Origin of the sequence: Pseudomonas sp. PDM02, assembly GCF_014852285.1 — a bacterium.
Classification (GTDB): domain Bacteria; phylum Pseudomonadota; class Gammaproteobacteria; order Pseudomonadales; family Pseudomonadaceae; genus Aquipseudomonas; species Aquipseudomonas migulae.
This window is the reverse complement of record NZ_JACVBL010000013.1, coordinates 56,960-168,873: the sequence shown is the minus strand read 5'-3', so window position 1 is coordinate 168,873 and position 111,914 is coordinate 56,960. Positions and strand designations below refer to the sequence as shown.

Sequence of the window (111,914 nt, the reverse complement as noted above, 5' to 3'; positions counted from 1 at the left end):
AGAGGTACATCTCGTTTTTCTTCAGGCTTCGATAGATGGAGCAAATACGTTTCAAGGCTGTTCTCCGGCGGTGGCCAGGCTGTCGAGCAGCGCCTGGCCCATCAATTCGCGGCGCCAGCCACGCAGCGAATCAGGCAATTGGTAAGGACCATTGGGGAAGCCGCTCTTGAGCAGCGCTTCCAGGGTTTTCTTGCGCAGCATCAGTTCCGGCGCGACGTTCAGTCGCTCGGCTTCGGCCTGGCCGAGTGCACGCAACTGTTTGATCAGTGCGGCAGCATCCACCGGCAACGGTTCCGGCACGGCAGGCGGCCATTGATCTGGCGACACACTGCCAGAGCGCTTGATCAGATCAAGCAGAAATTCGCCGTCCTGACGCACGGTACGCGGGTGCATGTCTTCGATTTTCGCCAACGCCCCGAGGTTGTCCGGTTGCGTGCGCGCCAGCGGCCACAGGGAATGTTCACGGATGATGCGATTGCGCGGCAGATCACGGGCGCGGGCCTCGCGCTCACGCCAGGCACAGAGTTCACGCAAAACGGCGAGCTGAGCGCGAGACAACTTCCAGGCCAGTTTCGCTTCGCGGTAAACCTCGTACGGGTCGACTTCACGACGCAGGTTGGCCACCAGCTCGGCGCCGTCTTCCAGGACCCAGGCGTATTTGTCGTCAGACAGCTTCGGACGAAGCTGTACGAAAACTTCTGCCAGGTGCAAGGCGTCTTCGGCGGCGTAGCTGATCTGGGTGTCGGACAGCGGGCGTTGCAGCCAATCGGAACGGGTCTCGCCCTTGGGCAGGTCGATGCCGAGCACTTCCTGCACCAACCGCGAATACCCCATGGAGAAACCGAGGTTCAGGTAGGCGGCGGCCAATTGCGTGTCGAACAGCGGCGCCGGCAGGCTGCCGGTCAGGCGCAGCAACACTTCGAGGTCTTCGCTGCACGCGTGGACGACTTTGACCACGGCCGGGTTTTCCAGCAACGCGGCCAGGGGTTGCCAGTTGTCGATGGTCAACGGGTCAATCAGGTAAGCGCGTACGCCATCGCCGATCTGCAGCAAACCCGCGATCGGATAAAAGGTGTCGACCCGCATGAATTCGGTGTCGAGGGCAACGTAGGGCAGCTGCTGCCACTCGGCGCAAAACCGGCCGAGGCTATCGTTGTCGCGAATCCAGTGAATATCGATGGCCACACGGCTCTCCCTTGAAGAATGGCGCGCAGTATATATCGCCCCCGGCGATTTCCGCGCCTCCACTGAACAAGAGCTTTAGCGAAAACACCTGCTTGTTAGCAAGAATAGTCTGACGGAGGGAGGTTATCTGGCCTTACGCAGCACGTAGACGCGCATCCGCGTGCAACCGGGCAGGAAATCCTGATGGCTGAGTAAACGGAACCCGGCCTGTTTGAACTCGGCTTCCACCTCGGCCTTACTGGCCAGATGCCGGGCATGAGTGCCTTGTGCATCGGGTTGCCGGCGTTTGAAATGAGCTTCGACCCGCACCGCGACAATCACGGTGTCGCGGCTGACCCGGTGGAACTCACCGAGCATGGCTGACCGATGCTCGGCGCAGGCGATGTGCTGAAACAGTTGCATGCAAAAAATGCAGTCCACCGCATTCGCCGACAAGCCGATGGCGAACGCCGAACTCTGAAAGGTCTTGACCCGTTTCAGCAGCTCTTGCGGATGATGGATCGGGGCGTGATCGAGCATGTCCTGCGACGGATCGGACGCCAGGATCACCCGGTTAGCATGTTCGGCCAGCACCGGCCAGAAACGTCCGGCCCCGCAAGCAACGTCAAGAATCAACCCCGGCTCGCCGGCCACCTTGAGCGCGTTGCGCACCAACTGCTCGTCCCGCCAGAACGCCAGGCGCCCGGCCAGGCCACGCGGACGCGGCTGCATGCAGACGCGGGCGTGTTCCTGGTCATAGCGCCGGGCGAACTCAAGCTCGAAGGCAGATGGGGGTTGAGGGGACATGTGTGATTGCTCTTGTAGGAAAATCTACCGGCCGCAGGTTAGCGGCCGATACGTGAAAAAAAGGTCGTTACCCTCACTCTTTGGCCAAGACGCCGTCGATCACCGCACCACGGCAGCCGGCAAACAGGTCCAGATCCTGGTTGTAGACCTTACTGTTGACCTCCAGCAGACCGAGCATCGAATGGAACAGGTTGTCCTGGCTCAGCGGCTTCTCACGGCTCAATTGCAGGCAGTGTGTGTCCACCGAGAACGACTTTTGATAGCTGTCAGAGAACCAGGCCAGCATCGCAACATGCTTCTGTTGCTCCGGTGCCAGCATGTAAGGCGTACCGTGGAGGAACAGGTTGTATTCGCCCAGGGATTCGCCGTGGTCCGACAGGTAGAGCATCGCGGTATCAACTTTGTCCTGGTTGCTGCGCAACAGATCAATCAGGGTCGACAGCACGTGGTCGGTGTAAACGAGGGTGTTGTCGTAACCATTGACGATACTTTCGCGACTGCAATTATTCAGGGCATTACTTTCACACACCGGCGTAAAGCGTTCGTACTCTTTCGGGTAGCGCTTGAAATACTCCGGGCCATGACTGCCCATCTGGTGCAACACCAATACCGTGTCTTTATCCAGGGTGTCGATGAAGTGCTGCAAACCTTGCAGGAGAATTTCATCGCGGCATTCACTATTGGCGCAGAGCACCGGGTCTTTCAGGTTACTGACATCGTCGAGGGTGACGCGGTCGCACGTGCCTTTGCAGCCTGACTGGTTATCGCGCCATATCACCTCCAGGCCTGCACGCTTGAGCACATCCAGCAGGCCTTCTTCATTCTTGGCCTTGCTCGCGTTGTAGTCCTTGCGGCCCATGTTGGAAAACATGCAGGGCACCGACACGGCCGTTTCAGTACCGCAGGAATGCACATCGGTGAACGCGATCAGGCCGGCTTCTTTATCCAGTTTTGGCGTGGTGTCACGGTTATAACCCAGCACACCGAAGTTCTCGGCCCGGGCACTTTCACCGACCACCAGCACGGTCAGGGATTTGCGGCTGTGCGCTTGCCAGGTCGGATTTCTCTCGGCGTCCTCACCGATTTTAACGAAAGGCTGATGGGCCGAAGCGACTTGCTCACGCAGGTAGCTGAACGAGGCGCCGATGTAGTTACTCGGGACCACCATCAAACGCAATTCATGGTGATTGCGAAACAGTGAGGACAGGCCCTGATAGTTGACCAGTGCGACGCCACCGATCACCGCCACCGACGCAACACCTACCAGTACTTTACTGAGCAACTCACGGTGCCAGCGGCGGTAATTAATTGGCGTTTCCCACAACAACCACGAGGGTAAAACCCCGAGCAGAACAATATAAACAAGTAACTTTATCGAGAGTAAGTCACGCACTTCCGTGGCATTGGTTTGCGCAAAGTTACGCAACATGCCGGTATCAATAAGTGCACCGTATTGCCCCATGAAATACGCCACCCCGGCGCTGATCATGAAGAGCAGGGTCAAGACCGGTTTCAGCAGCGGGCGGAACGCCAGCAAGGTCAATACAATGTTGAAAGCAGCCAGAATCATCAAGCCAAAAGCCACGCGCATGACGATGCCTTGACCGTCGAACGCGGTGATTTCAAACAAATGTTGCCAGAGCACCAAATTAAAGCCTGTCAATAAAAAGGCACTGGCAATCAACGTCACCCACTCGGGGCGAACGGCTTTGAGTTTCCACATGATAATCGGCTGTTCCTGAAAAGAAGTGCCGTCGGCCAATGTGAAAATTTCATTGACCGCGACAGCACTAATTTTAAGTAGCCAACCATCAATTTTTTGTGAAAAAGAAGCCAACGATTAGTTGGCTTAAGGCGTTTAACTAAATCTTCAGTTGTATTTGAGAATGGTTCAGGCCTGGTTCAGGTACCAACGCCAATCCTGCTCACCGACCTCGCCCATGAATTGACGATACTCGGCACGCTTCACCGCGAGGTAAACACCCAGAAATTCTCTGCCAAAGGCCTCTCGCGCCCAGCCCGAACCTTCCAGTGCGCGCAAGGTGGTCAGCCAGTCGGTGGGCAGCAGTTCCGTGGCCTGGGCGTAACCATTGCCTTCCACGGGCGCACCTGGGTCCAGTTGTTCGCGAATGCCGCGATGGATACCCGCCAGAATCGCCGCAGCCGCCAGGTACGGGTTGGCGTCGGCGCCGCAAATGCGATGTTCGATGTGCCGCGAGAATGCCGGCCCGCCTGGCACGCGTAGACTCACGGTGCGATTGTCCACGCCCCAGGTGGCCGCCAGCGGCGCGTAGCTGTTGGTCTGGAAGCGACGGTAGGAGTTGGCGTTCGGACAGAACAGCAACAACGAATCGAGCAAGGTACTGAGCATCCCGCCAACCGCCTGTTTAAGCAGCGGCGTACCGTCTGCGGCTTCGCTGGCGAACAGGTTGTTGCCGTCCTTGTCCGCGAGGCTGACGTGCATATGCATGCCCGTGCCGGCCAGGTCATCGAACGGTTTGGCCATGAAGCACGCGGTCATCCCGTGCTTGTGCGCCACGCCCTTGACCAGGCGCTTGTAGCGCACGGCTTCGTCCATCGCCTGCAAGGCGTCGGTGCGATGCTCAAGGGTGATTTCCACCTGCCCCGGCGCGTATTCGGAAATCGCCGTGCGCGCCGGGATACCCTGGAGTTTGCAGGCGTTGTAGAGATCCGCCAGAAACGGCTCGATCTGCTCCAGTTCACGCAAACCATAGACTTGAGTTGCGCGCGGGCGCCCGCCATCGACATCCCGCGCCGGTTGCGGCCGACCATTGCTGTCGCGCTGCTGATCCAGCAGATAAAACTCCAGCTCCGCGGCCATCACCGGGTAATAACCGTCCGCCTGCAAGCCTTCGATCACCTTCGCCAACAGGTGCCGCGGGTCGGCGATGGTCGCCGGCATGCCCTCCTTCGGGTGCATGCTGACCTGCACCGCCGCCGTCGGAATCAATCGCCATGGCATGCGCGTCAGGCTGCCGCTGATCGGGTAGGCCCGGCAATCGATATCCCCCACGTCCCAGACCAGACCGGAGTTTTCCACGTCATCGCCGTTGATGGTCAGGCCCAGGATAGTGCTTGGCAGGGGGCGACCGCTTTCGTAGACCGCCAGCAGTTCATCGCGATGCAACAACTTGCCCCGAGGCACACCGTTGTTGTCGAGGATGAACAACTCGAACATCTCGATATCCGGATTCTGTTCCAGAAAAGTCAGGGCTTCTTGTTTCGTGGCGAAGGAGGTCGTGGCACAACTCATAGGAATTCTCTTGTTTCCGCGTCAGGCAAACGCGCAGGCGCTGCCGGTTTGATCCCGGCGCACAGCGCAGGACCTGTAGGAACAATCAACGGGAAAGGCAGGAATCCGGTGGGCGCGCGTGACGGCAATGCCACAACGCCCAGAAGGCGAGTTCGGAAGGAAGTGCGACTGGACAATCGTCCATAAAGAAGACCGCAGTAGACAGATGAGCAGCAGCGTCACATGGCTGGTTAAGTCGTTAAATCGGGATTTGAAGAACTTTGGTTGTGGGTTGGCTAAACAATCAACCAGCCACCCTATACCCTATGTGGCTGCCGCCACACAGATCCCTGTAGGAGCGAGCCTGCTCGCGAAGGCGGCGTGACAGTCGATATATATGGTGACTGACACAGCGTCTTCGCGAGCAAGTCGGATCGCCGCACCGCCGCTCCCACAGGGGATCTGTGCAAGGCAGAGGTATTTGATTTTTAAATACTGCGACGGACTTTCTGATTTGCGGCTTCCAGGCCTCTCGCGCCTAATCGGGCCCTGTCATTCAAGGTCCAATCGATGGAAAACGTCCGCGCCACTTCTCGCCCTGCCTTCTGGTTGATGATCAGCATCATGCTCGTCGCCCTGAACCTGCGCCCGTCCATGGCCGCGGTCGGCCCTTTGCTCTCGGCGATTCGCGGCGACATCCCGCTGAGTTTCAGCCTGGCGTCGCTGCTGACCATGCTGCCGGTGATGGCCATGGGATTGGCGATGTTCTTCGGCCTCAGCGTCAGCCAATGGCTTGGCGAACAGCGCACGGTGGTGGTGTCGTTGCTGATCATCGGCCTGGCGACAGTGTCGCGCCTGTTCCTCGACTCCGCGGCCGAACTGATCCTCAGCGCCGTTCTGGCAGGTGTCGGTATCGCGCTGATTCAGGCGTTGATGCCGACGCTGATCAAGTCGCGTTTCAGCGACAACGTTTCCGTGTGCATGGGCCTCTACGTCACATCGATCATGGGTGGCGCCGCCCTCGCCGCGTCCTTCGCGCCGCTGGTGATGATGCGCACCGACAGTTGGCGGGGAGGCCTGGCGATCTGGTCGATCCTGGCGTTGGCGGCGCTACTCTTCTGGCTCGGCCAACGCGCGGCGATGCCGGCACTGCCCGCTCATGAGCAACGAAACAGGTCGTTCTTCGCCAATTCCCGCGCCTGGTTACTCGCCATCTTCTTTGGTCTGGGCACAGCGTCCTACACCTGTGTGCTGGCCTGGCTGGCGCCGTACTACGTGGAAAAAGGCTGGAGCGAACAAAACGCCGGTTTGTTGTTAGGTTTCCTCACGGCCATGGAAGTACTGTCCGGCCTGCTGACGCCTGCGATCGCCAACCGCAGCCGTGACCGTCGCCTGGTGCTGATGGTGTTGCTGGCGCTGATCATGGCCGGTTTCTGCGGGCTGATAGTGAGCCCGCAACACCTGAGTCTGTTGTGGCCGTGCCTGCTGGGGCTGGGCATCGGCGGACTGTTCCCGATGAGCCTGATCGTGTCGCTGGATCATCTGGACAACCCGCAACGTGCGGGCGGGCTGACGGCTTTCGTCCAAGGCATCGGCTACCTGATCGCCGGCCTCTCGCCGCTGATTGCCGGGATCATCCGCGATCAACTCGGCAGTTTCGAATGGGCCTGGTGGTCGCTCACCGGCGTCATGGCGCTGATGATGTTGATGGTCCTGCGCTTCAACCCGCGGCACTACGCCCGCCACATTCACTGACCCGGAAGCGCCCTCATGAAACACACCGGTTTCGCCGCCGCCCACTTCGGCATGCTGCTCTGGGCACTGTTGATCGCTGCTTCGTTTTCCGCAGCGGCGCAGGTCAGTCAGGCCATTGATCCGGTCCTGCTGACCGGCTTGCGCCTGCTGTTTTGCGCCCTGGTGTTTTTGCCGCTGTTGCTGATCAAGGGCGACACCGCCATGACCCGACGCGGGCTATTCGGCCATGCCGTCCTCGGCCTGCTGCTGGCGGTTTATTTTGGCTCGTTGTTCGAAGCGTTGCGCTACACCAGCGCGGTCAACACCGGCACGATGTTCACGCTGGTGCCATTGCTGACCCTGCTTTTCGAAGCCGTATTGATGCCGGACAGCAGCCTGAAACAACGGGTATTGCCGATGTTGATCGCGGCCGCCGGGGCCGTGATGCTGGTGCTGAAAGGCGCGGGGCCGGGGGAGTTGCCGTCGCTCTATGCGGTGTCGGTGTATGGGCTCGGTTGCCTGGCGATGGCGCTCTATTCGCCTCTGAGTCAGCGGCTGAAAACCAGCAGCCTCAAGGGTCGTGGCCCGGTGGGCATGACTTTCTGGAACATGCTGTTCGGTGCGTTGTTCCTGCTGGTGTTCTGTGGGGTCAGTGGAGGCTGGCGATCGGCATCGTTGCTGACCCTGAACGATTTTTACTGGCTGATTTACCTGGCGTTGTTCGCCACCCTGGCGACCTTCTGGTTGCTGCACCGGGCCATCGGTGTCATCGCCCCCTCATCGGTCATTTCGTACATTTACCTGAGCACGTTGTTCATCACGCTGTTCCATTGGTTCTGGTGGCGTCAATCGCCGATGCCGCTGGAAATCGTCGGTGCGGTACTCGTAGGCATCGGCATGTTGGCGTTATTGATGTCCAGTCGTCGCACTGTGCATTTGGCACTGCCTCACAACTAAAAGGGAAACTTCCCACAAAGCATTCTCCTGGGACCATCGTTCCGCTAGGATCATTCGCACGAGTTTGCGCTCAGTCAGCGCAAGGATCACAGCGAGATGGAATGGATGCTGAACAGTAACTTGCTTAGAAAACTCGACATGCAGGACCTCATGGTGTTTATCGCCGTGTATGAACAAAGCAGCGTCACCGGAGTGTCCGAAACACTCTGCGTCAGTCAGTCCACCGTCAGTTACTGCCTGAAAAAGCTACGCAGCGGATTCGAAGACGAATTGTTCATCAACACCCGCGCGGGGATGCGCCCTACTTACAAAGCCAGCACCATGTACACCCACGTGCTGAAAATCCTCGACAGTATCAACCTCTGTCACGCCGGGGCACAGGCGTTCGACCCTACCCTGCAACCGGTCACCTTCAACATCTGCGCACCGGAATACTTCGAGCAGTTAATCCTTCCGCGTTTATTGAAAAGCTTTGATTTCGCCGACTTACCGGTGATGGTCAACATGCACAAGTTCGAAACCGACATCCCCGCCGAAGAACTGCGCGACGGCAGTCTCGACCTGGTGATTTGCTTCGGCCCGAATTTTCATCGCAGTCATACCGACTTCAAATCCCGCATGCTGCTGGAGGACGATCTGGTCTGCGTCTTCGATAAACGCGCCACGCCGCTGGAGCCGCGTTTAAGTCTGCAAGCCTTCACCGAACGCCGGCACGTGTTTCCTACACCCTGGACATCGACCACCAACATGGTCGACGGCTGGCTGGCGCAGCAAGCGCAAAAACGGCAAATCGTCGCACGCTCCAACAGCTACAGCGCAGCGCTGAAAATGATCACAGGCACCGACTTCATCGTTACCCTGCCCCGACGCATCCAGCACTTACTGGCCAGCGAGGCGATTTTCAATCACTGCGAAGCGCCCAACGGCTTGCCGGGTTTCACCCTCGACATGCAATGGAGTCAAGGCGCCGATCAGGACAGCGCCAATACCTGGCTGCGTGAACAAGTGGTCAAGGCCTGCACTGAACAGGCCACTGCCTGAGACTCAGTTGTTGATGGCGACTTTGCTGTAGGACTCCCGATCGATGTCGAGGATTTCTACAGCCAACTGCACTTCAACCCCCGCCGGCCATTCACACAAGTCCTGCACCACCGCCAGCAGGCTTTCGGATAACTGCTTTTTGATCTGCGGCGAGCGGCCACTCAACAACGCCAGTTTCACGTGCACAAATGCCCGCTCAGCCAATGCAGTACCGACCTTGAAGGTTTCGACCTTCACGGCTCGGCTTTTGATGTCGTATTCGGCAGCAAACTGACCGGAAGCCACCAGCGTATTGTTGAGCCGGATCAACGCCACGTCGGCGTTCAAATCAGGCAGGTTGGCGGTGTATTCCATGTGCAGGTGGGGCATGACGTGGCTCCTGAAAGTAGGCGGAAAGGTCGTACATATAACACAGAGTGGTCCTGCTCACCGGGACGGCGGCGACGCTAAGCGCTCACTCATGAACGCCTCCAGTCGCGAGCGCAACCAGCGCTCGGCGGGGTCGGTGTCGACGTGGCTGAGCCAGACCATCGACAGGTCAAGCGTCGGTGTCTTGAACGGAAAAGGCTCCATGAACAACTGTCCGGATGCCGCCATCGCCTCGGCGGTGTAATCCGGCAGGCTGGCGATCAGGTCGGTTCCGGCGAGCAAGGCTGGCAAGGAACTGTATTGCGGCACGGATAGCACTACGTGGCGTGTACGCCCGATCTCCGCCAGCCACTCGTCAGCGTAACCACTGATGTTGGCGGTGTGAGACACCAGCACGTGCGGGCGCGAGCAATATTCATCGAGGGTCAGCGGCGTGTCGGACGCATCGGCGCGCAGGATCCTGGGCTGGATGTGCCGCAACAATTTACGCTTGGCATTGGCCGGCAGACCCCGGGTCTGGCTGATACCCACGGTGATGTCGCCGGATGCCAGCAAATCGGGAATTCGCCAGTAATCGACATGCTGCACCACAAACACCACCTTTGGCGCTTCCTGACGCAAGGCACGCAGCAACGGCGGCAACAGGCCGAACTCGACATCGTCCGACAGCCCGATACGAAAGGTCATGGTGCTGACGGTAGGGTCGAAATCATGGGTCAGGCTTAACGCCACCGACAACGAGTCCAGCGCCGGCGACAAATACTGAATCAGCTCCTCGGCCCGGGCGGTCGGCTCCATTCGATGGCCAACCCGAATGAACAGCGGGTCGTTGAACATCGTGCGCAGGCGGTTGAGCGCCGAACTGATGGTTGGCTGCCCGAGAAACAACTTCTCCGCCACACGGGTAACGTTGCGTTCGAGCATCAAGGTTTCGAACACCACCATCAGGTTGATATCCGCCTTGCGTAGTTCGTTGCGATTCATCCACTGCCCCCAATCCCCAAATCTGCTGACAGTTTAGGTAGCTGTCGCAACGGGCGTCTATGCGACTCAAGCACTTTGCATTTGATCGGGCTGCAAGGCTGCTTGAAACGAAGCTGCCCTGATTGAGCAGCTTCACCGCTCGAGGCCTAGATTTCCTTCACCGGAGTCTGATCCTGAGTGCCCTTGATCAGGCTGATGGCATGCACGCAATCCGCCTTGTTGACGTAAGCCTCCCCGCTGGCAATCGTTTCATTGTTCCCCGCCCGTAAACGCCACCGCCATTGACCTTTGCCGGTGTGCGGGGTGCCACGGGTTTGCCTGTAAATCTCAAAGTACATTGATCGCTCCTTGCGATGACTGATAACGGCAGGTCAGTGACCTGCGAAACCAGAGTAGATGAGGATTTTGGGCGGCGAGGTTTTGCAATGTCAGGGGATATTTCGGGGAAGAAGCCTTGGTTCACGGGGCAACCAATGGATAGGGCGCAGGTTAAATAGACTGACTCGGGGGAGTCACTTTTCTCAAGAAGGGGTTTATCTTTCTTACGCCGATTGGCTGCTGGATCCTACACAAACACATCAAATGGAGTTGTACATGCAACGGGGCATCACTTTTTCTCTAATCCTTCTGACCACAGCGCTAAGTGCTTGTACGTCGAAGAGTCCAGCCACTGACCAATCCCTCGTCGGCTCATGGCAAGGAATGCGCGAAGAAAGCGGGAAATGTCAGTTCCTGTCGTGGAATACCCATTTCGAACCCAATGGTCGCTTCTCGATTACGTTCTTCAAAGATGCGCAACAAACCAGGCCCATTCAAACCGAGCGCGGGTCATGGTCTGCGGCCAATGGCAAGAATGAGCTTAAAACAGACGGCGTTCGTACTCCGGAAATCTATAACTACAAAATGCTGGACGGAAACACTGTTCACTACGTGAACACCGTCAAAGATCCTACTGCCGACTGCCAAGAGGACTACGAGTTCACGGAGCATCGGGTTCGGGGCTAGACCTTGAGCCTTTCAATTCCCCGAAAACGAAAAAGCCCCGTAGCTGAATAAGCTACGGGGCTGAATAAGCTACGGGGCTGAATGAGATGGCCAGTCGGACCAAGAAGCCCTGCAGGTTTACGCCTGCAGGGCTTTTTTGTTTAACGTAAAGGCAGACTCCGGCATCGTCTGACAGCCCCTTCCTGATTTGTCCAAACCCCTGGCGACATCAGGCTTGGCCCCTAAGCTCTGCGACGTGCGGGGCGAAAAGGCCCTGACCACCGACAATCATGCGAACTCAAAAGGAGCCTCTGCAATGGCTAGAGATAAAGCAAAAGACGACAAGCACTTCAACTGTACCCAAGCCCATGAAGCCGACTACGTCGCAGGCCTTTACCCTCATGCGAAGGAAGAGGTCAAAACATTACTGGCATCCGCCTGCAAGGACAAAACCTTGCACAACTCCACACACAGGGATGTCTACGAGCTGATCAAGAGGAAACTGGGTTACTCGCAGCCGTAAGATTGGCGGGCTAATACGAAGCTGCTCTGATTGAGCAGCTTCACGGCTGTTTTTAAGCTCCACCCCAATTGCACAGAATAGAGCTCAGCACCGCATGAACTCGTCAGGCATGTGCCTCACGATCAAGAACATCAGCCACCCACTGATTGATGCTCTTGTTAGCGAGCTGTGCTTTAACAGCGACTGTTGCGTGAAGTGCTGGTGCGAGACGCAGGCTGAGGTTGCCCGAATAGGGTTTTTGCGGGGAGCGGCCGAGCTTGGCGCACGTCTCCAGATAATCTGTGACGGCCTCTTCAAATGCTGCGCGAAGCTCGCTGACTGACTCGCCATGAAACCCAACGACATCCTTGATACCGGCGATATGGCCAACAAACAGGCCGTCTTCATCGCTGTATTCGATCCGGGCGGCGTAGCCCTGATAATTCATAACGTTCACGGGATAACTCCTGCTTGTTCAAGGAAAGCCCGAACATCACGCACCTGGTAGGGCTTGGCTTCTTTGTCTGGGTGGGGCCGATGAAAAGTTGCGACCACACCGTTGAGTTCAAAACGTACCCGCGATCCGTTGCCTTCAATGGTTCTGGCGCCTGCTGCGCCCAGCAAGGACTCGACACGGGCCCACTCCAGAGTGTTGGGCGTCGGCCTTGAGAAGACCGCTCTGAGCGTACTGAGCTGTTTATTATTCATGGTATTAACTCATGATACCAAACAAGGTTTGGCAGCGACTAGCAATGTCGCCGATGCGTGAGCTGACTCCCAATAAATGTGCAAAAACGCCGCTTTTCCAGAGACTGGAAAGCGGCGTTTTCACATCCGGGATTCAGCTGTTTTTGTACGGCCACAAGAATATCGGCGGGACTCTCGGCGCAGTTGTAGGCAAAATCCGAGAGATGCGTACGAACGTACATCTGCTGTCAAGGTGTTGACGAGGTGGCCACAGCTGAATACCGACACCTAGTACTTACTTCTAGGCGCCCCCTAAAAAAACGCACTAAAAAATCTACAGAAACGAAAAAGCCCCGTAGCTTATTCAGCTACGGGGCTTTTTCTATGTAATGGCGGAGAGATAGGGATTCGAACCCTAGGTACCGGTGAAGGTACAACGGATTTCGAATCCGTCCCATTCGGCCACTCTGGCATCTCTCCAACGGCGCGCATCATAACAACACTTTTGCCGGAAGCGAACCCCCAAAGCGAAATTTTTTCCGTGCTATCAGATGCTTGCGTCGATTAAAGCGGTACGCCCAGACGATTGGCGACTTCTTCGTAGGCTTCGATGACGTCACCGAGGCCCTGACGGAAGCGGTCCTTGTCCATTTTCTTGCCGGTGGCCTTGTCCCACAGACGGCAGCCGTCCGGGCTGAACTCGTCGCCCAGGACGATGGAGCCGTCGGAGAACACGCCGAATTCGAGTTTGAAGTCGACCAGCAGCAGGCCGGCGTCGTCGAACAGTTTGCTCAGGACTTCGTTGACCTTGAGCGACAGTTCTTTCATGCGAACCAGTTGCTCGGCGGTGCCCCAACCGAACGCCACGACGTGGGATTCGTTGATGAACGGGTCGCCCTTGGCGTCGTCCTTCAGGAACAGTTCGAAGGTGTAAGGGTTGAGCTTCATGCCCTCTTCGACGCCCAGGCGCTTGACCAGGCTGCCGGCGGCGTAGTTACGCACGACGCACTCGACCGGGATCATGTCGAGTTTTTTCACCAGGCATTCGTTGTCGCCCAGCAGTTTGTCGAATTGAGTCGGCACGCCGGCTGCTTCGAGTTTCTGCATGATGAAGGCGTTGAACTTGTTGTTCACCATGCCTTTGCGGTCGAGCTGCTCGATGCGCTTGCCGTCGAACGCCGAGGTGTCGTTGCGAAACAGCAGGATCAAGCGGTCAGCGTCGTCGGTCTTGAAAACCGATTTGGCTTTGCCGCGGTAGAGTTCTTCACGTTTTTCCATGATGGGCTCCGCTTGCTAAGTAGGTGGGCTAGGCGATGTGTCGCCAGTCGAGCCCTGAATCTTGATCGGCCAGTTGCAGCCAGTCCGGGTCGCACCCGAGGGTGTCGACAAAACATTGCCGGGCCAGCTGCGGCAGGTTGTTCTTGCTGCTCAGATGGGCCAGGACCAGGTGTTGCAGGCCTTGCCAGCCCAACTCGGACACCAGGAATGCCGCCTGGTGGTTGTTCAAATGTCCCAGTTCACCACCCACCCGCTGCTTGAGAAAGTACGGGTAGTGACCGCGAGCCAGCATGTCACGGCAATGGTTGGCCTCGATCATCAACGCATCGAGGTCACGATAGCCGTCCAGCACCTTGTTGCAGTACGAGCCCAGGTCGGTCAACAGGCCGAAGCGCCGCTCACCGTCACTGAACACATATTGCGTCGGCTCCTGTGCATCGTGGGCCACGGCAATGACGTCGATGCTCAGTGCGCCGATCTGCAGTTGCTCGCCGCCAGCCAGAAGGCCAGCCGGTTCAATCGGTTTGCGCATCCCGCGCAGGGTGCCGCGACTGAGGTAGACAGGCAGATTGTAGCGCCGAGACAGCAAACCCACGCCATGCACGTGGTCGGCATGTTCGTGGGTTACGAGTATCGCGCTCAACTGCGCCGGGTTCACACCCAGGCGCAGCAAGCGTTTTTCGGTTTCCCGCAAGGAAAAACCACAATCCACCAGCACATACGTATCAGCGCTGGCTATCAGCGTGCCGTTCCCTTGGCTACCGCTGCCGAGAACGGCAAAACGCATGTGATCAGCCCAGGTTGTCCTGAATCACGCTCAACACTTTGCGCGCCACGTCAGCCGGCGCCACGGTGTTGATGTTTTTCTCGACGGTGACCTGAACGGTATCGCCTACCTTGCTCAGGCGAACCTGATAACGCTCGGCACGGGCTTCAACTTCTTCCTTGTCCGGCTTGCTGCCGAACAAACCGCTGAGGAAACCAGGCTTCTCGTCTTTCTTCTCGGCTTTTTCGGCCAGGTTGATGTAGTACAGGCCCAGGCTGCGGTTGATGTCTTCAACGCGCCATTCGCCCTGCTCCAGCGCACGACCGACGCTCGACCAGGCACGATCCAGGTCGGTGCCGACGTTCAGAACCGGGTTGCCGCTGCCGTCTTCGCTCAGGCTGACACGGCTTGGCGCATCAAAATCACGCGAGGCCAGCATGGAGACCGAACCGCCCTTCTCCGACGTGCGGCTCATGCTTGCCAGCATGTCGTCGACCAGCGCCGCGTCCAGGCCAGTGTTGACCGAACGGTTGGTGAAGGCCACATCGGCGGTGCTGCCGGCAGGACGCTCGGCGCTGACCACATAGACTTCACTGGTGTTGCGCTGCACGCCTGGCTCGATACGGACCCGCACGCGGGTTTCGCTGTCGGCGCCGACACCGGCTGCGCTCAGGCGCTTGGCCATCGCAGCGGACAGTTCGTCGGAATGCTGCCAGGTGGTGGTGAATTCGCCGGTTTGCGGGCGCTGTTCATCCAGACGGAAACCGTTGTCCTGGAAGAACTGCACAGCCACTGGCCAGACTTCGGCTGGCGGGTTTTGGGCCAGGATCGATCTCGAATCACCGCTCTTCTGCAGCGAGTAGGCACTGGCATCGGCAGCAGCGGACAGCGGCTGCGGACGCGGCACGATGTATTCGCCCTTGACGGTGTCATCGGCCACGTTACGCGGGATCGGCAGCAGCGGATCCAGACGCTTGGCGGTGCTGACGTCCGTTGGCAATTGCATAGGTGCAGTCTGTTGCGCTTCCAGGTAATCGCTACCACGGTCACGGAAATAACCTTCCGGGCCCCAGACCCATCCGCAGCCACTGGTGCTGGAGATAATCAAGGCAAGTGCGGAAAGTCCGGCCAATCGCTTCATGCGTAGTGCTTCCTCAATTAAACCAGTACGCCGGACTGGCGCATGGCCTGCCGCAGCGGTTCGTGACAGGCAGCGCTGAGCCAGGTGAGCGGCAGACGGATACCGTCCGGCATCAAGCCCATTTCATGCAGTGCCCATTTCACGGGGATAGGGTTGGATTCGATAAACAGGGTTTTATTGAGCGGCATCAGCTTTTCGTGAATCGCGCGGGCCGTGACGGCATCGCCTTTCAGAGCAGCGTTGCACAGGTCGGCCATGTCGCGCGGGGCAACGTTGGCGGTCACGGAAATGTTGCCTTTACCGCCGAGCAGGATCAGCTCGACCGCTGTCGCGTCGTCGCCGGAAAGCACCACGAAGTCTTCGCTGACGCCGTCGATGATCGCTTTGGCACGGGCCAGGTCGCCGGTGGCTTCCTTGATACCGATGATGTTTTTCACGGTCGACAGGCGGATCACGGTTTCGGTCAGCATGTCACACGCCGTACGGCCCGGTACGTTGTACAGGATTTGCGGAATGTCGACGGCTTCGGCGATAGCCTTGAAGTGCTGGTACAAACCTTCCTGGGTCGGCTTGTTGTAGTACGGCGTCACCAGCAGGCAAGCATCGGCGCCGGCGGTCTTTGCATTGGTGGTCAGCTCGATGGCTTCGCGGGTCGAGTTGGCGCCGGTACCGGCGATCACCGGAATGCGCCCTGCAACCTGCTTGACCACGTAACGAATCACTTCGATGTGTTCGTTCACGTCTAGCGTGGCCGATTCACCTGTCGTGCCGACCGCCACGATGGCGTGGGTGCCGTTTTGCAGGTGAAAGTCCACCAGTTTGCTCAGGCTGTCCCAGTCGAGACGACCCTGTGCATCCATGGGTGTGACCAGTGCCACCATACTGCCCGCAATCATGCAACCGCTCCTGCCGGAAAAAGAGAGCCGTAATGGTACTGGCGCCAAGATGCTTGTACAAGCGAAGTACTGCGCTGCCGCCATTCCCCTTGGCGCTGCTTTTCGCTACCCTTCAGACTTTGATCGGTACTGACAAGCTCGTACGCCGGGTTTCAGCCTCCATTTTCGGCATCACAAGCCCCGATCCAGCGTTGCCACCCTTCGCTCTTGCCTTAATGGAGCACGTTGCAACCTTCCGGCTCGGGTTTTCTGAATTCGCATCCGCAGGCTCGCCCCCGGTAATAAAAGCCCGTAGAAGTATCGACCGCTCATCGCTTTAGGAATGCTGCATGTCCACCCCCACAGTTCGCGAACAATTCCTTGTCATCAGTGCCCTCGGCGCCAACCCCATGGAGCTGACTAACGTCCTGTGCCGCGCCAGCCATGAAAATCGCTGCGCCGTGGTCACCTCTCGCCTGACCCGTCATGGCGAGTGCAGTGCGTTGATCCTCGAGATCTCCGGTAGCTGGGACGCCCTGGCGCGCCTGGAAGGCAGCCTGCCGAGCCTCGCCAAGAAGCACGCCTTCACGGTCAACGTGGTGCGCAGCGCGGCACTGGAGAACCGTCCCCAGGCCCTGCCGTACGTTGCCTATGTCAGCTCGGCTTACCGCTCGGACATCATCAACGAACTGTGCCAGTTCTTCATGGACCACAACGTCGAGCTGGAAAACCTGACCTGCGACACCTATCAGGCACCGCAAACCGGCGGGACCATGCTCAACGCCACGTTCACCGTGACCTTGCCGGCTGGCGTACAGATCAGCTGGTTGCGCGACCAGTTCCTGGATTTCGCCGACGCGCTGAACCTGGATGCCCTGATCGAACCGTGGCGCCCACAAAACCCAATGTAAGGAAGCTCTCATGGCCGTTGCCATCGACCAACCGGTTGCCGACTTCGAAGCACCCGCCACCAGCGGACAGACCGTCAGCCTCGCGAGCCTTAAAGGCAAGCAAGTGGTGATCTACTTCTATCCGAAGGACAGCACACCGGGCTGCACGACCCAGGGCCAGGGCTTTCGCGATCAGCTCGATGCCTTTAAAGCGGCGAACACCGAAGTCTTCGGCGTGTCCCGCGACAGCCTGAAATCTCACGAGAACTTCAAGGCCAAGCAAGCGTTCACCTTCGAGCTGATCAGCGACAAGGAAGAGGCGCTGTGCCAGCTGTTTGATGTGATCAAGCTGAAGAAGCTTTATGGCAAGGAATACATGGGTGTTGATCGCAGCACGTTTTTGATCGACAAGAACGGTGTACTGCGTCAGGAATGGCGCGGCGTGAAGGTGCCGGGGCATGTGGATGCTGTTTTGGCTGCTGCGCAGGCATTGAACAAAGCCTGATTTTGATGGCGCCTTTTCTGACGCCTTCGCGGGCAAGCCTCGCTCCTACAGGTTTTGAGTCGCACCCAAGCCCCCTGTAGGAGCGAGGCTTGCCCGCGAAGGGGCCATTAAGCTTGAACGTTAAAGCAGAGGTGCCACCACCGGCTCCTTCCGAGGCCAGGCATCCAGCACCGCCTTGAACAGCGTCGCCAGCGGAATCGCAAAAAACACCCCCCAGAACCCCCATAACCCGCCAAACAACAACACCGCGCAGATGATCGCCACCGGATGCAGGTTGACCGCTTCCGAGAACAGCAGCGGCACCAGCACATTGCCATCCAACGTCTGAATAATTCCGTAGACCGCCATCAAATAGATGAACTGATCGCTCCAGCCCCACTGGAACAACGCAATCAGCAGCACCGGCACGGTCACCACCACGGCCCCGACATAGGGCACCACCACCGACACGCCTACCAGCAATGCCAACAGTGCCGCGTAGTTGAGCCCCAACACGACAAACGCGATGTAGGTCACGCCACCACAGATAAAAATCTCAATGACCTTGCCGCGAATGTAGTTGGCGATTTGCCGGTTCATTTCGTGGGCAACACGGGTGATCAGCGCGCGCTCACGAGGCAGATAACCGCGAACCCACTGGCCGATCATTTCCCGGTCCTTGAGAAAGAAGAACACCAGGATTGGCACCAGCACCAGGTAAATCATGATGTTGACCAACAGCGGCAGGCTGGACAGCGAGAACGTCAGCGCCCACTGGCCGAACTTGCCGATCTCGCCGCGCGCCGCCTCAATGGCCTGCAACACCTGCTCGTCGGACACCAGATGCGGATAGCGCTCGGGCAGCAGCAACAACAGTGATTGCCACTTGGCGAGCATGCCGGGCAACTCGTTGAACAAGGTGATCAACTGGTGCCAGAGCAACGGCACCACGACAATAATGAACACCAGCAAAACGCCCATGAACAAGGCAAAGACCGCTCCGACGGCCACCCCGCCCGGCACCCGCAGGCGCTCAAGTGTCACCACCAATCCTTGCATCAGATACGCCAGCACCATCCCGGCGAGCACCGGCGCAAGCATGCCGCCCAAGGTGAGCACGGCGGTAAACGCCAGAAACAGCAGGACTGCCAACACCACCGCTTCTTCATCGGAGAAATAGCGCTGAATCCAGTCGCGTAACACTTTGAACATCAATAATCCTTAGAAACGAACGCAGCAATTTTCAGGCTTTTTTCAGCCAATAGCGGTAAACACCCGCTTCATCTTCTTCGCGAAGCAGCGTATGACCGGCCAAACGGGCAAAGGTGCGGAAGTCGCGCTGCGAACCCGCATCGGTGGCGATCACCTTGAGTACCGCGCCGCTGGCCATCTTGTTGAGTTCCATCTTGGCCTTGAGCAGCGGCAACGGACAATTCAGGCCGCTGGCGTCCAGTTCGGCATCATGGGCTACAGCGTCGGTCATTGCGTTACTCCGGGTCAGGTGGTCGAGCGGCTTAGAATATCTGGTCCGAAGCGTACTGTCCGGCTACAGTAAGGTCTTTGTCGACTAAGGCTTTGTGCATGACTTTTTTGCGCCCTACCCTGCTGACGCTCGCTTGCCTGCTCGCCTCACCGGGCTTCGCCGACGACCTGCCGTCACTCGGTGACGCCAGTTCTGCAATCGTCTCGCCACAACAGGAATTTCAGCTGGGCCGCGCCTGGCTGGCGCTGCTGCGCAGTCAGGTTGACCAGCTCAATGACCCGCAGCTCAAGGACTATGTCGAGTCCAGCGTCTACCGGTTGGTTGAGACCAGCCAGGTCAATGATCGGCGCCTTGAATTCATCCTGATCAACAGCCCGCAGCTCAACGCCTTTGCGGCACCGGGCGGGATTGTCGGGGTCAACGGTGGCTTGTTCCTTAATGCCCAGACCGAAGGCGAATATGCCTCGGTACTCGCTCACGAACTGGCTCACTTGTCGCAGCGCCACTTTGCCCGTGGCGTCGAAGCGCAACAACGCATGCAGGTGCCGATGATGGCCGCACTGCTGGCCGGGATCGTGATTGCCGCTGCCGGTGCCGGCGATGCCGGGATCGCGGCCATTGCGGGCACGCAGGCGGCAGCGATTCAGGAACAACGACGCTTCTCGCGCCAGAACGAGCAAGAGGCCGACCGCATCGGCATCCTCAACCTGGAAAAAGCCGGTTACGACCCACGCTCGATGCCAACCATGTTCGAGCGGTTGGCGCGCCAATACCGCTTCGACGCCAAGCCACCGGAGTTCTTGCTGACTCACCCGGTGACTGAATCGCGTATCGCCGACACCCGCAACCGCGCCGAGCAGGCAAAACCCGGCGGCATTGAAGACAGCATGCGTTATCAACTGATTCGTGCGCGAGTCCAGCTGATTTACGAAGAGACCCCAGGCCTGGGCGCCAAGCGCTTCCGCGCACAACTGGATGAAAACCCGAAAAACGATGTTGCGCGTTATGGCCTGGCGATCGCCCAGATAAAGGGCGGCCAACTGAACGAAGCACGGGAAAATCTCAAGTTGCTGCTGGCCAAGTCGCCGAACGAGATCATCTACAACCTGGCGCAGATCGATCTGGACATCACCAACAATCGCCTGCCGGACGCCCAAACCCGGGTGGACCGGATGCTGACTCAGTATCCGGGCAACTATCCACTGAACCAGGTGCGTGTCGATTTGCTGCTCAAGCAAAACCGGGCGCCCGAAGCGGAAAAAGCGCTGGAGAACCTGCTCAAAAGCCGTCCCGATGATCCGGATGTCTGGTACATGGTGGCGGAAACCCGTGGCCTTTCAGGCAACATCATCGGCTTGCATCAGGCGCGCGCCGAGTACTTTGCGCTGGTTGGCGACTACCGCCAGGCCATTCAGCAACTGGACTTCGCCAAGCGCAAGGCCGGGACCAACTTCCCGTTGTCATCGCGTATCGACGCCCGCCAACGGGAGCTGATGGAGCAGGAGCGCATGATCAAGGACATGATGGGCTGAGGCTTTTCATCAGGCATAAAAAAACCGCCTCTTTCGAGGCGGTTTTTTATTCAGCCGACAACCGGTTTATTCAGCCAGTTTGAAGGTGATGAAGCTGGCGCGATTCTGACGCAGAACCCGCATCGACACCGAGCGGTTCTTCGGCAGCGCCTTGGCGATATCGGTGAACTCCTTGGCGGAACCAATCGCCTGATTGTTCAGGTGAGTGATGACGTCGCCTGGCTGCAAGCCGATCAGGGATGCAGGACCGTCCTGAACTTCCTTGATCACCACGCCACCTTTGAGGTCGTAGGTTTTCTTCTGTTCGTCGGTCAGCTCGACCACGGAAACACCCAAGCGATTGCTGCTGCGCTCGGTGGCCGATTTCGGCAGGGCATCCAGCTCTTTGCCTTCTTCAGGGATGGCACCGACCGTCAGCTCGACATTCTGGCGCTTACCTTCACGAATCACTTCGAGGTTTGCCTTGGCACCAGCCTTCAGCGCGCCGACCAGATGCGGCAGATCGGCAGACATGACGATCGGTTGACCGTTCATGCTCAGGATCACGTCACCCACTTGCAGGCCACCCTTGGCCGCCGGACCGTCATCCTGGATCTGCGCCACCAGTGCACCGGCCGGTTTATCAAGACCGAACGACTCGGCCAGATCCTTGCTCACTTCCTGAATCACGACACCCAACCATCCACGGCTGACCTTGCCGCCGCTTTTCAGCTGGTTGGAAACGTCCATGGCCACATCGATCGGGATTGCGAACGACACGCCCATGAAACCACCGGAACGGGTGTAGATCTGAGAGTTGATCCCCACCACTTCGCCCGCCAGGTTGAACAGCGGACCACCAGAGTTACCCGGGTTGATCGGCACGTCGGTCTGGATGAACGGCACATAGTTTTCGTTCGGCAGGCTGCGACCGATGGCACTGACGATGCCTTGGGTCACAGTGTGGTCGAAACCGAATGGCGAGCCGATGGCTACGACCCACTGGCCAGCCTTCAGGTCCTGGGATTTACCCAGTTTCAGGACCGGCAGGTCCTTGCCTTCGATTTTCAGCAGCGCCACGTCGGAGCGTGGATCGGTGCCGACCAGTTTGGCTTTCAGCTCACTACGGTCAGCGAGACGGACGAGAATTTCGTCGGCATCGGCGATCACGTGGTTGTTGGTCAGGATGTAGCCGTCAGACGAGATGATGAAACCCGACCCCAACGACTGGGCTTCGCGCTGACGATCACCGCGCGGCGTACGCGGTTGTGGCGGCATGCCGCGCTCGAAGAACTCGCGCAACATCGGCGGCAAGCCTTCAAGGTCTGGCATCTGCTGGCTCGACACTTTGCGGTCCGGCAGTTTCTGCGTGGTACTGATGTTTACCACCGCGGGCGAGGCCTGCTCGACCAGCTGCGTGAAGTCAGGCAACTCGGCCGCTTGTACAGCGACCGCCTGACCGAGCACCAGCACGGTGGCAAATATGGAGAGGTAAGACTTCAAGCGTGGTATCGACATACGGCTCCCGTTACGACGAGCATGGTTAAGCGATATGGAGCAAGGAACACCGGGAACGATACGCCGGTATTTTTGTTCCGGGAACAACAAACAAGGCCAGAGCCGAGGGGCTCTGACCTATAAAAAATTTCGGGGATATTTGCAAATTGAAATGCTCACCAAACATTTCGGTTTCAGCTCACTACTGGGTTGCAGTGGCATCGGAGCGCATGGACAGCGCAATCCGTTCAGCGGTACCTACCGGGATTTCACCGACGACGGTGACCATCATCTCGCCTTGAGGGGTGGTCAAGCGCCGGGATACAGCGACGGTTGGGCCCAACTGAGTGCGGGTATCGGTGACGGGGGCACCATTGAGCGGCTCAAGGAACACCGAAAAACGTGCGAGACCATCGTCATACATCAGGCTGCTGACCTGGGTTTTGGTCGCGGGATCCTTGCGTGAAGTGCTGCTGGTCAGCTCAAAGCCGGCAGGCAACCAGTCCGAATGCCAGGTCTGGGCAGCCTTGACGGCTGAAGCCTTGTCGCTGTCGAGGGTGATGGCTTTGCAATCCGGGCCCGCCTGCAAATCGTCGTCGGAGGGCAAATCAGAGGTATCCAGCTGCGTGAACTGGAACCGCTCCAGCAACTGCCCTTTCTCATTCAGAAGCAATGATTTGAGCGGCAGGCCGGTTTCTTTATCCAGATGCAATTCAAAACCGTAGCGATGTTGATCGCGAGGCGTCAGGGTAACGATGACTGCCGCACGTCCGGCCACACGCGACTTGCCGATGACGGCAAGGTCGTACCAATTCTTGAGCTTCTGTGGATCGAGTGTACGAGCAGCGGAGTTGGGGGAATCCCCAAGCCCTGCAATCAAAAGGCCGCTGACGCATTGAGTATGCCCATCAACGCGCACAACTTCCTGAGCCTGGCCGTCGAGCTGGAGTAAACGCTCATGGACCTTGCCATCCTGGACGCGGTGCCAGATGTTGTGGGTAGAAAAACTACCGTTTCGCTCGTAGACAAAAGTACCGTGAAAGCTTTGCTGCTGCTCGGCCTGACCAAGACGGGTCAACCAGTCTTGTGCCTCATCGGCATGGGCTGGAACAATGAACCAGCCACTAAGCAGAAGCGAAAGTAGAGGTATGGCGCGCATGATCCTCCTTAACGGTTTTCCAGGCTCGCTGCACGAGCGTAAGGCAGAGCGCTCTCAGTACCTTTCAGTGCAGCCTGTTGAGCATGTTGGCGCAAGTAGCCCGGCAAACGCTGATCGTGCCAGCCCGGCTGAGCTTGCAATACGCCGTTGGCCATAGGACCAGTGGCTTCCGAGCTCTCATTATAGCCTGCCAAAACAGCTGGACCCTTGACCTGAGGCACGGCCAGACCCGGTTGAGTGGAGTGCTGAGCCAGCTCGACACCCGCGATCTCGTCCTGGTTGTACAGACGAACACCTGCCAACACGGCGACGGTGACCGAAGCGGCTACAGCGAGGCGACCCAGGCTGCGCCATGGACCACGGGAGGCTTTCGCCGGCACGGCTTCATCAGCCAGCGCAGCAGAAACGGCCGCTGCAATGTCCAGACGTGGAAGCAGCAGATCCTTGTGCATCACTGCCCGAGCGATTTGATAACGAGCCCATGTTTCACGGGTTTCAACATCGTCAAAGGCATTCAATACCCGACGCAATTCCAGTTCGTCCGCTTCGTTATCCATCACTGCGGACAGCGATTCCTGCAGGGCTTCACGACTCATGGCGTTCCTCTCTTGGCTGTCGCCGCTGTCTCAGTTTTCCTGCAACAACGGCTGCAGGGCTTTATCGATGGCCTCCCGAGCGCGGAAAATCCGGGAGCGCACGGTACCCACCGGACACTGCATGACTGCCGCAATGTCCTCGTAACTCAGACCATCAAACTCACGTAAAGTTAAAGCCGTACGCAAATCTTCCGGCAGTTGCTGAATGGTTCGATGGACGGTGCCTTCGATCTCATCCCGCAGCAATGCGCGCTCAGGCGACTCGAGATCCTTGAGGCCATGATCGCCATCGTAGAACTCTGCATCTTCGGAACTGACATCGCTATCCGGCGGCCGACGGCCGCGTGAAACCAGATAGTTTTTCGCCGTGTTGATGGCGATGCGGTAAAGCCACGTGTAAAACGCGCTGTCCCCGCGAAAATTTCCAAGCGCACGGTACGCCTTGATAAAGGCTTCTTGTGCCACATCCTGGGCTTCATGGGTGTCGTGCACGAAACGCACGATCAACCCGAGAATTTTGTGCTGATATTTCAGCACTAGCAGATCGAAAGCTCGCTTGTCGCCGCGCTGAACGCGTTCGACCAGCTGCTGATCCTCTTCCTGGGTTAGCATGAACTCTCCTCGATAAGCTCGGAGGAAGCTTGCATAACTAAACGACCAGACTTGCAAACATAGACTCGGGCTTTTCGCAAAAGTTCTCCCCCTCCAAGCAAGTTTCCTGCGGGCTCTGATTTGGCACGCACGAAAAGCGCAGCTCGGCATAACCCGGCTGCGCGAATAATCTTGTCATCGGATTCGCCGGCAAGGATCAAACCGCAATCCTGCATTGAAGCCGACACTGTCCCTTGATTCAGGCAACGGTCTATTGATCTTGGGCCTTTGGCAAAAGTTCCAAATATTTATAGCTGCGCAAGACCGACATTGTGCAACCGTGAATGGAAAAAGACTGTTAAATCGACGATACAGTCTTCTTGTCGCCGAACCGGCCGAAAAATCATCCGACGAAGCGTCAAGTCTTTTCCGTCACAGTAGTTTCACAATGCCATGTGACCTCGGCTATTGTGCCGCTCCCCCCCTCTATATACTAGTGCGCTGTGTGGCCGCCTTGACTCGCCGTTGCGGGAGTCATGCGCCAACCCCGACCCGGGTCGCTTTGAGCGGAATCCTGAAATGAGCCAACAGTTTCAACACGATGTTCTGGTGATTGGCAGCGGTGCTGCCGGTTTGAGCCTTGCGCTGACCTTGCCCGATCATTTGCGCATTGCCGTACTGAGCAAAGGCGACCTCGCCAATGGCTCGACCTTCTGGGCCCAGGGCGGTGTCGCTGCCGTGCTGGATGACACCGATACCGTTGAATCCCACGTCGATGACACCCTGAATGCCGGCGGTGGCCTGTGCCACGAAGACGCCGTGCGCTTCACCGTCGAGCACAGCAAAGAGGCCATTCAATGGCTGATCGATCAAGGCGTGCCGTTCACCCGCGATGAACAATCCGGCACCGAAGATGGCGGTTTCGAGTTTCACCTGACCCGCGAAGGCGGTCACAGCCATCGGCGCATCATTCACGCCGCCGATGCCACCGGCGCAGCGATTTTCAGAACCCTGCTCGACAAAGCCAGACAACGGCCCAACATCGAGTTGCTGGAACAGCGGGTCGCCGTCGATCTGATCACCGAGAAGCGCCTGGGCCTTGAAGGCGACCGCTGCCTCGGCGCCTACGTGCTCAACCGCGGCACCGGGGAAGTCGACACCTACGGCGCACGCTTCGTGATCCTCGCGTCCGGCGGTGCCGCCAAGGTCTACCTCTATACCAGCAACCCCGACGGCGCCTGCGGTGATGGCATCGCCATGGCCTGGCGTTCGGGCTGCCGGGTGGCGAACCTGGAGTTCAACCAGTTTCACCCGACGTGCCTGTATCACCCGCAAGCCAAGAGTTTCCTGATCACCGAAGCCCTGCGCGGTGAAGGTGCGCACCTGAAGCTGCCCAATGGCGAACGCTTCATGCAGCGATTCGACCCGCGCGCCGAACTGGCGCCACGGGACATCGTTGCCCGGGCCATCGACCATGAGATGAAGCGCCTGGGTGTCGATTGCGTTTATCTGGACATCAGTCACAAGCCGGAAGCGTTCATCAAGACGCACTTCCCGACGGTGTACGAGCGTTGCCTGGAGTTTTCCATCGACATCACCAAGCAACCGATTCCGGTGGTTCCCGCGGCGCACTACACCTGCGGCGGCGTGATGGTCGATCAGCAGGGCCGCACCGACGTACCGGGGCTGTATGCAATTGGCGAAACCAGTTTCACCGGCCTGCACGGCGCCAACCGCATGGCCAGCAACTCGCTGCTGGAATGTTTCGTTTACGCACGCTCGGCAGCGGAAGACATTCTCGAGCAGCTGCCGCAGGTTTCGATTCCGGTCGCCCTGCCCGTCTGGGATGCCAGCCAGGTCACCGACTCGGATGAAGACGTGATCATTGCGCACAACTGGGATGAACTGCGGCGATTCATGTGGGACTACGTCGGCATTGTGCGCACCAACAAGCGCCTGCAACGTGCCCAGCACCGCGTGCGGCTGTTGCTGGACGAAATCGACGAGTTCTACAGTAACTACAAGGTCAGCCGGGATTTGATCGAGCTGCGTAACCTGGCCCAAGTGGCGGAACTGATGATTCAGTCAGCCATGGAACGCAAGGAAAGTCGCGGCCTGCATTACACCCTCGACTACCCGAACCTGCTGCCGGAGGCGCTGGACACTATTCTGGTGCCGCCCACCTACGCCGACTGAACGTGAGCCGAACCCGCAGGCGTCGGTGCACATCCGCCGCCTGCGAATCCCTGGGCACACAGATCGCCCGGACCCGCCGCTCGCCCTGCAGGCGAAAACGCAGGACGACGACCAGCGGCAGCGCGAGGCTGTCCGGCCGTAGCTGAACCGCCTGCCAACCGGCCGCCTGATTCCACAACTGCCAGCCATCCGCATCGCGACGCAAGCCGCGAAACGCCTGTGGGTGTGTCAGTAAAATCTGGCGTGGCAATGCCCAAACGCCATGAGCCAGGCAGCAAGCAGCGCCGAGCAGACTGGCCCAGACCGGCATGGCAAGCAGAAACAACGCACCCAGCGCGAACAGCTGGGTCAACAGATACGCCGCCAGCAACTGCCCAGAGGCATGCCAGCGGCATTCGAACGCATTACTTGGGCTGGACACGATCCAGGATCATGCGAACCATGCGCTGCAGCTCCGGATCTTCCGACTCGGCACGTTCCATGAACCAGCCGAACATGTCCTGATCTTCGCATTCGAGCAGCTTGCGGTAGCAATCGCGGTCGACATCATTGAGGTGCGGGTAGACCTCTTTCACGAACGGCACCAGCAACACGTCAAGTTCAAGCATGCCGCGGCGGCTGTGCCAGTAGAGGCGATTCAGTTCAACATCTTCGACCATGGAGCGCTCCTCAAATAGGCGGCAAGTATACAGCCCCGGACACCATCGAACAGTCGGCTTTGGTCGGGCACTGTCGACCTTTTGTGAACTACCCATTTCATGGGCGCCCCCTTATGATGTCCCCCAGACTCTTTTACCCTGCGATCTCCCATGGCCGATTCTGCTTTTTTCTGCACCCTGTCTCACGAAGGCGTTCTCGCGGTCCGCGGCGCGGATGCCAGCAAATTTCTGCAAGGCCAACTGACCTGCAACCTCAATTACCTGAGCGACACCCAGGCCAGCCTCGGCGCGCGCTGCACCCAGAAAGGCCGGATGCAATCGAGCTTCCGCATTCTGCTGCAAGGTGATGGCGTGCTCATGGCCATGGCCACCGAGCTGCTGGAGCCGCAACTGGCGGACTTGAAGAAGTACGCGGTGTTCTCCAAATCGAAATTGACCGATGAAAGCGCTGCCTGGGTCCGCTTCGGTGTTGACCATGGCGATGCCGCCCTGATCGCCCTGGGCCTCGAACTGCCGGCGGACACCGACAGCGTGGCGCGCAATGACGGATTGATAGCCATCCGCGTTTCACCGGACCGCGCCGAACTCTGGGTTGCCGCCGATCAGGCCGACGTCATCAAGGGCCGGTTATCTGCTTTGCTGACCGAGGGCGATCTCAATCAATGGCTGCTGGGTCAGGTCCGCGCAGGGATCGGCCAGGTGATGCCGGGCACACGCGAATTGTTCATTCCGCAGATGCTCAATCTGCAGGCCGTCGGCGGCGTGAGCTTCAAGAAAGGTTGCTACACCGGCCAGGAAATCGTTGCGCGGATGCAGTACCTGGGCAAACTCAAGCGCCGCTTGTATCGTCTGAAGCTGGACGCCAGTGCATTGCCTGAACCCGGTACACCCTTGTTTTCCCCGACACACGGCAGTTCCATCGGCGAAGTGGTGATTGCCGCACACGCCGGACAAAACATTGAACTCCTGGCCGTCTTGCAAGCCGAAGCGGCGGAAGGTGGCGACGTCCATCTCGGCGCGATCGAAGGGCCGGCCCTGCATCTGCTTGATTTGCCTTATGAACTGGATCGCGATCGCGAGATCCAGCGTTAACAGCAGTACTTGTTGCAACACCCTAGAGAAAAGAAATGAGCGATTTGGCGGATAAGGTCCAACAGGATTTGGTTGAGGCCATCGATAACGATGACCTGGTTCTGCCAACGTTGCCGGAAGTGGCCCTGCAGATTCGCAAGGCCGCTGAAGACCCGGAAATAAGTGTCAGCACCCTGAGTAAAGTGATTGGCCGTGATACGGCGCTGTCGGCGCGACTGATCAAAGTGGTCAATAGCCCGCTGCTGCGCGCGACCCAGGAAGTCACTGACTTGCACACGGCAATCACGCGCCTGGGCGTCAATTACAGCAGCAACCTGGCCATCGGTCTGGTCATGGAGCAGATTTTCCATGCGCGCTCTGACGTGGTGGAGAAAAAGATGCGCGATGTCTGGCGCAAAAGCCTGGAAATCGCCGGGGTCAGCTACGCGCTGTGCCGCAGTTACACGCAGCTCAAGCCCGATCAGGCGGCGCTGGGCGGACTGGTGCATCAGATTGGTGTACTGCCGATCCTGACCTACGCCGAAGACCACTACGAGCTGCTGTCGGACCCGGTCAGCCTGAACCATGTGATCGACCACATTCACCCGCTGCTCGGCGACAAACTGCTCAGGGTCTGGGAGTTTCCGGAAATGCTGGTACAGGTGCCGGGGCTGTATCTGGACTTCAAGCGCGAGTCCGAGCGCGTCGACTACGTGGATCTGGTGCAAGTGGCCAGTTTGTATTGCCACAAGGACACCGACCACCCCATCGCCCGTATCGACCCGCTCGGCGTGCCGGCCTTCAAGAAGCTGGGAATCGACCCGGAGAATGAGTCGATGTGCAGGGATCTGGAAGAATCGCGGTCGATGTTCTATTAAAAACTTCGCGGGCAAGCCTCGCTCCTACAGGTCATCATCGATCTTGTAGGAGCGAGGCTTGCCCGCGAAGATGCCACCATTATTCTCCCGCGATAAAACTCACCCGCACCTTCAACCCCGCCTGCTCGCCATCGTGCAGGCTGATCTGTGCCAGATGCGCGCGGCAGATCTCGCCGACAATCGCCAACCCCAACCCCGACCCGGCCACCTGCTGGTTGCGCCGATAGAAGCGCTCGAACACCCGATCACGCTCTTCCAGCGGAATCCCCGGCCCATCGTCCTCGACCTCCAGCACCGCCGGCGCCGAAACCCGCAGGATCACATTGCCACCGGGCGGCGTATGGGCCAGCGCGTTGTCCACCAGATTGCTCAACAGCTCGTTCAGCAGCGTCGGCTCACCGCGCAGCCACACCGGTTCGTCGGCTTCCAGCGCCAGCGCCACGCCGCGGGCATGGGCCAGCGGCGCCATCGCCATGCCCAGTTCCCGGGCCAGCTGACTCAGATCGAGTAATTGCGCACCGCCCTCGGCGATCGCCCGGGCACCGTTTTCGACACGCGCCAGCGACAGCAATTGGTTGGCCAGATGGGTCAAACGATCCGTGCCTTGCGCTGCCGTTTCCAGCGTGTTGCGCCAGGTTTCGGGCTCGCCCGAACGCAGGCCGAGTTCAAGTCGCGCCTTGAGCGCCGCCAGCGGCGTGCGCAGTTCATGCGCAGCATCGGCAATGAACTGCGCCTGACGCTCGAACTGCCCGCGCAGGCGCTCGGTAAAGTGATTGAGCGCACGCACCAACGGCCACAATTCTCGCTGCACCTCCACCAGCGGCAGCGGCCGCAAGTCATCGGACTGGCGCTCTTCCACCGCCGTGCGCAAGCGTTCCAATGGACGCAACGCGGCACTCACCGCAAACCACACCATCAGCAACGCGCCGACCGCCAGCATGCCCAGCCGCAACAACGTGTCTGCCGCCAGGCTACGGGCCATGCTGACGCGTGCCTCGTCGGTTTCCGCCACGCGAATTTCCGCCATGCCGTTCATGTTCGGCTCGCTCACGGGTTTGAGCAGGCTGACCACCCGCACGTTCTGCCCCCGATACGTCGCGTTGTAGAAACGGGCAAGCGCCGGATAGTCATCGGTGCGCGGCGTTCCCGGTGGTGGAGCGGGAAGGTTTTCGTAGCCGGAAATCAGGTTCTGGTGAATGTCGTTGACCAGGTAAAAAATTCGCCCGGCACTGTCGTAGGCAAACGTATCCAGCGCCACGTAAGGCACATCGGCACTGAGGGTTCCGTCACGCTGGGACACCCCGGCGGCGATGGTTCGCGCCGAAGCCAGCAAGGTCCGGTCATACGCGGTGTCGGCGGCTTCGCGACCATTCCAGTACGCGCTCAATCCACTGGCCAGCATCAACACCACCAGCAACAGCGCGAGGTTCCACAGCAACCGCCAGCGCAAGCTGCTGGGCTTATGCATCGCGGCTTTCCAGCAAATAGCCGAGGCCGCGGAACGTCACGATCGCGACCGGTTGGCCGTCGAGTTTCTTGCGCAAGCGGTGGACGTAGATTTCGATGGCGTCAGGGCTGGCCTCTTCGTCGAGACCAAACACTTGGGCAGCCAGTTGCTCCTTGCTCATCACCCGACCGGGACGCGCAATCAGCGCTTCGAGCACTGCTTGTTCGCGGGAGGTCAGGGTCAGCAATTCGTCGCCGAGGGTGAAGCGTCGGGTGTCCAGATCGTAAGCCAGCACGCCGCAGGTCTGCTGACGTTCGCCGCCGAGCACACTGCGACGCAGCAAGGCTTTGACCCGGGCTTCGAGCTCGGTCAGTTCGAACGGTTTGGCCAGGTAATCGTCAGCGCCGAGGTTCAAGCCATGCACGCGATCCTTGACGTCGCTGCGGGCGGTCAGCATCAGCACCGGCAGGTTCTTGCCCCGGGCCCGCAAGCGCGCCAGCACCTCGAAGCCATCCATGCGCGGCAGGCCGACATCGAGGATCGCCATGGCGTATTCCTCGCTGCTCAGCGCCAGGTCGGCGGCCACGCCGTCGTGCAGCACATCCACGGTCAGCCCGGTGCTCTTGAGCGCCTGGGCGACACTGTCGGCGAGTTGCAGATGGTCTTCGACGAGCAGAACACGCATGGATCTTTACCTCATTCAGGGATGTTCGACGCCATTCTTTGGCGCGGAGTTTACAGCCGCATCCGCCGCTGTGAAGCCCGAAAACCGTGAAAGTCCACTGAAAGGTTAGTGAAAGGTTCGACCGTTAGAGTCGGCCCACGGATGGTTTCGTCTGTAAGACATCTCCCACGCTTTGAAATGTAGCTCCCGAAAAACGCCTCGATGCGTTTTCGCCAATAAGAACAATAACGAGGTACTTCGCCATGCTGTCCACACAGCTCCAGGTTTGCCCGCCTCATCTCTTTTTTCAATTCCCGTCGTTTACGTTTGTCAGCGCCATCACCGGCTGCGCGACGCGAAACTGCCGCACCTGAAACATCCCCAAAAACAACAACTCCCGTGGAGACAATAATGAATCGATCACTGCGCCGTTTCGCCCTCGCCGCCAGCTGCATGCTGTTTGCCGGCCAACTGATGGCCGAGCCCAAGCGCCCGGAATGCATCGCCCCGGCCTCGCCCGGCGGCGGTTTCGACCTGACCTGCAAACTGGCGCAAAGCGCGCTGATGAACGAGAAACTGCTGAGCAAACCGATGCGCGTGACCTACATGCCCGGCGGCGTCGGCGCAGTGGCGTACAACGCGGTGGTCGCTCAGCGTCCGGCCGATGCCGGCACGCTCGTGGCGTGGTCCAGCGGCTCGTTGCTGAACCTGGCCCAGGGCAAGTTCGGTCGCTTCGATGAAACCAACGTGCGCTGGCTGGCAGCGGTCGGCACCAGCTACGGCGCCATCGCGGTGAAAAGCGATTCGCCTTACAAGACCCTCGACGATCTCGTTCAGGCGCTGAAGAAAGATCCAAGCAAAGTGGTGATCGGTTCCGGCGGCACCGTCGGCAGCCAGGACTGGATGCAAACCGCGTTGATCGCCAAGGCCGCCGGGATCAACCCGCGCGATCTGCGTTACGTCGCCCTCGAAGGTGGCGGCGAAATCGCCACCGCCCTGCTCGGCGGCCACATCCAGGTCGGCAGCACCGACATCTCCGACTCCATGCCGCACATCCAGAGCGGCGACATGCGCCTGCTGGCGGTGTTCTCCGATAAGCGCCTGGACGAGCCGGAAATGAAAGACATTCCGACCGCCAAAGAGCAAGGCTACGACATCGTCTGGCCAGTGGTTCGCGGTTTCTACCTCGGGCCAAAAGTCAGCGATGAAGACTACGCCTGGTGGAAAGACTCCTTCGACAAACTGCTGGCTTCCGATGATTTCGCCAAGCTGCGCGATCAGCGTGAACTCTTTCCGTTCGCCATGACCGGCCCGGAACTGGACACCTACGTGAAGAAGCAGGTCGCGGACTACAAAGTGCTGGCCAAAGAGTTCGGCCTGATTCAGTGATCGCCTCTGTCTAGCGGCTGCGGCCCCGCACTGCGGGGTCGCGGCACAGGAGTTCCCCATGCTCGTACAACGCATTTTCGCATCGGTGCTGCTGCTGGCCTGCGCCAGCCTGGTGCTGATGGCCTGGCCCTACCAGGCGCCTTTTTCCTACGAACCGATCGGCCCTCGCGCCTTCCCCTTGCTGATGCTGGGGCTGATGGGAATGGGCTTGATCTACATGGTGTTTCGCCCGTCCCCGATCAAACACTCCGAAGAAGACCCGCCGCTGGATCGTGAAACCCTCCACAAGATCGGCCGCTGCGTGGTGCTGCTGCTGGTGTTCGCCGGCCTGTTCGAACCGTTGGGTTTCATCCTCAGCAGCATTTTGATCGGCATTCCGATGGCGCGCCTGTACGGCGGACGCTGGTTGCCAAGCGCAGTGATCATCAGCCTGATGAGCATCGGTCTGTACCTGCTGTTCGACAAAGTGATGGACGTGCCGCTGCCTCTGGGTCTGCTCGACGTTCTGGAGAACTGAAATGGATACGCTTGGTTATTTGAGTCACGGCTTCGGCGTCGCACTGACCCCTTACAACCTGGTCACCGCACTCAGCGGCACGCTGATCGGCACCGTCGTCGGCCTGCTGCCCGGCCTCGGTCCGATCAACGGCGTGGCGTTGCTGATCCCGATTGCATTCGCCCTCGGGCTGCCACCGGAATCGGCACTGATCCTGCTGGCTGCGGTTTACCTGGGTTGTGAGTACGGCGGCCGGATCAGTTCGATCCTGCTGAACATTCCGGGCGAAGCGTCCACCGTCATGACCACCCTCGACGGCTACCCGATGGCCCGCCAAGGCATGGCCGGTGTCGCGCTGTCGCTGTCGGCGTGGAGTTCGTTCATCGGCGCCTTTATTGCCACGTGCGGGATGGTGGTGTTCGCACCGATCCTGGCGAAATGGGCGATTGCCTTCGGTCCGGCGGAATATTTCGTCCTGATGGTGTTCGCGATTGTCTGCCTCGGCGGCATGGCCGGTGATCGACCGCTGAAGACTTTTATTGCGGCGCTGATCGGCCTGTTCCTGTCGACCGTCGGCATCGACGCCAACAGCGGTGTCTACCGTTTCACCGGCGACAACATCCACCTCACCGACGGCATTCAGTTCGTGGTGTTGGTGCTGGGCCTGTTCTCCATCAGCGAGATTCTGTTGCTGCTGGAAAAAACCCATCGCGGCCAGGAAGCGTTCAAAGCCACCGGCCGCATGATGTTCAACTTCAAGGAAGCTGCGTCGGTGTTCTGGGTGAACATGCGGTGCGGTGTGCTGGGTTTCATCATGGGCGTTTTGCCTGGCGCCGGTGCAACACTTGCCAGCGCCGTGGCCTACATGACCGAGAAACGTATCGCTGGCCCAAGCGGCAAATTCGGACAGGGCGACAAGCGCGGTCTGGCCGCTCCGGAAACCGCCATCGGTGCTGAAGCCTGCGGCGCGCTGGTGCCGATGCTGACCCTGGGCGTTCCCGGTTCGGGCACGACGGCGGTGATGATCGGTGCGTTGTCGCTGTACAACATCACGCCGGGCCCACTGTTGTTCCAACAGCAACCGGACATCGTCTGGGGCCTGATCGCGTCGTTGTTCATTGCCAACATCATGCTGGTGATCCTCAACATTCCAATGATCCGCATCTTCACCCGCATCCTCGCCGTACCGAACTGGGCGCTGGTGCCGATGATCGCAATCATCACCGCCATCGGCGTGTTCGCGGTGCATGCCACCACCTTCGACCTGTTCCTGATGATCGGCATCGGCATCTTCGGCTACATTCTGCGCAAGCTGGATTTCCCGTTGTCGCCGGTTTTGCTGGGCTTCATTCTCGGAGGTTTGATGGAACAGAATCTGCGCCGCGCACTGTCGATTTCCAACGGTTCGCTGGAGATTCTCTGGTCGAGCGGGATCACGCTGGGTGTCTGGGCGTTGATCGTGGTGATGTTGCTGGTGCCGATCCTGCGGATCTGGCGCAAACGTTCGGTAGCTCGTCGCGCGGTCGCCGATGTCTGATCGAACACCCTTCAAGGCCTGGTGGGGTACGCCGCTGGTCGGCGCGCTGGGCGGTTACCTGGCCAGCCAGATCGGCTGGCCACTGCCATGGATGGTCGGCTCGTTGCTGGCGATCATCCTCGTGCGTTGCCTGACGCCCTGGCAATTGGCCGAAATCCCTGGCGGCCGCAAGGTCGGCCAGTGGGTCGTCGGCATCGGCATCGGCCTGCACTTCACCCCGGTGGTGATGGAGCAGGTGTTGAGCCACTTTGGCCTGATCTTCTTCGGTGCGTTGATCACCAGCCTGTCCGCCGTGGTCGGGGTCTGGTTGATGCGCCGTACCGGTGAGGATCGCGCCACCGCATTCTTTTCCAGCATGCCCGGCGGCTCCGGGGAGATGGTCAACCTCGGCGCACGCAATGGCGCGGTGCTCAGTCGCGTAGCGGCCGGGCAAAGCCTGCGGGTGCTGGTGGTGGTGCTTTGCGTACCGGCGGCGTTCAAGTATTTGCTGGGCGACGGCGTGCAGGTCTTTCATCCGACGGCCGTCAACTGGTGGTGGCTGGCCCTTCTATTTCCGGCGGGCGCCTTGGCGGCGTGGATTTGGGAACGTTTGCGTCAACCCAACCCGTGGCTGTTCGGGCCGTTGCTGGTGAGTGCGGCGGTGAGCATTGGTTGGGATCTGCACATTGGTTTGCCCAACGGCGCTAGCCAGATTGGCCAATGGCTGATCGGCAGTGGCTTGGGCTGCCACTTCAATCGGCAGTTTTTCCGGCGTGCGCCCTCGTTTATGGGGCGGACGTTGATTGGTACGGTGTTGACCATGTTGATCGCCACGGCGGCAGCCTTGGGATTGAGTGCGCTGACACATCTGGATTTGCGTTCGCTGACCCTGGGCATGATGCCCGGCGGGATTGCGGAGATGAGCCTGACGGCGGAGACCCTGCAATTGTCGGTGCCGCTGGTGACGGCGATGCAGGTGATGCGGTTGTTGTTTGTGTTGTTTCTGGCGGAGCCGTTGTTCAAGTATTGGAATCGGAATCCGGATTCAGACTGAAAAACCGAGTCGCCCCTTTCGCGGGCAAGCCTCGCTCCTACAGGATTTGTGTCGTATGTGAATTATATGCTCGACACAAATCCTGTAGGAGCGAGGCTTGCCCGCGAAGCTTTTTAGACTGGCGGCAACCGCCACTCAATCGGCGTCTCGCCATTCTGCTCAAGAAACTTGTTGGTCCGGCTGAAGTGCCCGCACCCGAGAAAACCGCGATAAGCGGACAGCGGTGACGGGTGCACCGACGTCAGCACCAGATGCTTGGTCGCGTCGATCAGCTTCTGTTTACTCTGGGCATGGGCGCCCCACAGCATGAACACCAGATGCGGTTGCTGTTGGCTGACCACTTCAATGATCCGGTCGGTAAAAAACTGCCAGCCCTTGTCCTTGTGCGCATTGGCATTGGCGCGCTCGACGGTCATGGTGGTATTGAGCATCAACACGCCCTGATCGGCCCAGCTCTGCAGATAACCGTGATTGGGAATGTCGATGTTCAGGTCGCGCTTCAACTCTTTATAGATGTTCACCAGCGACGGCGGCGCCGGCACGCCCGGTTGCACCGAGAAGCACAAGCCATGGGCCTGGCCTGGCCCGTGATACGGATCCTGTCCGAGAATGACGACCTTGACCTTGTCCAGCGGCGTCGAGTTGAGCGCGTTGAAAATCATCGGGCCCGGCGGATAAATCTCCTTGCCGGCCGCACGCTCCTGTTGCAGGAAATCGCGCAACTCTGCCATGTAGGGCTGGTCGAATTCGGCACGCAGTGCCTCCTTCCAGCTCGGTTCGAGTTTGATACGGTCGTCAGCAGTCATGGTTACATCCGGCAAAAACAATGGGGCGAACCCTAGGAAAGCCCATCACGCTTGTCAATTGATCTGACGCAGATCCGGCACTTTCCTGCATTGCGATCATACTGAACGCTCAAATTCCCGATCGAGGTCACGATGAATCTGCACTTCGAAGAACTCACCGGCACCGACGGCGCCCGCATCGGCGTTGCCAGCCTGGATGCCGAAAAGTCCCTGAACGCCCTGTCCTTGCCGATGATCAACGCCCTGCGCGATCAACTGGACGCTTGGGCCAAGGATCCGCAAATCGTCTGCGTGCTATTGCGCGGTCATGGCGCCAAGGCCTTTTGCGCCGGTGGCGAAGTGCGCAGCCTGGTGGAAGTGTGTCGCGCGCACCCCGGCGTAGTGCCCCCGCTGGCCGCAACTTTCTTCGCAGCGGAATACCGGCTGGACTTCAGCCTGCACACCTACCCGAAACCGCTTATCTGCTGGGGTCACGGTTATGTCCTCGGCGGCGGCATGGGCCTGCTGCAGGGTGCGAACATCCGTATTGTCACGCCGAGCAGCCGTTTGGCGATGCCGGAAATCAGCATTGGTTTGTATCCTGATGTCGGTGCCAGTTGGTTTCTGTCGCGCCTGCCCGGCAAGCTCGGTTTGTTCCTCGGCCTGACCGGCGCACACATGAACGGGCGCGATGCGATCGATCTGGGTTTGGCCGACCGCTTCCTGCTCGATGAACAGCAAGAAGAGCTGATCGAAGGCCTGCTGCAATTGAACTGGCAGGAACAGACGCCGATGCAGCTCAACAGCCTGCTCAAGGCCCTGCAGCAGGAAGCGCTGGCGAAAATGCCCGAAGCCCAGTGGCTGCCGCGCCGCCAGCAGATCGACGAATTGCTGGACGTCAGTGATGTGCGCTGCGCGTGGAAAGCCATTAGCCAACAGCGTGATAGCACGGACCTGGTACTTAGCCGCGCGGCGCGGACCCTGAGTGAAGGTTCGCCGCTGACCGCTCATCTGGTCTGGCAACAGATCGCCCGCGCCCGGCATATGTCGCTGGCTCAGGTTTTTCAGATGGAATACACCTTGAGCCTCAACTGCTGCCGGCATCCGGAGTTCAGCGAAGGCGTGCGTGCGCGGTTGATCGACAAGGACCAGAAACCGCATTGGCATTGGCCTGATATCAATCACGTGCCGGATGCGGTGGTGGAGGCGCATTTTCGCAAGGTCTGGGAAGGTCGGCATCCGCTGGCGGATTTGTAAGGTCACAAAACGAAATGTGGGAGCGGGCTTGCTCGCTCCCACAGGTATTGCATTCAACTCATGTTATCGGTGGCTGCCTCGGCCAGAGTGATCGCCGCGACCGTAGTGGTCACCTCGTCCACCGTGATTGCGTCCGCCACCACGGTAATCATTGTTCCAATTGCCACGGTTACGGCCATCCCAACCGCCCCGGCCATTGCCGTCCCAACCGCGCCCCTGGTGCGCCCGGTAATCGCTTCGTGGCGAAGGCTGGTAATAACGCGGTGCCGGTTGATACACCCGCGGCTGGTGGTAGTACCGCGGCGTTGGCTGGTAATAGCGGGCCGGCGGTGAGTAATACCGGCGCGGCGAGGTGTAGTAACCGCCGCTGGAATAGTAACCCCCGCCATCTGAGTAGTACGGCGCAGGGGACGTGTAAACCTCGGAACTGTAGTAGCTGCCTCCTCCATCGGCATAAGGCACGCACGCGCCAAGTGACAATCCCAATACAGCCATCAGAAGAATTGGGCGGAGCTGTTTTCGACAGAGCATGGCGGCCTCCTGGACCGCGAGTGAGCCACACCAGCGACGCTGGCGAGCGACAGTCAATTATTCGATGACTGTCGAAAGATCAGACATCGTTTTCGACATCCGGTGCGCCCTTGAAACAAGTTGAAACATCTAGCCGATGAAAGGTTTTTCATCTATTCACCCGCTGATTAATGGTGCCGCCCATGGTATCCACCGCCGTAATAACGTGGGTGATGCCCGCCCCAATAGTAGTAGCGATAGCCACCGTAAAAGCGCGGACCATAGTAATAACGCGGGCCGTAATAGTAGGAATACGGCGCATAGCCGGGGTAGTAATAAGGCGTGGAATACACGTCGTAGGTGCCGGCGTAGTAGTAGCAGCCGGACAACCCGACACCGAGCACAACGCCCAGTAACAGTCGACGAAACATGGCGGCCTCCTGAAAGACCACAGCCGATACAGCCGGCTGACACCTGTTTTGACTGGCAATGCGACGGCGAGTGCCAGACGACGCCTGACCTTCGGATCAGCGGCCAGCCACGCTGCATCTCAGTGCACGGGCGCACCATCACAAAGCAGCGAACGGCCCTTGCGCCCTCCCGAAAAATGGCAATCCCCCGGCCCAGAGCGCTTCGAGCGACTTGGCACGGCTCTCGCTTTAGCAAACCCGTGCAGGAGTCATCACAGGTTCGCGGCACCACAATTTGCAATGGCTGACTAGGGTTCCGGCTCGCTAAGGCGAGTGACTGGTCCGAGAGTTGGCGACCTCCAGTTGAGGTTACACGGCGGGACAAAAGCCCGGGAGACAAGCCACCGTTCGCGGTGCCGCGTTGACTCCTGCCCGCCCTTGATCAACTGGAGAACCACCATGTCCCGACTTCGTTTACCCGCCCTCCTCGCCGCTGCCTTCGCAGCCATCGTGAGCGTCTCGTCCCAGGCCGCGCCAAAAGACCACTTCAGCGTCTGCTGGACCATTTACGCCGGCTGGATGCCCTGGGAATACGCCGGCAGCCAAGGCATCGTCGACAAATGGGCGAAGAAGTACGGCATCAAGATTGATGTGGTGCAGCTCAACGACTACGTCGAATCCATCAACCAATACACCGCCGGCCAGTTCGACGGCTGCACCATGACCAACATGGACGCGCTGACCATTCCGGCCGCCGGCGGCGTCGACAGCACCGCGCTGATCGTCAGCGATTTTTCCAACGGCAATGACGGCATCGTGCTCAAGGGCGACGGCAAGAAAGTCGCCGACCTCAAGGGCATGGACGTCAATCTGGTCGAGCTCTCGGTGTCCCATTACCTGCTGGCGCGGGCCCTGGATTCGGTGGACCTCACCGAGAAAGACCTGAAAGTGGTCAACACCTCCGACGCCGACATCTCCGCCGCTTTCAACACGGAGCAGGTCAACGCCGTCACCACCTGGAACCCGATGCTCTCGGACATCAAGGCCAAGCCGGGCGTGACCGAAGTGTTCAATTCCAGCCAGATCCCCGGCGAGATCATGGACATGATGGTGGTCAACAGCGCCACCCTCAAAGACAACCCCGCTCTGGGCAAGGCACTGACCGGCGCCTGGTTCGAAGTGGTCGAGTTGATGAACGCGAAAAACGCCGCCAGCAAGGCTGCGCTCGAACACATGGCCAAGGCCTCGGGCACTGACCTCGCGGGTTTCCAGGCGCAACTCGACACCACCAAATTGTTCGCCACACCGCAAGAAGCCCTGGCGTTCTCTACCAGCAAGCAACTGCCGGAAACCATGCGCAAGGTCGCGGAGTTTTCCTTCCAGCACGGCTTGCTCGGTGAAGGCGCCAAGGACACCAGCGCGGTCGGCATGGCCTTCGCCAACGGCGTGACCAGCGGCGACAAGGGCAACCTCAAGCTTCGCTTCGATCCGAGTTACGTGCAGATGGCTGCCGACGCCAAGCTGTAACAAGAGGACCTGGCCATGCGCCTGATCAATCGCCACCCGGATCGCCCGAGTCGCCTGTTGTTGGTGATCCTGCCGTTCGCCCTGGTGCTGTTCGCCTACTTCATGGGCTCGGCCGAACGGCTGCTGGACAACCCTAACGACAAGCTGTTGCCGAGCGCCGTGCAAATGACCGACGCGGTGAAGCGCCTGGCGTTCACCGCCGACAGCCGTACCGGTGAATACGTGCTGTGGCAAGACACCGCGTCCAGCCTGCGGCGCCTGGCCATCGGTCTGGGCATCAGCGCGTTGGCCGGGCTGTGCCTGGGCATCGCCGCCGGCACGTTGCCACTGTTCGGCGCGCCGTTGTCGCCGTTGCTGACGGTGCTGTCGATGGTGCCGCCGCTGGCGATCCTGCCGATTCTGTTCATCGTCTTTGGACTGGGGGAGTTATCGAAAGTGATGCTGATCGTCATCGGCATCACCCCGTGCCTGGCGCGGGATCTGGAACAGCGCGCCCGGGAAATACCGGTCGAGTTGCTGATCAAGGCCCAGACCCTCGGTGCCTCGACCTGGACGCTGATGCTGCGCGTGGTGCTCCCGCAATTGCTGCCGCGCCTGCTGATCTCGTTGCGGCTGATGCTGGGTTCGGCGTGGTTGTTCCTGATCGCCGCCGAAGCCATCGCCTCCACCGACGGCCTCGGCTACCGGATATTCCTCGTGCGCCGTTACCTGGCGATGGACGTGATCCTGCCGTACGTGGTGTGGATCACCCTGCTCGCCTGGCTGATGGATTGGGGCCTCAAGCGCCTGACTCAACGTGCGTTCCCTTGGTATGAAGGAGCCCGCGCATGAGCTTCATCACGGTAAAAAACGTCTGGCAGCAATACGCCGATCAGGTGGTTCTCGAAGGCTTGAACCTGAACGTCAACGAGGGTGAGTTCTGCACCCTGGTCGGCGCGTCGGGCTGCGGCAAATCGACCTTCCTGCGCCTGTTGCTCGGCCAGGAACGCGCCAGTCGCGGCGAAATTCTGCTGGACGGTCAACTGCTGGCCGGCGAACCGGATTCGAGCCGTGGCGTGGTGTTCCAGCGCTACTCGGTGTTCCCGCACCTGACGGTGCTGGACAACGTCGCCCTCGGCCTCGAACTGCCGCGTTCGCCGCTGCTTGGGCGCCTGTTCGGCAGCGCTAAAAAAGACGCCCGCGAACAGGCCTCGGTGCTGCTGCAAAAGGTCGGCCTCGGCCACTCGCTGGACAAGTACCCGGCGCAGCTGTCCGGCGGCATGCAGCAACGGTTGGCCATCGCCCAGGCGCTGATCATGAAACCCCGCGTGTTGCTGCTCGACGAACCGTTCGGCGCGCTCGATCCGGGCATCCGCAAAGACATGCACGCCTTGCTGCTGGAGCTGTGGCGCGAGACGCAACTGACGGTGTTCATGGTCACCCACGACCTGTCCGAAGGTTTCAGCCTCGGCACGCGATTGCTTGTATTCGACAAGGTTCGCGTCGACCCGCACGCCCCCGGCGCCTATGGCGCGCGCATCACTTACGACATCCCTTTGAACAGCGACCGCCGCGCCACGCGCGCCGCCGTCGATGCCTTGCCGGAAACACTGGCAGGCGCGCTTCGCACCGCTTAAGAGGATTTTGCACATGACTGATTCGACCCAACTGTTCCCACCCTTCGCCGAGGAAATGCTCCCCGGCGGCGGCCATCGCTCCTTCGTATTGAAACGCGGCCAATTGCTGCGCCTGACCGACCTGCGCGGTGGCGCCAACGTCAGCCTGACGCTGCTCAACGCCAACGAAAAAACCGAACGCCTGAACCTGCCCGACAGCCTCAAATGCCAACACACCGCCAAGCTCACCACGGGCCATTGTTTGTACTCGGACATGGGCCGCGTGCTGGCGGCAATCACCGCCGACACCTGCGGCTGGAGCGACAGCCTCGGCGGCGTGCTGTGCGCTGAAGAAGTCGCGGAAAAATACGGCGCAGGCCGCTATCAGGAACTGCGCAACGGCTTCTTCCGCAACGGCACCGACAACCTGTTGGTGGAACTCGGCAAATGGGGTTTGGGCCTGTCGGACTTGCTGATGACCCTCAACCTGTTCAGCCGCGTGAACGTCGATGAAGCCGGGCGTTTCCACTTCGTTGAAGGCAACTCCAGGGCCGGCGACTACATCGAGTTGTACGCGCCGATGGACACGCTGGTGGTGCTCACCGCCCTGCAACATCCGATGGACCCGTCGCCGGAATACGCACCAAAACCGTTGAAGCTGAGCTGGATGAACGCCGACGCCAGTGTCGCCGAACACTGCCGCACCTCGCGCCCGGAAAACGAGCGCGGCTTCATCAACACCGACCGCCTGTTCGCCTGAGGATCGCTGCCATGTCACTCGCAATCGCTACCGCTCAAAAGCATCCAGAAACAGCGGTCTACCGCGCCACCATTCCCGCCGGCGAACCGTGGCTGATGGAGGTCAAGGCCGGCCAGACCCTGCGCATCCTCGACCTGGAAGGCAATCAGGCGGTTGATACGTTGTTCTACAGCGTCGCCAACCCGAAAGAACGCTACGACGTGCAACGCACCTTGCGCCGGCAGAACAGCGTCTACCTGAGCACCGGCAGCGTGCTCTATTCCAACCTCGGCAAACCGATGCTGACCCTCGTCGCCGACACCTGCGGACGCCACGACACCCTCGGCGGTGCCTGCGCGCAAGAGAGCAACACCGTGCGTTACGCCCTGGAAAAACGCTACATGCACAGCTGCCGCGACAACTACCTGCGCGCCTGCGTCCACGACGGACGACTGGGCAAGGGCGACATCGGGCCGAACATCAACTTCTTCATGAACGTGCCGGTCACGGCGGATGGCGGGCTGACCTTTGAGGACGGTATTTCGGCGCCGGGCAAGTACGTGGATTTGCGAGCGGAGATGGACGTGATCGTGCTGATTTCCAATTGTCCGCAACTGAATAATCCGTGCAATGCCTACAACCCTACGCCTGCGGAGCTGCTGGTATGGAACTGAAATTGAACCGTCTGCGTCGCTGGTTGTTTGCCTTGTGCCAGGCCCGTTCCGGGCAGTGCCTGAAACCTCAGGAACACCACTAAACCCTGTGGGAGCGAGCCTGCTCGCGATGACGGTTCAACATTCAACACCTGTGTTGTCTGACACACCGCTATCGCGAGCAGGCTCGCTCCCACAGGTTCAGCGGTGTTCTGAAGACTTGTGATTTTCCGCCGGGGACGACCCCGGCGCCCAACGAAAAACTGCGGGACGGCCCGCATCCCCTCCAGGGGTTATGCCATGTTCGAAAAAGTCCTGATTGCCAACCGTGGCGCCATTGCCTGCCGCGTCCTGCGCACCTTGCGTGAACTGCACGTCAAAGGCGTCGCCGTTTATTCCGAAGCCGATGCCGCGAGCCTGCACATCCTGCATGCCGATGAAGCCCACAGCCTCGGTGAAGGCGCCGCCGCCGGCACCTATCTGGCGGTCGATAAAATCCTCGCCATCGCCAAAGCCACTGGCGCCACGGCGATCCATCCTGGCTACGGTTTCCTCTCGGAAAACGCCGCGTTCGCCGAAGCCTGCGCATCTGCCGATATCGCGTTCATCGGCCCGACGCCAGAACAGCTGCGCGTGTTCGGCCTCAAACACACCGCGCGCGCCCTGGCCAAGCAACACGGCGTGCCGATGCTCGAAGGCACCGAGCTGCTCGACAGCCTCGACGCGGCATTGATCGCCGGCGATCAGGTCGGCTACCCGGTGATGCTCAAAAGCACTGCCGGTGGTGGTGGCATCGGCATGCGCGTGTGTCGCAGTGCTGGCGAGTTGAGCGAATCCTTCGAAGCCGTAAAACGCCTCGGCCAAAACAATTTCAGCGATGCCGGCGTGTTCATCGAGAAGTACATCCAACGCGCCCGACACCTGGAAGTTCAAGTGTTCGGCGACGGTCGCGGTGAAGTGATCGCCCTCGGCGTGCGCGACTGTTCGGTACAACGCCGCAACCAGAAAGTCCTTGAAGAGACCCCGGCGCCGAACCTGCCCGACGGCATGGCCGATGAGCTGTGCGCGGCGGCGATCAAACTGGCAAAAGCGGTGAACTACCGCAGCGCCGGCACCGTGGAATTTGTGTTCGACAGCGCAGACCAGCGCTTCTACTTTCTGGAAGTGAACACCCGTTTGCAGGTGGAACACGGCGTCACCGAACAGGTGTGGGGCGTGGATCTGGTGCGCTGGATGGTGGAACTGGCGGCGGGTGATTTGCCGCCGTTGAGCGTGTTGAGCCAAGGTTTGAAAGCCGAGGGGCATGCGATTCAGGCGCGGCTTTATGCGGAAGATCCGGGTCGTGATTTTCAGCCGAGCCCAGGTTTACTGACCGCTGTAAATTTCCCTGTCGCCGACGGCAAACAGCTGCGGATCGACACCTGGGTCGAGGCCGGTTGCGAGATACCGCCGTACTTCGACCCGATGATCGCCAAGGTCATTTGCTGGGCGCCGACCCGCGAAGAAGCGCGTGCGGATTTGCATCAAGCACTGAGCGACAGCCAGCTCTACGGTGTGGAAACCAACCGCGATTACCTGCGGCAGATTTTGCTCGATGCGCCGTTCACCAGCGGCCAACCGTGGACCCGTTGCCTCGAAGGCCTGGTGTATCAGGCCAACACTTTTGAAGTGCTCAGCGCCGGTACGCAGACCAGCGTTCAAGACTATCCGGGGCGACTCGGTTATTGGGCCGTGGGCGTGCCGCCGTCAGGGCCGATGGACAGTCGCGCATTGCGATTGGGCAACCTTTTGCTGGGTAACGAAGAAGGCGCCGCCGCGCTGGAAATCACCATGAGCGGGCCGTTGCTGCGTTTCAATTGCGACGCGGTGGTGGCGGTCACCGGAGCAGTGATTCCGCTGACGTTGAACGGCGAAACCGTGGCGATGAACACGGCGCTGCTGGTTCCGGCAGGCACTACGTTGAGTCTCGGCACGATTGCCGGCGCAGGCGCCCGCAGCTATCTGTGTGTGCGCGGCGGGCTGCAGGTGCCCGACTATCTGGGCAGCAAAAGCACCTTCACCCTCGGACAGTTTGGCGGCCATGGTGGTCGCGCATTACGGGCCGGCGATGTGTTGCATGTGCCGGCGTTGACCGATCACAGCGTCGGCGAGCAACTGCCTGCAATCGCTGAGCTGCCTGCCGTGCGGCAGATCCGGGTGATCTACGGCCCGCATGGCGCACCGGAATATTTCACCGCAAACTACATCGGCACGTTTTTCAAGACTCAGTGGGAAGTGCATTTCAACTCCAGCCGCACCGGCGTGCGCCTGATTGGGCCGAAGCCGGAATGGGTGCGTGCTGACGGCGGTGAGGCGGGGTTGCACCCGTCGAATATCCACGACAATCCGTATGCGATTGGCGCCGTGGATTTCACTGGGGACATGCCGGTGATTCTAGGGCCGGACGGCCCGAGCCTCGGCGGGTTTGTGTGCCCGGTGACGGTGATCGAGGCGGATCTTTGGCAACTCGGCCAGCTCAAGGCCGGGGACAAAGTGCAGTTCCAGCCAGTCGATATCAAAACCGCCCGCACCCTCGCCTTGAAATGGAATCCCCCTTGTAGGAGCCGGCTTGCTGGCGATGGGGCCCTAACAGACACCGCGTCAACTTCATCGCCAGCAAGCCGGCTCCTACAGGGGGTTGTATCGCCTGTGGTTTTGGATTTGGGTCAGGACGATACGCGGTTGGTTGCGCGACTGTCGGGGGATACGCACCTGTTACTTGAGATCGGCGCACCAGAACTGGACCTGGTCCTGCGCTTCCGCGCCCACGCCCTCATGCAAGCCCTGGAAAGCAAACACCTGCACGGCGTGATCGACCTCACACCCGGCATCCGTTCGCTGCAAGTGCACTACCAACCCGAGCAACTGCCCCTGGCCGATCTGCTCGGTATCGTCGCCGGTGAATGGGACGCGGTGTGCGCCGCCAAAGACCTGCAAGTGCCCTCGCGCATCGTCCATCTGCCGCTGTCCTGGGACGATCCGGCCTGCCAATTGGCGATCGAGAAATACATGACCACCGTGCGCAAGGACGCACCGTGGTGCCCGAGCAATCTGGAGTTCATCCGCCGCATCAACGACCTGCCGAACCTCGACGAAGTACAGCGCACAGTGTTCGACGCCAGCTATCTGGTGATGGGGCTGGGCGACGTCTACCTCGGCGCGCCGGTCGCCACCCCGCTCGACCCGCGCCATCGTCTGGTGACCACCAAATACAACCCGGCCCGCACCTGGACTGCGGAAAACTCGGTGGGTATCGGCGGCGCGTACATGTGCGTGTACGGCATGGAAGGCCCCGGCGGTTATCAGTTCGTCGGTCGCACGTTGCAGATGTGGAACCGCTACCGCGAAGTCGCCGCGTTCGATGGCAAACCGTGGTTGCTGCGCTTCTTCGACCAGATCCGTTTCTACCCGGTGAGCGCCGATGAACTGCTGCGCATCCGTCGGGATTTCCCCCTCGGGCGCTTCGATTTGAACATCGAACACAGCCAGTTGAACCTCGCGGATTACCAGGCGTTCCTGACCAAAGAGTCCTCGAGCATTGCAGCTTTTCGGGATCAACAGAAAGGCGCGTTCAACGCCGAGCGCGAGCGCTGGATCGCCAGCGGCCAGGCGCATTTCGACAGTGAGGAAGCGGCCCCGGAAACGACCGAAGACGCACCGTTGGCCAGTGGCGAAATGAGCGTCGACAGCCACATCGCCGGCAACCTCTGGCAGGTCCAGGTGGAGACCGGCAGCCGCGTCGCCGCCGGCGATGTGCTGGTGATTCTGGAGTCGATGAAGATGGAAATCCCGCTGCTCGCACCGATGGCCGGCGTGGTACGCGAAATCCGCGTGCAACCGGGTTCGGCCGTGCGCGCCGGACAGCGCGTCGTGGTGCTGGAACTCGACTGAACCCATTTTGCAAAGGACTCACTTCATGACCATCAATCTGCAACTCGACGCCCTGCGCAGCGCCTACCGCGACGCCAGCATCACACCGCGACAGCTGCTGCTGAACCTGCGCGATAAAGCCGCCGCCCTGAACCCGGACTATCACCTGTTCATTCATTTGCTCAGCATTGAAGAACTGGAGCCGTACCTCGCCGCGCTCGACGGCCGCGATATCGACAGCCTGCCGCTGTACGGCGTGCCGTTCGCGATCAAGGACAACATCGATCTGGCGGGCATTCCGACCACGGCAGCGTGCCCGGCATTTGCCTATGTGCCGCAGCAGTCGGCGACCATCGTCGAGCAATTGCTGGCGCTGGGCGCGATTCCGCTGGGCAAGACCAACCTCGACCAGTTCGCCACCGGCCTCAACGGTAGCCGCTCGCCGTATGGCGCATGCCCGAACAGCGTGTTGCCGGAGTATCCGTCGGGCGGTTCCAGCGCCGGTTCTTCGCTGGCGGTAGCGCTGGGCGTGGCGAGTTTTTCGTTGGGCACGGACACGGCGGGCTCGGGGCGAGTGCCGGCAGGGTTGAACAATCTGGTGGGGATGAAAGCCACCAAAGGGTTGATCTCCACGGCGGGCGTGGTGCCGGCGTGTCGTACGCTCGATTGCGTCACGACCTTTACCGCGACGGCTCGGGAAGCCAGTCAGTTGCTGGCGCTCACCGCGCATCTCGATCCACGGGACGAATACAGTCGCCGTAATCCGCTGTGGAATGACGGCTCGGCATTCGGCACACCGCGCCCCTTCCGCTTCGGCGTACCGCGTGCGCAAGACCTGGAATTCTTCGGTTGCCCTGAAGGTCCGCTGTTGTTCGGCGATGCCATCGACCGGCTCAAGGCGTTGGGCGGTGAAGCCGTGGAACTGGATTTGTCGCCTTTCCTTGAAGCGGCGCGCCTGCTGTATGAAGGCCCGTGGGTGGCGGAGCGCTACAGCGTCGCCGGCGAGTTGATGGAGCGAAATCCTCAAGCGGTATTGCCGGTGATTCGTGCGGTGTTGGCCAAGGCGCCGGCGGTGAACGGTGTGCAAACCTTCCGCGCCCAATATCGGCTGCAAGCCTTGAAAGCACTGTGCGACAAGGCGCTGGAAGGACTCGATTGCGTGGTCACGCCGACCATCGCCCACCCCGTCACACTGGCGGAGCTTGAGGCTGAGCCGGTGCTGCGCAATTCGGAACTGGGTTACTACACCAACTTCATGAACCTGCTCGATTACGCCGCCGTCGCGGTGCCGAGCGGGTTCATGGGCAATGGTTTGCCGTGGGGCGTGACGGTGTTTGGCCGGGCATTTACCGATCAGTATTTGTTGAGTGTGGCGGATGCGTTTCAGCGTCATTCTCCTGCGCCCGCAACGGTCGCGCGTAACGATCGTGCACGGTTGGTGGTGTGCGGCGCGCATCTCGATGGGCTGGCACTGAACTGGCAGTTGAAGCGGCGCGGTGCGACGTTGGTCGAGACAACGTTCAGTTCGCCGGACTATCAACTGTATGCATTGGCCGGTGGCCCGCCGTTTCGTCCGGGGATGGTGCGGGTGAAGGATGGCGGCGTAGCGATTGCGGTGGAGGTCTGGGAGTTGCCGAGCTGTGAGTTGGGGTCGTTTTTGACCGGGATTCCGGCGCCGCTGGGGTTGGGCAAGGTGCAACTGGCGGATGGGCGTTGGGAGAGTGGGTTTATCTGTGAGGCGTATGGGCTGGAGGGGGCGGTGAATATCAGTCATTTGGGGGGATGGCGTGCGTACCTGACAGATTCGAGGTGATCTTTCGATTCGCGGGCAAGTCGGAACGCCGCCCGCTCGCTCCTACGGGGGGATTGCGTAAACCTGTAGGAGCGAGGCTTGCCCGCGAAGGCGTCAGTCCGGACGCCACCGCACCTGATCCTCGCCGATTCACCCCACAAATCCCGCAGTTATTTCCCCGCAGTGCCACTAGAATGCTCCCCAACGGGTCACTGCCAACGGAATCGCCATGCTGCTTCACTCGCCGCTGTATTCGCAACGTTCGCTGGTCCTCACGCTGATCGCGCTGCTGGGCGCAGGTTTTCTCGCCACGTCATTTCTCAGCTACTACGCCTCGCGCGCCTCGATCCGCGACAACATCGTCAACACCGAGCTGCCGCTGACTTCGGACACGGTCTACTCGGAAATCCAGAAAGATCTTGTCAGACCGATCCTGATTTCCTCGATGATGTCCCGCGACACCTTCATGCGTGATTGGGTGGTCAACGGCGAACACGACCCCGACCAGATGACCCGCTACCTCAACGAGGTCATGACCCACTACGGCGCCTACACCGCATTTTTCGTCTCCAACGGCACGCTCACCTACTACCACGCCAAAGGCGTGCTCAAGCAGGTCAAGGTCACTGAGCCGCGCGATGCCTGGTATTTTCGCGTGCGTGACATGGCTGCCCCTTACGAGATCAACGTCGACCCGGACCTGGCCAACAAGGACAACCTGACGTTCTTCATCAACTACAAGGTCTACGACTACAACAACCGTTTCATCGGCGCGGCAGGCGTTGGTCTGACCGTCGATGCGGTGATCAAGCTGATCGACAAGTATCAACAGCGCTATCAACGCAGCGTGTATTTCGTCGACAGCTTCGGCCGATTGGTGCTTACCGGTGCCGAGGGTGGCCCACAGGGCGCGCATATCGGCCAGAAACTCAACGACCTGGAAAGCATGAAAGGCCTGGTCAACCAGCTGCCCAAGCCCCACAGCGGCAGCTACGAATATTCCGTCCAGGGCCAGGGCCATTTCCTCAACGTGCGCTTCATTCCGGAACTGAACTGGTACCTGTTCGTCGACAAACGCGAAGACGGCGCCCTCAGCGAAATCCGCCAGTCGCTGTACCTCAACCTGCTGATCTGCCTGCTCGTGACCCTGACTGTGCTGGTCCTGCTCAATCGGGTGATCAAGCGTTATCAGGGCAAGATCCAGGCGCAGGCGACCCTCGACAGCCTAACCGAACTGCCGAACCGTCGCGGCTTCGATCTGCTGGCCGCACAAGCTATGCACGAAGCCCAACGCGAACCGAAACCGCTGACCGCCTTGCTGCTGGATCTGGACCACTTCAAGGCCTTGAACGACACCTACGGTCACCTCGCCGGCGATCAGGTGCTGATCGGCTTCGCAAGGGATCTGGAGAGTTGTCTGCGTCATTCCGACATCGTTTGCCGTTGGGGCGGCGAAGAATTCATCGTGCTGCTCAAGGACACGGACGGTGAGACCGGTCTGATGATTGCCGAGAAAATTCGTCAGCATGTCGAAGAACAGCTTTATGCCTACAACGGTCACACCTTGCAGCTGACGGTCAGCATTGGCTTGACCACGCTGCAACCGGATGACACCTTGCACACCCTGCTCTCCCGCGCCGATCATGCGATGTATCGGGCCAAGCAATCCGGCCGTAACCGTACCTGCGCGGAAATGCCTCACACCAGTTATGCATAGTCCTACATGAACAAGCCTGAATTCTGCCCGGCCTGCGGCGCCTCCAACGACTGCACCCTGGCCGACCCGCGAACCGCCGATCGGGCCTGCTGGTGCTACGGCGTCAGCATCGACCCGGCGGTGCTCGAAGCACTGCCGCCCGAACTGCGCGACAAATCCTGCCTGTGCCCGCGCTGCGCCCAGGTCGAGGCGCAGTTGTAAGCATCCTTGTGGCCGATCACGTAAGATGCGCGGCCCGTTTCCTGCCGATCTCACTTCATGCGCGTTGACCGTTTCCTCAGCAACCTGCCCCGCTTCAACCGTAAGCAGGTTCGCCTGTTGCTGGTGGAAAAGCGCGTGCGGGTCGACGGAAAAATCGTCAGCGACCCTCACACCGAGGTGCTGGAGTTCAGCCGTGTCGAAGTCGATCAAGAAGTGCTGCAACTCGGCAAACCCGCCCGCTACTTCATGCTGCACAAGCCCCCCGGTTGCGTCAGCGCCACCCGCGACCCGGAACACCCGACGGTGCTCGATCTGTTCGACGAACCGGACAAGGAAGACCTGCACATCGCCGGCCGCCTGGACTTCAACACCACCGGCCTGATGCTGATCACCAACGACGGCAGCTGGTCGCGACGCCTGACCCAGCCGCAGACCAAATTGCCCAAGGTCTACTACGTCGAGACCGAGCAGGACATCGGCCCGGAATATGCTTTGAAATTCAGCGAAGGCCTGTACTTCGCCTTCGAAGACCTCACCACGCTGCCGGCCGAGCTGGCGCTGCTCGGGCCGAAGTCAGCGCGGCTGAGCATCGTCGAAGGTCGTTATCACCAGGTGAAGCGGATGTTCGGCCACTTCGACAACAAAGTGCTGCGCCTGCACCGCGAACGCATGGGGCCGCTGGTGCTCGACAGCACGTTGAAACCGGGCGAATACCGCCCTTTGAGCGATGAAGAGATCGGATTGATCTAAGCAGCCTACCGCTCAGCAGAAGTTGTCGAACAATTTACGAATGGCACTTGCGCGATGCCAACTCCCCTGCTTGAATCAGGTCGTCAGCCGAAATGTGACTGACGAGTCACAACATACGTCTAAGAAACTTTTTGTCGGTTAGAGAACCTCAAGGTTCCGCCTCAGGCCGACAGACTGCCCGCCAATAACAACACCCGTCGACCGGACTGCAATGGATCGACATGGGCCTTCAAATTCCAGGCATATGCCTACCTGTCACAAAGCTCGTGCAATCTCATTTGCGCGCATACCCGCTTGCCAGGAGTCTTATGACATGAGGCCAGAAATCGCTGTGCTGGATATACAAGGTCAGTATCGGGTTTACACGGAGTTCTATCGCGCAGACGCCGCAGAGAAGACCATTATCTTGGTCAACGGCTCGATGGCCACGACTGCGTCGTTTGCACAAACCGTGAAAAACCTCCACCCGCAGTTCAATGTGGTCTGCTACGACCAGCCCTACGCGGGCAAGTCAAAAGCCCACAACCTGCATGAGAAATTGCTGACCAAGGAAGTCGAAGGGCAGATCCTCCTGGAGCTGATCGACCACTTCGCCGCCGAACACGTGCTGTCGTTTTCCTGGGGTGGCGCCGCGACCCTGGTCGCCCTCGCCCAACAACCGCGACGGATCGAAAAAGCCGTGATCAGCTCGTTCTCCCCGGAGATCAACGCGCACATGCTCGACTACCTCGAGCGCGGCGTCGACTACCTCGGCAGCCGTGACGGCGACCGGGTCGGCAACCTGGTGAACAGCACCATCGGCAAACACCTGCCGACCCTGTTCAAGCGCTTCAACTACCGTCACGTCAGCAGCCTGGCCGATCATGAATACGGGCAGATGCACTTCCACATCAGCGACCTGCTGCACAGCGACCGCCAGTGCTTCTTCAAGGCTGCGGAGAAAATCAACGTGCCGGTGCTGTTCATGAACGGCGAATGGGACGAATACACCGCCGCCGATGGCGCGGCATTGTTCGCCAACCACGTGCAACACGCCACGTTCAAGACGCTGGATGCGACGGGCCACTTTCTCGACATGGAACACAAAGCCGCCTGCCGAGACAGTCGCAATGCGTTGCTGGGTTTCCTGAAACCTGAGCAACAGGCAAGCCGACCGCGTTACCACTACGTCCAGGACCACCATGCATTGTCCATTTGAAACAGCGTCATCGCGAGCAAGCCCCGCAGCCTAATGCAGTCCTGTAGGAGCGAGGCTTGCCCGCGAACGACCGTCACCCGGTCTGATGTCTTGTTTCACCTGTGCCAAAGCCCTCACGCGCAAAGAAAAACTTCATTTTCATGCGCACATCTGGTACAAAGTCAGCCGCTCTGAGCGGGTGTCGTATAATGGCATTACTCCAGCTTCCCAAGCTGATAACGAGGGTTCGATTCCCTTCACCCGCTCCAATCGAATTTTGTCTCACGTTGATTTTTTTGACGGGGGATGCAGAAACACAAAAAACCGGTCCAAGTGACCGGTTTTTTTGTGCCCTGAATCTGCAGTCCCGCGAACCTGCCGCAAGGCCAGGCGACCCAATGCCCCCACCCTGCCCGCACGCCATGCAGTGCTATACTTTTCATGGCTTGAACGAAGTGAGAAGCGTTGCCCACGGGTACCGATACCGACTGCAAATTCCGGCAAACGGCTGCAAGACAAAGGAGGTCTACGGCAAGCACGGGATGGGAGGTGTGGCATGAATCGACACTATTACATCAGTGACAATCTCGACGACCTTGAAGCCGTTGAAAATGAACTGGAAGCCAACGGCATCAACTCCGAACAAATCCATGTGCTCAGCGAACATGTGGCTGATGTTGAACAACATCACCTGCACGAGATCAACTCGCTGATGGAGCAGGATGTCGTTCACTCTGGCGAAATCGGTGCGGTGATCGGTTTGCCACTCGCCGCGTTGGTCCTTGGCGGCGCCTACTGGCTAGGCTGGACCGAATCCGTCGCAGGCTGGATGCCTTTTATCTTTCTCGCCGTTGTTATATTCGGCTTCTGCATCTGGGAAGGCGGTTTTTTTGGTATTCAGGTGCCAAACGCTCACTTCCGCAGTTTTAAACAGGTGGTAGAAGAGGGAAAACACATTTTCTTTGTGGACGTCGAGCCGAACCAGGAGCCGGTATTGGACGGGGTTATCGAACACCATCCACTGCTGAAGATCGCCGGTACGGGCACGGCAGCCCCTCACTGGACAGTCGCCTGGCTGCACAGGTGGCATCAGTTCAAACGAACGATATAACGGCATTGGTTGCCGATCAGTCCCCGGAGGCTCAAGGTCGTCCGGGCGTTTCCTATTGACCGAAGAAAATCACCCGGCTGAGAAACACATAGTCTGCCTCGGTGGCCATCAGTCCGACAAGCACCAGCAAACACAACGGTGGCACCAGGATGGCGTAGACCATGGCCAATCGTTCCCAGGCCATGTGCATGAAGATGGAGACGATCAAACCGGCCTTCAGCAACATGAAAGTGATGATCAGGGCCCAGCGAAGGTAGCCGTGGAAGTGAAAGTAATCGACCAGGTACGACAGGGTACTGAGGACGAATAACAGCCCCCAGATTTTCAGGTACAGGCTGATCGGATGTTGCTGACCTTGAGCATGCGCCATCATCAGTGCTCCTCTGCGGATCCTGCTCTCCCCTTCATGAACAGCGTCCCGGACTTACCATAAGTAGAAAAACGCAAAAATAAACACCCACACCAAATCCACGAAGTGCCAGTACAGCCCGGCTATCTCGACGTTTTGATAGTTTCCGGAGCGCTCATAATCTCCCCGCAATACTTTCCTCGCCACGATGCTGAGGTAGAGGGCGCCGATGGACACATGCAGGCCGTGAAAACCGGTAATCATGAAAAAGCTGGCGCCAAATTGCGCCGCTCCCATGGGGTTCCCCCAGGGACGTACCCCTTCTGCGATGAGCTTGCTCCATTCAAATGCCTGCATGCCGACGAAGGTCACGCCCAAGGCAGCGGTCGCCAACATCAGGGCGGTGGTTTTCGCGCGATCACGGCGATAGGCATAGTTCACGGCCATGGCCATGGTGCCGCTGCTGCTGATCAGCACAAACGTCATGATGGCGATCAGAATCAGCGGGATTTCTCGACCGCCGATGGTCAAGGCGAACACTTCACTGGGGTTTGGCCAGGCCGTGGTGATGGTCATGCGAACCGACATGTAGCCGGTCAAGAAACAGGTGAATATAAACGTGTCGCTGAGCAGGAATATCCACATCATCGCCTTGCCCCAAGGCACCTGCTTGAAAGCCTCCTTGTCCGAGGCCCAGTCATTGGCGATGCCTTGCCATCCTGGTGCAGACGGCGAGCCGAGGGGATTGGATGAGCTTTCGCCTGGAGCTTGTGGATGCGATGCCATGGCTGATCACCTCAAGCCGCAGAGTCTGGCGATGGCTTCATAAGTCTGTGGCGTGCTGGTCAGCAAAGCGAATAACACAATCCACAGACCCAACAAGTAATGCCAGTAGATGGCACAGAGTTCGACGCTGGCGCTGAGTTGCGGCAACGGCACGCGACTCAGGAATCTGGCGACGGTCCTGCCCCAGGCAAACAACCCGCCCAGCAGGTGGAGCCCGTGCACACCGGTCAACAGGTAGAAGAAGCTATTGGCCGGGTTGCTGGCGACAAAGTAGCCCCAGGCGACAAACTGCTGCCAGACCCAGAACTGCCCCGCCAGAAACGCAATTGCAAATACGCCTCCCACTACAAAGCCAATGACCGTTGCGTTCAGCCGAGCCTGGCGAGCGGCCATGCGCGCCCACTGCAACGCGATGCAACTCAACACCAGAAATGCCGAATTCACCCAGAGTTGCCATGGATTGGCTAACGGCGCCAAGGGCTCTGTCAGCGGTAGCCAGTCGGACATTTGTGAACGGGCGATAAAGGCCAGCAGAAAGAGAAAGAACAACGAACTCACCACGGCCAGAAACAGGCGCAGGCCTATTTTTGCGGTCTGGTTTCGATTGGCACCTTCAGCGGACTGAATCCCTTCGGGATCACGACTCCAGCTACCGTTGGGGTCCGCGCCATCGGCGTTTTTCAACAGCAGTCTGTTCATGTTTTAACGTCCGCTGCCTGGGTTCCGGCACTGAGCTGCCGCATCTGTTCCAGCTCCTCGGCGGAGACTGTTTGCGGCACGAAATCCTGTTCGATCCCCGGTACGCTGTAGTCATAGGCCCAACGATGCACGACCGGCAGCTTCGCGCCCCAGTTACCGTGTATCGGCGGAGTGTTCGGCGTTTGCCACTCCAGGCTGGCCGCGCCCCACGGGTTGCCGCCGGCGGGCTTGCCCTTGAATGTGCTCCAGGCCAGGTTGAACACAAACAGCAACTGGGAAACGCCGACGGTCAAGGCCACCACCGTAATGAAAGCATTCAACTCTTGCGCCGACTGCGGGATGAACGCGTAGTTGTCATAAGCGTAATAACGGCGCGGCATGCCCTGGAAACCCAGGTAATGCATGGGGAAGAAGATGGCGTAGGTGCCCAGGAAAGTAATCCAGAAATGCAACTTGCCCAGCGTGTCATTCAACAGGCGCCCGGTGACTTTCGGGAACCAGTGATAAATGCCGCCAAACACCACCAGCACCGGCGCGACGCCCATGACCATATGGAAATGGGCGACGACGAAATAGGTGTCCGAGAGCGGAATGTCCACGATCACATTGCCGAGAAACAACCCGGTCAGGCCACCGACCAGGAAGGTGACGATAAAGGCCAGGGCAAACAGCATCGGCACGGTCAGATGAATGTCGCCGTGCCACAGGGTCAGCACCCAGTTGTAGACTTTCAGGGCGGTCGGCACTGCGATGATCAAGGTGGTGACGGCGAAGAAAAAGCCAAAGTACGGGTTCATTCCGCTGACATACATATGGTGCGCCCAGACCACAAAGCTGAGCACGCCAATCGCGATAATGGCCCACACCATCATTCGGTAACCGAAGATATTTTTCCGCGCATGGGTGCTGATCAGGTCCGAGACCAGGCCAAACGCCGGGAGTGCAACGATGTAGACCTCCGGGTGGCCAAAGAACCAGAACAGGTGCTGGAACAAGATGGGGCTCCCCCCTTGATGATCGAGCTGCTGCCCCAGCGAGACCATCGCCGGCATAAAGAAACTGGTGCCCAACAGTTTGTCGAACAGCATCATGACCGCACTGACAAACAACGCCGGGAACGCCAGCAAGGCCATGATCGAGGCCATGAAGATTCCCCACACCGAGAGCGGCATGCGAAACAACGTCATGCCGTGGGTGCGCGCCTGCAACACCGTGGTGACGTAGTTCAACCCGCCCATGGTGGCGGCAACAATAAAAATCGCCAGAGAGACGAGCATCAGGACGATGCCCCACTCGACCCCCGGTGTCCCCTGAGTAATGGACTGTGGCGGATAGAGCGTCCAGCCCGAACCGGTGGGGCCGCCCGGGACAAAGAAACTGGAGAGCAACACCACGACTGCCAGCAAGTAAAACCAGTAGCTGAGCATGTTGACGTAGGGGAAAACCATATCGCGGGCGCCCACCATCAGCGGGATCAGGTAGTTGCCGAAGCCCCCCAGAAACAAGGCCGTCAGCAAATAAATAACCATGATCATGCCGTGCATGGTCATCGCCTGGTAATAAGCACTGGCGTCCATGAACGCCAAACTGCCGGGGAAGCCAATCTGCATGCGCATCAAGCCGGACAGCACCACGGCGATAAGACCCACGAACAGCGCCGTCAAGGAATATTGAACGGCAATGACCTTGTGGTCCTGACTCCAGATGTATTTGGTCAGGAAACTTTTCGGCTCGTGCAGTGCCTCTGTTTCGGCTTGCTCCGCATAGGCCATCACGTCATCCTCCGGCCGAAGTTTCAGTGTGTTTCTGGCGGCTTTACGGCGACTTCCCTGGCTCAGCCTTGCTCGATTCAGCGTCAGCATTCGCTTTGGATTTGATAAAAGCGATCAGGGCGTTCAGCTCCTTGTCGCTCGGCGTGAAGGGCGGCATAACGGCTGCGTAGCCCTTGACGATTTTGGCAGCGGGATTGAGAACCGACTCTTTCAAATAGTCCTCATCGACCTTGATGCTCGTACCGTCGGCAAGGGTTTCTGCCTTGCCATACAGGCCCTGCCAACCGGGGCCGATACCCTTGCTGCCATCGACACTGTGACAGGCCAGACAACCGAGCGACTGCGCCAGCCGCTGTCCCTGTGCCACCAGATCGTCACCTGAGCCCGACACGTCGCCGGTAGACGGTTCTTCGGCTGGCTGCCCGGCACCCAGCGATTTGATCAGGGCAATGAGAGCACCCAGTTCATCATCCTTGAGAGTATAGGCCACCATCACCGGCGGGTAGCCTTGCACCAGGCGGGCCTTCGGATCGAGGATCGACTCTTTGAGGTAAGCCTCATCGACCTGCACGCTGCTGCCATCGGCAAGTTGTTCGGTGCGACCGTACAAGCCCTTCCATCCCGGGCCGAGACTGGCACTGCCATCCTGGCTATGGCAGGCATGGCAGCCGTATTGCTCGACCAGTTGGCGACCTTTTTCCAGCACGCTGTCCCGACCGGGCCTGGCGGCCGTGGTCAATGTCTGCGCAAAGGTCGGTTGGCTGCCCAGCCACTGAGCGAAGGCGGCCTGGTCTACCACGATCATATTGCCGCGCATGTTGTAATGACCGACGCCGCAATACTCGGCACACAGCACTTCATACTTGCCCATGACAGTTGGCGTAAACCAGAAGTACGACACCATTCCCGGCACCATGTCCATCTTGCTGCGAATCTGCGGTATATAAAAATTGTGCAGAACATCTTTGGAGCGCAACAAGACTTTCACCGGCTGATCGACCGGAAGACGAACTTCATTACTTCTGACTATTACATCGTCCTGTCCCACAGGGTCCTTGGGATCAAGACCGAGTGGATTGACCGAATCAACAAACTTGATATCCGATTTTCCCAACTTCCCGTCCTGACCCGGAAAACGAAAAGCCCATTGCCATTGCTGGGCGACCACCTCTAGTTCATACGCATTTTTGGGCACCCGGATAAAATCGTTATAAACAACAAGACCTGGCGCCAACATCCCGGCAATCCCGATCGACGTCACGACAATCAGCCAGAATTCCAACCTTTTATTTTCTGGCTGGTAGGCGGCCCTGACGCCCTCCTTGTGACGGAAACGCATGACGGCCACCGCCATGAACACGGTGATGGCGATGAAAAATATCCCGCTGATGACCAGCGTGATGAACAGCGTGGTGTCTATTGAACCCCAGTTGGAAGCTGGCGGTGCCGCATGCCAGGGCGCTAATAAATGGAAGAGCACGGATGCAATAACGATCAGGACAAGAATAATTGCCATTGCCATTTTGCCTTCTTCCTATTCCTGTCACTCATTGGCATGCATAAGCATCCCCACAGAACAGCAGCGTCTAATCACGACTCATCCGACGCCAAAACAGGCTGACCCAATACCACCTTTCGTCGTGGCAAAGTTCGCTGGAAGTATAGTTCATGGGCGCTACAGACGCTGTTGCTACAAGGCCTGCGCATCTGGATATTCCAACCTGGGCATCAAGCTGATTACTTAAAACCTATTCGCTATATCTAACTGTCTCTATTAAGTAACACCCCTTCAGACTAATAAGGCGCGCAGAGACATCGAGTAAGCGAAACGCGGTGGCCAGCTATAATTAGTATCTGTGTTACGCAGGCAGGGATCGGCTGAAAATGCCACTGAAGACGGTCCTTGCCGGGTATAGCGGTCAGACCCATGACGGCTAAGAGCTACAACGTCCAGCCGTCCACAACGGAGATTTCGTCATGAGTGCCTTGACGATCGAAGGCTGGTGCAAATTCAACGGCGCACAAAAATCGACCCCCATAGGTGAAATCCATTTTTACGTCGATGGCCCCCTCCACCGGGGCTTGGAGGACGCTGAAGAACGCTTGCAGAAGACCCATGAAAAGGAAGCCATGGTTGACGTCGACATGGACACCCTGGAGTTGATCTTGCCAGGGGAGTACGGGCCTTTGTCCGACTGCCAGATGCGCGTCTATATCCACAACGAGCGCGGTCAGTTTCATCTGGTGGGACATCGAGCGAGTGATGGCTGCCTGATCTACAGCAACGCGGTTTTGGTTGATCAGTTGATTGATTAGCGGCTAAGGGATTTTCGGTTCTCAAATGCGCGGAAGGGGCGGACGGAAAGAGTGGCGTCTGCCCTGTTTCAAAAACCGGCTTTGATAGCCGGTTTTTTATGCTTGAAGATTGAGCTACGCAAGCGCTTCGGTTGGGCTGGCAAAACCCCGCAATATAGAAAATGCCTCAAAGGCCATCTCCACCCCCTATCCTCACGCCCTCCTAGACTCGTTTCTTACCACCTGTCCATCGATGCCCGAGAAGGCTCAGTGGTTATAGTGTTGATCATAAAAATTCAGTAGGTATAGTAACCACCTAAGCACACCACACGGAGGTGATGTGAATAGCCGATTTTTGATAAGCCAAATCGTTGCGGATGGCTGGTATCTGGTTCGAATCAGGGGTAGCCATCATCACTTCAAGCACCCGACCAAACCGGGGCTGGTGACAGTTCCTCATCCGAAAAAGGACCTGCTCAAAAAAACGGCAATCAGTATTTTGCAACAGGCGCTGCTCTGACGATCTCAATGCGCGGCGTCCCTGGAGGACAATGAACATGCTTTACCCAATTGCGATTTCAATGGGCGATGACGAACACGTTTGGGGCGTGGAGGTACCGGATATTCCGGGGTGTTTCTCTGCGGGTGAGGATCTTGATGATGCGATGGCCATGGCTCGCGAAGCCATTGAGGGCCATTTCGAAATTCTTGCCGAGGACGGTTCACCGATTCCACCCGCGAACAAAGTCACTCTGCACGCGGCCAATCCTCAGTACGCTGGTTGTACATGGGCGGTGGTGGATATCGATGTTACCAAGTACTTGGGCAAAGCCCAGAAGCTGAACATTACCCTGCCGGGCTACCTTCTCAACCGCATCGACGAATACGTACTGCATCATCCGGAAGAGAAAAGCCGCTCAGGTTTTCTGGCTTCGGCAGCTCTCAAGGTATTGCAGCAGAGCTGAAGATCTTGTTTCAAACATGCTCAACCGGCCCCAAGTGGCCGGTTTTTTTGTGGGCGGGATTTAGTGAAACGTTGATTGCGATTGCCCCTCACTGATGGCCAGAAAGTGGCCAATAGCTGAATAGGCAAGGTCCTACACGACACTGGGAATTGTCCGTAGACTTGTCCATTGCTGTGCCTTTGTCATGAGACCTATAGTCCGAACGCGCCCAAATGGCGTATCGGGTTTGGCGACTCGATAGCAAGGTACAGAAACCTCCGAGCCCGCTCGGAGCTTTTCTGAAAGCACGCGGCTATCTGTTTTTTGGTGGCTGTGCGTGGGAGACCTTCGGGTCTGCCGGTTTGTGCCTTGTCCGGTTCGCCAACCCGCGTACAGCTGCCACCCTTTGTTTGGCGACAACGAGTGGTAGGAGACATAACTTCACTTCAAGGTAACCACTCATGAATGACTACATGGCTTTAACCAGCAACGCCGACGACCTCCCCACGTTCTACGTCAACACCACCCAACCACTGCATTCCCTACTCAGCTCCGCCCGCTACAGAATCGGCGCGGTAACGCAGGTCCTGGAAAACCTCGCGATGCGCGGTGAAATCATCACCGACTCGGTGATTCTCAGCGACTTCGCACTCCTCTGCTCAATACCGCTACGCGATGGCTGCGACGTGATGGATGTCATTGCACGACGTATGGATGCTGAAAAGTAGTGCCGTGATTTGAGGGCGTCTTTCGGGGCGCTCTCCGCATTTAACCGCCCCACGTATAGTTTCCGTATAGATCCCCGCCACCCAGTAAAGAAGCCGTAGCGCCCCCTCAAACCCACCCCAAAACCACCTACCCTGCCCTCTCACCTTTCACGCAGAGATCAGCATGGACAATTCAGAGTTGGGGCTCATGATCATTTCAATGATCGGGTTATTCGGCTTTGCGTCGTTTCTTTTCGATTACTTGAGCACCAAGCGAAGGGACAGATAACGTTCAGCGTTATCCATCCCTTTTCCGCACTTAGCGGGTGGCGACGATGAACAAGCGCGGGAATGGCAGCAGCACCGAACCATCGCTCAGCGTCGGGTACGCCTGCTCGATAGCGGCGTGATATTGCTTGAGGTATTGCGCCTTTTCCGCGTCATCCAGCGGTTCGAGAAACGGCCGCAAGCCGCTGCCCTTGAACCACTCGACCACGCCCGACGTACCGCCCGCCAGCGGATGATGGTAGGTGGTGCGCCACACATCGACGCGCGCACAGTGCGGTCGCAGCATCGAGTAATAGTCGCTGGCACTGGCCATTTCCGTGCGTTGCCCGGCGGCGTCGGCCAATTTGCTGGCCCACGGGCCATTGGCAGCGACGTCACGCATCAGGCGATGGGACGGTTCGTTGAGGTTGTCCGGCATCTGAATCGCCAGGCTGCCACCGGGAGAAAGCTTGCTCACCAGAGCCGGCAGCAAATTCGCGTGATCGGGCAGCCACTGCAACACCGCGTTGGCGAAGATCACGTCGAACGGACCGCTCTCGTTCCAGGTGCCAATATCCACGGTGTCGAACTGCACCTGCGGCAAGCGCTTGCGGGCGGCTTCGATCATGTCGGTCGAACTGTCGACGCCGCGCACCGTGGCGCTGGTGAAGCGTTCCAGCAACAGCTCGGTCGAGTTGCCGGGGCCGCAACCGATGTCGATGGCCGAGCGTGCTTCAACGGGCGGGATCGCCGCGAGCAGATCCCGGGCCGGGCGCGTGCGTTCATCTTCAAAAGCGACGTATTGCTTGGCGGACCAACTCATTGCGTTCTCCTGTCGAATCGTTGTCCGGGCCTGGGCCGACAACCGGTTCGCTACGATACCTCGCCCCACGCATCCCTCCCTACCCGACTTTTGGATGTTCGAAGGATATGCAGGTCGTTTCTTATCGCCAAATGATCAGAATTCATAACCAGATCGACCGTTCGTCGAGCTATCAGCAAAGCAGTTTTGACAGCCTGAATTTCACTTCTATAGTCCAATCGCGGCCCGTCGGAAGGAACCCGAACCCGTTGGTTTGTACTCAAGGAGCAAGGCCAGCTCATGCCCGTGACAGGTGGGTTCCGTCCGTAGTGTTTGCGCAACGACCGCAAGGCAAGCAAGCGTTGTTGAGCCTGGAAAGATGCCAGGCATTCACTATGAACAAGGAGTTTCACTATGTCTCGAGTCACGGATGTACTGGTTTCCATTGACACCGAAACCATTCTGAAAAACTACCCGAACATCAGCAAAAACCCTGCTGCACCGACACTGATCGACGTCAATCACGTGTACATGGTGACCAACCAGAACAACGTGGTGAGCGGCCAGGCCGGTGGCGAACTCAACTTGAAAGCCCAGGTGGGCGACCTGATTCGCTGGCGTGAAACCAGCCTGTCGCAGAGCTTCGAGACCGCAGTGATTTTCTACAAGTTCGTCGGCAATATCGGCCTCGACTTGATCTCCACACCCACGCCACGCAAGGCTGTCGCCTGCGTTGCCGTGCCCAACACCAGCAATCCATCGGTGCCCAGCTGCCAGAAAGTCGATAACCATTACTGGTCTTCGGAAACCCTGTCCAGCGGCAGCGTGACGTATCACTTCCACTTCCTGATCGTGGATCGCGAGTGCAAGATCGTCGGCTGCTGTTCGTGGGACCCGTTCATTACCATCCGCAACTGACGAGCGTCAGGCCCCTTGGCAACGAGGGGCTTTTGCTGACTGCGTTGCCGCCTCGACAGGAACGGAATGCCTTGCATAAACCGAAGCGGCTACCGTCAAGTGTCACCATCATGAAAGGAATCCATGATGACTTCCGAACCGATAAAATCTCCTTCCTCAAGCGTCGCGACTGCCAATAATGTGTTGCTGATCGTCGATGCCGAATCACTGCTTCTACGCTACCCGGACCCGAGTCTTGAGGCGGAAAATCCGACACCCATTTCCGATGGATTCGTCTTCAGCATCAACGGATCGCCAGAACCACAAAGTACAACAAATGACAGCCTAATCACGTTGACCGCTGGCAGCGATGCGACTTTCCATATCCGCGGAAGAACCGTCAGCTTGCTCGCTGAGCACAGCGTGGTGTTTTACGAGATGTCTGTGGGTGACGCCGGCGTATTGTCGGTGCCGGAACTGGTGGTGCGGGGCGACCTGACAGTGCCGGCACCCGACACTGAAAACCCGACTGAACCGGGTACTCACCAAGCCGATGATCATTATTGGGCATGCACCCGACTCGCCGCCGGAGTTGAGGCGTGTGAGCTGCATTTCATGCTGGTTGATAAAAACTGCGAGGCGTTGGGGTATTTCAGTTGGGCGGTTGAAGTAAGGGTGCCCTGATCTGTAGGAGCCGGCTTGCTGGCGATGGCATCACCGCGGTTAATCAGCCACACCGCGTTGTCCGGATCGCCAGCAAGCCGGCTCCTACAGAAAGCGCGTCAGCAATCTGCTTGCAGCGCCCTGGCCATTTGCAGGTGGTTCTGCAGTTTGGGCAGGGTTTCTTCAGCGAAGGCTTTGATTTCCGGTACGTCGGTGGTCTGCGCCTCCTGCTCCAGTTGTTCGATGGCTTCCTGCGTGGTTTTCACCTGGCTGGCGGCGTATGCCTGATCAAAGGACGCACCCTCCTGCACTTGCGGCATCAAGGCTTTGGCCTTGTCGACCACCTCTTCCCGTGGCGCTACCGGCAGGTCCAGTTGCCTGGCGATTTTCGCCAGGTGCTGGTTCGCAGTGGTGCGGTCGTTGATGACGATGATGGTGAAGTCCTTGATCTCTTTGGATTCGGATTTCTGGTGCGCCAGGCGACTGGCTTCGATGTCGGCCATGCCTTTGGCCGAGGCATCGTTGATGAATTCGGTGGGGGACTGGGCAAAGGCACTGCTGGCACACAGGCCCAGTAACGTGGCAAATCCGGTGCTGCATAATCGGGTGGCCATCTGGCTCATGGTCGCGCCCTCCTCTCTATAAATTCAAACGGGAGCTTTCGCTCCCGCCTCTCAATCAAAACCACTTTCACCACTACTTGGATTTCTGGCCACCTTTGCGGCCCATGTCGGGTTTCAAAGGTTCTTTATCGACAGTCGTGGTGGTCGTTTTCCCACCTTTGCGACCGGCTTCAGACGCCTTCGTTCGATCGTTGGCGAAACTTCCCGAGTTCGAGTTTCTTGAGTTAGGCATGATTCTCTACCTCTTGGTGATGATCGCAGCGAGCAGGAGCCCGCATAGGATCTGAATTTCCATCACCGCAAAGGTTTAAAAAAAAACGGGATCGACGCGACGAACGGTGCCGTGGTTTTCAGGCCCCGAGTCGCAGGTGATGCTGGCGTTTGGCTGTGTACATCGCCTCGTCGGCATGGCGGAACAATTGCTTTTCTTCCGTGCCATGCTCGGGAAAATGCGCGACGCCGATGCTCAATTGAATGTTCAGGCTGTGCCCATCCAGCCGCAGCGGTTGCGCCAGGATATGACGGATTTTGCCCGCCACGCTGTCGGCATCTTCCGAGGCCTGAATGGTGTGCAGCAGCACCACGAACTCATCGCCGCCGATGCGCGCCACGGTGTCGGTTTCCCGCACGCAGCCTTTCAGGCGATTGGCGACCGCTTGCAGCAGCATGTCGCCGACTGCATGGCCGTGGGTGTCGTTGACTTCCTTGAAGCGGTCGAGGTCGACGTACAACAGCGCCATGCGACCGCTTTCCGACTTGGCCAGTGCCAGTGAGGCTTTCAGCCGGTCCCGGAGCAACTCGCGATTGGGCAGTTGGGTCAGTTGATCGTATTGGGCCATGCGCTGCAGCCGGGCGTGCAACTGCTTGCGCTCGATGGCGGTGGCGACCTGGGCGCACACGAACTGCAACAGTTCCTTGTCTTGCTCGGTGTAGCGCTCGCCGCCCGCCACGCTTTTGACGATCAGCGCGCCGATGGTGCCTTTCTGAGAGTTCAACGGCACGCCCAGCCAGCACGGCGAATGCTGGCCCGTGACCAGCGCCTCGAATCCAGCGGGGGTGTTTTCCTGATTCGGGGTCAGCAGGATCGGTTGACCGCTGCGGATCACTTCGGCGCACAAGCGTCCGGTCACCGTTCCAGGCTGTTCGGGTTGCTGCTCGTTGTCGTCGACGTGGTAAGGGAAATTGAGCTGCGCGCAATGCTCGTCATACAGCGCCACGGAGAAGTTCAGCGCCGGCAGCCATTCACCGATGATCAGGTGGATGCGTTTGAACAACGCCAACAAATCCTCCGCCGCGTGGGCCGCTTCGGAGATCGCGTACAGCGCCGCTTGTCGGGACTCGGCCTGCTTGCGTTCGGTGATGTCACGGGCCACGGCGATACGCAGCTGATCGACTTCCGACCAGCGTGCGGACCACAAGATGTGCACCACCCGGCCATCCTTGCGCACGTAACGGTTTTCGAAGTTGAGTTTGGGGTCGCCGCCCATGATCTCCCGCGCGGCGTCGAGGGTGCGCTGGCGGTCGGCGGGATGCACCAGTTCGATCATCGGCTGGCCGACCAACTCGTCAGGCGTGTAGCCGAAAATGCGCTCGCAGGCCGCGCTGACAAAAACGAAGCGCCCCTGTTTATCGACCGCGCAAACGGCGTCCAGCAGTAGATCGATGTAACTCGCCGACGGCGCGGAATTTCTGGTTGCCATGGTGCAGAGAGCATGTCCGAACAATGCAGCAATAAAGAACCATCCCTGACCAGTGATGATGCCGCTGACGCGTCCCTGCGATCAGTTTCAAGCCTTGTTCGGCATCAGCCCCGGCAAGGCATGCACCAGGGCGTTGATGGCGAAACCGATAAACATCACCCCGCACAACCGGGTGATCGCCAGTTCATGCCGTTGATACAGGCTGCGCACCTGCCGTGCACCGACGATGCCAATGAGGATAGCGTAGGCGATCAAACCGCCAACGAAGCTCAGAACGATCAGCCAGGGCAACATCGACCAATGCAGCAGTTCCGCACGGCTGGACAGCAACGCCGTAAAAGTCGCCACCGCCACCGGGTAAGCTTTGGGATTGGTCAGACCGAACAGAATGCCGTGCCAGAATGGCTGCCGCGCCGGGCCTTGCGGCGCTTCGGCGCTGCTGCGTTTGGCCCGCACTGCGCGCAAACCGAGCCAGAACAGATAGAGCCCGCTGAGCACGCCCAACACGTCAAACGCGGTGCTACCGATTTCCCGCGCACCGACAATCGCGATCAGCGCGGTGCTGCACCAGACCACGTCCCCGAGCAAATGCCCGCACAAAAAGCCTGCCCCTGCCCTTCGCCCACGCGCTGCACCAATACCGAACACCGCCAAAACGCCGGGCCCGGGCGTGATGCCGTAGATAAAGCCCGAGGCTAGAACGGCCATTAGCAGCGATGGGGTCATCGGGAAATCCTTTTGTACTATCCGGTGAATGGGCGCAAGTCTATATCAGGTCCCGGGGAATCGACTGACTGATCGTCGAAGAACTTCATTCCTGCGTACGGCCGCTGACGACAGGCGGCCAATCGCGACGCCAGGTCGCCGACATGGGCTTCGAGCTGGTGGCCGTCGGGGTCGAGGAAGTAGAACGACGCACCTTCGCTGCGGTTATCGCGCCATTCGCGGACGTTGGCGACTCGAAGGCGTTCAACGAATGGCAGGAAGCCGGATGCGCTGATGCTGAAGGCGTAATGGGTGTAGTCAGCGGCGGGTTCGGCGTTGCGCAGGGGATCGAGGGAAAGGCACAGCCATAGGCCGGGTAGCGAGAGATAGGCGCCGGAGTCCCATGTGGCTTCGAGCTTAAGTTGCAGGAGGTCGTGATAGAACGCTACGCTGCGATTCAGGTCGGTGACGGCGAGGGTCAGGTGGTTGAGGCCGGTTAGCAATCTGATTACCTCGAACGTCGGAAGATAGGCTGTGCAATATCTCCTCCTCAATCCGCTCATACAACCCGTTCAACGCCTGATTCAGGACCAGATCCCTTGTATGAGCTGGCTTGCAAGCGATAGCGGTCTGAGATTGCAATGCAGTTTTTGAGGGACTCATCGCCGGCAAGCCGGCTCCTACAGGGTTGTGGTTGCTTTGGGAGCGATCGTTATTACCTGAACGCCGCGGTCTTGTAGGAGCTGGCTTGCCAGCGATTGCGGTCTGAAGTTGCAATGCGGTTTTCGAGGGCCCCATCGCCGGCAAGCCGGCTCCTACAGGGTTGTGCGAGCTTTGGGAGCGATCGTTAATTCCTGCACGCCGCGGTCTTGTAGGAGCTGGCTTGCCAGCGATTGCGGTCTGAGATTGCAATGCAGTTTTTGAGGGACTCATCGCCGGCAAGCCGGCTCCTACAGGGTTGTGGTTGCTTTGGGAGCGATCGTTATTACCTGAACGCCGCGGTCTTGTAGGAGCTGGCTTGCCAGCGATTGCGGTCTGGGATTGCGATGCAGTTTTTGAGGGACGCATCGCCAGCAAGCCGGCTCCTACAGGGCTGTGTACTTCCCTAGAACTTGTCGAGTGTGCGCAGTTTTTGCGGCAGCCCCCACAACAACAGCGCAACCGCGATCAGCGCGCAGACGCCGATGACGTACAGCGCCGGGGTGGTGCTGCCGGTCAGGTCTTTGATTCGCCCGACCATGACCGGGCTGACGATGCCGCCGAACTGGCCGAGGGTGTTGATCACCGCGATCCCGCCCGCAGCCCCTGCGCCGGCACCGGCCAGCAGTTTCGGTGGCAGGGTCCAGAAGCTCGGAATTGAGGCGATGATCCCGGCGCCGAGCAAGCCCAGTGCGACAATCAGGAAAGTCGTGTGGTTGGCGAAGATCCCGGCACAGAAGAACCCTAGCGCGCCCACCGCCACCAGCCCGGCGACAAACTTGCGCCGCTCGCCGGTCGAGTCGGACAACCGCCCGATCACCACCATGCTGATCGCACCGCAGATGTACGGAATCGCGGTCAGCAAACCGATCATCACCGGGCTCTCGGTGCCTGCACTGCGGATCAGTTGCGGTGCCCAGAAGTTCAAGCCGTAGGACGCCACCTGAATCAGGAAGTAGATCAGGCCCAGCGTGAGAAAACCGGGAATCCGCAGCGCGGCGAGCAGCGAGCCACCGCTCTTGTGTGGTTCGTGGTGGGCGATGCGGCTGGCCAGCAATGTCTTCTCCGACGGTGTCAGCCAATGGGCGTCTTCGATACGGTCCTTGAGCAAGGTCAGCACCAGCAAACCGAGGCCGATGCAGGGCACGCCGCCGAGCAGAAACAGCCAATGCCAGCCGCGCATGTCCAGGAAACCATCGAGGTGTTGCAGCACCAGCCCGGAGAACGGTGCGCCGACCAGCCCGGCAAATGCTGATGACAGGAACAACATCGAGGTGATGCGCCCACGATAATGCTGCGGGAACCACAGCGTCAGGTAATACAGGACGCCCGGCGCAAAACCCGCTTCCATCGCGCCGATCACGAAGCGCAACGCGTAGAACTGCCATTCGCTGTTGACGAAGACCATCGCCGCCGTCGCAAGGCCCCAGGACATCATGATTCGCGCGATCCAGCGTCGGGCGCCGACCTTGTACAGCATCATGTTGCTCGGCACTTCGAAGATCACGTAACCGACCACGAACAGCCCGGCGCCGAGGCCGTATGCGGTGTCGCTCAGGCTCAGGTCGGCCTGCAACTGGAACTTGGCGAAGCTGATGTTGATGCGGTCGAAGAAGGCGAACAGGTAGCAGACCATGATCAGCGGCATCAGGCGCCAGGCGACTTTGCTGACCAGGGCTTTTTCTTCGTCGTGGCTAACGGACGGGCTCGCGCCCGCCTCCAGTACGTTAAGGCTCATGCTGTTTCTCCAGGCGGACTTCCCGTGGGTGTCCGATTGTTTTTGTTGTCTGGTTTGTTGTGGTTCGTTCTGTAGGAGCGAGGCTTGCCCGCGAAGGCGGTGTGTCAGTCGTTAGAAATGTTGAATGACAGGCCGCCTTCGCGGGCAAGCCTCGCTCCTACAGGGGATCGTCGGTGGGTCAGGAAGGCAACGGGTGCAGGTCGCAATTGCGGCCGGCCTTGGCCAGTTGGCCGGGGACTTCGTGGCCGAGCAGCGCGGGTAATCCTCGCGACAAGTTCAACAACAATGGCAGATCGATGCCGGTATGAATGCCGATTTCATCGCACAGGTTGACCAGGTCTTCGGTGCAGATATTGCCCGAGGCGCCGGGTGCGAACGGGCAACCACCGAGCCCGCCGAGGGCCGCGTCGAAGCGTCGGGCACCCGCCTCGTAAGCCGCCAGCACGTTGCACAAACCGAGGCCGCGGGTGTTGTGGAAATGCAGGGTCAGATCCGCTGGCGAAACCCGCTGCAACACCCGCCGCACCAGCCGATCCACCTGCCGCGGATTAGCCATGCCAGTGGTGTCGGCCAAGGTGACGCCCTGAATCCCGAGCTCCTGATATTCATCGACGATTTGCAGCACGCGGTCCTCATCGATCTTGCCCTCGAACGGGCAACCGAAAGTGGTGGCGATGCTGCCGTTCAATCGAACCTTGGTGTCTCCCACGTATTGCACGATCTCGCCGAACGCGGCCAATGAAGCTTCGCAACGCATGCGCATGTTGGCCAGGTTGTGAGTCTGGCTGGCGGACATCACCAGGTTCAGCTCATCGGCGCGGCACGCCAATGCCCGTTGCGCGCCCTTGAGGTTGGGGATCAACGCGACATAGATCACCCCCGGTTGGCGGGTGATGCCCTTGAACACCAGCTCGCCATCGCGCAGTGCAGGAATGGCCTTGGGCGACACGAACGAGCCGGCTTCGATGCGACTGAATCCAGCCAGCGACAGCTGATCGATCAGGGCAATCTTGTCGGCGGTTTCCACCCAGGTCGGCTCTATCTGCAAGCCGTCGCGCGGGGAGACTTCCTGAACGATCAGGCTCTCGGAAAAATCAGTGATCATTGCACCACCCCTTCAGTTTTCAGGCGTTCGATGTCCGCATCCGTCAGGCCCAGCCCCGCGAGAATCCCGTCGGTGTGCTGGCCCAGGCCCGGCCCCGACCAGTTCACGCCGCCGGGGGTTTCGGAAAGTTTGGGCACGATGCCCGGCATCTTCACTTTCGCGCCGCCGGGCAGGTCGGCGTTGAGCAACATGTCCCGCGCCTGATAGTGCGGGTCGGCGACGATGTCGGCCACGGAATAGATGCGCCCGGCCGGTACTTCAGCGGCTTCCAGGGCCGCCAGCACGTCATCGATGGGCAGGCTGCTGGTCCAGTGGGTGATGGCGGCGTCGAGCACGTTACTTTTCAAGGCGCGGCCATCGTTGTGGGCAAACTCAGGCGCTTCGGCCAGATCGCGACGACCGATCACGTCCATCAAACGTTTGTAGATCGGGTCGCTGTTGCCGGCGATCACCACGTAGGCGCCATCGGCCGTCAGGTAGGTGTTGGACGGCGCAATGCCGGGCAAGGCGCCGCCGCTGCGTTCGCGAACATGGCCGAGCATGTCGTATTCCGGCACCAGGCTTTCCATGACATTGAACACGCTTTCAGCCAGCGACACATCGACCACTTGCCCGCCGCCCTGCCCGGTCTTGACCCGCAGCAGCGACATCAACGCACCAATCACCGCGTGCAAGGACGCCAGGGAATCACCGAGGCTGACACCCACCCTCGCCGGCGGCGAACCGGGGGTGCCGGTGGTGTAGCGAATGCCGCCCATGGCCTCGCCGATGGCGCCGAAACCCGGGCGGTCGCGGTAGGGGCCGGTCTGGCCGTAACCGGAAATGCGTACCAGCGTCAGGTTGGGATTGAGCGCGTGCAGCACGTCCCAGCCCAGACCGAGTTTTTCCAGGGTACCGGGGCGCAGGTTTTCGATCAGCACGTCGGCGCTGGTCGCCAGTTGCTTGACCAGTTCAATGCCTTCAGGGGATTTCAGATTCAGCGCCAAGGACTTCTTGTTGCGCGATTGCAGGTACCACCACAGCGAGGTGCCTTCGTGCAGCTTGCGCCATTTGCGCAGGGGGTCGCCCTGGCCCATGGCTTCGATCTTGATCACTTCGGCGCCGAACTCGGCGAGCATGCGGGCGGCGAACGGCGCGGCGATCAGCGTGCCGATTTCGATCACTTTGATTGCGCTCAGGGGGGCAGTCATCGCGGGGTACCTCTTATTCTTGGAATATGCGCCAAGGCTAGAGGAGCGAGGGGAATGGAATCCAACCTTCAGTTGGCAACGGGCGTTCGCCAAACGCGAACGCTCTGGAAGATTGTCGCGACCTCAGGTCCGCCTTCGCGGGCAAGCCTCGCTCCTACAGGTTTGCGAGATCCCTGTAGGAGCGAGGCTTGCCCGCGAAGGGGCCGGACCTGCCAACGATAATCTCAACCCTGCCCGCGCAACTGCTCAAACAACATCCGGCTCACCGGCGACAACGCCGCTTCATCGCGCACGACGATGATCAACGCCCGATCCGACCAGTCATCCGTCAACGGCACCGCATGCAAACCCAACGCCCGGCCAAACAGTTCATAAGCCTTCTGCGGCAAAATCCCGATGCCCATGTTGGCCTGGACCATCCGGCACATCGCATCGAACCCCGGCACATGAATCCGCAGCCGCAGCACTTTGCCCGCCTGACGCGCGGCCGCGTGGGTGCGCATGTTGATGGAACTGGCGGCGTGCAGGCCGACGTAATCGCTGTCCAGCGTATCGGCGAACGCCAGGCTGGAACGGCTGGCCAAGGGATGATCCGGCAGCATCAGCACCACCAGTTTGTCCTGGCGATACAGCACGCTGTGCAGACCTTTCACATCGCTGTCGCTGGAACAGATCCCGAGGTCCGCCACGCCATCCAGCACCCCTTGAATCACCCCGCTGCTGGGGCGTTCTTCGAGGTCGGTCTTGACCTGCGGATGACGTTCTGAAAAGTCCCGCAAGTCTTCCGGCAGGAATTGAATGATCGCCGACAGGTTGGCGAGCATCCGCACATAGCCGCGAATACCGTGGCTGTGCTCACCCAACTCCAGGCCCATTTTCTCGACGTTGAACAACATCTGCCGAGCGTGGTGCAACAGGGTTTCGCCGGCCGGAGTCAGGGTCATGCCCTTGGCCTGACGCACAAACAGACTGATGCCCAGCGCCTCCTCCAACTCCATCAACCGCTTGCTCGCCGCCGACACCGCAATCGCTTCGCGCGCAGCGGCACGGGTCAGCGTGCCTTCTTCGTGGACGGCGACGAACAACTGAAGGGTCATCAGATCGAGACGGCGGATCAGGCTTTTTTGCAGCATGGAGGGCTCGGCGATGTCGGTTCGGGCGAAGACGCAGCATAGCGTCCTTTGCGCCCGAACCGTGCGACCGTCAAAACGCGCTGCGGAAAATCTCCTCGATCTGCCGCTGATCCGCTGCACGTGGGTTGGTCACGCCGCACGCGTCTTTCAAGGCGTTGCTGGCGAGCGTCGGGATGTCGTTGAGCCGGGCGCCGAGTTCACGCAACCCGGCGGGAATTTCCACATCCCTGGCCAGGCTGCGGATCGCCGTGATGGCTGCCTGCGCGCCCTCTTCCGGGCTGAAGCCGCGAATATCGGCGCCCATTGCGTGGGCCACGTCGGTCAGGCGTTCGGCGCACACCAGCGCGTTGAAGCTCTGCACATGCGGCAACAGCACGGCGTTACAAACGCCATGGGGCAAGTCGTAGAAACCACCCAGCTGGTGCGCCATGGCATGCACGTAGCCAAGGGACGCATTATTGAACGCCATGCCCGCGAGGAACTGTGCGTAAGCCATGTTTTCCCGTGCGGCCAGGTCGCTGCCATCGCGCACGGCCAGGCGCAGGTTGCTGCTGATCAGCGTCATCGCCTTCAGCGCGCAGGCATCGGTGATCGGGTTGGCAGCGGTGGACACGTAGGCTTCGATGGCGTGGGTCAGCGCGTCCATCCCGGTGGCGGCGGTCAGGCTTTTGGGCATGGCGACCATCAGCGCCGGGTCGTTGACCGACAGCAGCGGCGTGACGTTGCGGTCGACGATGGCCATTTTCACGTGACGGGTTTCGTCAGTGATGATGCAGAAACGCGTCATCTCGCTGGCGGTGCCGGCGGTGGTGTTGATGGCGATCAACGGCAGTTGCGGCTTCTCGGATTGATCGACGCCTTCGTAATCGCGAATCTGCCCGCCATTGGTCGCGCACAACGCGATGCCTTTGGCGCAGTCGTGGGGCGAACCACCGCCCAGCGACACCACGAAATCACAGCGACTTTCCTTGAGCAGGCCCAGCCCGCTCTCGACGTTGGCGATGCTCGGGTTGGGCTTGGCGCCGTCGAAGATGACCGAGTCGATGTCTTTCATTGCCAGCCTTTCGGCGATCATCGCAGCCACGCCCGCCTTGGCCAGCCCGGCGTCGGTGACAATCAGCGCCTTTTTAAAACCGTACTTGCCGATGGCGTCCATGGCCTCGTCGAGGCAACCAATACCCATGATGTTCACGGCGGGGATGAAAAACGTGCTGCTCATGGCGAATCTCCAGGTCTGGGCCGTATCGGCGGTTCGATCCGGCGGATACCCACAGGATCGACCCATCGGCGCGGCGTTAACTTGATCTGGCTCAAGTCCGGGTCGTGATAAAGTCGCCGCCCATCCGACCTTTTGCTTTTTGAGACGACGACCGCAATGACCGATTTCCAGGATGTCGATGCCCAACTAGAAGACTGGAACGCCCTGCGCGCCACCGCCTCGATCAGCGGCCTGCTGGTGGGCAACGGCGCCAGCCGCGCGGTCTGGGACGATTTCGGCTACGACTCGCTGTTCGAAAACGCCCGCACCGTCGAAGAAAAACCCCTGAGCCAGTCCGAGCTCAGCGTTTTCGACGCGATGCAAACGCGCAGTTTCGAGCAGGTGCTGGGTGCGCTGAAAACCACCAGCCGGGTGAACAAAGCCCTGGCCGTCAGCTCCGCCGCGCCGCGCAATCGCTACTACGCGATCAAGGAAGCGCTGATCAACACCGTGCACGCGGTGCACATCCCGTGGCGACTGGTGGTGCCTTCGACGCTGGCGACGATCAATCAGGAACTGGGCCGTTACCGGACGGTGTTCACCACCAATTACGACTTGCTCAACTACTGGGCGATCCAGCACCAGCCGGATGCGATCACCGACCTGTTCCAGGGTGCCGAGCCGGGGTTTGACTTGAGCGCCACGGCGACCGATAAAACCCGTCTGCTGTACCTGCACGGCGGGTTGCATCTGGTGCGCAATCAGGACGGCACGGCGCGCAAACTGATGTCGACCGAAGGCACGCTGCTGGGCAGTTTTGCGATCAACAACACGATCAAGACGCTGGATGACGTGCCGCTGTTTGTGAACGAAGGGCCGAGCGCAGACAAGCTCAAGACCATCCGCAGCTCGGATTATTTGTCGTTTTGCTATGACCAGTTATTGGGGCATGCCGAGGGGTTGTGCGTCTTCGGGCATGCGCTTGGAGAGCAGGACAGCCACATCATTCATGCGCTGCGCCAGGCGAAACCCAAGGTGGTGGCGATTTCGATTTATCCGCGCAGCAAGGCGTTTATCCAGCATCAGAAGCGGCATTACGCGAAGGTGTTTGAGGGGACCGGATCGGAGCTGCGGTTTTTTGATTCGAAGACGCATGCGTTGGGCAGTCCGAAGCTCACCGTTCCCGTCGAGGTGTAACACCGATTTTGTAGGAGCCGGCTTGCTGGCGATGGCGGTGGGTCAGTCGACGCATTTATCGCCTGATCGGACGCAATCGCCAGCAAGCCGGCTCCTACAGGGGTGCGCGGTGTTATGCAGCTCACTCTTCAGCGCTATGCACCACCACCAGCAACTGCGCCTGAACCTCGCCCACTGAGCGGATCCGGTGCGGTTTCTGCGCATTGAAGTGCAGCGCATCACCGCGCTCTAGCAGCACGCGCTCGTTCATGAAGTCCACTTCCACCTGCCCTTCGTGGACAAACAGAAACTCCTCCCCCACGTGTTCCTTGAAGGTTTTGTCCGCGAATTCGAACGGCGGATAAATGATGAACGGCAGCAGACTGCGCTCACTCACCTGATGCGCCAGCACCGCATAGCCAGGGCTCTCATCATTGGCCGCCAGCGACTGACGCTCATGGCTGCGCACCAGGCTGTAGCTGTCGAGGCTGACGCTGTCTTCGGAGAACAATTCCTCGACCTTGACGTTCAGCGCCTTGGCCAGTTTCAGCGCAGCCGCGATGGACGGCGTATTCAACCCGCGCTCGACTTTCGACAGATAGCTCTTGGTCATCCCGGATTTTTCAGCCAGGGCCTCAAGCGTCACGCCCAGTTTTTTTCTCAGTAATTTCAAACGGATAGACATGCAGAACGATTAATCCATCGAGGAGGCAACGATTCATCCTTGCCAATGACACAATGTGTCATATAGCATCATTTGTGTCATTTGCATTCACCAAGGCCTTGCGAGCAACGAGTGAACGGCAAATCCGACGTCCATTGAACCACCCAAAGGACACCGATATGGCCAAGACCTTAGCATTACCCAAAGAGCAACTGGTCAAGCAAGCGCTGACCCAGATGCAAAATACCCTGGCAGATAATACGTGGACCGACCGGCAAAAGCTGGCCCTGACCTGCCGCATTCTGTTCGAGCACGGCCACGACTCTGGCCTGGCCGGGCAGATCACCGCCCGTGGCCCGCAGCCCGGCACTTACTACACTCAACAACTGGGCCTGGGTTTCGACGAAATCACCGCCAGCAACCTGCTGCTGGTCAACGAAGACCTGGAAGTGCTTGAAGGCCACGGCATGCCCAACCCGGCCAACCGTTTCCACAGTTGGGTGTACCGCGCCCGGCCGGACGTGAACTGCATCATTCACACGCACCCGACGCACGTCGCGGCGCTGTCGATGCTTGAAGTGCCGCTGCAGATTTCCCACATGGACCTCTGCCCGCTCTACGACGATTGCGCGTTTCTCGAAGGCTGGCCGGGTGTGCCGGTCGGTAACGAAGAAGGCGAGCTGATTGCCGGCGCCCTCGGCGACAAGCGCGCGGTCCTGCTGTCGCACCACGGTCAGTTGTCCACCGGCACGACCATCGAAGAAGCCTGTGTGATCGCGCAACTGATCGAACGCGCCGCGAAGCTGCAACTGTTGGCCATGAGCGCCGGGACCATCAAGCCGATCATTCCGGAACTGGGCCGTGAAGCCCACGACTGGATCTCGAAACCCAAGCGCCATGGCGCTGCGTTCAACTACTACGCTCGGCAGAACCTGCGCCAACACGCCGATTGCCTGAACTGAACCCAAGCATTTTCAAGAGGAGCGTCGCCATGTCGACCCCAACGATTCACGGCATCATCGGCTACACCATCACCCCGTTCACCGCCAATGGCGAAGGCGTCGATCTCGACGCGCTCGGACGTTCCATCGACCGCCTGATCGACGACGGCGTCCACTCGATCGCGCCGCTGGGCAGCACCGGCGAAGGCGCTTACCTGAGCGACGCGGAGTGGGACCAGGTCAGCGAGTTCAGCATCAAGCACGTGGCCAAACGGGTGCCGACCATCGTCAGCGTATCCGACCTGACCACCGCCAAAGCGGTGCGCCGCGCACGTTTCGCCGAAGCCCATGGCGCCGACGTGGTGATGGTCTTGCCGACGTCTTACTGGAAACTCAGCGAAGCGGAAATCCTCGCCCATTACCGCGCCATCGGCGACAGCATCGGCGTACCGATCATGCTCTACAACAACCCGGCCACCAGCGGCACGGACATGTCGGTCGACCTGATCCTGCGCATCGTCAACACCGTGGACAACGTAACCATGGTCAAGGAGAGCACCGGCGACATCCAGCGCATGCACCAATTGCATCGGCTCGGCGAAGGTCAGGTGCCGTTCTACAACGGCTGCAATCCGCTGGCACTGGAGGCGTTTGCCGCCGGGGCGAAAGGCTGGTGCACGGCGGCGCCGAACCTGATTGCGCAGCTCAATCTCGATTTGTATGAAGCGGTATTGGCCAATGATCTGAGCAAGGCGCGTGAACTGTTCTATCGCCAGTTGCCGTTGCTGGACTTCATTTTGAAGGGTGGGTTGCCGGCGACGATCAAGGCCGGTTTACGTGCGACCGGGCTGGAGGTGGGGGATCCACGGTTGCCGGTGTTTCCGTTGGGTGAGGCTGGGCAGAGTCAGTTGCAGGCACTGCTGAACGCGATGCGCTGATCACCAAACCTGTAGGAGCCGGCTTGCTGGCGATCGCGGTGGGTCAGTCAACTTCTTTATCGACTGACCCTTCGCGATCGCCAGCAAGCCGGCTCCTACAGGGTTTTGTGTGGTTTTTTAGAGCACCGGCAAGGTCTTGTCCTTGATCACGGTGGTCGGGCCGTTGGTCTTCACGCTGGCGATGCCTTTTTCCCGCGCGGCCTCGGAAGAATAGGCCTCGCTGCTGCCGATGATCTCGTGGTTGGCAGCCTTGAGGTTGAAATACGGATGGCCATCCTTGGTAGTCTTTTTCTCGTAGCGCTCATCCAGCGGGCTGTTCTTCTGCACTGAGGCGATGCCGTTTTCGGCGGCGCTGCGAGTGGTGTAGTGCTCGCTGTTCAGAATGGTTTCGGCATTCGCCGCTTTCAGCACGAAGCGAAACTGGCCGTTGCTGGTTTTGCTCAACTCATACCATCCAGACATAATTTTTCTCCTTGGCGATTGAGGGGTTTCGCGCTTCAGAGTAAAGACCAGCCGTGGATTTTTGTCGCCTGAACCGGCCTCTTCGCGGGCAAGTCGAATCGTCGCACCGCTCGCTCCTACAGGAACGCGTTCCCCTGTAGGAGCGAGGCTTGCCCGCGAATGGATCGACACGGTCTACGCTATTTCACCACTGCACGAACCACCGACAACTCCGGCGCCTGCACCCGCCGTTGCGACAAATACCGCGTACAACTCACCCGCAAGAACGAAGCGAAATTCACCACTTCCCCGCGATAATCCATCACCTCTTCATACAGCTTGGCGATCAACTGGTTGGTGGTCATGCCGTCGACCTCGGCGATTTCGCTGAGGATGTCCCAGAACTGATTCTCCAGCCGCAGGGTGGTGACCACCCCGCAGATGCGCAGCGAGCGGGAGCGCGATTCGTAGAGAATCGGGTCGGCCTTGACGTAGAGCTCGCACATGAAAAAGTCCCTCGTTACAGCGTGATTTTGGTGCCCAGCAACCCGAGGAAACCGGCGAGCCAGCTCGGGTGGGCCGGCCAGGCCGGAGCAGTGGCCAGATTGCCTTGAACGTGACCTTCCGTCACCGGGATATCGATAAACGTACCGCCGGCCAAGCGTACTTCCGGTGCGCAAGCCGGGTAGGCGCTGCATTCGCGACCTTCCAGAATGCCTGCCGCCGCCAGCAATTGCGCACCGTGGCACACGGCGGCGATCGGCTTGCCGGCCTTGTCGAAGGCACGCACCAGGTCCAGGACTTTTTCGTTCAGGCGCAGGTATTCCGGGGCACGACCGCCGGGGATCAGCAGCGCGTCGTAGTCGGCTTCAGCGACCTTGGCAAAATCGAAGTTCAAGGCAAACAGATGCCCAGGCTTTTCGCTGTAGGTCTGGTCGCCTTCGAAGTCGTGGATCGCCGTGCGCACGGTCTGGCCGGCGGATTTGTCCGGGCAGACGGCGTGCACCGTGTGGCCGACCATCAGCAGTGCCTGGAACGGCACCATCACTTCGTAGTCTTCGACGTAATCGCCGACCAGCATCAGGATTTTCTTGGCAGCCATGGGGAGGACTCCTCTGGGAAATAGACAGGAGTATTCAAGGTAGTCGTTATCCAGAGGGGCGGGTAATAACCAGCTACTACGGCGTTATCGTTCTTCGCGGGCAAGCCTCGCTCCTACAGGATTTCGGTTGGTCGCGGTAATGCGCTCGGCACAAAACCTGTAGGAGCGAGGCTTGCCCGCGAAGGGGCCCTCAAACTGTACGGATAACTCTGCGCCTAGCTGTAACAGCGGCCCCCACCGGATTTATGGCTAGATGAAGACACTTCCCACCACCCTCGGTTCTGGTTGCCCTCATGTCCACGCGCGAAAACACCGGCATGGCCCTCGGCCTGCTCGGCGTTGTGATTTTCAGCCTGACCCTGCCCTTCACACGGATCGTCGTGCAGGAACTCCATCCGTTGCTCAATGGCCTCGGACGTGCGCTGTTCGCGGCGATTCCGGCGGCGCTGTTGTTACTGTGGCGCAGGGAAAAATGGCCGACCTGGAAACAGGTCAAAGGCCTGACGCTGGTGATCGCCGGCGTGATCCTCGGCTTCCCTGTTTTATCCGCCTGGGCGATGCAAACCTTGCCCGCGTCCCACGGCGCATTGGTCAACGGCCTGCAACCTCTGTGCGTGGCACTGTACGCTGCGTGGTTGTCCCACGAACGCCCGTCGAAAGCCTTCTGGGCCTGCGCCGCGCTGGGCAGTGCGCTGGTGCTGGGTTACGCGCTGATCAGCGGTGCCGGGAGCATTCAGGCCGGTGATTTGCTGATGCTCGGCGCAATTGCCGTAGGCGGTTTGGGGTATGCCGAAGGGGGGCGCTTGGCCAAGGAGATGGGCGGCTGGCAGGTGATCTGCTGGGCGCTGGTGCTGTCGACGCCGCTGTTGATCGGACCGGTGGTGTACCTGGCGCTGCAACACCAGGGCGAAATTTCGGCCAAGACCTGGTGGGCCTTTGGTTATGTTTCGCTGTTCTCGCAGTTCATCGGTTTCTTCGCCTGGTACGCCGGGTTGGCCATGGGTGGCATTGCCCGGGTCAGTCAGATCCAGCTGTTGCAGATCTTCTTCACCATCGCGTTCTCGGCGTTGTTCTTCGGTGAACACATCGAGCCGATCACCTGGCTGTTTGCTGCCGGGGTGATCGTGACGGTGATGTTGGGGCGTAAAACGGCGGTCAAACCTGCACGTATTGCCACTGCATAACCCGAGAGCATTGACACCGCGCAACCCTGTAGGAGCCGGCTTGCTGGCGATGGCATCACCGCGGTGTATCTGACAGACCGAGGAGATGCCATCGCCAGCAAGCCGGCTCCTACAGTTCAGTGGTAGTCGTCGGCACGCAGCAAGGTTCAGAGGTATTTGTCAGCGCGCAGCAGGGTTTCCAGGCAATGTTCAGTGATGTGGTAGAAATCCTTCAGCTCCTGAATCTTCACCAACAACTGGGCCGGGTCCACCGGCTCGGCGCGCTTGACCGCCAGGATCATCTTGTTCTTGTTGGTGTGGTCCAGTGAGATGAACTCGAAGACCTTGGTTTCGTAACCGCAGGCTTCAAGGAACAACGCACGCAAACTGTCGGTGACCATTTCCGCTTGCTGACCCAGGTGCAAACCGTATTGCAGCATCGGCTTGAGCAGCGCCGGGCTCTGGATTTGCAGGCGGATCTGCTTGTGGCAGCACGGCGAGCACATGATGATCGACGCGCCGGAACGAATGCCGGTGTGGATCGCATAATCAGTGGCGATGTCGCAGGCGTGCAGCGCGATCATCACGTCCAGCTCGCTCGGCGCCACACTGCGCACGTCACCGCACTTGAACACCAGCCCCGGGTGTTCCAGTTTCGCGGCGGCGGCGTTGCACAAGTTGACCATTTCTTCACGCAGCTCGACGCCGGTCACTTCGCCTTCGGCGTTCAAGGTGTTGCGCAAATAGTCGTGGATCGCGAACGTCAGGTAGCCCTTGCCCGAACCGAAGTCCGCGACCCGCACCGGTTTGTCCAGTGCCAGCGGCGAGGTGGTCAGGGCATGGCTGAAGACTTCGATGAACTTGTTGATCTGCTTCCACTTGCGCGACATCGCCGGGATCAGCTCGTGCTTGCTGTTGGTCACACCGAGGTCGGCAAGGAACGGCCGGCTGAGGTCGAGGAAGCGGTTTTTCTCGCGGTTGTGCTCGGCGGACGGCACTTCGCGCAATTGCTGAGGTTTGCTCTTGAACAGCGAAGACTTGCCCTTTTTGCTGTATTCGAGCTGGGCTTCGTCGGTCAGCGACAACAAATGCGCATTTTTGAACGAGGCCGGCAGCAACGCGGCGATGGTCGCCACGCCCTCGGCCAGCGGCAGGTTCTTGGTGATGTCGCGGGTTTTGTAGCGGTAGACGAAGGACAGGCAAGGCTGATCCTTGACCGTCAGTTGCTTGATGATCAGCCGTTGCAGATCCGCTTCGGTGCCGACGTACTTGGCCAGCACCAGTTTGATGAAGGCATTGGCGTCGAGGCTGGTTTGCAGCAGGTCGATGAACTGGGCGTGGTGATCCGGCGCGAGGCTGGCGGGAGTGGCGGTGACGGACATGGAAAAAACGGCCTCGGGCGGAGCGAATCGGGAATGGCGGGTATTTTAGGGGGGATAAGGATTGAGGGCACGGGTAATTTCCCGAACGGCACACATCCCCTGTGGGAGCGGGCTTGCTCGCGAAGGCAGTGCTCAATCCAACATTGATGCCGGCTGACACGACGCCTTCGCGAGCAAGCCCGCTCCCACAGGGAAAGCGTCGCGGCCTGGGATTCAGCCTAGAACCACCAACCGGTTCGGCAGTTCATTGCGCACGTGGGTCACCGGCACATGCACCTTGAGCAGCTCACCGCACGCTTCCACGCACGTCACAAAGCCCTGCAACGTCTGCCCCTGTTTCACCTGCTGGGTGAACGCCGCCACAATGGCGTCCCAGTTTTTGTTATCCAGCCGTTTGGAAATACCTTCGTCCACCAGGATTTCCACATAGCGCTCGGCCTCGCAAACGAAAATCAGCATGCCGGTGCTGCCAACGGTGTGGTGCAGGTTTTGCTCCAGGAACTGCCGGCGCGCCAGGTTCGAGGCGCGCCAGTGACGCACCGAGCGCGGGATCAGGTGCGTGGTGACTTTCGGAATGCGGAACACCAGGCACAGCACGATGAAGGTGAGCCATTGCACCAGCAGCAGGCTGTGCATGGTCAGCCAGCCGGTCAAATAATGCACGACACCCGGCACCACCAGCGCCAGCAGGCTGGCCCATAGCAGCGGGATGTACGCATAGTCGTCGGCGCGGGCTGCAAGCACCGTCACCAGCTCGGCATCGGTGTCGCGCTCGACCCGGGCGATTGCCTCGGCGACTTTGCGTTGTTCGTGTTCAGTCAGTAATGCCATGTCTTAAAGTGCTCGTTCATTATTGTTTTCACCAGCCGCCCGACGAACCGCCGCCCCCGAAACTGCCCCCGCCGCCGCTGAAGCCCCCGCCTCCACCGCCGCCGCCAAAACCACCACCGCCGAAACCACCACTCGAACCACCCGACCCGCCTCGGCCCGCCGGCAGAATCCCGAACATCTGCAAGACGAATATCGTCAGGATGAACAGCACCACCAGAAACACGAAAATCCCCGGGTGTCGGGAAACAAAATCACCGTCCTGATCGCCGCCCGACTCATAAATAGTCGACGGTTCATCCAGCGGGCTGCCGCCCAACACCACCAGCATCGCCGCGACCCCGTCGCTGATGCCCTTGCTGAAGTTACCGGCCTTGAACGCCGGGGTGATCACCTGATGGATGATCACCGAACTCTGCGCATCGGTCAGGCGATCTTCCAGGCCATAACCGACTTCAATCCGCAGCTTGCGCTCATCACGGGCGACGATCAGCAGCGCGCCATTGTTCTTGTCCTTCTGGCCGATGCCCCAATGGCGCCCGAGTTGGTAACCGAAGTCGGCAATCTCGGCGCCCTGCAAGTCCGGCAACGTCACCACCACCAACTGCTCGCCGGTGGCCTTTTCATGGGCATTGAGCTGTTGCGTCAGCTGCTCGCGCACCGACGGCTCGATCATCCCGGCGTTGTCCACCACCCGCCCGGTCAGCTCCGGAAACTTCAGCTCGGCCTGGGCCGTGGCAGCAAACACCCAAAGCAACAGCGCCAGGCCCACATTCAACACGCGCATTGGCAACCTCATCCGTGGTAATGCTTCAAGCCGGTCAGAATTTCACTTCAGGCGCTTTCTCGGCACCGGGGGTGGTGGCTTCAAAGGTTTCGCGGATCGGCAAGTCGCTGTACATCACGGTGTGCCACAAGCGACCCGGGAAGGTGCGGATTTCGGTGTTGTAGTTCTGCACCGCGAGAATGAAATCCCGACGCGCCACGGCGATGCGATTCTCGGTGCCTTCCAGTTGCGATTGCAACGCCAGGAAATTCTGGTTGGCCTTGAGGTCCGGATAACGCTCGGACACCACCATCAAACGGCTCAAGGCACCGGTCAGCTGATCCTGCGCCTGCTGGAACTGCTTGAGTTTCTCGGGGTTGTCGAGGGTGCTGGCATCCACCTGAATGGACGTCGCCTTGGCCCGGGCTTCGATCACCGCGGTCAGGGTTTCCTCCTCGTGTTTCGCATAGCCCTTGACGGTTTCCACCAGGTTGGGGATCAGGTCGGCGCGGCGCTGGTACTGGTTCTGCACCTGGCCCCAGGCGGCCTTGGCCTGTTCGTCGAGGGTCGGAATATTGTTGATGCCGCAACCGGCCAGCAACGTGGTCAGCAACATCAAGGCTGCGACCTGCAGGCTCGACCGAGTGTGATGTCGTACATTCATCTGGTTGACGCTCCCGTGCACATTCCGTTGAAAAAACAACCAGCAACCTCCTGACCGGACACTTCGGGCATAATCTGCCGCCGCTACTGGATTGCATCGAGCCAATGGGCTAAAAGATGCCCCTGCGCGAAAACACTGCGCAAGTGTGCCCGCATTTACCTGAACAACAATAGTCGCTCCCTAAATTTTGGCTGACCGGCGCGTATTCACTGCCGTTTGGGCTTTTGAGAAAACCATTCATGAAGAAGCTGTGTTTGTTGGGCCTGTTCGTCAGCCTGGCCAGTCATAACGTATTGGCCGCCACGACGCCCACACCTCTGGAAAACAAGGACGCTTTCATCAGCAACCTGATGAAGCAGATGACCCTCGATGAAAAAATCGGCCAGTTGCGCCTGATCAGCATCGGCCCGGAAATGCCTCGGGAGCTGATCCGCAAGGAAATTGCCGCCGGTAACATCGGCGGTACGTTCAACTCGATCACCCGCCCGGAAAACCGTCCGATGCAGGACGCGGCGATGCGCAGCCGGTTGAAGATCCCGATGTTCTTCGCCTACGACGTGATCCACGGCCACCGCACGATTTTCCCGATCCCTATCGCCTTGGCCTCGAGCTGGGACATGGACGCCATTGGCCTGTCCGGGCGCATCGCCGCCAAGGAAGCTTCGTCGGACGGCGTCGACCTCACTTTTGCGCCGATGGTCGACATCTCCCGCGACCCGCGCTGGGGCCGTACTTCCGAAGGTTTCGGTGAAGACACCTATCTGGTGTCGCGCATCGCCGGCGTGATGGTCAAGGCATTCCAGGGCGCCGGCGCGAACGCGGCCGACAGCATCATGGCCAGCGTCAAGCACTTCGCCTTGTATGGCGCGGTCGAGGGCGGTCGCGACTACAACGTCGTCGACATGAGCCCGGTCAAGATGTACCAGGACTACCTGCCACCGTACCGCGCCGCGATTGACGCCGGTGCCGGCGGGGTCATGGTCGCGTTGAACTCGATCAACGGCATACCGGCCACCGCCAACACCTGGCTGATGAACGACCTGTTGCGCAAGGAATGGGGCTTCAAAGGCCTGGCGGTCAGCGACCACGGGGCGATTTTCGAGCTGATCAAGCACGGCGTTGCCGCTGATGGCCGCGAAGCCGCGAAGCTGGCGATCAAGGCCGGCATTCATATGAGCATGAACGACACGCTCTACGGCAAGGAGCTGCCAGGGCTGCTCAAGGCCGGCGAGATCCAGCAGAGCGACATCGATAATGCCGTGCGCGCAGTGCTCGATGCCAAGTACGACATGGGCCTGTTCAAGGACCCGTACCTGCGCATCGGCAAGGCTGAAGATGATCCGGTCGACACTAACGCCGACAGCCGCCTGCACCGCGCCGAGGCCCGCGACGTTGCGCGCCGCAGCCTGGTGTTGCTGAAGAACCAGGGCGAAACCCTGCCGCTGAAGAAAACCGCGAAAATCATGCTGGTCGGTCCGTTGGCCAAGGCACCGATCGACATGATGGGCAGTTGGGCCGCCAACGGTCGCCCTGCGCAATCGGTGACACTGTTCGACGGTATGACCACCGCACTCGGTGCGCAGTCGACGCTGATCTACGCCCGTGGCGCCAACATCACCAGCGACAAGAAGGCGCTGGATTACCTGAACTTCCTCAACTTCGACGCACCGGAAGTGGTCGATGACCCGCGCTCGGCGCAAGTGCTGATCGACGAAGCGGTGAAAGCCGCCAAGGATGCCGATGTGATCGTCGCGGCGGTCGGTGAATCCCGTGGCATGTCCCACGAGTCCTCCAGCCGCACCGACCTGAACATCCCGGCCAATCAGCGCGACCTGATCAAGGCGTTGAAAGCCACTGGCAAACCGCTGGTGCTGGTGTTGATGAACGGCCGCCCGCTGTCGATTCTCGAAGAGAAAGACCAGGCTGACGCGATTCTGGAAACCTGGTTCAGCGGCACTGAAGGCGGCAACGCCATCGCCGACGTTTTGTTCGGCGACTACAACCCGTCGGGCAAACTGCCGATCACCTTCCCGCGTTCGGTGGGCCAGATTCCGACCTACTACAACCACCTGAGCATTGGCCGGCCGTTCACGCCGGGCAAACCGGGCAACTACACCTCGCAGTATTTCGATGACACCACCGGCCCCCTGTTTCCGTTCGGCTTCGGTCTGAGCTACACCGATTTCAGCCTGACCGACATGGCCCTGTCATCGACCACGCTGAACAAGACCGGCAAGCTCGACGCCAGCGTCATGGTGAAAAACACCGGCAAGCGCGACGGCGAAACCGTGGTGCAGTTGTACATCCAGGACGTGACCGGCTCGATGATCCGGCCACTGAAGGAACTGAAGAACTTCCAGAAAATCACGCTCAAGGCCGGTGAACAGAAAGTCGTGCACTTCACCATCACCGAGGATGACCTGAAGTTCTTCAACGCTCAGTTGAAGTACGCAGCGGAGCCAGGCAAGTTCAACGTGCAGATCGGCCTGGATTCCCAGGACGTGACGCAGCAGAGCTTCGAACTTCTGTAATCCTTCAAACGCCACAAAACCTGTGGGAGCGGGCTTGCTCGCGAAAGCGGACTGTCAGTCAACATCTTCGTTGACTGACACGGCCCCTTCGCGAGCAAGCCCGCTCCCACATTTGATCCCAGTGTTTTCGGGATCTGCGTTCAGCCCCGGCGATCCAGCAGATTCACCACCAGCCGATCCACCCATCCCCAGATCCTCTGCTTCACCCGCCGCCACAGCGGCCGGCGTTGCCAGGCCTCCAGGCTGACTTCCTGGCTCGATGCGAAGTCCCGCTCGAAACTCGCCGCCACCGCACGCGTCAGCCCCGGGTCCAGCGCTTCAAGATTGGCTTCCAGGTTGAATCGCAAATTCCAGTGATCGAAATTGCACGAGCCAATGCTCACCCAATCATCGACCAGCACCATTTTCAGGTGCAGGAAACACGGCTGGTATTCGAAGATCTGCACCCCTGCCTTGAGTAATCGCGGGTAGTAACGATGCCCGGCATAACGCACCGACGGGTGATCGGTGCGCGGACCGGTCAACAACAGACGCACATCAACGCCTCGAGCTGCCGCCCGGCGCAACGAGCGGCGGACTTTCCAGGTCGGCAGGAAATACGGTGTGGCCAGCCAGATTCGCTTTTGTCCGCTGTTCAGCGCACGAACCAGCGATTGCAGGATGTCCCGGTGTTGGCGGGCGTCGGCATACGCGACCCGGCCCATGCCCTCGCCCATCGGCGGCACACGGGGCAATCGCGGCAAACCGAAATGCGAGGCAGGTTTCCAGGCGCGGCGATGGCGGTTGGCGATCCATTGGCGATCGAACAACAACTGCCAGTCGATGACCAGAGGACCGGTGATTTCCACCATCACTTCGTGCCATTCGCTGGCGTCTTCGCCCGGCGTCCAGAACTCATCGGTGACACCGGTGCCGCCGACCACGGCCATGCTCTGATCGACCAGCAACAGCTTGCGATGATCGCGGTAGAAATTACCGACCCAGCGCCGCCAGCTCAGGCGATTGTAGAAGCGCAGCTCTACGCCGGCCGCCATCAGCCGCTGACGCAAGGTCAGGGTAAACGCGAGGCTGCCGTAATCATCGAACAGGCAGCGCACCCGCACGCCGCGCTCGGCGGCCTGGACCAGTGCCTGAACCATGGCCTCGGCACACGCGCCCGCCTCCACCAGGTACAGCTCCAGTTCGACTTGTTCCTCGGCGCGCGCAATCGCGACCAGCATCCGAGGAAAGAACTGCGGACCGTCGATCAGCAGTTCGAAGCTGTTGCCTTCACGCCAGGGAAAAATCGCGCCGGCCATGTCAGCGCGCCGTGAAAATCAGCACCGCACCCACCGGCACCGACAGACTGATGGCCGACAACCCGGCGACCTTGCGCAAGCTGTCCAGCCCCGGCGCCAGATCAAAATCCTCGGCGTTGATCACCAGTGGTTCGAGCGTGACCACCTGAAAGCGCCGGTCATCGAGGCGAGTCGCCAACAACTCGGCGTTGTACTCACGGGTTTTGCCGTGGAGGTTGACGGTCACCGGCAAGCGCAGTTCGAGTTGCGCACCGGGGGCGAGGTCGTTGATCGGGCGCAAATCAATCTGCGCAGTGATCAACGCTTCGGGAAAGGTCTGGATCTCGAACAACTCCTTGCGCATGCGTTCGTCACGCAAGGGGATGCCGCTGTTCACCGAATCCAGCTCGACTTCCACCTCGGCCAGTCCCTTGGGACTGACCTTGCCATGCAGCACCAGGAAGCGCTGCACTTCGGAAACATTGGCGTTTTTGGTGCTGACGAACGACAGCCGCGAGGATTCGCCGTCCAGGTACCAATTGGCCTGAGCCGACAAAGTAGCGCTGGCCAGCAGCACAAAGGCGAGGGTTTTGATGAGGGACCGCTTGAACATAAAGACTCGTGGGGCAGATAAACCTGAACGAACCTTAACCGCCCGCGAGCGCATTGCAAACCGCGATGACCAAACACAGCACCTGTAGGAGCCCGGCTTGCCGGCGATGGCGTCCCTGAGATCGCCATCGCCAGCAAGCCGGCTCCTACAGGTTTGGCGTGAACCTTCAACCTTGAGCACACCGCAAATCCGTAGGAGCCCGGCTTGCCGGCGATGGCGTTCCTGAGATCGCTATCGCCAGCAAGCCGGCTCCTACAGGTTTGGCGTGAACCTTCAATTCTTGAGCACACCGCAAATCCGTAGGAGCCGGCTTGCCGGCGATGGCGCCCGTAAGATCGCCATCGCCGGCAAGTAGCAATCTGTCAGGGTTGCAGACGGCAGCCTTGGTGTTCGCCGATCCATTGCGCGCTGTTGCTGCGCCCCATGCCGCTGACCGTCACGCGTTTGCCGGCGGCGTCATCGGTAAAACCGCTGAAGGGCAGCCATTGCTTCACATAGCCACGGCAATATTCGGCGTCATTATTCATCACGTATCGGCACGAGCAGTATTCCTTGGCGGTGTAGGCGCTGATGATGTCCGGGAAGGCCCATAGCGCCACACGCTCGTGCCAGATCCAGCCAAGCAAGGCGATCAGCAGGATCAACAACAGCGAACTGAACGGTCGGCGGCGGACAAACGGGCGACGGCTCATGGCTGCACCTTCCCGGCGAATGCCTTGCGCGCAAGGTTGAGCAATGCGTTGTGGCTGTAGCTACCGTCGCGGTCGTCGCCGTAGCGCACGATCACCAGTTTTTCGCTGGGGATCACGTACATCGCCTGACCCCAATGGCCAAGGGCGGCGAAGGTATCGGGAGGTGCATCGGGCCAGGGTTGTGCTGCGCCATCCACGGCGCAGTTGAGCCACCACTGACCGCCCGGAACTGCGTCGTCCTGATTCGCTTGATAGTGGGCGAAGGGCTCACGATTGAAGGTGACCCAGTCTTTGGGGAGCAATTGCCGCTCGCCCCAACGGCCGTCACGCGCCATCAACAGGCCGACTCGCGCCAGGTCGCGGGCGGTGAGGTAGGCATAGGACGAGGCAACGAAAGTGCCCGTGCCGTCGGTTTCCCACACCGCGTGGCGAATCCCCAGCGGCTCGAACAGCGCGGACCATGGATAGTCGGGATAACGCGCCGGGCCGACGATGTTTTTCAGCGCCGCGGACAACAGATTGCTGTCGCCGCTGGAATAGCGAAAAGCCTGACCGGGCTTGGCGTACTCGGCGTGATCGGTGGTGAAGGCGGCCATGTCGTGATGACCGCGGGTGTAGAGCATCGCCACCACCGAGGACTTCAACGGTGCGTACTCGTAGTCTTCCTGCCAGTCCAGGCCCGAGGCCCAGTGCAGCAGATCGGCCAGGGTGATCGCCGGGTGTTTTTCCAGCGATGGATAGAACTTCAGCGCCGGGTCCTGCAATTTGAACAGGCCTTCGCCATAGGCGACGCCGAGCACCGTGGCCATTAGGCTCTTGCTGATCGACCAGGTCAGGTGCGGCGTGTCGGCGCTGGTCGGGCCGGCGTAGCGTTCGTAGATCAACTGACCGTCGCGGATCACCAGTAAGGCGTCGGTGCGGATGCCTTTCCGGCTGATGTCATCACGGGGTGGGAAGGCGTAGGTTTCCAGGGCTTGCAGCGCCGGGCCGCTCGGGGTCGGGGTAGTCGACCATTGCTCGGCGGGCCAGGTTTCGGCCTGGGTCGAGAGGCTGAGCAGCAGCATGAAAAACAGGGACAAGCCTTTGAACATGGCGGGGGCTCGGCGGGATTGGCTTGCTGAGCCTAGTTGAGGTTTATGACAGATCTGAAATTTGTGTCGTCAATGAAGACGCCTTCGCGGGCAAGCCTCGCTCCTACAGGGACGGTGCCATCCGTAGGAGCGAGGCTTGCCCGCGAAGAGGCCCGTCAGATCGCCGCCAACGCCTTGGCCAACCGCTTGCCCCGCGCCCCCGCCGCCAAATCCATCACCGCCTGATCCCGCTGCCACATCGCCGCCCACTGTGGCGGGCCATCGGCCAATGCCTGGTTCACCTCAACCTTCAACCCGTCGAACTGCGCAAACAACCCGCCCAGCAACACATGCCCCGCCGGATTGTTCGGCGCCTGACGGCTCATTTCCGCACACCCGGCCAACAGCGCCAGCAAACGCAACTGCAAGGCCTGCGGCCAGTCGCTGTCCTGGCCGACGCCATACAACCACGCCGTCATCGCGCTCAACACATAGACGTCTTCCAGCGTTCTGAACGGTTTGACGTACGCATCCCAGCCATCCCCCGCCAGCAATTCACACAAGGCATGGTCGAGAAACAGCCGGCCATGACTGATGTCCGGCATCAGCGGGATCGGCGGGAGTTTTTCCAGGCGCACACCCGGCTCACCGGGATAAACCACCGCCAGGCTCAGGCGTGGCGACTCGCCAGGCGCTTCACTGCGCGCAGCGATCAGCAGCCAGTCGGCCGCATCGCCGGCGGTCACGAAATCCTTGCGTCCGCTCAGGCGCAGTTCGCTCAGGCGCGTCTGCATGTCCGCCACCCGCAGGCTGCGCTGTTCGGTCGCGCACAACGCGCCAAGACTCGGCGGCGCGCTCGGCCACAGCATGCGCAATGCCGCCTGATAGCCCACCAGAAACGCCAGCCCCGGTGTCGCCATCAGGCGTCCACCGCCCACCGCCAACTCAAACGGCGTGACCGTGCCCAACTGCTGCAACAAGGTCGCGAAGCCTTCACCGAGGTCCGGATTGGCGGGCAAGCGATCGCGGCGTTTCAACAGGGTTTGCCAGGGCATAAGAGGCTCCTTGTGGGCTGTCATATAAGCATCACCAAAGCTTCATGGCGATGACACCGGGGCTACATAGCCTGACTTTGCACAACACGGCCGCATAAAGAAAGTCGATCGGCTCTAACCCAAGACGGGTGACCAGCCCGCACGGAGAATCGCAATGACTCAGATCGCCCGCATCAGCGACACCGGCAATGAACGCCGCCTGCAAGCCGAACGCCTGGTGGGCGCCGAGGCCTTGCAGGAAGCCCAGGCTTTGCGCTTCAACGTGTTCAGCGGCGAGTTCAACGCCAAGCTCAAAGGCGCGGAACTGGGTCTGGACATGGATGACTATGATGTTCACTGCGCCCACATCGGCGTGCGTGACCTGAACACCGGGCGCCTGGTGGCAACCACCCGTTTGCTAGACCACACCGCCGCCAGCAGCCTGGGCAAATTTTACAGCGAAGAAGAATTCAGCCTGCACGGCCTGATCCAACTCAAAGGCCCGATCCTCGAAATCGGCCGTACCTGCGTCGACCCGGCCTACCGCAACGGCGGCACCATCGCCGTGCTCTGGGGTGAACTGGCCGAAGTCCTGAACCAGGGCGGCTACAGTTATCTGATGGGTTGCGCGAGCATCCCGATGCAGGACGGTGGCATTCAGGCTCACGCGATCATGCAGCGTCTGCGCGAACGTTACCTGTGCACCGAGAACCTGCGCGCCGAACCGAAAAAACCGTTGCCGGTTCTGGACATCCCCTCCAACGTCATCGCCGAAATGCCGCCGCTGCTCAAGGCCTACATGCGTCTCGGTGCGAAGATCTGCGGCGAGCCGTGCTGGGACGAAGACTTCCAGGTCGCGGACGTGTTCATTCTGCTCAAACGCGACGAACTCTGCCCGCGCTACGCCAAACACTTCAAGGCGGCTGTGTAATGAGCCGCTTGCGGGTGTACGCGCGGATTGCGCGAGTGTTGGTCGTGGTGGCATTGGGGTTGAGCATGGCCAGTGTCTTCGGTTTGTTCGAGCGTTTGGGCATCGCCCATTCAATGGTCCGCCGTCAGCGCTGGTCGCGATTTTTCATGGCACGCCTGGCGAATGCTCTGCCCTTTCGCGTGACCGTGCACGGTGAATTGCCGAAGGAGCCGATGCTCTGGGTCAGCAACCACGTGTCCTGGACGGACATTCCGCTGCTGGGCATGCTCACGCCGATGTCATTCCTGTCCAAGGCCGAAGTGCGCACCTGGCCGGTGGCGGGCTGGTTGGCGGCCAAGGCCGGCAGCCTGTTTATCCGCCGTGGTTCGGGTGACAGTCAGTTGATCCGCAAACAGATGACGCGCCACCTGGAGCAAGCACACCCGCTGCTGATGTTCCCGGAAGGCACCACCACCGATGGCCGTTCGTTGCGCACCTTCCATGGTCGCTTGCTGTCGGCGGCGATTGATTCGCAAGCGAAGCTGCAACCGTTGGCGATTCGTTACCTGCGCGAGGGTGAAATCGATTCGCTGGCGCCGTTCATTGGCGATGATGACTTGCTCTCGCACCTGATGCGCTTGTTTGCCAATGACCGGGGCGATGTGGAGATTCATCTGCTCAAGCCGATTGCCTGTGAGGGCCGCGAGCGTGCGGCGCTGGCGTTCGAAGCGCAGCAGGCGGTGAAGAAGGTGTTGTTTGGCGAGGTGGCGAAACCGGCAGAGCCACGGCGCCCCGGCGAACTCATCGCCGCGTAACACTGCCTTTCTGTAGGAGCGAGGCTTGCCCGCGAAGGGAACGCTGCGGTGTAACTGATATACCGCGTTATCGTTCTTCGCGGGCAAGCCTCGCTCCTACAGGTTTTGTGTCAGCGGTTCCGGGCGAAGTCCTGTAGCTGCGGGTAGAACAACCGAAAATCCTCGCTCAACGGCTCATACAACATCCGCAACTCCTGCATCGCCGCCGCCAGTTCCTCGGGCCTGGTCAGCCGCCGCGAAATCCCCCGCAGCACCTGCTCCAACACGTCGAATTCCCGGTAAGAACCCAACCAGTCATTCGCCACCATGTGCGGCGCAATCCTCGCCAGGCGTTCCGGTAATTGCGGCTCATTGGACAGCACCCGATACACGTCGCCGGTGAACAGCGCCAGCGGCCGGTCGGCATACAGCGTCCAGTCCCGCGCCAGGCAATGGTCAAAAAACACATCGAGCACGATCCCGGCATAACGCCGGCGGGTCAGGGAAAACCGCGACAACGCCACGTCCACCATCGGATGGCGGTCGGTAAACACGTCGATGCTGCGATGCAACTGGATAGCCGCCTCGATCTCCGGGTCGAACTGCCCTTGCAGCCGTCCTTTGACGAAATCGCCATACAGACTGCCGAGCAATTGACCGGGACGCTGGCCACCGAGGTGAAGATGTGCGAGATAGTTCATGCCGCCCAGCTTAACACTGCGGCATTCATATCGTTATAACCCGATATACCGATTTATGCGGTCATCAGATCAAAATCATATTTGTATATCGCGAAATACCGATTTAAAGTTCGCCTCATCGCGATATAGCGTTTTACTCATCACGAGCCCCAAGCCATGAACCTCGACCTCGACGAAATAATAAAAGCCCTGGCACACCCAGTACGGCGAGAAATCCTGCACTGGCTCAAAGACCCGGACGTCGAATTTCCCGACCAGACCCACAGCAACGAGCACGGCGTCTGCGCCGGGCAGATCGATCAACGGTGCGGTTTGTCGCAGTCCACGGTGTCCGCACACCTGGCGACCCTGCAACGCGCCGGCCTGATCAGCAGCCGTAAAGTCGGCCAGTGGCACTTTTTCAAACGCAACGAGGAAACCATCCAGGAGTTCCTCAAAACCTTCAGTAAAGAGCTCTGACCTTTAACGTCAGCAAGCCGACAAGGAATCAACAATGCCCCTCTCGCTCCTCATCCTGGCCTTGAGCGCCTTCGCCATCGGCACCACCGAGTTCGTCATCATGGGCTTGCTGCCCGATGTGGCGGCTGACCTCGGTGTGTCGATCCCCGGCGCCGGCTGGCTGGTGACCGGTTACGCCCTGGGCGTGGCCATCGGTGCGCCGTTCATGGCACTGGCCACCGCCAGGCTGCCGCGCAAGGCCGCACTGGTGGCGTTGATGGGGATATTCATCATCGGCAATCTGCTCTGCGCAGTGGCCAGTGACTACAACGTGCTGATGTTCGCCCGAGTGGTGACTGCCCTCTGCCACGGTGCGTTCTTCGGTATCGGTTCGGTAGTGGCTGCGGGCCTGGTGCCAGCCAACAAACGCGCTTCGGCCGTGGCCCTGATGTTCACCGGCCTGACCCTGGCCAACGTCCTCGGCGTGCCGCTGGGTACCGCGCTGGGTCAACAAGCCGGCTGGCGCTCGACGTTCTGGGCGGTGACCGTTATCGGCGTAATCGCCTTGATCGGCCTGATCCGTTTCCTGCCGGCCAAGCGCGATGAAGAGAAACTCGACATGCGCGCCGAACTGCGTGCCCTCAAAGGCGCCGGCATCTGGCTGTCGTTGAGCATGACCGCGCTGTTCGCCGCGTCGGTGTTCACCTTGTTCACCTACGTCGCCCCGCTGCTGGGCGAGGTGACCGGCGTCTCGCCACGCGGCGTGACCTGGACGCTGATGCTCATCGGCCTGGGCCTGACGGTCGGCAACATCATCGGCGGCAAACTGGCCGACAAAGGCTTGGCGGCGACGCTGGTCGGGGTGTTCATCAGCATGGCCGTGGTGTCCACCGTACTGACCTGGACCAGCGTTGCGCTGATCCCGACCGAAATCACCCTGTTCCTCTGGGCCACCGCGTGCTTTGCCGCCGTACCCGCCCTGCAAGTGAACGTGGTGACCTACGGCAAGGCTGCACCGAACCTGGTCTCGACCCTGAACATCGGCGCCTTCAACGTCGGCAACGCACTCGGTGCCTGGGTCGGCGGCAGCGTCATCGCCCACGGCTACGGCCTGACCAGCGTGCCACTGGCGGCCGCCGCACTGGCGGTACTCGCCCTGCTGGTGACCCTGATTACTTTCCGTCAGAGCGGTAATCCCGAACTGGCCCCTGCTACCAACTGACTCACTGATACCTCACGAGGGTGCATTTCATGACGACTATTTTCGATCCGATCAAACTGGGCGACCTCGAGTTGGCCAACCGCATCATCATGGCTCCGCTGACCCGCTGCCGCGCCGACGAAGGTCGTGTGCCAAACGCACTGATGGCCGAGTACTACGTTCAACGCGCCTCGGCCGGCCTGATCCTCAGCGAAGCCACCTCGGTCACGCCGATGGGCGTTGGCTACCCGGACACTCCGGGCATCTGGTCCAACGATCAAGTGCGCGGCTGGACCAACGTCACCAAGGCGATCCACGGCGCGGGCGGCAAGATCTTCCTGCAACTGTGGCACGTCGGCCGGGTTTCCCACGAGTCGTACCTGAACGGCGAAAAACCGGTCGCACCGAGCGCCATCCAGCCCAAAGGCCATGTCAGCCTGGTTCGCCCACTGGCCGATTACCCGACGCCGCGCGCCCTGGAAACCGCTGAAATCGCCGACATCGTCGACGCTTACCGCGTCGGTGCCGAAAACGCCAAGGCCGCCGGTTTTGACGGCGTGGAAATCCACGGTGCCAACGGTTACCTGCTCGACCAGTTCCTGCAAAGCAGCACCAACCAGCGCACCGACCAATACGGCGGCTCCGTGGAAAACCGTGCACGCCTGCTGTTGGAAGTGACCGATGCCGCCATCGAAGTCTGGGGCGCCGGCCGCGTCGGTGTGCACCTGGCACCGCGTGCAGATTCCCATGACATGGGCGACGACAACCTCGCAGAAACCTTCACCTACGTCGCTCGCGAACTGGGCAAACGTGGCATCGCTTTCATCTGCTCCCGCGAAAAAGAAGGCACCGACAGCCTCGGCCCGCAAATCAAGGAAGCCTTCGGCGGTCCGTACATCGTCAACGAACGCTTCACCAAGGACAGCGCCAACGCCTGGCTGGCCAGCGGCAAGGCTGACGCGGTCGCCTTCGGCGTGCCGTTCATTGCCAACCCGGATTTGCCGGCACGCTTGAAGGCCGATGCGCCACTGAACGAAGCGCGCCCGGAGCTGTTCTACGGCAAGGGCCCGGTCGGCTACATCGACTACCCGACGCTGTAATCGTCACCCGCTGAACCGCAAAAAGCCCCGACTCGAAAGAGCCGGGGCTTTTTTGTCGGATGCTTAGTTTTCTTTATTTAAAGTGCCGAAGCTACGAATGCCCCCTTCGTACCTTGTAAAAAAACCCGAAGTTCCTGTTTTTTTTCACTTTGATGCGTTATTGCACTTTTCTTCGACGGGATAGTCTTCGGATTTATCTGACTATTCAGGGCAATAAATCAATACACATCTGAACAACGGACTTTTCCAACTGCTGATATCTTCGATCACTCAAACAAGCTCCAGAGAGACCGAAATCATGGACGAGAAACAAAGCAAAAAGACCAACCACAATATTTCAGACATAAAACTTGAAAACACCCCAACAATCGAGAATCTTCTAACTGCCGCGTACGACAACCTTCAAGGCATGGTAGATTTAATAAAAGATACTGCCTCTACATTTGAAAATTCCATTACCAGAGAGGAAAAAATAAAAATCGAACTGAGTAATAAATTTAAAAAATTTGTAGAAGACATTGAAAACAAAGAGGCAGAAGCATGGCCTCCCCCTGACCTCCAGGACTCTGTAACAAGCGTTATTATTGCCATCTATAACGGCACTTCGGATATTTTTAAACTGAGCTACTCCAACTGGGATGCAACGACAGAACCAGAGGGCGAATACGACGTTTCGCCCTGGAGCTCCAAGTCCTACATAATGGATAGCGCACCACCCGAAGTAGGAGAAAGCGGAGTCAAAACCTACTTCACTTACACAGCAGGCGAGAAAAGTTTTGATATATTGACGCAGGTAAAAATTGAGAACCCGATACCAATATTCCCCTTCCCCGGGTTCGACACACCTGAATGGGAACTCAAAATTCGCTCCTTTGGCGACGCTTAGCCGACATACAGAACCTATATAGCCCAGCGCCTATCTGAACACCCTTATAGTTACAGAGTTGTAATTATTCTTGATTGAAACACTCACGTCCAGGCTGACGACCTGACACTGTTGGTAAAAGCCGCGCACGCCATCAACGTACTCGCACTTATCAAACGAAATATCATTGATGCGCCTCAACATGCAATGACAGCAAGCCCCATTCAACCCAATCGAAAGGAATCGATATGAACGACATCAAAGAAACCAGTAACAAATACGAAGATCTACTATCGTTTTTCAATTACACTTCCATTGGCACACTTTACAACCTGACACCACTACTATTCAGCGAAGAGAATCAGCAGGCGCTGGATGAGTTGATCGGGATCGCCCAAGTAGAATTAATCGGCTTCCTCGAAAATATTGAGTCAGTGCGCGAGTTGAATCAGAAAATCGAACAGTGGCGTCATCAAGATGAAAGTTCGAAAAACACTCGTGTGATCGTCAAACTCATTAACAACACACCGCACACGTTTAAAATCGCACAAACCAGCCTGCCTTTGCGCCCATCAGAGCGTGAGTCATTCCTGCTAGGGGCTCACGCAGAGACAGCATTCAAATCCGATTTTGCCTATACGTACGCCGCTCCGTGGCCGAAGAACAAAATCATGTTCAATCAGTTCGTGGATTTTATCGATCAGGACGTCGGGATACGTTTTGAGCTCGGCATGATCATGAACAAATCCTTCGGCGTTATTTCGCCAAGACACAGGGCAACGGTAAAAAACACCGTCACCTCCATTGGCTCATCCAAAATCAATTGCTCCACCAAAATCACCCGCATGGCAGAGGATCAGCCTTTCAACTTCGAGGTGGAAATCACACTGGGCTGAAGCAGCGACCACTGGGGATCGCTCTTACCTTTTCACATCTGCGACACAAATTTCCTACAAAATACGTAGCTCGCTACCTGTCATCCCAGAGCGCGTCCCTATATAAAAGCACCCCAGTACACCAACGCGGGCGAAGAGTTGATCTTCGCCCGCGTCTATTGACATAAACGGATCCAATTACGCATGTTGCTTCATTTTCGCAGGCTGGGACTGAAACGCAGCATGTCCAGCCCGGTATCGACCCAACGCTCGGCCTCGGTATGCAGCTGGAAACTGTCCGGTGCGAGCAACCATTGGTACAGCAGGCCATCTATATAGGCATGAATGCTGATGGCCGCACGGGCGGTGTCGAGATTTTCCGGCAGCTGCCCGCGATTCACAGCATTACGCAAGGTCAGGCCAATGCGCATGTTGCATTCGAGGCTGGCCGTTCGGCGCTGCTGGCGCAGGTCGCACATTTCATCGGTGAATTCGCACTTATGAAACAGAATCTCGTTGATGCGCCGGGTCTTGGGGTCCAGCGCAACTTCATGAAACAAATGAATCAGCAGCCGGCGCATACAGCCCAGCGGATCGAGCTCGTCTTCGCTCTCCGCGGCTTTGGCCAGCTCATCAAGGGGCTCATGCAAGCTGTCGAGCATGGCCTGCACCAGATCGGCCTTGTTGCTGAAATGCCAGTAAATGGCGCCACGGGTGACGCCGGCCAGGGTTGCGATGTCCGCCAGCGTCGTGCGGGCCACGCCCCGCTCGAAAAAGGCTTTTTCGGCCGCCTCGAGTATCTGGCTGCGGGTTTCTTGAGCTTCCTCTTTGGTGCGACGGACCATGGCAGTACAACCTCAATCAGGATGCTTCAGCGATGTCTGAATATCAGCTGAATAAAAGTGGGGCGAGCGCTCTTGGGACTCGTCCCCGGGCCTACAATTCCAACCTTGCGACGGCCTCTGTAACAGCGAGGGTACACAGCCAAGGTATTTACAAACAACCGTGAATGTAAGTATATTCCTTAGCATGCTACTTATCCACCCGGTACCCAATTTTTAACCTTCCATCTTTTCTTGTGCGTTTTTTTGCGCGCCTGACCCGAGGATTTTCATGCAATTCAAGCCAGCTGTTACCGCTCTGGTCACTGCCGTCGCCTTGGCATCGCTGCTCAGCGGATGCAAAAAGGAAGAAGCGGCACCGGCCGCTCCACCGCCTCAGGTCGGCGTTGTCACCCTGCAACCTCAAGCCTTCACCCTGACGTCCGAGCTGCCGGGTCGCACCAGCGCCTACCGCATCGCGGAAGTTCGCCCGCAGGTCAACGGCATCATTCTCAAACGTCTGTTCAAGGAAGGCGGCGACGTCAAGGCCGGCCAACAGCTGTATCAGATCGATCCGGCAGTTTATGAAGCCACGCTGAAAAGCGCCGAAGCCAACCTGCAACAGACCAAGTCGATCTCCGATCGCTACAAGCAACTGGTCAACGAACAGGCTGTGAGCCGTCAGGAATACGACACCGCACAGGCCAACCGCCTGCAATCGGAAGCCGCCCTGCAAAGCGCCCAGATCAATGTGCGCTACACCAAAGTGTATGCGCCACTGTCCGGTCGCATCGGTCGCTCCAGCGTGACCGAAGGCGCACTGGTCACCAGTGGCCAGGCGGACGCCATGGCGGTGATCCAGCAACTCGACCCGATCTACGTCGATGTCACCCAGTCCTCGGTAGAGCTGCTTGAACTGCGCCGCGAACTGGAAAGCGGTCGTCTGCAAAAGGCCGGCGACAACTCGGCGGCGGTCAAGCTGACCCTCGAAGACGGCAGCCAGTACAAGCTCGACGGCAAGCTCGAATTCTCCGAAGTCTCGGTTGACCAGACCACCGGTTCCGTCACCCTGCGTGCGGTGTTCCCGAACCCTGATCACACCCTGTTGCCCGGCATGTTCGTTCACGCCCAGCTTCAGGCCGGCGTGAATGCAGCCGCCATCCTGGCGCCGCAACAAGGCGTGACCCGCGACCTCAAAGGCTCCCCGACCGCGCTGGTCGTCGGTGCGGACAACAAGGTCGAACTGCGTCAGCTCAAGGCCAGCCGCACTGTCGGCAGCCAGTGGCTGATCGAGGACGGTCTGAAAGCCGGCGATCGCCTGATCACCGAAGGGCTGCAATTCGTCAAACCTGGCATTGAAGTCAAAGCCACTGAGGCGACTAACGTTGGCGCAAAGAACCCGGCCCCCGCACAGGCAGCTAACAAGGCTTCCAGCGGCAAAGGGGAGTAAACCATGTCGAAATTTTTTATCGACCGTCCGATTTTCGCCTGGGTAATTGCCCTGGTGATCATGCTGGTCGGGGCTCTATCGATCCTCAAGTTGCCGATCAACCAGTACCCGAGCATTGCGCCTCCGGCGATCGCCATTTCCGTGGCCTACCCGGGCGCTTCCGCGCAAACCGTGCAAGACACCGTGGTTCAGGTGATCGAGCAGCAGCTCAACGGTATCGACAACCTGCGTTATGTGTCCTCGGAAAGTAACTCCGACGGCACCATGACGATCACTGCGACCTTCGAGCAAGGCACCAACTCCGATACCGCGCAGGTTCAGGTCCAGAACAAACTGAACCTGGCCACCCCGCTGCTGCCGCAAGAAGTACAGCAGCAAGGTATCCGCGTGACCAAGGCCGTGAAAAACTTCCTGCTGGTGATCGGCGTGGTCTCGCGTGACGGCAGCATGACCAAGGACGACCTGTCCAACTACATCGTGTCCAACATGCAGGATCCGATCTCGCGGACAGCCGGCGTGGGCGACTTCCAGGTGTTCGGTTCCCAGTACGCCATGCGTATCTGGCTCGACCCGGCCAAGTTGAACAACTTCAACCTGACCCCGATTGACGTGAAAACCGCCATCGCCGCGCAAAACGTCCAGGTATCGTCCGGCCAGCTCGGCGGCCTGCCGGCCCTGCCCGGCACTCAGTTGAACGCGACGATCATCGGCAAGACCCGCCTGCAGACCGCTGAGCAATTCAACAGAATCCTGCTCAAGGTCAACAAGGACGGCTCCCAGGTTCGCTTGAAAGATGTCGCCGACGTCGGTCTGGGTGGCGAGAACTACAGCATCAACGCCCAGTTCAACGGCGCCCCGGCTTCCGGCCTGGCGGTGAAACTGGCCAACGGTGCCAACGCCCTCGACACCGCGAAAGCCCTGCGCAAGACCATCGACAGCCTCAAGCCGTTCTTCCCGCAAGGGATGGAAGTGGTGTTCCCGTACGACACCACGCCAGTGGTGACCGAGTCGATCAAGGGTGTGGTTGAAACCCTGGTCGAAGCGATCGTGCTGGTGTTCCTGGTGATGTTCCTGTTCCTGCAGAACTTCCGCGCCACCGTCATCACCACGATGACTGTCCCGGTGGTATTGCTGGGTACGTTCGGCATCCTCGCGGCGTTCGGTTTCAGCATCAACACCCTGACCATGTTCGGTATGGTGTTGGCCATCGGCTTGTTGGTGGACGATGCCATCGTCGTGGTGGAAAACGTCGAGCGGGTCATGAGCGAAGAAGGCCTGTCACCCAAGGAGGCCACCAAGAAATCCATGGGGCAGATCCAGGGTGCGCTGGTCGGTATTGCCCTGGTGCTCTCGGCGGTACTGTTGCCGATGGCGTTCTTCGGCGGTTCCACGGGTGTGATCTACAAGCAGTTCTCGATCACCATCGTCTCGGCCATGGCCCTGTCGGTACTGGTCGCGCTGATCTTCACCCCGGCGCTCTGCGCCACCATGCTCAAAGCCATACCCAAGGGCGAGCACGGCGTGCCGAAACGCGGCTTCTTTGGCTGGTTCAACCGCAACTTCGACCGTAGCGTGAAAAGCTACGAGCGTGGTGTCGGCAACATTCTGCGCAACAAGGCACCGTACCTGCTGGCCTACGTGATCATCGTCGTCGGCATGATCTGGTTGTTCATGCGTATTCCTTCCTCGTTCCTCCCGGAGGAAGACCAGGGCGTACTGTTTGCTCAGGTGCAGACCCCGGCCGGCTCGACTGCCCAGCGCACTCAGGTCGTCGTGGACGAGATGCGTGAATTCCTGCTGCGTCCAAGCAAGGATGGCGGTGAAGGCGATGCGGTGAACTCGGTGTTTACCGTGACCGGCTTCAACTTCGCCGGCCGTGGCCAGAGTTCGGGTATGGCGTTCATCATGATGAGGCCGTGGCACGAACGTAACGCCGACAACAACGTGTTCAAGGTCGCGGCCCGTGCCCAACAGCACTTCTTCACCTTCCGTGACGCCATGGTGTTCGCTTTCGCACCGCCAGCGGTGCTGGAGCTGGGTAACGCCACCGGTTTCGACGTGTTCCTGCAAGACCGCGCCGGTATCGGTCACGAAAAGCTGATGGCTGCCCGTAACCAGTTCCTCGGCATGGCGGCGCAGAGCAAAGTGCTGGCGCAAGTGCGCCCGAACGGTCTGAACGACGAGCCGCAATTCCAGTTGGAAATCGACGACGAGAAGGCCAGTGCGCTGGGCGTTACCATCGCCGACATCAACAACACCCTGTCGATTGCCTTGGGCAGTAGCTATGTGAACGACTTCATCGACCGTGGTCGTGTGAAGAAGGTTTACGTGCAAGGCCAGCCCGGCGCGCGCATGAGCCCTGAAGACCTGAAGAAGTGGTACGTGCGCAACAGCACCGGGACCATGGTTCCCTTCACCGCGTTTGCCAAGGGTGAGTGGATTTACGGTTCGCCAAAACTGGCCCGTTACAACGGCGTAGAAGCGATGGAAATCCTCGGCTCCCCTGCCCCGGGTTATTCCACCGGTGAAGCCATGGCCGAAGTCGAGGCGCTTGCCCTGAAACTGCCGGCCGGTGTCGGTATTTCCTGGACCGGTCTGTCGTATGAAGAACGACTGGCGGGCTCCCAGGCGCCGGCGCTGTTCGCGCTGTCGATTCTGATGGTGTTCCTGTGCCTGGCAGCGTTGTATGAAAGCTGGTCGATTCCGATTGCCGTCGTGCTCGTGGTGCCACTGGGGATTATCGGTGCGTTGATGGCCACCAGCCTGCGGGGTCTGTCCAACGACGTGTACTTCCTCGTGGGTCTGTTGACCACCATCGGTCTGGCGGCGAAAAACGCCATTCTGATCGTCGAGTTCGCCAAGGATCTGCACGAACAGGGCAAGAGCTTGCAGGAGGCTGCCATCGAGGCTTGCCGCATGCGTTTGCGCCCGATCATCATGACCTCCCTGGCGTTCATTCTCGGCGTGGTACCTCTGGCCATTTCCAGCGGCGCCGGCTCGGGCAGCCAACACGCCATCGGTACCGTGGTAATTGGCGGTATGATCACCGCCACCGTATTGGCGATCTTCTGGGTCCCGTTGTTCTTCGTCACCGTGTCGGCCATGGGTCAGCGAAAAATCGCCGATCAGGACGACGCTATTGAACCTTCTAAAGAGGCTGGCTAATGAGCAAGTCGCTACTCTCCATCGCAGTCGCGGCCTTCGTGCTGAGCGGCTGCTCGCTGATACCCGATTATCAGCAGCCTGAAGCACCGGTGGCCGCCCAGTACCCGCAAGGCCCGGCGTATTCGCCGGCCCAGGCGCCGAACCAGGCCGCCGCTGAACAAGGCTGGAAGCAGTTTTTCCATGACCCGGCGCTGCAGCAGCTGATCCAGCTGTCCCTGGAAAACAACCGAGACCTGCGTGTCGCGGCGCTGAACATCGACGCGTTCGCGGCGCAGTACCGCATCTCGCGCGCCGACCTGTTCCCGGCGGTTTCGGCCAACGGTACCGGCAGCCGTCAGCGGGTTCCGGCTGACGCTTCACAGAGCGGTCAGGCAGGCATCACCAGTTCCTACTCGGCCACCGTCGGCATCAGCGCCTATGAACTCGACCTGTTTGGTCGGGTTCGCAGCCTGAACGAAGAAGCCCTGCAGAAGTACTTCGCCACTGAAGAAGGCCGTCGCAGCACACAAATCAGCCTGGTGGCCAGCGTGGCGAATGCCTACCTGACCTGGCAGGCCGACAAAGAGCTGCGCAAGCTGACTCAGGACACCCTCGCTGCATTCGAGGAGAGCTACAAGCTCACCGCGCGCAGCAACGAAGTGGGCGTAGCCTCGGCGCTGGACCTGGCGCAGTCGCGCACTTCGGTGGAAAACGCCCGTGCGCAACTGGCCCGTTACACCCGCCAGGTGGCCCAGGACGAAAACAGCCTGGTGCTGCTGCTCGGCACCGGCATCCCGGCCAATCTGCGGGAAGCCAGGCCGCTGTCTGACGATTTGCTGAGCGACGTACCGCCTGGCCTGCCGTCGGATCTGCTGCAACGTCGTCCGGACATTCTGCAAGCCGAATACAACCTGAAAGCAGCCAACGCCAACATCGGCGCGGCGCGCGCAGCGTTCTTCCCGAGCATCAGCCTCACCGCCAATGCCGGTACGTTGAGCCCGGACCTGTCCGGCCTGTTCAAGGGCGGTTCGGGCACGTGGTTGTTCCAGCCGCAAATCAACCTGCCGATCTTCAACGCCGGCAGCCTGCGCGCCAGCCTGGATTACTCGAAAATCCAGAAAGACATCGGCGTAGCGAACTACGAGAAGTCCATTCAAACGGCCTTCCAGGAAGTCGCCGACGGCCTGGCCGCCCGCCAGACCTACACCGAGCAGTTGCAGGCCCAGCGTGATTTCGTCACCGCCAACCAGGACTACTACCGTCTGGCCGAGCGTCGTTATCGCATTGGCGTCGACAGCAACCTGACCTTCCTCGATGCCCAGCGTCAGCTGTTCAGTGCCCAACAGGCGCTGATCACCGACCGCCTGGCGCAGCTGACCAGCGCAGTGAATCTGTACAAGGCACTGGGCGGTGGCTGGAACGAGCAGACTGCGAAAGTCGAGCCGCTGAAAGAAGAAGCGCCGAAGCTGAAGTTGTTCTGATCGAGTTGCTGTAAACACGAAGCCCACCGTTTGGTGGGCTTTTTGTTGGCTGCTGGAAAAGGTTTGTTGGCAATGCAGGCCCCTTCGCGGGCAAGCCTCGCTCCTACAGGTTGCGTGTCGATCACAAAATGTGTGAACCCCGCTAACCCGTAGGAGCGAGGCTTGCCCGCGAAGGGGCCGGAACAGACAACACAGAAATCGGTCATCTTGCGTTCGATAATCGCCCAAAACCCGCTTTTACCAATTGAACCATCCAGTTCATTCCCCGCACCATTCGCCACACAAAACCAATAACAACAGGTTCGACACCATGCCCCCGCGCCCCGCCCTGTCCGGCTGATCTCGCCCCGTTTCATTTGAATTCGAATCTTTTTGTCTGCAACCCGACGGTTGCGGCATCGCCCCGTTTCATCTCCAAGAATTAGAGAGACCGAGCCCATGACGCCTTCCACTTATTTCGTTCCCAGCCTGATCGCTCTCGCACTGGCCGGCGCCGCCCTGCCCGCCACGGCCGAAGAGGCGGGTTTTGTCGAAGGGGCCAAGGTCAACCTGAACCTGCGCAACTTCTACATCAACCGCAACTTCACCAACCCGACCAAGGCACAGGGCAAGGCTGAAGAGTGGACGCAAAGTTTCATCCTCGACGCCAAATCCGGGTTCACCCAAGGCACCGTCGGCTTCGGCATGGATGTGCTGGGGCTGTACTCGGTAAAACTCGACGGCGGTAAAGGCACCGGCGGTACGCAGTTGCTGCCGCTGGACCACGATGGTCGCCCGGCGGACAACTTCGGTCGCACCAACGTGGCGTTCAAGGCCAAGCTGTCGCAGACCGAAGTGAAGGTCGGCGAATGGATGCCGGTGCTGCCGATCCTGCGTTCGGACGATGGCCGCTCGCTGCCACAAACCTTCCGTGGCGGTCAGATCACCTCAAAGGAAATCAACGGCCTGACGCTCTACGGCGGCCAGTTCCGCCAGAACAGCCCGCGTGACGACAGCAGCATGAACGACATGTCGATGACCGGCAAAGCGGCGTTCACCTCCGACCGCTTCAACTTCCAGGGCGGCGAATACCTGTTCAACGAGAAGCGCACCCAGATCGGCCTGTGGAACGCCGAACTCAAAGACATCTACAGCCAGCAATTCGTCAACCTGACCCACAGCCAACCCATCGGCGACTGGACCCTGGGCGCCAACCTCGGTTTCTTCTATGGCAAAGAAGACGGCAGCGCCCGTGCCGGTGATCTGGACAACAAGACCTGGTCGGGGATGTTCTCCGCGAAGTACGGTGGCAACACTTTCTATGTCGGCCTGCAAAAACTCACCGGCGACAGCGCCTGGATGCGGGTCAACGGCACCAGCGGCGGCACCCTGGCCAACGACAGCTACAACTCCAGCTATGACAACGCGCGGGAAAAATCCTGGCAGGTGCGTCACGACTACAACTTCGTTGCGCTCGGCGTACCAGGCCTGACCCTGATGAACCGCTACATCAGCGGCGAAAACGTGCACACCGGCACCATCACCGACGGCAAGGAATGGGGCCGCGAAAGTGAACTGGGCTACACCGTGCAGAGCGGCGCGCTGAAGGACCTGAACGTCAAATGGCGCAACTCGACCATGCGCCGCGATTACAGCAACAACGAGTTCGACGAGAACCGGTTGATCATCAGCTACCCGATCAGTTTGTTGTAAGCCTCAGCGCCAGCGTTGACTCCTTGCGGGAAACGCTGGCGCTGACCACTGGTCGCGATGACTGGCGAATTATTGAACCGCAGATACAGTCATCAAGACGTTCAAGTTCTCCAGCCTGATGTAGGAGCCCCCATTTTCTTCCGTTATCTCCGGATGCTGTACGCGAAGCTGCCATGACCACGGAGGTCAGGTATGAGCAAGCGAATAGTTATCGTAGGTGGCGGCGTCGGTGGAACAATGCTGGCCAATCAACTGGTCAACAAGCTGTATCCAGAAATCCTGCGCGGCGAAGTCCTGATTACCCTGCTGTCCAACTCCCCCGATCACTACTACAAACCTGCGTTCATGTACGTGGCGTTCAACCTGTTTTTTCAGGAAGAACTCAAGCGCCCGGAACGCTCATTGCTGCGCCCGGAAATCACCTTCAACGTTGAAGAAGTGACGCGTTTCAATTTCGCGGGGCAATGCCTCAAGACCCGCAGCGGCAAAGTCTACGACTACGATTTTCTGGTCATCGCCACCGGTTGCGTGCCCGCCCCGGAACGCATCGAAGGTTTGAAAGAAGGCGGCGACCACTTCTATCAATACGACCCGGCCCGGCAACTGGCGCAGAAGCTGAGCACCATCGAAAAAGGCCGGATCTTCATAACCGTGTCCTTCCCGCAAACGCCCAACGTGCCGCATCAATGCGGCATCGCACCCGTCGAAACCACCTTGATGCTTGATGATTATTTGCGGCGTCGGGGTGTGCGAGACAAAGTGGAAATCGTCTACACCTACCCGACCACGGCCCAACTCCTGCGTAATTGCCTGTTCCTGCAACGACCGACAGGGGAAATTCTGCCGAGTATTTTCGAGCAGAAAAACATCCGTTTTCAGCGTGGGTTCACCCTGGACCGTGTCGATCCCGACAGCAAAATTGCCTACTCCGCAGAAGGCGACTCGCAGCCCTATGACATCCTGATGGCAACGCCGCCGATCAGCGCCGTGGATGCCGTGCTGGAGTCCGGAGCGTCACAAGCGCCCAATAACGAAGGCTGGCTGCCCACCCACCATGAAACCCTACAAGTCTATGGTCTGGAAGGCGTCTACGTGATCGGCGACACCTGCGATCTGCCGGTGAGCAAGGCCGGTGGCGCGTGCCATAACCAGGCACCGGTGATCGCCAACAACATTGCCGCTGAAATCCGTCTTGGTGGTCCCATCGATGTCTACGACGGACGGGTCCAGGCCGTCGCGCAAATGGGCCTCTATGCCGGCATGCCGCTTTGGTACAACTACATGCGCGACGTTCTGCCAACTCCACCGACCAAACTCGGTGGCCTGCTCAGACACGGCTTCAATCATGGCCTGTACTGGGCGGTTGCCCGGGGCATGCTGTGACGGGTTCAGGGAGACAAACACAATGACAAACCTGACAGATGAAACCCTCGCCATCGGCACGGCCGACAGGTCGGAGGGACACGATGCCTTGATGGCAAAACTGCAACCACTGATCGATGGAGGGCGACTGGATAACCTCGTCGATTTGCTCTCGTTGACCTCGGACATGGTCGACCTGCTGGACGCGGCCATGGTGGAAAAACTGGCGCGGTTGTTCGAAAACGCTACGGCGGCCACCTGGACCGTCAGTAACGCCGTGCGCATGGCCCACGCCGAAGTCGCCGCCGCCCCGGAACCACCGGGGGTCTACGCCTTGATCAAACTGCTGAACGAGCCGGACACACGCAAAGGTGTGGCTGTTGTCCTGAAAACCCTGAACGTCATCGGAAGACAACTGTAACCGCCAGAGAGGGCCACCTCATGAGCGTCAAACTTGATAAGGCAGGGAGCGCCTGCACGCACTGGGACGCCAAGGCGTACCAGCAGTTTTCGCGCCTCAGGCAACGACCGGTCAATGAATTGCTCGGTCGTGTCGAACTCAAATCGCCCCAACGTATTTATGACTTGGGGTGCGGCACCGGCATCGCCACGCAACTGCTGGCCAAGCGTTGGCCTCGCGCGCAGTTGCAGGGCATCGACAGCTCCGGACAAATGCTCGACGAAGCCCGCCGTCTGCCCATCAAGGCGGTGTGGAAACAGTGTGACCTGCTCGACTGGCAGCCCGAACAGCCAGCAGACCTGCTGTTCGCCGCCGCCGTTTTGCACTTCATCAAGGATCACCATCAACTGCTGCCGCGACTGCTCGGGCAGCTCAACCCAGGCGGTTGCCTGGCAGCGCACATGCCCGACTGGCGGGATGCGTTGTGGTATCGGTTGGTGCTCGACACGCTGGAAGACGCGGGGGCTTGTGGTCAACCGTTAGGCACGGCGCAACTGCGCGAGACCATGGCCGCACGAACGCTCTTGTCGCTGGAGGATTACTACCGCCTGCTCGCCCCGATTTGCGAAACCCTGGACATCTGGGAGACCGAGCAATTGCAGGTGGTCTGCGGCCAATCGCCGATCTATGACTGGGTCAAGGTCTCGGCGCTGCGACCAGTGATGCAGGCACTCAAGCCCGACGAACAGGCGCGCTTCATCTACCACTACCTGATGCGCATACACGCGCATTACCCGCCGGAGAGCGACGGGCGAACGCTGTTTCCGTTCAAGCGCATATTCATCGTCGCGACGGTGTAACGCATGACATTGCCTTCGCGGGCAAGCCTCGCTCCTACAGAGGTTGTGATAATCCTGTAGGAGCGAGGCTTGCCCGCGAAAGCGTCAATTCATGCACCGCAAATCGCGAACATTATTCCCGGGACTCGACGCCCAACTCGTCCCAAACCGACTCGGCCAAATGAAACGTCGCATTCGCCGCCGGGATGCCGCAGTAGATGGCGCTCTGCATGATCACTTCCTTGATCTCGCCACGGGTCACGCCATTGTTGGCGGCGGCACGCAGGTGCAGTTTGAGCTCGCCCTCACGGTTCATGCCGATCAACATGGCGATGGTGATCAGGCTGCGAGTGTGGCGTGGCAGGCCAGGTCGGGTCCAGATGTCGCCCCACGCGTGGCGGGTGATCATCTCCTGAAACTCCGAATTGAACTCGGTCAGCGCGTTCAGGCTGCGGTCGACATGGGCGTCGCCGAGGACTGCACGGCGGACGTTCATGCCCTCGTCGTAACGTTGTTTCTCGTCCACGGATGTTCCCCTCAATGACCCAGCAAAAAAGCGAGAACGCGATCACTGAACGCATCGCCGGCCTGCACGTTGGACAGGTGCGCCGCGTAGAACTCGGCGTACTCGGCACCCGCCACATGTTCCTGGATGAAGTGCCCACCGGACGGCGGCGTGACCGCGTCTTCGGTGCCGGCGATCACCAGCAGCGGCACTTTGATCAAGGACAGCTGATCACGGAAATCGGCATCGCGCACGGCAGCGCAATTGGCTGCGTAGCCTTGCGGTGAAGTGGCCGCGAGCATGTCGGTAATCCGTTTCGCCGCCGCCGGATTGGCCTCGGAAAAGTCCGGGGTAAACCAGCGCGCAATCGACGCATCACGCAGGGCAACCATGGCCGCCGCGCCGTCACGCAGCACGGTTTCGATGCGCGGGTTCCAGATCGACGGGTCGCCGATTTTCGCGGCGGTGTTGCACACCACCAGTTTGTTCAATCGATCACCGGCATTGATGCCCAGCCACTGGCCAATCAAGCCGCCCATCGACAAGCCGCAGAAATGCGCCTTCTCAATGTGCAACGCGTCCAGCAGCGCCAGCACGTCTCGGCCCAGTTGCTCGATGCTGTAAGGCCCCGGCGTGACCAGGGATTTGCCGTGGCCACGGGTATCGAAACGCAGCACCCGGAAATGCTCGGTGAACGCGGCAATTTGCGCGTCCCACATGTGCAGGTCGGTGCCCAGCGAGTTGGACAGCACCAGCACCGGCGCATCGACCGGGCCATCGAAGTGCGGCCCTTCAATTTGGTAGTGCAGTTCGCCCTCGGCGAGTTGTACGAAAGCCACAGCAGTCTCCTTCAGGCAGTTAACGCAGAATGTTCAGCCACCGCTCGCTCGACCCAGGTACGGGCCTGTCCGAGGTAGTGAGCGGGGTCCAGCAGATGATCGAGTTCAGCGGCCGAGAGCTCGGCGGTCACGTGCGGCTCGTCGCCCAGCACCGCGCGCAAATGCCGTTGCTCGGCCACGGCGCGCTTGCAGCACTGCTCCAGTAAATGATGCGCGGTGTCGCGGCCGACCCGTTGCGCGAGAACAATGCTCACCGCTTCGGCCAGCACCAGGCCTTGGGTCAGGTCGAGGTTGCGGGCCATGCGCTCGGCGTCCACTTCCAGTCCGTCTGCCACCAGCAATGCCTGCTTGAGGCTGCCGGACACCAGGCAACAAATCTCCGGCAGGGTTTCCCACTCGGCATGCCACAGGCCGAGGCTGCGCTCGTGCTCTTGCGGCATCGCACTGAACAGGGTCGAGAGCAGACCGGGAACCCGTGTTGCAGCGCCGATCAGCACGGCGGCGCCCACCGGGTTGCGTTTGTGCGGCATGGTCGACGAACCGCCCTTGCCCGGCGCCGAGGGTTCGAACACTTCGCCCGCTTCAGTCTGCATCAACAAGCTGATGTCGCGACCGAGCTTGCCGAGGCTGCCGGCGATCAATCCCAGCACCGAACCGAACTCCACCAGGCGGTCGCGTTGGGTGTGC

114 protein-coding genes, 2 tRNA genes and 1 riboswitch (2 of these 117 running past the window's edge) are annotated in these 111,914 nt (G+C 59.6%); of the genes, 54 read left to right on the top strand and 62 right to left on the bottom strand.

The annotated features are described in order from the left end of the window. From IB245_RS22640 to IB245_RS22620, 5 genes are all read right to left on the bottom strand, one after another. Positions 1-55: the start of a YcgL domain-containing protein gene (locus IB245_RS22640; protein ID WP_008036150.1), read on the bottom strand. The gene continues 239 nt to the left of window position 1, outside the view; only the first 55 of its 294 coding nucleotides appear in the window; the start codon lies at positions 53-55; its stop codon lies off the left edge, out of view. Next, a complete protein-coding gene (gene rnd, locus IB245_RS22635; RefSeq protein ID WP_008034962.1) occupies positions 52-1,185 on the bottom strand; it encodes a ribonuclease D in 1,134 nt (377 codons plus the stop codon). The genes IB245_RS22640 and rnd overlap by 4 nt, the downstream gene beginning before the upstream one ends. Positions 1,186-1,308: 123 nt before the next feature. Further along, complete coding sequence (locus tag IB245_RS22630; RefSeq protein WP_192228704.1) at positions 1,309-1,971, bottom strand: class I SAM-dependent methyltransferase; 663 nt, start codon at positions 1,969-1,971, stop codon at positions 1,309-1,311. 73 nt (positions 1,972-2,044) lie between these two features. Next, the gene (locus tag IB245_RS22625) at positions 2,045-3,694 is read right to left on the bottom strand and encodes a phosphoethanolamine transferase (RefSeq protein WP_192228703.1); all 1,650 of its coding nucleotides are present in this window, start codon (positions 3,692-3,694) and stop codon (positions 2,045-2,047) included. Positions 3,695-3,862: 168 nt separating this feature from the next. Next, positions 3,863-5,245, bottom strand: coding sequence for a glutamine synthetase family protein (locus IB245_RS22620; RefSeq protein WP_008034959.1), 1,383 nt, complete (start codon positions 5,243-5,245; stop codon positions 3,863-3,865). Between the two features lie 549 nt (positions 5,246-5,794). Here IB245_RS22620 and IB245_RS22615 point away from each other — a divergent pair. The 3 genes from IB245_RS22615 to IB245_RS22605 all read left to right on the top strand — a co-directional run bounded on the left by IB245_RS22615 (position 5,795) and on the right by IB245_RS22605 (position 8,956). Further along, complete coding sequence (locus IB245_RS22615; RefSeq protein ID WP_192228702.1) at positions 5,795-6,979, top strand: cyanate transporter; 1,185 nt, start codon at positions 5,795-5,797, stop codon at positions 6,977-6,979. Between the two features lie 15 nt (positions 6,980-6,994). After that, positions 6,995-7,915, top strand: a complete 921-nt coding sequence (locus IB245_RS22610) for a DMT family transporter (RefSeq protein ID WP_192228701.1) — start codon at positions 6,995-6,997, stop codon at positions 7,913-7,915. Between the two features lie 105 nt (positions 7,916-8,020). Further along, positions 8,021-8,956, top strand: a complete 936-nt coding sequence (locus tag IB245_RS22605; protein ID WP_192228717.1) for a LysR family transcriptional regulator — start codon at positions 8,021-8,023, stop codon at positions 8,954-8,956. Positions 8,957-8,959: 3 nt separating this feature from the next. Here IB245_RS22605 and IB245_RS22600 read toward each other — a convergent pair whose 3' ends face one another. The 3 genes from IB245_RS22600 to IB245_RS22590 all read right to left on the bottom strand — a co-directional run bounded on the left by IB245_RS22600 (position 8,960) and on the right by IB245_RS22590 (position 10,647). Continuing rightward, positions 8,960-9,325, bottom strand: coding sequence for a 5-carboxymethyl-2-hydroxymuconate Delta-isomerase (locus IB245_RS22600; protein WP_192228700.1), 366 nt, complete (start codon positions 9,323-9,325; stop codon positions 8,960-8,962). Between the two features lie 57 nt (positions 9,326-9,382). Continuing rightward, the gene (locus tag IB245_RS22595) at positions 9,383-10,309 is read right to left on the bottom strand and encodes a LysR family transcriptional regulator (protein WP_008034933.1); all 927 of its coding nucleotides are present in this window, start codon (positions 10,307-10,309) and stop codon (positions 9,383-9,385) included. A gap of 146 nt (positions 10,310-10,455) precedes the next feature. Next, on the bottom strand, positions 10,456-10,647 hold the full coding sequence (locus tag IB245_RS22590; RefSeq protein ID WP_008034931.1) for a YegP family protein: 192 nt from the start codon (positions 10,645-10,647) through the stop codon (positions 10,456-10,458). A 256-nt stretch (positions 10,648-10,903) separates the two neighbouring features. Here IB245_RS22590 and IB245_RS22585 point away from each other — a divergent pair, with 256 nt between their 5' ends. Together IB245_RS22585 and IB245_RS22580 are read left to right on the top strand one after the other, a co-directional pair. Continuing rightward, positions 10,904-11,314 (top strand): hypothetical protein, encoded by a 411-nt coding sequence (locus tag IB245_RS22585; RefSeq protein ID WP_192228699.1) that lies wholly within the window; start codon positions 10,904-10,906, stop codon positions 11,312-11,314. Positions 11,315-11,609: 295 nt separating this feature from the next. Next, complete coding sequence (locus IB245_RS22580) at positions 11,610-11,816, top strand: hypothetical protein (RefSeq protein WP_008036137.1); 207 nt, start codon at positions 11,610-11,612, stop codon at positions 11,814-11,816. A gap of 103 nt (positions 11,817-11,919) precedes the next feature. Here IB245_RS22580 and IB245_RS22575 read toward each other — a convergent pair whose 3' ends face one another. The 7 genes from IB245_RS22575 to dapA form a co-directional block, all read right to left on the bottom strand. Next, a complete protein-coding gene (locus IB245_RS22575) occupies positions 11,920-12,252 on the bottom strand; it encodes a type II toxin-antitoxin system HicB family antitoxin (protein WP_192228698.1) in 333 nt (110 codons plus the stop codon). Continuing rightward, positions 12,249-12,503: a type II toxin-antitoxin system HicA family toxin gene (locus IB245_RS22570; RefSeq protein ID WP_192228697.1), complete on the bottom strand. Its 255-nt coding sequence runs from the start codon at positions 12,501-12,503 to the stop codon at positions 12,249-12,251. Before IB245_RS22570 ends, IB245_RS22575 begins: the two co-directional genes overlap by 4 nt. A gap of 369 nt (positions 12,504-12,872) precedes the next feature. Beyond that, positions 12,873-12,962 (bottom strand) — tRNA-Ser (locus tag IB245_RS22565). Between the two features lie 84 nt (positions 12,963-13,046). Next, positions 13,047-13,760 carry a phosphoribosylaminoimidazolesuccinocarboxamide synthase gene (purC, locus tag IB245_RS22560; RefSeq protein ID WP_008034929.1) on the bottom strand — a complete coding sequence of 238 codons (714 nt, stop codon included), beginning with the start codon at positions 13,758-13,760 and terminating at the stop codon, positions 13,047-13,049. Positions 13,761-13,788: 28 nt separating this feature from the next. Beyond that, the gene (locus IB245_RS22555; protein WP_192228696.1) at positions 13,789-14,547 is read right to left on the bottom strand and encodes an MBL fold metallo-hydrolase; all 759 of its coding nucleotides are present in this window, start codon (positions 14,545-14,547) and stop codon (positions 13,789-13,791) included. A gap of 4 nt (positions 14,548-14,551) precedes the next feature. After that, positions 14,552-15,667 (bottom strand): outer membrane protein assembly factor BamC, encoded by a 1,116-nt coding sequence (bamC, locus tag IB245_RS22550; protein ID WP_008034927.1) that lies wholly within the window; start codon positions 15,665-15,667, stop codon positions 14,552-14,554. A gap of 17 nt (positions 15,668-15,684) precedes the next feature. Further along, complete coding sequence (gene dapA, locus IB245_RS22545) at positions 15,685-16,563, bottom strand: 4-hydroxy-tetrahydrodipicolinate synthase (RefSeq protein WP_008034926.1); 879 nt, start codon at positions 16,561-16,563, stop codon at positions 15,685-15,687. 329 nt (positions 16,564-16,892) lie between these two features. On the opposite strand from dapA, the gene IB245_RS22540 reads away from it, so the two are divergent. Next, on the top strand, positions 16,893-17,453 hold the full coding sequence (locus IB245_RS22540) for a glycine cleavage system protein R (protein ID WP_008034925.1): 561 nt from the start codon (positions 16,893-16,895) through the stop codon (positions 17,451-17,453). 10 nt (positions 17,454-17,463) lie between these two features. Further along, the gene (locus tag IB245_RS22535) at positions 17,464-17,937 is read left to right on the top strand and encodes a peroxiredoxin (protein WP_008034924.1); all 474 of its coding nucleotides are present in this window, start codon (positions 17,464-17,466) and stop codon (positions 17,935-17,937) included. Between the two features lie 120 nt (positions 17,938-18,057). Here the strand turns inward: IB245_RS22535 and IB245_RS22530 are convergent, their stop codons facing one another. Together IB245_RS22530 and IB245_RS22525 are read right to left on the bottom strand one after the other, a co-directional pair. Beyond that, complete coding sequence (locus IB245_RS22530) at positions 18,058-19,128, bottom strand: AI-2E family transporter (protein WP_008034923.1); 1,071 nt, start codon at positions 19,126-19,128, stop codon at positions 18,058-18,060. 31 nt (positions 19,129-19,159) lie between these two features. After that, on the bottom strand, positions 19,160-19,399 hold the full coding sequence (locus IB245_RS22525) for a sulfurtransferase TusA family protein (RefSeq protein ID WP_008034921.1): 240 nt from the start codon (positions 19,397-19,399) through the stop codon (positions 19,160-19,162). Between the two features lie 98 nt (positions 19,400-19,497). Between IB245_RS22525 and IB245_RS22520 the strand changes: the two genes are divergently transcribed. Continuing rightward, positions 19,498-20,931 (top strand): M48 family metalloprotease, encoded by a 1,434-nt coding sequence (locus tag IB245_RS22520; RefSeq protein WP_192228695.1) that lies wholly within the window; start codon positions 19,498-19,500, stop codon positions 20,929-20,931. A gap of 66 nt (positions 20,932-20,997) precedes the next feature. Here the strand turns inward: IB245_RS22520 and IB245_RS22515 are convergent, their stop codons facing one another. The 4 genes from IB245_RS22515 to rpoE all read right to left on the bottom strand — a co-directional run bounded on the left by IB245_RS22515 (position 20,998) and on the right by rpoE (position 24,774). Beyond that, the gene (locus IB245_RS22515) at positions 20,998-22,428 is read right to left on the bottom strand and encodes a DegQ family serine endoprotease (protein ID WP_008034918.1); all 1,431 of its coding nucleotides are present in this window, start codon (positions 22,426-22,428) and stop codon (positions 20,998-21,000) included. 181 nt (positions 22,429-22,609) lie between these two features. Continuing rightward, on the bottom strand, positions 22,610-23,566 hold the full coding sequence (locus IB245_RS22510) for a MucB/RseB C-terminal domain-containing protein (RefSeq protein WP_192228694.1): 957 nt from the start codon (positions 23,564-23,566) through the stop codon (positions 22,610-22,612). Positions 23,567-23,574: 8 nt separating this feature from the next. Beyond that, positions 23,575-24,162: a sigma-E factor negative regulatory protein gene (locus IB245_RS22505; RefSeq protein ID WP_008036015.1), complete on the bottom strand. Its 588-nt coding sequence runs from the start codon at positions 24,160-24,162 to the stop codon at positions 23,575-23,577. 30 nt (positions 24,163-24,192) lie between these two features. Next, a complete protein-coding gene (gene rpoE / locus IB245_RS22500) occupies positions 24,193-24,774 on the bottom strand; it encodes an RNA polymerase sigma factor RpoE (protein WP_007944079.1) in 582 nt (193 codons plus the stop codon). Positions 24,775-25,332: 558 nt separating this feature from the next. Here rpoE and nadB point away from each other — a divergent pair. Beyond that, complete coding sequence (gene nadB, locus IB245_RS22495) at positions 25,333-26,949, top strand: L-aspartate oxidase (protein WP_008034915.1); 1,617 nt, start codon at positions 25,333-25,335, stop codon at positions 26,947-26,949. Here the strand turns inward: nadB and IB245_RS22490 are convergent. Next, positions 26,918-27,370: a protein YgfX gene (locus IB245_RS22490; protein WP_192228693.1), complete on the bottom strand. Its 453-nt coding sequence runs from the start codon at positions 27,368-27,370 to the stop codon at positions 26,918-26,920. The two genes, nadB and IB245_RS22490, sit on opposite strands and share 32 nt — an antisense overlap. Then, positions 27,354-27,608, bottom strand: a complete 255-nt coding sequence (locus tag IB245_RS22485) for a succinate dehydrogenase assembly factor 2 (protein ID WP_007944081.1) — start codon at positions 27,606-27,608, stop codon at positions 27,354-27,356. Before IB245_RS22485 ends, IB245_RS22490 begins: the two co-directional genes overlap by 17 nt. A gap of 150 nt (positions 27,609-27,758) precedes the next feature. On the opposite strand from IB245_RS22485, the gene IB245_RS22480 reads away from it, so the two are divergent. Further along, the gene (locus tag IB245_RS22480; protein ID WP_192228692.1) at positions 27,759-28,700 is read left to right on the top strand and encodes a YgfZ/GcvT domain-containing protein; all 942 of its coding nucleotides are present in this window, start codon (positions 27,759-27,761) and stop codon (positions 28,698-28,700) included. A 35-nt stretch (positions 28,701-28,735) separates the two neighbouring features. Then, a complete protein-coding gene (locus IB245_RS22475; protein ID WP_008034910.1) occupies positions 28,736-29,557 on the top strand; it encodes an HDOD domain-containing protein in 822 nt (273 codons plus the stop codon). Positions 29,558-29,636: 79 nt separating this feature from the next. Here the strand turns inward: IB245_RS22475 and IB245_RS22470 are convergent, their stop codons facing one another. Together IB245_RS22470 and IB245_RS22465 are read right to left on the bottom strand one after the other, a co-directional pair. Beyond that, positions 29,637-31,025, bottom strand: coding sequence for a sensor histidine kinase (locus IB245_RS22470; protein WP_008036011.1), 1,389 nt, complete (start codon positions 31,023-31,025; stop codon positions 29,637-29,639). After that, positions 31,018-31,689, bottom strand: coding sequence for a response regulator (locus tag IB245_RS22465; protein WP_008034908.1), 672 nt, complete (start codon positions 31,687-31,689; stop codon positions 31,018-31,020). The genes IB245_RS22470 and IB245_RS22465 overlap by 8 nt, the downstream gene beginning before the upstream one ends. A 390-nt stretch (positions 31,690-32,079) precedes the next feature. Between IB245_RS22465 and IB245_RS22460 the strand changes: the two genes are divergently transcribed. The 4 genes from IB245_RS22460 to IB245_RS22445 are packed head-to-tail and all read left to right on the top strand — an operon-like array spanning position 32,080 to position 36,123. Further along, on the top strand, positions 32,080-33,057 hold the full coding sequence (locus tag IB245_RS22460; protein ID WP_008036010.1) for a Bug family tripartite tricarboxylate transporter substrate binding protein: 978 nt from the start codon (positions 32,080-32,082) through the stop codon (positions 33,055-33,057). A 58-nt stretch (positions 33,058-33,115) separates the two neighbouring features. Beyond that, complete coding sequence (locus IB245_RS22455; protein ID WP_008034905.1) at positions 33,116-33,574, top strand: tripartite tricarboxylate transporter TctB family protein; 459 nt, start codon at positions 33,116-33,118, stop codon at positions 33,572-33,574. Position 33,575: 1 nt separating this feature from the next. After that, positions 33,576-35,090, top strand: coding sequence for a tripartite tricarboxylate transporter permease (locus IB245_RS22450; protein WP_008034898.1), 1,515 nt, complete (start codon positions 33,576-33,578; stop codon positions 35,088-35,090). After that, positions 35,083-36,123 (top strand): AbrB family transcriptional regulator, encoded by a 1,041-nt coding sequence (locus tag IB245_RS22445; protein WP_192228691.1) that lies wholly within the window; start codon positions 35,083-35,085, stop codon positions 36,121-36,123. The genes IB245_RS22450 and IB245_RS22445 overlap by 8 nt, the downstream gene beginning before the upstream one ends. Positions 36,124-36,236: 113 nt before the next feature. On the opposite strand, the gene ung is transcribed toward IB245_RS22445, so the two are convergent. Then, the gene (gene ung, locus IB245_RS22440; protein WP_192228690.1) at positions 36,237-36,929 is read right to left on the bottom strand and encodes a uracil-DNA glycosylase; all 693 of its coding nucleotides are present in this window, start codon (positions 36,927-36,929) and stop codon (positions 36,237-36,239) included. A 132-nt stretch (positions 36,930-37,061) separates the two neighbouring features. Here ung and IB245_RS22435 point away from each other — a divergent pair, with 132 nt between their 5' ends. Next, entirely contained in the window at positions 37,062-38,165 is a 1,104-nt protein-coding gene (locus tag IB245_RS22435) for an enoyl-CoA hydratase/isomerase family protein (RefSeq protein ID WP_192228689.1), read from the top strand. A 63-nt stretch (positions 38,166-38,228) separates the two neighbouring features. Here the strand turns inward: IB245_RS22435 and IB245_RS22430 are convergent, their stop codons facing one another. Together IB245_RS22430 and IB245_RS22425 are read right to left on the bottom strand one after the other, a co-directional pair. Next, complete coding sequence (locus IB245_RS22430; protein WP_008036217.1) at positions 38,229-38,696, bottom strand: hypothetical protein; 468 nt, start codon at positions 38,694-38,696, stop codon at positions 38,229-38,231. A gap of 167 nt (positions 38,697-38,863) precedes the next feature. Further along, positions 38,864-39,106: a hypothetical protein gene (locus IB245_RS22425; RefSeq protein WP_008025780.1), complete on the bottom strand. Its 243-nt coding sequence runs from the start codon at positions 39,104-39,106 to the stop codon at positions 38,864-38,866. A gap of 276 nt (positions 39,107-39,382) precedes the next feature. Further along, positions 39,383-39,483, top strand: a riboswitch (guanidine-I (ykkC/yxkD leader). 61 nt (positions 39,484-39,544) lie between these two features. On the opposite strand from IB245_RS22425, the gene IB245_RS22420 reads away from it, so the two are divergent. The 13 genes from IB245_RS22420 (at position 39,545) to IB245_RS22360 (ending at position 54,256) form a co-directional block, all read left to right on the top strand. Beyond that, positions 39,545-40,612: a putative urea ABC transporter substrate-binding protein gene (locus IB245_RS22420; RefSeq protein WP_192228688.1), complete on the top strand. Its 1,068-nt coding sequence runs from the start codon at positions 39,545-39,547 to the stop codon at positions 40,610-40,612. A gap of 15 nt (positions 40,613-40,627) precedes the next feature. Further along, on the top strand, positions 40,628-41,443 hold the full coding sequence (locus IB245_RS22415; RefSeq protein WP_008025776.1) for an ABC transporter permease: 816 nt from the start codon (positions 40,628-40,630) through the stop codon (positions 41,441-41,443). Continuing rightward, entirely contained in the window at positions 41,440-42,228 is a 789-nt protein-coding gene (locus IB245_RS22410; protein ID WP_192228687.1) for an ABC transporter ATP-binding protein, read from the top strand. The genes IB245_RS22415 and IB245_RS22410 overlap by 4 nt, the downstream gene beginning before the upstream one ends. A 13-nt stretch (positions 42,229-42,241) precedes the next feature. Next, the gene (locus tag IB245_RS22405) at positions 42,242-42,967 is read left to right on the top strand and encodes an urea amidolyase associated protein UAAP1 (RefSeq protein WP_008025773.1); all 726 of its coding nucleotides are present in this window, start codon (positions 42,242-42,244) and stop codon (positions 42,965-42,967) included. Between the two features lie 11 nt (positions 42,968-42,978). After that, positions 42,979-43,620, top strand: coding sequence for an urea amidolyase associated protein UAAP2 (locus IB245_RS22400; RefSeq protein ID WP_192228686.1), 642 nt, complete (start codon positions 42,979-42,981; stop codon positions 43,618-43,620). Positions 43,621-43,899: 279 nt separating this feature from the next. Continuing rightward, entirely contained in the window at positions 43,900-47,529 is a 3,630-nt protein-coding gene (uca, locus tag IB245_RS22395) for an urea carboxylase (protein ID WP_192228685.1), read from the top strand. Positions 47,530-47,554: 25 nt separating this feature from the next. Continuing rightward, the gene (gene atzF, locus IB245_RS22390; protein WP_192228684.1) at positions 47,555-49,321 is read left to right on the top strand and encodes an allophanate hydrolase; all 1,767 of its coding nucleotides are present in this window, start codon (positions 47,555-47,557) and stop codon (positions 49,319-49,321) included. 208 nt (positions 49,322-49,529) lie between these two features. Then, the gene (locus IB245_RS22385; RefSeq protein ID WP_192228683.1) at positions 49,530-51,017 is read left to right on the top strand and encodes a sensor domain-containing diguanylate cyclase; all 1,488 of its coding nucleotides are present in this window, start codon (positions 49,530-49,532) and stop codon (positions 51,015-51,017) included. 6 nt (positions 51,018-51,023) lie between these two features. Continuing rightward, positions 51,024-51,218 (top strand): cysteine-rich CWC family protein, encoded by a 195-nt coding sequence (locus IB245_RS22380; protein ID WP_008025763.1) that lies wholly within the window; start codon positions 51,024-51,026, stop codon positions 51,216-51,218. Positions 51,219-51,275: 57 nt separating this feature from the next. Further along, a complete protein-coding gene (locus tag IB245_RS22375) occupies positions 51,276-51,968 on the top strand; it encodes a pseudouridine synthase (protein WP_008025762.1) in 693 nt (230 codons plus the stop codon). A gap of 313 nt (positions 51,969-52,281) precedes the next feature. After that, on the top strand, positions 52,282-53,166 hold the full coding sequence (locus IB245_RS22370) for an alpha/beta fold hydrolase (RefSeq protein WP_192228682.1): 885 nt from the start codon (positions 52,282-52,284) through the stop codon (positions 53,164-53,166). A gap of 174 nt (positions 53,167-53,340) precedes the next feature. Further along, a tRNA-Gly gene (locus IB245_RS22365) sits at positions 53,341-53,414 on the top strand. A gap of 287 nt (positions 53,415-53,701) precedes the next feature. Further along, positions 53,702-54,256 carry a magnesium transporter gene (locus tag IB245_RS22360; protein WP_192228681.1) on the top strand — a complete coding sequence of 185 codons (555 nt, stop codon included), beginning with the start codon at positions 53,702-53,704 and terminating at the stop codon, positions 54,254-54,256. A 52-nt stretch (positions 54,257-54,308) separates the two neighbouring features. Here the strand turns inward: IB245_RS22360 and IB245_RS22355 are convergent, their stop codons facing one another. The 5 genes from IB245_RS22355 to IB245_RS22335 are packed head-to-tail and all read right to left on the bottom strand — an operon-like array spanning position 54,309 to position 59,384. Further along, positions 54,309-54,626 (bottom strand): cytochrome C oxidase subunit IV family protein, encoded by a 318-nt coding sequence (locus IB245_RS22355; protein WP_007988247.1) that lies wholly within the window; start codon positions 54,624-54,626, stop codon positions 54,309-54,311. 54 nt (positions 54,627-54,680) lie between these two features. Next, positions 54,681-55,391, bottom strand: coding sequence for a heme-copper oxidase subunit III family protein (locus IB245_RS22350; protein ID WP_008036192.1), 711 nt, complete (start codon positions 55,389-55,391; stop codon positions 54,681-54,683). Positions 55,392-55,397: 6 nt separating this feature from the next. Further along, positions 55,398-56,090, bottom strand: a complete 693-nt coding sequence (locus tag IB245_RS22345; RefSeq protein ID WP_192228680.1) for a cytochrome c oxidase subunit 3 — start codon at positions 56,088-56,090, stop codon at positions 55,398-55,400. After that, on the bottom strand, positions 56,087-57,862 hold the full coding sequence (gene ctaD, locus IB245_RS22340) for a cytochrome c oxidase subunit I (protein ID WP_192228716.1): 1,776 nt from the start codon (positions 57,860-57,862) through the stop codon (positions 56,087-56,089). Before ctaD ends, IB245_RS22345 begins: the two co-directional genes overlap by 4 nt. A 43-nt stretch (positions 57,863-57,905) precedes the next feature. Continuing rightward, entirely contained in the window at positions 57,906-59,384 is a 1,479-nt protein-coding gene (locus IB245_RS22335; protein WP_192228679.1) for a cytochrome c oxidase subunit II, read from the bottom strand. Between the two features lie 455 nt (positions 59,385-59,839). Between IB245_RS22335 and IB245_RS22330 the strand changes: the two genes are divergently transcribed. From IB245_RS22330 to IB245_RS22315, 4 genes are all read left to right on the top strand, one after another. Further along, complete coding sequence (locus IB245_RS22330) at positions 59,840-60,178, top strand: hypothetical protein (protein ID WP_192228678.1); 339 nt, start codon at positions 59,840-59,842, stop codon at positions 60,176-60,178. A gap of 319 nt (positions 60,179-60,497) precedes the next feature. Next, a complete protein-coding gene (locus IB245_RS22325; protein WP_007984690.1) occupies positions 60,498-60,677 on the top strand; it encodes a type II toxin-antitoxin system HicA family toxin in 180 nt (59 codons plus the stop codon). A 37-nt stretch (positions 60,678-60,714) separates the two neighbouring features. After that, a complete protein-coding gene (locus IB245_RS22320; protein ID WP_192228677.1) occupies positions 60,715-61,122 on the top strand; it encodes a type II toxin-antitoxin system HicB family antitoxin in 408 nt (135 codons plus the stop codon). 440 nt (positions 61,123-61,562) lie between these two features. After that, a complete protein-coding gene (locus IB245_RS22315) occupies positions 61,563-61,829 on the top strand; it encodes a short-chain dehydrogenase (RefSeq protein WP_192228676.1) in 267 nt (88 codons plus the stop codon). Positions 61,830-62,127: 298 nt separating this feature from the next. Here the strand turns inward: IB245_RS22315 and tam are convergent, their stop codons facing one another. Beyond that, positions 62,128-62,898 (bottom strand): trans-aconitate 2-methyltransferase, encoded by a 771-nt coding sequence (tam, locus tag IB245_RS22310; protein ID WP_192228675.1) that lies wholly within the window; start codon positions 62,896-62,898, stop codon positions 62,128-62,130. 393 nt (positions 62,899-63,291) lie between these two features. Here tam and IB245_RS22305 point away from each other — a divergent pair, with 393 nt between their 5' ends. Beyond that, positions 63,292-63,795: an inclusion body family protein gene (locus tag IB245_RS22305; RefSeq protein ID WP_008025740.1), complete on the top strand. Its 504-nt coding sequence runs from the start codon at positions 63,292-63,294 to the stop codon at positions 63,793-63,795. Positions 63,796-63,921: 126 nt separating this feature from the next. Then, positions 63,922-64,458 carry an AidA/PixA family protein gene (locus IB245_RS22300; RefSeq protein ID WP_192228674.1) on the top strand — a complete coding sequence of 179 codons (537 nt, stop codon included), beginning with the start codon at positions 63,922-63,924 and terminating at the stop codon, positions 64,456-64,458. Positions 64,459-64,556: 98 nt separating this feature from the next. Here IB245_RS22300 and IB245_RS22295 read toward each other — a convergent pair whose 3' ends face one another. The 10 genes from IB245_RS22295 to yiaY form a co-directional block, all read right to left on the bottom strand. Next, positions 64,557-65,060, bottom strand: a complete 504-nt coding sequence (locus tag IB245_RS22295) for a DUF4142 domain-containing protein (protein ID WP_192228673.1) — start codon at positions 65,058-65,060, stop codon at positions 64,557-64,559. A 73-nt stretch (positions 65,061-65,133) separates the two neighbouring features. After that, positions 65,134-65,292: a KGG domain-containing protein gene (locus IB245_RS22290; protein WP_008025734.1), complete on the bottom strand. Its 159-nt coding sequence runs from the start codon at positions 65,290-65,292 to the stop codon at positions 65,134-65,136. Positions 65,293-65,410: 118 nt separating this feature from the next. Next, positions 65,411-66,760 (bottom strand): bifunctional diguanylate cyclase/phosphodiesterase, encoded by a 1,350-nt coding sequence (locus IB245_RS22285; protein ID WP_008036168.1) that lies wholly within the window; start codon positions 66,758-66,760, stop codon positions 65,411-65,413. An 87-nt stretch (positions 66,761-66,847) separates the two neighbouring features. After that, a complete protein-coding gene (locus tag IB245_RS22280) occupies positions 66,848-67,486 on the bottom strand; it encodes a LysE family translocator (RefSeq protein WP_008036165.1) in 639 nt (212 codons plus the stop codon). 17 nt (positions 67,487-67,503) lie between these two features. Next, positions 67,504-67,968, bottom strand: coding sequence for a fosfomycin resistance glutathione transferase (fos, locus tag IB245_RS22275; RefSeq protein ID WP_192228672.1), 465 nt, complete (start codon positions 67,966-67,968; stop codon positions 67,504-67,506). 602 nt (positions 67,969-68,570) lie between these two features. Continuing rightward, complete coding sequence (locus IB245_RS22270) at positions 68,571-69,902, bottom strand: MFS transporter (protein WP_008025730.1); 1,332 nt, start codon at positions 69,900-69,902, stop codon at positions 68,571-68,573. A gap of 178 nt (positions 69,903-70,080) precedes the next feature. Further along, a complete protein-coding gene (locus IB245_RS22265; protein WP_192228671.1) occupies positions 70,081-71,007 on the bottom strand; it encodes a hydroxymethylglutaryl-CoA lyase in 927 nt (308 codons plus the stop codon). Continuing rightward, entirely contained in the window at positions 71,004-72,197 is a 1,194-nt protein-coding gene (locus IB245_RS22260; protein ID WP_192228670.1) for a CaiB/BaiF CoA transferase family protein, read from the bottom strand. The genes IB245_RS22265 and IB245_RS22260 overlap by 4 nt, the downstream gene beginning before the upstream one ends. A gap of 224 nt (positions 72,198-72,421) precedes the next feature. Beyond that, entirely contained in the window at positions 72,422-73,330 is a 909-nt protein-coding gene (locus IB245_RS22255; RefSeq protein ID WP_008025723.1) for a LysR family transcriptional regulator, read from the bottom strand. Positions 73,331-73,400: 70 nt separating this feature from the next. Then, positions 73,401-74,549 (bottom strand): L-threonine dehydrogenase, encoded by a 1,149-nt coding sequence (gene yiaY, locus IB245_RS22250; RefSeq protein WP_008025719.1) that lies wholly within the window; start codon positions 74,547-74,549, stop codon positions 73,401-73,403. A gap of 156 nt (positions 74,550-74,705) precedes the next feature. On the opposite strand from yiaY, the gene IB245_RS22245 reads away from it, so the two are divergent. After that, complete coding sequence (locus IB245_RS22245; protein WP_192228669.1) at positions 74,706-75,725, top strand: DUF4917 family protein; 1,020 nt, start codon at positions 74,706-74,708, stop codon at positions 75,723-75,725. A gap of 121 nt (positions 75,726-75,846) precedes the next feature. Here IB245_RS22245 and IB245_RS22240 read toward each other — a convergent pair whose 3' ends face one another. Next, positions 75,847-76,389: a helix-turn-helix domain-containing protein gene (locus tag IB245_RS22240; RefSeq protein ID WP_008039507.1), complete on the bottom strand. Its 543-nt coding sequence runs from the start codon at positions 76,387-76,389 to the stop codon at positions 75,847-75,849. 158 nt (positions 76,390-76,547) lie between these two features. Here IB245_RS22240 and IB245_RS22235 point away from each other — a divergent pair, with 158 nt between their 5' ends. Beyond that, positions 76,548-77,330, top strand: a complete 783-nt coding sequence (locus tag IB245_RS22235) for an aldolase (protein WP_008025714.1) — start codon at positions 76,548-76,550, stop codon at positions 77,328-77,330. Between the two features lie 29 nt (positions 77,331-77,359). Next, on the top strand, positions 77,360-78,247 hold the full coding sequence (locus IB245_RS22230; protein WP_192228668.1) for a dihydrodipicolinate synthase family protein: 888 nt from the start codon (positions 77,360-77,362) through the stop codon (positions 78,245-78,247). A 117-nt stretch (positions 78,248-78,364) separates the two neighbouring features. Here IB245_RS22230 and IB245_RS22225 read toward each other — a convergent pair whose 3' ends face one another. From IB245_RS22225 to IB245_RS22215, 3 genes are all read right to left on the bottom strand, one after another. Continuing rightward, positions 78,365-78,709 carry a YegP family protein gene (locus IB245_RS22225; RefSeq protein WP_008025708.1) on the bottom strand — a complete coding sequence of 115 codons (345 nt, stop codon included), beginning with the start codon at positions 78,707-78,709 and terminating at the stop codon, positions 78,365-78,367. Positions 78,710-78,888: 179 nt separating this feature from the next. Further along, entirely contained in the window at positions 78,889-79,194 is a 306-nt protein-coding gene (locus IB245_RS22220) for a ribbon-helix-helix domain-containing protein (RefSeq protein WP_008025707.1), read from the bottom strand. A gap of 14 nt (positions 79,195-79,208) precedes the next feature. Then, on the bottom strand, positions 79,209-79,790 hold the full coding sequence (locus IB245_RS22215; protein WP_192228667.1) for a DJ-1/PfpI family protein: 582 nt from the start codon (positions 79,788-79,790) through the stop codon (positions 79,209-79,211). Between the two features lie 293 nt (positions 79,791-80,083). Between IB245_RS22215 and IB245_RS22210 the strand changes: the two genes are divergently transcribed. Then, a complete protein-coding gene (locus IB245_RS22210; protein WP_008025702.1) occupies positions 80,084-80,974 on the top strand; it encodes a DMT family transporter in 891 nt (296 codons plus the stop codon). A gap of 146 nt (positions 80,975-81,120) precedes the next feature. Here the strand turns inward: IB245_RS22210 and IB245_RS22205 are convergent, their stop codons facing one another. The 4 genes from IB245_RS22205 to IB245_RS22190 form a co-directional block, all read right to left on the bottom strand. Further along, entirely contained in the window at positions 81,121-82,335 is a 1,215-nt protein-coding gene (locus IB245_RS22205) for a class I SAM-dependent methyltransferase (protein WP_192228666.1), read from the bottom strand. Positions 82,336-82,548: 213 nt separating this feature from the next. Then, complete coding sequence (locus IB245_RS22200; protein ID WP_008025698.1) at positions 82,549-83,166, bottom strand: TPM domain-containing protein; 618 nt, start codon at positions 83,164-83,166, stop codon at positions 82,549-82,551. Between the two features lie 28 nt (positions 83,167-83,194). After that, positions 83,195-83,950 (bottom strand): TPM domain-containing protein, encoded by a 756-nt coding sequence (locus IB245_RS29215; RefSeq protein WP_192228665.1) that lies wholly within the window; start codon positions 83,948-83,950, stop codon positions 83,195-83,197. Between the two features lie 34 nt (positions 83,951-83,984). After that, complete coding sequence (locus IB245_RS22190) at positions 83,985-84,593, bottom strand: LemA family protein (protein WP_008025694.1); 609 nt, start codon at positions 84,591-84,593, stop codon at positions 83,985-83,987. Between the two features lie 239 nt (positions 84,594-84,832). Between IB245_RS22190 and bglX the strand changes: the two genes are divergently transcribed. Next, positions 84,833-87,124, top strand: a complete 2,292-nt coding sequence (gene bglX, locus IB245_RS22185) for a beta-glucosidase BglX (RefSeq protein WP_192228664.1) — start codon at positions 84,833-84,835, stop codon at positions 87,122-87,124. Positions 87,125-87,264: 140 nt separating this feature from the next. Here the strand turns inward: bglX and IB245_RS22180 are convergent, their stop codons facing one another. From IB245_RS22180 to IB245_RS22160, 5 genes are all read right to left on the bottom strand, one after another. Continuing rightward, positions 87,265-88,422 carry a phospholipase D-like domain-containing protein gene (locus IB245_RS22180; protein WP_192228663.1) on the bottom strand — a complete coding sequence of 386 codons (1,158 nt, stop codon included), beginning with the start codon at positions 88,420-88,422 and terminating at the stop codon, positions 87,265-87,267. Between the two features lies 1 nt (position 88,423). Continuing rightward, positions 88,424-89,014 carry a YceI family protein gene (locus IB245_RS22175; RefSeq protein ID WP_192228662.1) on the bottom strand — a complete coding sequence of 197 codons (591 nt, stop codon included), beginning with the start codon at positions 89,012-89,014 and terminating at the stop codon, positions 88,424-88,426. 362 nt (positions 89,015-89,376) lie between these two features. Continuing rightward, positions 89,377-89,706 carry an amidase gene (locus IB245_RS22170; RefSeq protein WP_192228661.1) on the bottom strand — a complete coding sequence of 110 codons (330 nt, stop codon included), beginning with the start codon at positions 89,704-89,706 and terminating at the stop codon, positions 89,377-89,379. Continuing rightward, positions 89,703-90,797, bottom strand: a complete 1,095-nt coding sequence (locus IB245_RS22165) for a serine hydrolase domain-containing protein (protein ID WP_192228660.1) — start codon at positions 90,795-90,797, stop codon at positions 89,703-89,705. Before IB245_RS22165 ends, IB245_RS22170 begins: the two co-directional genes overlap by 4 nt. Positions 90,798-90,952: 155 nt before the next feature. Next, entirely contained in the window at positions 90,953-91,831 is an 879-nt protein-coding gene (locus IB245_RS22160) for an acyl-CoA dehydrogenase (protein WP_008039481.1), read from the bottom strand. 154 nt (positions 91,832-91,985) lie between these two features. Between IB245_RS22160 and olsB the strand changes: the two genes are divergently transcribed. Beyond that, entirely contained in the window at positions 91,986-92,741 is a 756-nt protein-coding gene (olsB, locus tag IB245_RS22155; RefSeq protein WP_008025682.1) for an L-ornithine N(alpha)-acyltransferase, read from the top strand. Next, positions 92,741-93,535 (top strand): lysophospholipid acyltransferase family protein, encoded by a 795-nt coding sequence (locus IB245_RS22150; protein ID WP_192228659.1) that lies wholly within the window; start codon positions 92,741-92,743, stop codon positions 93,533-93,535. Before olsB ends, IB245_RS22150 begins: the two co-directional genes overlap by 1 nt. A 110-nt stretch (positions 93,536-93,645) precedes the next feature. Here the strand turns inward: IB245_RS22150 and IB245_RS22145 are convergent, their stop codons facing one another. After that, positions 93,646-94,215 (bottom strand): ACP phosphodiesterase, encoded by a 570-nt coding sequence (locus IB245_RS22145; RefSeq protein WP_192228658.1) that lies wholly within the window; start codon positions 94,213-94,215, stop codon positions 93,646-93,648. 156 nt (positions 94,216-94,371) lie between these two features. Here IB245_RS22145 and IB245_RS22140 point away from each other — a divergent pair, with 156 nt between their 5' ends. From IB245_RS22140 to IB245_RS22120, 5 genes are all read left to right on the top strand, one after another. Beyond that, positions 94,372-94,674 carry an ArsR/SmtB family transcription factor gene (locus tag IB245_RS22140; RefSeq protein ID WP_008025677.1) on the top strand — a complete coding sequence of 101 codons (303 nt, stop codon included), beginning with the start codon at positions 94,372-94,374 and terminating at the stop codon, positions 94,672-94,674. A 34-nt stretch (positions 94,675-94,708) separates the two neighbouring features. Beyond that, on the top strand, positions 94,709-95,875 hold the full coding sequence (locus tag IB245_RS22135) for an MFS transporter (RefSeq protein ID WP_192228657.1): 1,167 nt from the start codon (positions 94,709-94,711) through the stop codon (positions 95,873-95,875). Positions 95,876-95,904: 29 nt separating this feature from the next. Beyond that, positions 95,905-96,954, top strand: a complete 1,050-nt coding sequence (locus tag IB245_RS22130; RefSeq protein ID WP_192228656.1) for an alkene reductase — start codon at positions 95,905-95,907, stop codon at positions 96,952-96,954. A gap of 298 nt (positions 96,955-97,252) precedes the next feature. Then, the gene (locus tag IB245_RS22125; RefSeq protein ID WP_192228655.1) at positions 97,253-97,840 is read left to right on the top strand and encodes a hypothetical protein; all 588 of its coding nucleotides are present in this window, start codon (positions 97,253-97,255) and stop codon (positions 97,838-97,840) included. A gap of 227 nt (positions 97,841-98,067) precedes the next feature. Continuing rightward, a complete protein-coding gene (locus IB245_RS22120) occupies positions 98,068-98,715 on the top strand; it encodes a hypothetical protein (RefSeq protein ID WP_192228654.1) in 648 nt (215 codons plus the stop codon). A gap of 191 nt (positions 98,716-98,906) precedes the next feature. Here the strand turns inward: IB245_RS22120 and emhR are convergent, their stop codons facing one another. Continuing rightward, positions 98,907-99,539, bottom strand: a complete 633-nt coding sequence (emhR, locus tag IB245_RS22115; protein ID WP_192228653.1) for an efflux system transcriptional repressor EmhR — start codon at positions 99,537-99,539, stop codon at positions 98,907-98,909. Between the two features lie 268 nt (positions 99,540-99,807). Here emhR and emhA point away from each other — a divergent pair, with 268 nt between their 5' ends. The 7 genes from emhA (at position 99,808) to IB245_RS22080 (ending at position 109,904) form a co-directional block, all read left to right on the top strand. Next, positions 99,808-100,965, top strand: coding sequence for an efflux RND transporter periplasmic adaptor subunit EmhA (gene emhA, locus IB245_RS22110; protein ID WP_008025666.1), 1,158 nt, complete (start codon positions 99,808-99,810; stop codon positions 100,963-100,965). Positions 100,966-100,968: 3 nt separating this feature from the next. Continuing rightward, positions 100,969-104,130, top strand: coding sequence for an efflux RND transporter permease subunit EmhB (gene emhB / locus IB245_RS22105; protein WP_008025664.1), 3,162 nt, complete (start codon positions 100,969-100,971; stop codon positions 104,128-104,130). Next, entirely contained in the window at positions 104,130-105,590 is a 1,461-nt protein-coding gene (gene emhC, locus IB245_RS22100; protein ID WP_192228652.1) for an efflux RND transporter outer membrane subunit EmhC, read from the top strand. Before emhB ends, emhC begins: the two co-directional genes overlap by 1 nt. 438 nt (positions 105,591-106,028) lie before the next feature. Further along, positions 106,029-107,282, top strand: coding sequence for an OprD family porin (locus IB245_RS22095; protein ID WP_192228651.1), 1,254 nt, complete (start codon positions 106,029-106,031; stop codon positions 107,280-107,282). A 192-nt stretch (positions 107,283-107,474) separates the two neighbouring features. Next, positions 107,475-108,665: an FAD/NAD(P)-binding oxidoreductase gene (locus IB245_RS22090; protein WP_192228650.1), complete on the top strand. Its 1,191-nt coding sequence runs from the start codon at positions 107,475-107,477 to the stop codon at positions 108,663-108,665. Positions 108,666-108,687: 22 nt separating this feature from the next. Then, positions 108,688-109,065 carry a DUF1641 domain-containing protein gene (locus IB245_RS22085; protein ID WP_192228649.1) on the top strand — a complete coding sequence of 126 codons (378 nt, stop codon included), beginning with the start codon at positions 108,688-108,690 and terminating at the stop codon, positions 109,063-109,065. Between the two features lie 20 nt (positions 109,066-109,085). After that, positions 109,086-109,904, top strand: coding sequence for a methyltransferase domain-containing protein (locus IB245_RS22080; protein ID WP_192228648.1), 819 nt, complete (start codon positions 109,086-109,088; stop codon positions 109,902-109,904). A 112-nt stretch (positions 109,905-110,016) separates the two neighbouring features. On the opposite strand, the gene pcaC is transcribed toward IB245_RS22080, so the two are convergent. The 3 genes in view from pcaC to IB245_RS22065 are tightly spaced (at most 11 nt apart) and all read right to left on the bottom strand, a layout consistent with a single transcriptional unit that may run on beyond the window. Beyond that, positions 110,017-110,409 (bottom strand): 4-carboxymuconolactone decarboxylase, encoded by a 393-nt coding sequence (gene pcaC, locus IB245_RS22075; protein WP_008025653.1) that lies wholly within the window; start codon positions 110,407-110,409, stop codon positions 110,017-110,019. An 11-nt stretch (positions 110,410-110,420) separates the two neighbouring features. Continuing rightward, positions 110,421-111,227, bottom strand: coding sequence for a 3-oxoadipate enol-lactonase (pcaD, locus tag IB245_RS22070; protein ID WP_192228647.1), 807 nt, complete (start codon positions 111,225-111,227; stop codon positions 110,421-110,423). Between the two features lie 11 nt (positions 111,228-111,238). Then, positions 111,239-111,914, bottom strand: the 3' end of a protein-coding gene (locus IB245_RS22065) for a 3-carboxy-cis,cis-muconate cycloisomerase (RefSeq protein WP_192228646.1). The gene runs 689 nt beyond the window's last position; 676 of the gene's 1,365 nt are visible here — the last part of the coding sequence; the start codon falls outside the window, past its right edge; the stop codon is at positions 111,239-111,241.

Excerpts from the sequence above, each read along its gene's own strand:
- IB245_RS22630 (WP_192228704.1), bottom strand. The coding sequence starts at position 1,971 with ATGTCCCCTCAACCCCCATCTGCCTTCGAGCTTGAGTTCGCCCGGCGC.
- IB245_RS22625 (WP_192228703.1), bottom strand. The coding sequence starts at position 3,694 with ATGTGGAAACTCAAAGCCGTTCGCCCCGAGTGGGTGACGTTGATTGCC.
- IB245_RS22620 (WP_008034959.1), bottom strand. The coding sequence starts at position 5,245 with ATGAGTTGTGCCACGACCTCCTTCGCCACGAAACAAGAAGCCCTGACT.
- IB245_RS22615 (WP_192228702.1), top strand. The coding sequence starts at position 5,795 with ATGGAAAACGTCCGCGCCACTTCTCGCCCTGCCTTCTGGTTGATGATC.
- IB245_RS22610 (WP_192228701.1), top strand. The coding sequence starts at position 6,995 with ATGAAACACACCGGTTTCGCCGCCGCCCACTTCGGCATGCTGCTCTGG.
- IB245_RS22605 (WP_192228717.1), top strand. The coding sequence starts at position 8,021 with ATGCTGAACAGTAACTTGCTTAGAAAACTCGACATGCAGGACCTCATG.
- IB245_RS22600 (WP_192228700.1), bottom strand. The coding sequence starts at position 9,325 with ATGCCCCACCTGCACATGGAATACACCGCCAACCTGCCTGATTTGAAC.
- IB245_RS22595 (WP_008034933.1), bottom strand. The coding sequence starts at position 10,309 with ATGAATCGCAACGAACTACGCAAGGCGGATATCAACCTGATGGTGGTG.
- IB245_RS22590 (WP_008034931.1), bottom strand. The coding sequence starts at position 10,647 with ATGTACTTTGAGATTTACAGGCAAACCCGTGGCACCCCGCACACCGGC.
- IB245_RS22585 (WP_192228699.1), top strand. The coding sequence starts at position 10,904 with ATGCAACGGGGCATCACTTTTTCTCTAATCCTTCTGACCACAGCGCTA.
- IB245_RS22580 (WP_008036137.1), top strand. The coding sequence starts at position 11,610 with ATGGCTAGAGATAAAGCAAAAGACGACAAGCACTTCAACTGTACCCAA.
- IB245_RS22570 (WP_192228697.1), bottom strand. The coding sequence starts at position 12,503 with ATGAATAATAAACAGCTCAGTACGCTCAGAGCGGTCTTCTCAAGGCCG.
- purC (WP_008034929.1), bottom strand. The coding sequence starts at position 13,760 with ATGGAAAAACGTGAAGAACTCTACCGCGGCAAAGCCAAATCGGTTTTC.
- IB245_RS22555 (WP_192228696.1), bottom strand. The coding sequence starts at position 14,547 with ATGCGTTTTGCCGTTCTCGGCAGCGGTAGCCAAGGGAACGGCACGCTG.
- bamC (WP_008034927.1), bottom strand. The coding sequence starts at position 15,667 with ATGAAGCGATTGGCCGGACTTTCCGCACTTGCCTTGATTATCTCCAGC.
- dapA (WP_008034926.1), bottom strand. The coding sequence starts at position 16,563 with ATGATTGCGGGCAGTATGGTGGCACTGGTCACACCCATGGATGCACAG.
- IB245_RS22540 (WP_008034925.1), top strand. The coding sequence starts at position 16,893 with ATGTCCACCCCCACAGTTCGCGAACAATTCCTTGTCATCAGTGCCCTC.
- IB245_RS22535 (WP_008034924.1), top strand. The coding sequence starts at position 17,464 with ATGGCCGTTGCCATCGACCAACCGGTTGCCGACTTCGAAGCACCCGCC.
- IB245_RS22530 (WP_008034923.1), bottom strand. The coding sequence starts at position 19,128 with ATGTTCAAAGTGTTACGCGACTGGATTCAGCGCTATTTCTCCGATGAA.
- IB245_RS22525 (WP_008034921.1), bottom strand. The coding sequence starts at position 19,399 with ATGACCGACGCTGTAGCCCATGATGCCGAACTGGACGCCAGCGGCCTG.
- IB245_RS22520 (WP_192228695.1), top strand. The coding sequence starts at position 19,498 with ATGACTTTTTTGCGCCCTACCCTGCTGACGCTCGCTTGCCTGCTCGCC.
- IB245_RS22515 (WP_008034918.1), bottom strand. The coding sequence starts at position 22,428 with ATGTCGATACCACGCTTGAAGTCTTACCTCTCCATATTTGCCACCGTG.
- IB245_RS22510 (WP_192228694.1), bottom strand. The coding sequence starts at position 23,566 with ATGCGCGCCATACCTCTACTTTCGCTTCTGCTTAGTGGCTGGTTCATT.
- IB245_RS22505 (WP_008036015.1), bottom strand. The coding sequence starts at position 24,162 with ATGAGTCGTGAAGCCCTGCAGGAATCGCTGTCCGCAGTGATGGATAAC.
- rpoE (WP_007944079.1), bottom strand. The coding sequence starts at position 24,774 with ATGCTAACCCAGGAAGAGGATCAGCAGCTGGTCGAACGCGTTCAGCGC.
- nadB (WP_008034915.1), top strand. The coding sequence starts at position 25,333 with ATGAGCCAACAGTTTCAACACGATGTTCTGGTGATTGGCAGCGGTGCT.
- IB245_RS22485 (WP_007944081.1), bottom strand. The coding sequence starts at position 27,608 with ATGGTCGAAGATGTTGAACTGAATCGCCTCTACTGGCACAGCCGCCGC.
- IB245_RS22480 (WP_192228692.1), top strand. The coding sequence starts at position 27,759 with ATGGCCGATTCTGCTTTTTTCTGCACCCTGTCTCACGAAGGCGTTCTC.
- IB245_RS22475 (WP_008034910.1), top strand. The coding sequence starts at position 28,736 with ATGAGCGATTTGGCGGATAAGGTCCAACAGGATTTGGTTGAGGCCATC.
- IB245_RS22470 (WP_008036011.1), bottom strand. The coding sequence starts at position 31,025 with ATGCATAAGCCCAGCAGCTTGCGCTGGCGGTTGCTGTGGAACCTCGCG.
- IB245_RS22465 (WP_008034908.1), bottom strand. The coding sequence starts at position 31,689 with ATGCGTGTTCTGCTCGTCGAAGACCATCTGCAACTCGCCGACAGTGTC.
- IB245_RS22460 (WP_008036010.1), top strand. The coding sequence starts at position 32,080 with ATGAATCGATCACTGCGCCGTTTCGCCCTCGCCGCCAGCTGCATGCTG.
- IB245_RS22455 (WP_008034905.1), top strand. The coding sequence starts at position 33,116 with ATGCTCGTACAACGCATTTTCGCATCGGTGCTGCTGCTGGCCTGCGCC.
- IB245_RS22450 (WP_008034898.1), top strand. The coding sequence starts at position 33,576 with ATGGATACGCTTGGTTATTTGAGTCACGGCTTCGGCGTCGCACTGACC.
- IB245_RS22445 (WP_192228691.1), top strand. The coding sequence starts at position 35,083 with ATGTCTGATCGAACACCCTTCAAGGCCTGGTGGGGTACGCCGCTGGTC.
- ung (WP_192228690.1), bottom strand. The coding sequence starts at position 36,929 with ATGACTGCTGACGACCGTATCAAACTCGAACCGAGCTGGAAGGAGGCA.
- IB245_RS22435 (WP_192228689.1), top strand. The coding sequence starts at position 37,062 with ATGAATCTGCACTTCGAAGAACTCACCGGCACCGACGGCGCCCGCATC.
- IB245_RS22430 (WP_008036217.1), bottom strand. The coding sequence starts at position 38,696 with ATGCTCTGTCGAAAACAGCTCCGCCCAATTCTTCTGATGGCTGTATTG.
- IB245_RS22425 (WP_008025780.1), bottom strand. The coding sequence starts at position 39,106 with ATGTTTCGTCGACTGTTACTGGGCGTTGTGCTCGGTGTCGGGTTGTCC.
- IB245_RS22420 (WP_192228688.1), top strand. The coding sequence starts at position 39,545 with ATGTCCCGACTTCGTTTACCCGCCCTCCTCGCCGCTGCCTTCGCAGCC.
- IB245_RS22415 (WP_008025776.1), top strand. The coding sequence starts at position 40,628 with ATGCGCCTGATCAATCGCCACCCGGATCGCCCGAGTCGCCTGTTGTTG.
- IB245_RS22410 (WP_192228687.1), top strand. The coding sequence starts at position 41,440 with ATGAGCTTCATCACGGTAAAAAACGTCTGGCAGCAATACGCCGATCAG.
- IB245_RS22405 (WP_008025773.1), top strand. The coding sequence starts at position 42,242 with ATGACTGATTCGACCCAACTGTTCCCACCCTTCGCCGAGGAAATGCTC.
- IB245_RS22400 (WP_192228686.1), top strand. The coding sequence starts at position 42,979 with ATGTCACTCGCAATCGCTACCGCTCAAAAGCATCCAGAAACAGCGGTC.
- uca (WP_192228685.1), top strand. The coding sequence starts at position 43,900 with ATGTTCGAAAAAGTCCTGATTGCCAACCGTGGCGCCATTGCCTGCCGC.
- atzF (WP_192228684.1), top strand. The coding sequence starts at position 47,555 with ATGACCATCAATCTGCAACTCGACGCCCTGCGCAGCGCCTACCGCGAC.
- IB245_RS22385 (WP_192228683.1), top strand. The coding sequence starts at position 49,530 with ATGCTGCTTCACTCGCCGCTGTATTCGCAACGTTCGCTGGTCCTCACG.
- IB245_RS22380 (WP_008025763.1), top strand. The coding sequence starts at position 51,024 with ATGAACAAGCCTGAATTCTGCCCGGCCTGCGGCGCCTCCAACGACTGC.
- IB245_RS22375 (WP_008025762.1), top strand. The coding sequence starts at position 51,276 with ATGCGCGTTGACCGTTTCCTCAGCAACCTGCCCCGCTTCAACCGTAAG.
- IB245_RS22370 (WP_192228682.1), top strand. The coding sequence starts at position 52,282 with ATGAGGCCAGAAATCGCTGTGCTGGATATACAAGGTCAGTATCGGGTT.
- IB245_RS22360 (WP_192228681.1), top strand. The coding sequence starts at position 53,702 with ATGAATCGACACTATTACATCAGTGACAATCTCGACGACCTTGAAGCC.
- IB245_RS22355 (WP_007988247.1), bottom strand. The coding sequence starts at position 54,626 with ATGGCGCATGCTCAAGGTCAGCAACATCCGATCAGCCTGTACCTGAAA.
- IB245_RS22350 (WP_008036192.1), bottom strand. The coding sequence starts at position 55,391 with ATGGCATCGCATCCACAAGCTCCAGGCGAAAGCTCATCCAATCCCCTC.
- IB245_RS22345 (WP_192228680.1), bottom strand. The coding sequence starts at position 56,090 with ATGAACAGACTGCTGTTGAAAAACGCCGATGGCGCGGACCCCAACGGT.
- ctaD (WP_192228716.1), bottom strand. The coding sequence starts at position 57,862 with ATGGCCTATGCGGAGCAAGCCGAAACAGAGGCACTGCACGAGCCGAAA.
- IB245_RS22335 (WP_192228679.1), bottom strand. The coding sequence starts at position 59,384 with ATGGCAATGGCAATTATTCTTGTCCTGATCGTTATTGCATCCGTGCTC.
- IB245_RS22330 (WP_192228678.1), top strand. The coding sequence starts at position 59,840 with ATGAGTGCCTTGACGATCGAAGGCTGGTGCAAATTCAACGGCGCACAA.
- IB245_RS22320 (WP_192228677.1), top strand. The coding sequence starts at position 60,715 with ATGCTTTACCCAATTGCGATTTCAATGGGCGATGACGAACACGTTTGG.
- IB245_RS22315 (WP_192228676.1), top strand. The coding sequence starts at position 61,563 with ATGAATGACTACATGGCTTTAACCAGCAACGCCGACGACCTCCCCACG.
- tam (WP_192228675.1), bottom strand. The coding sequence starts at position 62,898 with ATGAGTTGGTCCGCCAAGCAATACGTCGCTTTTGAAGATGAACGCACG.
- IB245_RS22305 (WP_008025740.1), top strand. The coding sequence starts at position 63,292 with ATGTCTCGAGTCACGGATGTACTGGTTTCCATTGACACCGAAACCATT.
- IB245_RS22300 (WP_192228674.1), top strand. The coding sequence starts at position 63,922 with ATGACTTCCGAACCGATAAAATCTCCTTCCTCAAGCGTCGCGACTGCC.
- IB245_RS22295 (WP_192228673.1), bottom strand. The coding sequence starts at position 65,060 with ATGAGCCAGATGGCCACCCGATTATGCAGCACCGGATTTGCCACGTTA.
- IB245_RS22290 (WP_008025734.1), bottom strand. The coding sequence starts at position 65,292 with ATGCCTAACTCAAGAAACTCGAACTCGGGAAGTTTCGCCAACGATCGA.
- IB245_RS22285 (WP_008036168.1), bottom strand. The coding sequence starts at position 66,760 with ATGGCAACCAGAAATTCCGCGCCGTCGGCGAGTTACATCGATCTACTG.
- IB245_RS22280 (WP_008036165.1), bottom strand. The coding sequence starts at position 67,486 with ATGACCCCATCGCTGCTAATGGCCGTTCTAGCCTCGGGCTTTATCTAC.
- IB245_RS22270 (WP_008025730.1), bottom strand. The coding sequence starts at position 69,902 with ATGAGCCTTAACGTACTGGAGGCGGGCGCGAGCCCGTCCGTTAGCCAC.
- IB245_RS22265 (WP_192228671.1), bottom strand. The coding sequence starts at position 71,007 with ATGATCACTGATTTTTCCGAGAGCCTGATCGTTCAGGAAGTCTCCCCG.
- IB245_RS22260 (WP_192228670.1), bottom strand. The coding sequence starts at position 72,197 with ATGACTGCCCCCCTGAGCGCAATCAAAGTGATCGAAATCGGCACGCTG.
- IB245_RS22255 (WP_008025723.1), bottom strand. The coding sequence starts at position 73,330 with ATGCTGCAAAAAAGCCTGATCCGCCGTCTCGATCTGATGACCCTTCAG.
- yiaY (WP_008025719.1), bottom strand. The coding sequence starts at position 74,549 with ATGAGCAGCACGTTTTTCATCCCCGCCGTGAACATCATGGGTATTGGT.
- IB245_RS22245 (WP_192228669.1), top strand. The coding sequence starts at position 74,706 with ATGACCGATTTCCAGGATGTCGATGCCCAACTAGAAGACTGGAACGCC.
- IB245_RS22240 (WP_008039507.1), bottom strand. The coding sequence starts at position 76,389 with ATGTCTATCCGTTTGAAATTACTGAGAAAAAAACTGGGCGTGACGCTT.
- IB245_RS22235 (WP_008025714.1), top strand. The coding sequence starts at position 76,548 with ATGGCCAAGACCTTAGCATTACCCAAAGAGCAACTGGTCAAGCAAGCG.
- IB245_RS22230 (WP_192228668.1), top strand. The coding sequence starts at position 77,360 with ATGTCGACCCCAACGATTCACGGCATCATCGGCTACACCATCACCCCG.
- IB245_RS22225 (WP_008025708.1), bottom strand. The coding sequence starts at position 78,709 with ATGTCTGGATGGTATGAGTTGAGCAAAACCAGCAACGGCCAGTTTCGC.
- IB245_RS22220 (WP_008025707.1), bottom strand. The coding sequence starts at position 79,194 with ATGTGCGAGCTCTACGTCAAGGCCGACCCGATTCTCTACGAATCGCGC.
- IB245_RS22215 (WP_192228667.1), bottom strand. The coding sequence starts at position 79,790 with ATGGCTGCCAAGAAAATCCTGATGCTGGTCGGCGATTACGTCGAAGAC.
- IB245_RS22210 (WP_008025702.1), top strand. The coding sequence starts at position 80,084 with ATGTCCACGCGCGAAAACACCGGCATGGCCCTCGGCCTGCTCGGCGTT.
- IB245_RS22205 (WP_192228666.1), bottom strand. The coding sequence starts at position 82,335 with ATGTCCGTCACCGCCACTCCCGCCAGCCTCGCGCCGGATCACCACGCC.
- IB245_RS22200 (WP_008025698.1), bottom strand. The coding sequence starts at position 83,166 with ATGGCATTACTGACTGAACACGAACAACGCAAAGTCGCCGAGGCAATC.
- IB245_RS29215 (WP_192228665.1), bottom strand. The coding sequence starts at position 83,950 with ATGCGCGTGTTGAATGTGGGCCTGGCGCTGTTGCTTTGGGTGTTTGCT.
- IB245_RS22190 (WP_008025694.1), bottom strand. The coding sequence starts at position 84,593 with ATGAATGTACGACATCACACTCGGTCGAGCCTGCAGGTCGCAGCCTTG.
- bglX (WP_192228664.1), top strand. The coding sequence starts at position 84,833 with ATGAAGAAGCTGTGTTTGTTGGGCCTGTTCGTCAGCCTGGCCAGTCAT.
- IB245_RS22180 (WP_192228663.1), bottom strand. The coding sequence starts at position 88,422 with ATGGCCGGCGCGATTTTTCCCTGGCGTGAAGGCAACAGCTTCGAACTG.
- IB245_RS22175 (WP_192228662.1), bottom strand. The coding sequence starts at position 89,014 with ATGTTCAAGCGGTCCCTCATCAAAACCCTCGCCTTTGTGCTGCTGGCC.
- IB245_RS22170 (WP_192228661.1), bottom strand. The coding sequence starts at position 89,706 with ATGAGCCGTCGCCCGTTTGTCCGCCGCCGACCGTTCAGTTCGCTGTTG.
- IB245_RS22165 (WP_192228660.1), bottom strand. The coding sequence starts at position 90,797 with ATGTTCAAAGGCTTGTCCCTGTTTTTCATGCTGCTGCTCAGCCTCTCG.
- IB245_RS22160 (WP_008039481.1), bottom strand. The coding sequence starts at position 91,831 with ATGCCCTGGCAAACCCTGTTGAAACGCCGCGATCGCTTGCCCGCCAAT.
- olsB (WP_008025682.1), top strand. The coding sequence starts at position 91,986 with ATGACTCAGATCGCCCGCATCAGCGACACCGGCAATGAACGCCGCCTG.
- IB245_RS22150 (WP_192228659.1), top strand. The coding sequence starts at position 92,741 with ATGAGCCGCTTGCGGGTGTACGCGCGGATTGCGCGAGTGTTGGTCGTG.
- IB245_RS22145 (WP_192228658.1), bottom strand. The coding sequence starts at position 94,215 with ATGAACTATCTCGCACATCTTCACCTCGGTGGCCAGCGTCCCGGTCAA.
- IB245_RS22140 (WP_008025677.1), top strand. The coding sequence starts at position 94,372 with ATGAACCTCGACCTCGACGAAATAATAAAAGCCCTGGCACACCCAGTA.
- IB245_RS22135 (WP_192228657.1), top strand. The coding sequence starts at position 94,709 with ATGCCCCTCTCGCTCCTCATCCTGGCCTTGAGCGCCTTCGCCATCGGC.
- IB245_RS22130 (WP_192228656.1), top strand. The coding sequence starts at position 95,905 with ATGACGACTATTTTCGATCCGATCAAACTGGGCGACCTCGAGTTGGCC.
- IB245_RS22125 (WP_192228655.1), top strand. The coding sequence starts at position 97,253 with ATGGACGAGAAACAAAGCAAAAAGACCAACCACAATATTTCAGACATA.
- IB245_RS22120 (WP_192228654.1), top strand. The coding sequence starts at position 98,068 with ATGAACGACATCAAAGAAACCAGTAACAAATACGAAGATCTACTATCG.
- emhR (WP_192228653.1), bottom strand. The coding sequence starts at position 99,539 with ATGGTCCGTCGCACCAAAGAGGAAGCTCAAGAAACCCGCAGCCAGATA.
- emhA (WP_008025666.1), top strand. The coding sequence starts at position 99,808 with ATGCAATTCAAGCCAGCTGTTACCGCTCTGGTCACTGCCGTCGCCTTG.
- emhB (WP_008025664.1), top strand. The coding sequence starts at position 100,969 with ATGTCGAAATTTTTTATCGACCGTCCGATTTTCGCCTGGGTAATTGCC.
- emhC (WP_192228652.1), top strand. The coding sequence starts at position 104,130 with ATGAGCAAGTCGCTACTCTCCATCGCAGTCGCGGCCTTCGTGCTGAGC.
- IB245_RS22095 (WP_192228651.1), top strand. The coding sequence starts at position 106,029 with ATGACGCCTTCCACTTATTTCGTTCCCAGCCTGATCGCTCTCGCACTG.
- IB245_RS22090 (WP_192228650.1), top strand. The coding sequence starts at position 107,475 with ATGAGCAAGCGAATAGTTATCGTAGGTGGCGGCGTCGGTGGAACAATG.
- IB245_RS22085 (WP_192228649.1), top strand. The coding sequence starts at position 108,688 with ATGACAAACCTGACAGATGAAACCCTCGCCATCGGCACGGCCGACAGG.
- IB245_RS22080 (WP_192228648.1), top strand. The coding sequence starts at position 109,086 with ATGAGCGTCAAACTTGATAAGGCAGGGAGCGCCTGCACGCACTGGGAC.